Source organism: Arthrobacter sp. R1-13, from assembly GCF_054161475.1.
In genome coordinates, this window is sequence record NZ_CP096420.1 from 3,495,098 (window position 1) to 3,608,448 (window position 113,351).

At 62.4% G+C, this 113,351-nt stretch carries 109 protein-coding genes (2 of these 109 running past the window's edge); 39 read left to right on the top strand and 70 right to left on the bottom strand.

Going from position 1 to position 113,351, the window contains the following annotated elements:
- From M1D88_RS16170 to paaA, 6 genes are all read right to left on the bottom strand, one after another.
- Positions 1-624 carry the 5' portion of an enoyl-CoA hydratase/isomerase family protein gene (locus M1D88_RS16170; RefSeq protein WP_458111764.1) on the bottom strand. The gene continues 165 nt to the left of window position 1, outside the view, so the window shows 624 of its 789 coding nt (coding positions 1-624); its start codon is at positions 622-624; the stop codon falls past the left edge of the window.
- Between the two features lie 66 nt (positions 625-690).
- The gene (gene paaE, locus M1D88_RS16175) at positions 691-1,929 is read right to left on the bottom strand and encodes a 1,2-phenylacetyl-CoA epoxidase subunit PaaE (protein WP_458111765.1); all 1,239 of its coding nucleotides are present in this window, start codon (positions 1,927-1,929) and stop codon (positions 691-693) included.
- Between the two features lie 14 nt (positions 1,930-1,943).
- Entirely contained in the window at positions 1,944-2,501 is a 558-nt protein-coding gene (gene paaD, locus M1D88_RS16180) for a 1,2-phenylacetyl-CoA epoxidase subunit PaaD (protein ID WP_458111766.1), read from the bottom strand.
- Between the two features lie 5 nt (positions 2,502-2,506).
- Complete coding sequence (gene paaC, locus M1D88_RS16185; protein WP_458111767.1) at positions 2,507-3,343, bottom strand: 1,2-phenylacetyl-CoA epoxidase subunit PaaC; 837 nt, start codon at positions 3,341-3,343, stop codon at positions 2,507-2,509.
- Entirely contained in the window at positions 3,340-3,798 is a 459-nt protein-coding gene (paaB, locus tag M1D88_RS16190) for a 1,2-phenylacetyl-CoA epoxidase subunit PaaB (protein ID WP_458111768.1), read from the bottom strand. The genes paaC and paaB overlap by 4 nt, the downstream gene beginning before the upstream one ends.
- Entirely contained in the window at positions 3,795-4,787 is a 993-nt protein-coding gene (paaA, locus tag M1D88_RS16195; protein ID WP_458111769.1) for a 1,2-phenylacetyl-CoA epoxidase subunit PaaA, read from the bottom strand. The genes paaB and paaA overlap by 4 nt, the downstream gene beginning before the upstream one ends.
- Before the next feature lie 205 nt (positions 4,788-4,992).
- On the opposite strand from paaA, the gene M1D88_RS16200 reads away from it, so the two are divergent.
- The 4 genes from M1D88_RS16200 to M1D88_RS16215 all read left to right on the top strand — a co-directional run bounded on the left by M1D88_RS16200 (position 4,993) and on the right by M1D88_RS16215 (position 7,682).
- Complete coding sequence (locus M1D88_RS16200; RefSeq protein ID WP_458111770.1) at positions 4,993-5,634, top strand: arsenate reductase/protein-tyrosine-phosphatase family protein; 642 nt, start codon at positions 4,993-4,995, stop codon at positions 5,632-5,634.
- Between the two features lie 143 nt (positions 5,635-5,777).
- On the top strand, positions 5,778-6,857 hold the full coding sequence (locus M1D88_RS16205; protein ID WP_458111771.1) for an LCP family protein: 1,080 nt from the start codon (positions 5,778-5,780) through the stop codon (positions 6,855-6,857).
- An 87-nt stretch (positions 6,858-6,944) separates the two neighbouring features.
- Positions 6,945-7,106 carry a three-helix bundle dimerization domain-containing protein gene (locus M1D88_RS16210; protein WP_458111772.1) on the top strand — a complete coding sequence of 54 codons (162 nt, stop codon included), beginning with the start codon at positions 6,945-6,947 and terminating at the stop codon, positions 7,104-7,106.
- Between the two features lie 60 nt (positions 7,107-7,166).
- The gene (locus M1D88_RS16215) at positions 7,167-7,682 is read left to right on the top strand and encodes a DM13 domain-containing protein (RefSeq protein ID WP_458111773.1); all 516 of its coding nucleotides are present in this window, start codon (positions 7,167-7,169) and stop codon (positions 7,680-7,682) included.
- A gap of 96 nt (positions 7,683-7,778) precedes the next feature.
- On the opposite strand, the gene M1D88_RS16220 is transcribed toward M1D88_RS16215, so the two are convergent.
- The gene (locus M1D88_RS16220; protein ID WP_458111774.1) at positions 7,779-8,609 is read right to left on the bottom strand and encodes a methyltransferase domain-containing protein; all 831 of its coding nucleotides are present in this window, start codon (positions 8,607-8,609) and stop codon (positions 7,779-7,781) included.
- A 136-nt stretch (positions 8,610-8,745) separates the two neighbouring features.
- Between M1D88_RS16220 and M1D88_RS16225 the strand changes: the two genes are divergently transcribed.
- Positions 8,746-9,456: an ArsR/SmtB family transcription factor gene (locus M1D88_RS16225; RefSeq protein WP_458111775.1), complete on the top strand. Its 711-nt coding sequence runs from the start codon at positions 8,746-8,748 to the stop codon at positions 9,454-9,456.
- Between the two features lie 63 nt (positions 9,457-9,519).
- Here M1D88_RS16225 and M1D88_RS16230 read toward each other — a convergent pair whose 3' ends face one another.
- A complete protein-coding gene (locus M1D88_RS16230; RefSeq protein WP_458111776.1) occupies positions 9,520-9,891 on the bottom strand; it encodes a hypothetical protein in 372 nt (123 codons plus the stop codon).
- A gap of 188 nt (positions 9,892-10,079) precedes the next feature.
- Here M1D88_RS16230 and M1D88_RS16235 point away from each other — a divergent pair, with 188 nt between their 5' ends.
- The 3 genes from M1D88_RS16235 (at position 10,080) to M1D88_RS16245 (ending at position 13,466) form a co-directional block, all read left to right on the top strand.
- Positions 10,080-10,454 carry a cupin domain-containing protein gene (locus tag M1D88_RS16235; RefSeq protein WP_458111777.1) on the top strand — a complete coding sequence of 125 codons (375 nt, stop codon included), beginning with the start codon at positions 10,080-10,082 and terminating at the stop codon, positions 10,452-10,454.
- A gap of 218 nt (positions 10,455-10,672) precedes the next feature.
- Positions 10,673-12,892, top strand: coding sequence for a S9 family peptidase (locus tag M1D88_RS16240; RefSeq protein WP_458111778.1), 2,220 nt, complete (start codon positions 10,673-10,675; stop codon positions 12,890-12,892).
- Positions 12,893-13,043: 151 nt separating this feature from the next.
- Positions 13,044-13,466 (top strand): YybH family protein, encoded by a 423-nt coding sequence (locus M1D88_RS16245; RefSeq protein WP_458111779.1) that lies wholly within the window; start codon positions 13,044-13,046, stop codon positions 13,464-13,466.
- Between the two features lie 57 nt (positions 13,467-13,523).
- On the opposite strand, the gene M1D88_RS16250 is transcribed toward M1D88_RS16245, so the two are convergent.
- The 3 genes from M1D88_RS16250 to pta all read right to left on the bottom strand — a co-directional run bounded on the left by M1D88_RS16250 (position 13,524) and on the right by pta (position 18,193).
- The gene (locus M1D88_RS16250; protein ID WP_458111780.1) at positions 13,524-14,681 is read right to left on the bottom strand and encodes a glutamate--cysteine ligase; all 1,158 of its coding nucleotides are present in this window, start codon (positions 14,679-14,681) and stop codon (positions 13,524-13,526) included.
- Positions 14,682-14,893: 212 nt separating this feature from the next.
- A complete protein-coding gene (locus tag M1D88_RS16255; RefSeq protein WP_458111781.1) occupies positions 14,894-16,048 on the bottom strand; it encodes an acetate kinase in 1,155 nt (384 codons plus the stop codon).
- A 9-nt stretch (positions 16,049-16,057) separates the two neighbouring features.
- Positions 16,058-18,193: a phosphate acetyltransferase gene (gene pta / locus M1D88_RS16260; protein WP_458111782.1), complete on the bottom strand. Its 2,136-nt coding sequence runs from the start codon at positions 18,191-18,193 to the stop codon at positions 16,058-16,060.
- Positions 18,194-18,308: 115 nt separating this feature from the next.
- Here pta and M1D88_RS16265 point away from each other — a divergent pair, with 115 nt between their 5' ends.
- From M1D88_RS16265 to M1D88_RS16275, 3 genes are read left to right on the top strand one after another with little or no spacing between them, the layout of a single operon-like run.
- Positions 18,309-18,848 (top strand): hotdog fold thioesterase, encoded by a 540-nt coding sequence (locus tag M1D88_RS16265; protein WP_458111783.1) that lies wholly within the window; start codon positions 18,309-18,311, stop codon positions 18,846-18,848.
- Between the two features lie 14 nt (positions 18,849-18,862).
- Positions 18,863-20,221, top strand: coding sequence for a phenylacetate--CoA ligase PaaK (gene paaK / locus M1D88_RS16270; RefSeq protein WP_458111784.1), 1,359 nt, complete (start codon positions 18,863-18,865; stop codon positions 20,219-20,221).
- A gap of 37 nt (positions 20,222-20,258) precedes the next feature.
- Entirely contained in the window at positions 20,259-20,864 is a 606-nt protein-coding gene (locus M1D88_RS16275) for a TetR/AcrR family transcriptional regulator (RefSeq protein WP_458111785.1), read from the top strand.
- A gap of 160 nt (positions 20,865-21,024) precedes the next feature.
- On the opposite strand, the gene M1D88_RS16280 is transcribed toward M1D88_RS16275, so the two are convergent.
- From M1D88_RS16280 to M1D88_RS16290, 3 genes are all read right to left on the bottom strand, one after another.
- On the bottom strand, positions 21,025-21,363 hold the full coding sequence (locus M1D88_RS16280) for a hypothetical protein (RefSeq protein ID WP_458111786.1): 339 nt from the start codon (positions 21,361-21,363) through the stop codon (positions 21,025-21,027).
- A gap of 218 nt (positions 21,364-21,581) precedes the next feature.
- Entirely contained in the window at positions 21,582-21,860 is a 279-nt protein-coding gene (locus M1D88_RS16285) for a putative quinol monooxygenase (RefSeq protein WP_458111787.1), read from the bottom strand.
- A 112-nt stretch (positions 21,861-21,972) separates the two neighbouring features.
- Positions 21,973-22,380 (bottom strand): VOC family protein, encoded by a 408-nt coding sequence (locus M1D88_RS16290; RefSeq protein ID WP_458114552.1) that lies wholly within the window; start codon positions 22,378-22,380, stop codon positions 21,973-21,975.
- Positions 22,381-22,571: 191 nt separating this feature from the next.
- Here M1D88_RS16290 and M1D88_RS16295 point away from each other — a divergent pair, with 191 nt between their 5' ends.
- The gene (locus tag M1D88_RS16295) at positions 22,572-23,831 is read left to right on the top strand and encodes a glycosyltransferase 87 family protein (RefSeq protein WP_458111788.1); all 1,260 of its coding nucleotides are present in this window, start codon (positions 22,572-22,574) and stop codon (positions 23,829-23,831) included.
- 86 nt (positions 23,832-23,917) lie between these two features.
- Here M1D88_RS16295 and paaZ read toward each other — a convergent pair whose 3' ends face one another.
- Positions 23,918-26,038: a phenylacetic acid degradation bifunctional protein PaaZ gene (paaZ, locus tag M1D88_RS16300; protein ID WP_458111789.1), complete on the bottom strand. Its 2,121-nt coding sequence runs from the start codon at positions 26,036-26,038 to the stop codon at positions 23,918-23,920.
- Positions 26,039-26,337: 299 nt separating this feature from the next.
- On the opposite strand from paaZ, the gene M1D88_RS16305 reads away from it, so the two are divergent.
- Positions 26,338-26,703, top strand: a complete 366-nt coding sequence (locus M1D88_RS16305) for a PaaI family thioesterase (RefSeq protein ID WP_458114553.1) — start codon at positions 26,338-26,340, stop codon at positions 26,701-26,703.
- 5 nt (positions 26,704-26,708) lie between these two features.
- Here M1D88_RS16305 and M1D88_RS16310 read toward each other — a convergent pair whose 3' ends face one another.
- Together M1D88_RS16310 and M1D88_RS16315 are read right to left on the bottom strand one after the other, a co-directional pair.
- Positions 26,709-29,408 carry a hypothetical protein gene (locus M1D88_RS16310; protein WP_458111790.1) on the bottom strand — a complete coding sequence of 900 codons (2,700 nt, stop codon included), beginning with the start codon at positions 29,406-29,408 and terminating at the stop codon, positions 26,709-26,711.
- A gap of 71 nt (positions 29,409-29,479) precedes the next feature.
- Entirely contained in the window at positions 29,480-30,223 is a 744-nt protein-coding gene (locus tag M1D88_RS16315) for a tyrosine-protein phosphatase (RefSeq protein WP_458111791.1), read from the bottom strand.
- A gap of 225 nt (positions 30,224-30,448) precedes the next feature.
- On the opposite strand from M1D88_RS16315, the gene M1D88_RS16320 reads away from it, so the two are divergent.
- The gene (locus M1D88_RS16320) at positions 30,449-31,285 is read left to right on the top strand and encodes an SGNH/GDSL hydrolase family protein (RefSeq protein ID WP_458111792.1); all 837 of its coding nucleotides are present in this window, start codon (positions 30,449-30,451) and stop codon (positions 31,283-31,285) included.
- A 50-nt stretch (positions 31,286-31,335) separates the two neighbouring features.
- Here M1D88_RS16320 and M1D88_RS16325 read toward each other — a convergent pair whose 3' ends face one another.
- The 7 genes from M1D88_RS16325 to M1D88_RS16355 form a co-directional block, all read right to left on the bottom strand.
- On the bottom strand, positions 31,336-31,746 hold the full coding sequence (locus tag M1D88_RS16325) for an SRPBCC family protein (protein ID WP_458111793.1): 411 nt from the start codon (positions 31,744-31,746) through the stop codon (positions 31,336-31,338).
- Between the two features lie 39 nt (positions 31,747-31,785).
- A complete protein-coding gene (locus tag M1D88_RS16330; protein ID WP_458111794.1) occupies positions 31,786-32,400 on the bottom strand; it encodes a GNAT family N-acetyltransferase in 615 nt (204 codons plus the stop codon).
- Positions 32,401-32,432: 32 nt separating this feature from the next.
- A complete protein-coding gene (locus M1D88_RS16335; RefSeq protein ID WP_458111795.1) occupies positions 32,433-33,317 on the bottom strand; it encodes a 3-hydroxyacyl-CoA dehydrogenase family protein in 885 nt (294 codons plus the stop codon).
- Positions 33,314-34,105, bottom strand: coding sequence for an enoyl-CoA hydratase/isomerase family protein (locus M1D88_RS16340; RefSeq protein WP_458111796.1), 792 nt, complete (start codon positions 34,103-34,105; stop codon positions 33,314-33,316). The genes M1D88_RS16335 and M1D88_RS16340 overlap by 4 nt, the downstream gene beginning before the upstream one ends.
- Positions 34,105-35,334 carry a thiolase family protein gene (locus M1D88_RS16345; protein WP_458111797.1) on the bottom strand — a complete coding sequence of 410 codons (1,230 nt, stop codon included), beginning with the start codon at positions 35,332-35,334 and terminating at the stop codon, positions 34,105-34,107. Before M1D88_RS16345 ends, M1D88_RS16340 begins: the two co-directional genes overlap by 1 nt.
- Before the next feature lie 153 nt (positions 35,335-35,487).
- Complete coding sequence (locus M1D88_RS16350; protein ID WP_458114554.1) at positions 35,488-36,144, bottom strand: pentapeptide repeat-containing protein; 657 nt, start codon at positions 36,142-36,144, stop codon at positions 35,488-35,490.
- Between the two features lie 17 nt (positions 36,145-36,161).
- Positions 36,162-36,620, bottom strand: a complete 459-nt coding sequence (locus M1D88_RS16355; protein WP_458111798.1) for an SRPBCC family protein — start codon at positions 36,618-36,620, stop codon at positions 36,162-36,164.
- A gap of 137 nt (positions 36,621-36,757) precedes the next feature.
- Between M1D88_RS16355 and M1D88_RS16360 the strand changes: the two genes are divergently transcribed.
- Positions 36,758-36,934: a CsbD family protein gene (locus M1D88_RS16360; protein ID WP_309108095.1), complete on the top strand. Its 177-nt coding sequence runs from the start codon at positions 36,758-36,760 to the stop codon at positions 36,932-36,934.
- A 132-nt stretch (positions 36,935-37,066) separates the two neighbouring features.
- Here the strand turns inward: M1D88_RS16360 and M1D88_RS16365 are convergent, their stop codons facing one another.
- The 6 genes from M1D88_RS16365 to M1D88_RS16390 form a co-directional block, all read right to left on the bottom strand.
- Entirely contained in the window at positions 37,067-38,527 is a 1,461-nt protein-coding gene (locus tag M1D88_RS16365) for an amino acid permease (protein ID WP_458111799.1), read from the bottom strand.
- A 139-nt stretch (positions 38,528-38,666) separates the two neighbouring features.
- A complete protein-coding gene (gene abc-f, locus M1D88_RS16370) occupies positions 38,667-40,373 on the bottom strand; it encodes a ribosomal protection-like ABC-F family protein (protein ID WP_458111800.1) in 1,707 nt (568 codons plus the stop codon).
- A 128-nt stretch (positions 40,374-40,501) separates the two neighbouring features.
- Positions 40,502-40,648, bottom strand: a complete 147-nt coding sequence (locus M1D88_RS16375) for a hypothetical protein (protein WP_309108098.1) — start codon at positions 40,646-40,648, stop codon at positions 40,502-40,504.
- A gap of 4 nt (positions 40,649-40,652) precedes the next feature.
- Positions 40,653-41,528, bottom strand: coding sequence for a metal ABC transporter permease (locus tag M1D88_RS16380; RefSeq protein ID WP_458111801.1), 876 nt, complete (start codon positions 41,526-41,528; stop codon positions 40,653-40,655).
- A gap of 2 nt (positions 41,529-41,530) precedes the next feature.
- Positions 41,531-42,283 (bottom strand): metal ABC transporter ATP-binding protein, encoded by a 753-nt coding sequence (locus M1D88_RS16385; protein ID WP_458111802.1) that lies wholly within the window; start codon positions 42,281-42,283, stop codon positions 41,531-41,533.
- Complete coding sequence (locus tag M1D88_RS16390) at positions 42,280-43,233, bottom strand: metal ABC transporter substrate-binding protein (protein WP_458111803.1); 954 nt, start codon at positions 43,231-43,233, stop codon at positions 42,280-42,282. Before M1D88_RS16390 ends, M1D88_RS16385 begins: the two co-directional genes overlap by 4 nt.
- Before the next feature lie 52 nt (positions 43,234-43,285).
- Between M1D88_RS16390 and M1D88_RS16395 the strand changes: the two genes are divergently transcribed.
- Entirely contained in the window at positions 43,286-44,035 is a 750-nt protein-coding gene (locus tag M1D88_RS16395) for a CPBP family intramembrane glutamic endopeptidase (RefSeq protein ID WP_458111804.1), read from the top strand.
- On the opposite strand, the gene M1D88_RS16400 is transcribed toward M1D88_RS16395, so the two are convergent.
- From M1D88_RS16400 to M1D88_RS16415, 4 genes are all read right to left on the bottom strand, one after another.
- A complete protein-coding gene (locus tag M1D88_RS16400) occupies positions 44,004-45,827 on the bottom strand; it encodes a hypothetical protein (RefSeq protein ID WP_458111805.1) in 1,824 nt (607 codons plus the stop codon). The two genes, M1D88_RS16395 and M1D88_RS16400, sit on opposite strands and share 32 nt — an antisense overlap.
- Positions 45,828-45,890: 63 nt before the next feature.
- Entirely contained in the window at positions 45,891-46,808 is a 918-nt protein-coding gene (locus tag M1D88_RS16405; RefSeq protein ID WP_458111806.1) for a carbohydrate ABC transporter permease, read from the bottom strand.
- Between the two features lie 3 nt (positions 46,809-46,811).
- Entirely contained in the window at positions 46,812-47,756 is a 945-nt protein-coding gene (locus M1D88_RS16410) for a carbohydrate ABC transporter permease (protein ID WP_458111807.1), read from the bottom strand.
- Positions 47,757-47,759: 3 nt separating this feature from the next.
- Positions 47,760-49,034, bottom strand: coding sequence for an ABC transporter substrate-binding protein (locus M1D88_RS16415; protein WP_458111808.1), 1,275 nt, complete (start codon positions 49,032-49,034; stop codon positions 47,760-47,762).
- A gap of 264 nt (positions 49,035-49,298) precedes the next feature.
- Here M1D88_RS16415 and M1D88_RS16420 point away from each other — a divergent pair, with 264 nt between their 5' ends.
- From M1D88_RS16420 to M1D88_RS16435, 4 genes are all read left to right on the top strand, one after another.
- On the top strand, positions 49,299-49,739 hold the full coding sequence (locus M1D88_RS16420) for a VOC family protein (protein WP_458114555.1): 441 nt from the start codon (positions 49,299-49,301) through the stop codon (positions 49,737-49,739).
- Between the two features lie 21 nt (positions 49,740-49,760).
- Positions 49,761-50,735, top strand: coding sequence for a 1,4-dihydroxy-2-naphthoyl-CoA synthase (locus tag M1D88_RS16425; RefSeq protein ID WP_458111809.1), 975 nt, complete (start codon positions 49,761-49,763; stop codon positions 50,733-50,735).
- A gap of 68 nt (positions 50,736-50,803) precedes the next feature.
- Positions 50,804-51,937 carry an AMP-binding protein gene (locus tag M1D88_RS16430; RefSeq protein ID WP_458111810.1) on the top strand — a complete coding sequence of 378 codons (1,134 nt, stop codon included), beginning with the start codon at positions 50,804-50,806 and terminating at the stop codon, positions 51,935-51,937.
- Positions 51,938-51,996: 59 nt separating this feature from the next.
- Positions 51,997-52,878: a 1,4-dihydroxy-2-naphthoate polyprenyltransferase gene (locus M1D88_RS16435; RefSeq protein ID WP_458111811.1), complete on the top strand. Its 882-nt coding sequence runs from the start codon at positions 51,997-51,999 to the stop codon at positions 52,876-52,878.
- 5 nt (positions 52,879-52,883) lie between these two features.
- Here the strand turns inward: M1D88_RS16435 and M1D88_RS16440 are convergent, their stop codons facing one another.
- Positions 52,884-53,192, bottom strand: coding sequence for a DUF4229 domain-containing protein (locus M1D88_RS16440; RefSeq protein WP_458111812.1), 309 nt, complete (start codon positions 53,190-53,192; stop codon positions 52,884-52,886).
- Positions 53,193-53,300: 108 nt separating this feature from the next.
- On the opposite strand from M1D88_RS16440, the gene M1D88_RS16445 reads away from it, so the two are divergent.
- Together M1D88_RS16445 and M1D88_RS16450 are read left to right on the top strand one after the other, a co-directional pair.
- Entirely contained in the window at positions 53,301-53,690 is a 390-nt protein-coding gene (locus M1D88_RS16445) for a PLDc N-terminal domain-containing protein (RefSeq protein WP_458111813.1), read from the top strand.
- Positions 53,691-53,888: 198 nt separating this feature from the next.
- The gene (locus M1D88_RS16450) at positions 53,889-54,032 is read left to right on the top strand and encodes a hypothetical protein (RefSeq protein WP_458111814.1); all 144 of its coding nucleotides are present in this window, start codon (positions 53,889-53,891) and stop codon (positions 54,030-54,032) included.
- On the opposite strand, the gene ccsB is transcribed toward M1D88_RS16450, so the two are convergent.
- Genes ccsB through M1D88_RS16475 form a run of 5 tightly spaced genes read right to left on the bottom strand, consistent with a single transcriptional unit; the run spans position 54,029 to position 59,081 of the window.
- The gene (gene ccsB, locus M1D88_RS16455; RefSeq protein WP_458111815.1) at positions 54,029-55,150 is read right to left on the bottom strand and encodes a c-type cytochrome biogenesis protein CcsB; all 1,122 of its coding nucleotides are present in this window, start codon (positions 55,148-55,150) and stop codon (positions 54,029-54,031) included. The two genes, M1D88_RS16450 and ccsB, sit on opposite strands and share 4 nt — an antisense overlap.
- Positions 55,150-57,030 (bottom strand): cytochrome c biogenesis protein ResB, encoded by a 1,881-nt coding sequence (gene resB, locus M1D88_RS16460; protein WP_458111816.1) that lies wholly within the window; start codon positions 57,028-57,030, stop codon positions 55,150-55,152. Before resB ends, ccsB begins: the two co-directional genes overlap by 1 nt.
- Entirely contained in the window at positions 57,030-57,785 is a 756-nt protein-coding gene (locus M1D88_RS16465) for a cytochrome c biogenesis CcdA family protein (protein WP_458111817.1), read from the bottom strand. The genes resB and M1D88_RS16465 overlap by 1 nt, the downstream gene beginning before the upstream one ends.
- A 13-nt stretch (positions 57,786-57,798) precedes the next feature.
- Complete coding sequence (locus M1D88_RS16470; protein ID WP_458111818.1) at positions 57,799-58,413, bottom strand: TlpA family protein disulfide reductase; 615 nt, start codon at positions 58,411-58,413, stop codon at positions 57,799-57,801.
- Between the two features lie 2 nt (positions 58,414-58,415).
- Entirely contained in the window at positions 58,416-59,081 is a 666-nt protein-coding gene (locus M1D88_RS16475) for a histidine phosphatase family protein (RefSeq protein WP_458111819.1), read from the bottom strand.
- 213 nt (positions 59,082-59,294) lie between these two features.
- Here M1D88_RS16475 and M1D88_RS16480 point away from each other — a divergent pair, with 213 nt between their 5' ends.
- From M1D88_RS16480 to M1D88_RS16490, 3 genes are all read left to right on the top strand, one after another.
- Complete coding sequence (locus M1D88_RS16480) at positions 59,295-59,843, top strand: YceI family protein (protein ID WP_458111820.1); 549 nt, start codon at positions 59,295-59,297, stop codon at positions 59,841-59,843.
- 275 nt (positions 59,844-60,118) lie between these two features.
- A complete protein-coding gene (locus tag M1D88_RS16485) occupies positions 60,119-60,775 on the top strand; it encodes a hypothetical protein (protein WP_458111821.1) in 657 nt (218 codons plus the stop codon).
- Between the two features lie 229 nt (positions 60,776-61,004).
- Positions 61,005-61,868, top strand: coding sequence for a hypothetical protein (locus tag M1D88_RS16490; protein WP_458111822.1), 864 nt, complete (start codon positions 61,005-61,007; stop codon positions 61,866-61,868).
- 90 nt (positions 61,869-61,958) lie between these two features.
- Here the strand turns inward: M1D88_RS16490 and M1D88_RS16495 are convergent, their stop codons facing one another.
- Together M1D88_RS16495 and M1D88_RS16500 are read right to left on the bottom strand one after the other, a co-directional pair.
- The gene (locus M1D88_RS16495) at positions 61,959-62,654 is read right to left on the bottom strand and encodes a redox-sensing transcriptional repressor Rex (protein ID WP_247042317.1); all 696 of its coding nucleotides are present in this window, start codon (positions 62,652-62,654) and stop codon (positions 61,959-61,961) included.
- A gap of 95 nt (positions 62,655-62,749) precedes the next feature.
- On the bottom strand, positions 62,750-63,004 hold the full coding sequence (locus M1D88_RS16500; protein ID WP_458111823.1) for a glutaredoxin family protein: 255 nt from the start codon (positions 63,002-63,004) through the stop codon (positions 62,750-62,752).
- A gap of 129 nt (positions 63,005-63,133) precedes the next feature.
- Here M1D88_RS16500 and M1D88_RS16505 point away from each other — a divergent pair, with 129 nt between their 5' ends.
- On the top strand, positions 63,134-63,952 hold the full coding sequence (locus M1D88_RS16505; RefSeq protein ID WP_458111824.1) for an HAD family hydrolase: 819 nt from the start codon (positions 63,134-63,136) through the stop codon (positions 63,950-63,952).
- A gap of 93 nt (positions 63,953-64,045) precedes the next feature.
- Here M1D88_RS16505 and M1D88_RS16510 read toward each other — a convergent pair whose 3' ends face one another.
- The 8 genes from M1D88_RS16510 to M1D88_RS16545 form a co-directional block, all read right to left on the bottom strand.
- Entirely contained in the window at positions 64,046-64,144 is a 99-nt protein-coding gene (locus tag M1D88_RS16510; protein WP_003792170.1) for a 30S ribosomal protein bS22, read from the bottom strand.
- Positions 64,145-64,295: 151 nt separating this feature from the next.
- Complete coding sequence (locus tag M1D88_RS16515; protein ID WP_247042322.1) at positions 64,296-64,508, bottom strand: helix-turn-helix domain-containing protein; 213 nt, start codon at positions 64,506-64,508, stop codon at positions 64,296-64,298.
- A 163-nt stretch (positions 64,509-64,671) separates the two neighbouring features.
- Entirely contained in the window at positions 64,672-65,790 is a 1,119-nt protein-coding gene (locus M1D88_RS16520) for a 3-deoxy-7-phosphoheptulonate synthase (RefSeq protein WP_458111825.1), read from the bottom strand.
- Positions 65,791-66,060: 270 nt separating this feature from the next.
- The gene (locus tag M1D88_RS16525; RefSeq protein WP_458111826.1) at positions 66,061-68,613 is read right to left on the bottom strand and encodes a glycoside hydrolase family 95 protein; all 2,553 of its coding nucleotides are present in this window, start codon (positions 68,611-68,613) and stop codon (positions 66,061-66,063) included.
- A 94-nt stretch (positions 68,614-68,707) separates the two neighbouring features.
- Positions 68,708-70,216: a rhamnulokinase gene (locus M1D88_RS16530; protein WP_458111827.1), complete on the bottom strand. Its 1,509-nt coding sequence runs from the start codon at positions 70,214-70,216 to the stop codon at positions 68,708-68,710.
- A complete protein-coding gene (locus tag M1D88_RS16535; protein WP_458114556.1) occupies positions 70,213-72,270 on the bottom strand; it encodes a bifunctional aldolase/short-chain dehydrogenase in 2,058 nt (685 codons plus the stop codon). Before M1D88_RS16535 ends, M1D88_RS16530 begins: the two co-directional genes overlap by 4 nt.
- Positions 72,271-72,278: 8 nt before the next feature.
- Positions 72,279-73,445 (bottom strand): L-rhamnose isomerase, encoded by a 1,167-nt coding sequence (gene rhaI / locus M1D88_RS16540; protein ID WP_458111828.1) that lies wholly within the window; start codon positions 73,443-73,445, stop codon positions 72,279-72,281.
- Between the two features lie 28 nt (positions 73,446-73,473).
- Positions 73,474-73,815, bottom strand: a complete 342-nt coding sequence (locus M1D88_RS16545; protein ID WP_458111829.1) for an L-rhamnose mutarotase — start codon at positions 73,813-73,815, stop codon at positions 73,474-73,476.
- A gap of 274 nt (positions 73,816-74,089) precedes the next feature.
- Between M1D88_RS16545 and M1D88_RS16550 the strand changes: the two genes are divergently transcribed.
- A complete protein-coding gene (locus tag M1D88_RS16550) occupies positions 74,090-75,127 on the top strand; it encodes a LacI family DNA-binding transcriptional regulator (protein WP_458111830.1) in 1,038 nt (345 codons plus the stop codon).
- Here M1D88_RS16550 and M1D88_RS16555 read toward each other — a convergent pair.
- A complete protein-coding gene (locus tag M1D88_RS16555; RefSeq protein WP_458111831.1) occupies positions 75,122-76,009 on the bottom strand; it encodes a glycosyltransferase family 2 protein in 888 nt (295 codons plus the stop codon). The two genes, M1D88_RS16550 and M1D88_RS16555, sit on opposite strands and share 6 nt — an antisense overlap.
- 187 nt (positions 76,010-76,196) lie before the next feature.
- Positions 76,197-76,898 carry a rhamnogalacturonan acetylesterase gene (locus M1D88_RS16560; RefSeq protein ID WP_458111832.1) on the bottom strand — a complete coding sequence of 234 codons (702 nt, stop codon included), beginning with the start codon at positions 76,896-76,898 and terminating at the stop codon, positions 76,197-76,199.
- A gap of 371 nt (positions 76,899-77,269) precedes the next feature.
- On the opposite strand from M1D88_RS16560, the gene M1D88_RS16565 reads away from it, so the two are divergent.
- A complete protein-coding gene (locus M1D88_RS16565; RefSeq protein WP_458111833.1) occupies positions 77,270-79,345 on the top strand; it encodes a DUF6807 family protein in 2,076 nt (691 codons plus the stop codon).
- 117 nt (positions 79,346-79,462) lie between these two features.
- Here the strand turns inward: M1D88_RS16565 and M1D88_RS16570 are convergent, their stop codons facing one another.
- The 5 genes from M1D88_RS16570 to M1D88_RS16590 all read right to left on the bottom strand — a co-directional run bounded on the left by M1D88_RS16570 (position 79,463) and on the right by M1D88_RS16590 (position 84,637).
- Positions 79,463-80,722, bottom strand: coding sequence for an MFS transporter (locus M1D88_RS16570; protein ID WP_458111834.1), 1,260 nt, complete (start codon positions 80,720-80,722; stop codon positions 79,463-79,465).
- Positions 80,723-80,793: 71 nt separating this feature from the next.
- Entirely contained in the window at positions 80,794-81,411 is a 618-nt protein-coding gene (locus M1D88_RS16575; RefSeq protein ID WP_458111835.1) for a Poxvirus protein I5, read from the bottom strand.
- A gap of 27 nt (positions 81,412-81,438) precedes the next feature.
- Complete coding sequence (locus M1D88_RS16580; protein WP_458111836.1) at positions 81,439-82,356, bottom strand: carbohydrate ABC transporter permease; 918 nt, start codon at positions 82,354-82,356, stop codon at positions 81,439-81,441.
- Positions 82,353-83,306 carry a carbohydrate ABC transporter permease gene (locus M1D88_RS16585; RefSeq protein ID WP_458111837.1) on the bottom strand — a complete coding sequence of 318 codons (954 nt, stop codon included), beginning with the start codon at positions 83,304-83,306 and terminating at the stop codon, positions 82,353-82,355. Before M1D88_RS16585 ends, M1D88_RS16580 begins: the two co-directional genes overlap by 4 nt.
- 47 nt (positions 83,307-83,353) lie before the next feature.
- On the bottom strand, positions 83,354-84,637 hold the full coding sequence (locus M1D88_RS16590; protein WP_458111838.1) for an ABC transporter substrate-binding protein: 1,284 nt from the start codon (positions 84,635-84,637) through the stop codon (positions 83,354-83,356).
- 182 nt (positions 84,638-84,819) lie between these two features.
- Between M1D88_RS16590 and M1D88_RS16595 the strand changes: the two genes are divergently transcribed.
- Both M1D88_RS16595 and M1D88_RS16600 read left to right on the top strand, forming a co-directional pair.
- Positions 84,820-86,922, top strand: coding sequence for a beta-galactosidase (locus M1D88_RS16595; protein ID WP_458111839.1), 2,103 nt, complete (start codon positions 84,820-84,822; stop codon positions 86,920-86,922).
- A 117-nt stretch (positions 86,923-87,039) separates the two neighbouring features.
- A complete protein-coding gene (locus M1D88_RS16600) occupies positions 87,040-88,944 on the top strand; it encodes a DUF222 domain-containing protein (RefSeq protein ID WP_458111840.1) in 1,905 nt (634 codons plus the stop codon).
- Between the two features lie 184 nt (positions 88,945-89,128).
- Here M1D88_RS16600 and M1D88_RS16605 read toward each other — a convergent pair whose 3' ends face one another.
- The 3 genes from M1D88_RS16605 to M1D88_RS16615 form a co-directional block, all read right to left on the bottom strand.
- Positions 89,129-90,481: an ABC transporter substrate-binding protein gene (locus M1D88_RS16605; RefSeq protein ID WP_458111841.1), complete on the bottom strand. Its 1,353-nt coding sequence runs from the start codon at positions 90,479-90,481 to the stop codon at positions 89,129-89,131.
- 146 nt (positions 90,482-90,627) lie between these two features.
- A complete protein-coding gene (locus M1D88_RS16610) occupies positions 90,628-91,569 on the bottom strand; it encodes a carbohydrate ABC transporter permease (RefSeq protein WP_458111842.1) in 942 nt (313 codons plus the stop codon).
- Positions 91,562-92,506 (bottom strand): carbohydrate ABC transporter permease, encoded by a 945-nt coding sequence (locus M1D88_RS16615; protein WP_458111843.1) that lies wholly within the window; start codon positions 92,504-92,506, stop codon positions 91,562-91,564. The genes M1D88_RS16610 and M1D88_RS16615 overlap by 8 nt, the downstream gene beginning before the upstream one ends.
- 313 nt (positions 92,507-92,819) lie before the next feature.
- Here M1D88_RS16615 and M1D88_RS16620 point away from each other — a divergent pair, with 313 nt between their 5' ends.
- The 4 genes from M1D88_RS16620 (at position 92,820) to M1D88_RS16635 (ending at position 98,638) form a co-directional block, all read left to right on the top strand.
- On the top strand, positions 92,820-94,085 hold the full coding sequence (locus M1D88_RS16620; protein ID WP_458111844.1) for an ABC transporter substrate-binding protein: 1,266 nt from the start codon (positions 92,820-92,822) through the stop codon (positions 94,083-94,085).
- A 51-nt stretch (positions 94,086-94,136) separates the two neighbouring features.
- Complete coding sequence (locus tag M1D88_RS16625; RefSeq protein WP_458111845.1) at positions 94,137-95,309, top strand: acetylesterase; 1,173 nt, start codon at positions 94,137-94,139, stop codon at positions 95,307-95,309.
- Between the two features lie 120 nt (positions 95,310-95,429).
- A complete protein-coding gene (locus tag M1D88_RS16630) occupies positions 95,430-97,475 on the top strand; it encodes a DUF6807 family protein (RefSeq protein WP_458111846.1) in 2,046 nt (681 codons plus the stop codon).
- 155 nt (positions 97,476-97,630) lie between these two features.
- Positions 97,631-98,638 carry a M24 family metallopeptidase gene (locus M1D88_RS16635; protein WP_458114557.1) on the top strand — a complete coding sequence of 336 codons (1,008 nt, stop codon included), beginning with the start codon at positions 97,631-97,633 and terminating at the stop codon, positions 98,636-98,638.
- A 51-nt stretch (positions 98,639-98,689) separates the two neighbouring features.
- Here the strand turns inward: M1D88_RS16635 and M1D88_RS16640 are convergent, their stop codons facing one another.
- Positions 98,690-98,983 carry a hypothetical protein gene (locus M1D88_RS16640; RefSeq protein WP_458111847.1) on the bottom strand — a complete coding sequence of 98 codons (294 nt, stop codon included), beginning with the start codon at positions 98,981-98,983 and terminating at the stop codon, positions 98,690-98,692.
- Positions 98,984-99,397: 414 nt separating this feature from the next.
- Here M1D88_RS16640 and M1D88_RS16645 point away from each other — a divergent pair, with 414 nt between their 5' ends.
- Positions 99,398-99,589, top strand: coding sequence for a hypothetical protein (locus M1D88_RS16645; protein WP_458111848.1), 192 nt, complete (start codon positions 99,398-99,400; stop codon positions 99,587-99,589).
- Between the two features lie 72 nt (positions 99,590-99,661).
- On the opposite strand, the gene M1D88_RS16650 is transcribed toward M1D88_RS16645, so the two are convergent.
- The 5 genes from M1D88_RS16650 to M1D88_RS16670 all read right to left on the bottom strand — a co-directional run bounded on the left by M1D88_RS16650 (position 99,662) and on the right by M1D88_RS16670 (position 105,725).
- Positions 99,662-101,113 (bottom strand): aldehyde dehydrogenase (NADP(+)), encoded by a 1,452-nt coding sequence (locus M1D88_RS16650; RefSeq protein ID WP_458111849.1) that lies wholly within the window; start codon positions 101,111-101,113, stop codon positions 99,662-99,664.
- 67 nt (positions 101,114-101,180) lie between these two features.
- A complete protein-coding gene (locus tag M1D88_RS16655) occupies positions 101,181-102,323 on the bottom strand; it encodes a mandelate racemase/muconate lactonizing enzyme family protein (RefSeq protein ID WP_458114558.1) in 1,143 nt (380 codons plus the stop codon).
- A 32-nt stretch (positions 102,324-102,355) separates the two neighbouring features.
- Positions 102,356-103,261, bottom strand: coding sequence for a 5-dehydro-4-deoxyglucarate dehydratase (locus M1D88_RS16660; protein WP_458111850.1), 906 nt, complete (start codon positions 103,259-103,261; stop codon positions 102,356-102,358).
- The gene (locus M1D88_RS16665) at positions 103,258-104,289 is read right to left on the bottom strand and encodes an NAD-dependent epimerase/dehydratase family protein (RefSeq protein ID WP_458111851.1); all 1,032 of its coding nucleotides are present in this window, start codon (positions 104,287-104,289) and stop codon (positions 103,258-103,260) included. The genes M1D88_RS16660 and M1D88_RS16665 overlap by 4 nt, the downstream gene beginning before the upstream one ends.
- The gene (locus tag M1D88_RS16670; RefSeq protein WP_458111852.1) at positions 104,286-105,725 is read right to left on the bottom strand and encodes a Gfo/Idh/MocA family protein; all 1,440 of its coding nucleotides are present in this window, start codon (positions 105,723-105,725) and stop codon (positions 104,286-104,288) included. The genes M1D88_RS16665 and M1D88_RS16670 overlap by 4 nt, the downstream gene beginning before the upstream one ends.
- A 178-nt stretch (positions 105,726-105,903) precedes the next feature.
- Between M1D88_RS16670 and M1D88_RS16675 the strand changes: the two genes are divergently transcribed.
- Positions 105,904-106,917, top strand: a complete 1,014-nt coding sequence (locus tag M1D88_RS16675) for a LacI family DNA-binding transcriptional regulator (RefSeq protein WP_458111853.1) — start codon at positions 105,904-105,906, stop codon at positions 106,915-106,917.
- Positions 106,918-106,930: 13 nt separating this feature from the next.
- Here M1D88_RS16675 and M1D88_RS16680 read toward each other — a convergent pair whose 3' ends face one another.
- Positions 106,931-107,620 (bottom strand): FadR/GntR family transcriptional regulator, encoded by a 690-nt coding sequence (locus tag M1D88_RS16680; protein WP_458111854.1) that lies wholly within the window; start codon positions 107,618-107,620, stop codon positions 106,931-106,933.
- 125 nt (positions 107,621-107,745) lie between these two features.
- Between M1D88_RS16680 and M1D88_RS16685 the strand changes: the two genes are divergently transcribed.
- Positions 107,746-109,086 carry an alpha-hydroxy acid oxidase gene (locus M1D88_RS16685; RefSeq protein ID WP_458111855.1) on the top strand — a complete coding sequence of 447 codons (1,341 nt, stop codon included), beginning with the start codon at positions 107,746-107,748 and terminating at the stop codon, positions 109,084-109,086.
- 109 nt (positions 109,087-109,195) lie between these two features.
- Here M1D88_RS16685 and M1D88_RS16690 read toward each other — a convergent pair whose 3' ends face one another.
- Positions 109,196-109,756, bottom strand: a complete 561-nt coding sequence (locus tag M1D88_RS16690; protein ID WP_458111856.1) for an ArsR/SmtB family transcription factor — start codon at positions 109,754-109,756, stop codon at positions 109,196-109,198.
- 62 nt (positions 109,757-109,818) lie between these two features.
- Positions 109,819-111,030: an acetoin utilization protein AcuC gene (locus M1D88_RS16695; protein WP_458114559.1), complete on the bottom strand. Its 1,212-nt coding sequence runs from the start codon at positions 111,028-111,030 to the stop codon at positions 109,819-109,821.
- A 104-nt stretch (positions 111,031-111,134) separates the two neighbouring features.
- Between M1D88_RS16695 and M1D88_RS16700 the strand changes: the two genes are divergently transcribed.
- Together M1D88_RS16700 and M1D88_RS16705 are read left to right on the top strand one after the other, a co-directional pair.
- A complete protein-coding gene (locus M1D88_RS16700; RefSeq protein ID WP_458111857.1) occupies positions 111,135-112,568 on the top strand; it encodes a TrkH family potassium uptake protein in 1,434 nt (477 codons plus the stop codon).
- Positions 112,561-113,247 (top strand): potassium channel family protein, encoded by a 687-nt coding sequence (locus M1D88_RS16705; RefSeq protein ID WP_458111858.1) that lies wholly within the window; start codon positions 112,561-112,563, stop codon positions 113,245-113,247. Before M1D88_RS16700 ends, M1D88_RS16705 begins: the two co-directional genes overlap by 8 nt.
- Positions 113,248-113,269: 22 nt before the next feature.
- Here the strand turns inward: M1D88_RS16705 and proC are convergent, their stop codons facing one another.
- On the bottom strand, positions 113,270-113,351 hold the end of the coding sequence (proC, locus tag M1D88_RS16710) for a pyrroline-5-carboxylate reductase (RefSeq protein ID WP_458111859.1). 752 nt of this gene lie beyond the right edge of the window; only the last 82 of its 834 coding nucleotides appear in the window; the start codon falls outside the window, past its right edge — the gene reads right to left on this strand; the stop codon is at positions 113,270-113,272.

The window sequence follows — 113,351 nt, forward strand, 5'->3', positions numbered from 1 at the left end:
GCTCACATTGAAGGCTCCCGTGGCCCCAGAGGCTACCCCCGCCACAATCCGGCGGGTGTTCTCCAGCAATTCATTCTTGGGCATTGCCCGGCTGAACATTCCCTGGGCCACAGCCTCCGCTCCGCTCATCAGCTCGGCTGTGTAAATGAGGTCCAGGGTCCGGTGCATTCCGAGCCGTTCGGTGAAGTACCAGTGCCCACCTGAATCAAGGGTGGCGCCGAGCTTCGCGAATGGGGAGCCGAACTTGGCGTCCTCCGCCACGTACACCACGTCCGTTGCCAGCAGCAGGCCCAGTCCCACGCCCAGGCAGGCGCCCTGGGCGGCCGCAAACGTGGGAGCCGGGAACGCGCTCATCTTCTGCAGCAGCGGCTGCACCAGCCCGCCCAGGTAAGCGGCGGCGTCGTCCGTCTCAGGCGTTACGCCGGAAATGTCCCGCCCGGCACAGAAGGCGCGTCCCTCACCCCGCAGCAGCAGCGCCCGCACGTCGCCTCTGGAGGCGGCGGCAGCGGCGGCGTCGTACGCTTCAGCCAGATCCCGGAGCGCCTGCTCATCCAGCGAGTTCAGCTTCTGCGGGGCGTTCAGCACTATCTCGGCAACACCGTCGGCTGTGGACAGGGAAATCATGAGGCTCCTCGGGGGTTCAGCGGGCGGTTGAAGGGGCGGACCCGGCGAGCGGGCAAGGCGGCGAAGCTAGACGTCGAAGTCCACGGTGACTTCCGGCGTCGTGGGGTGCGACTGGCAGGTCAGGACGTAGCCCCTGTCCAGCTCATCCTGCTCCAAGGCGTAGTTTTCGTCCATGTTCACGCTGCCGCTGACCAGTTTGGCCCGGCAGGTGCCGCAGACTCCCCCGGCGCATGCAAAGGGAACATCAGCCCGGACGCGGAGGGCTGCGTTGAGGATGGATTCGCGGGCATGGGTGGGGCTCGCCACCTCGCCCTGCAGACCGTCCAGCTTGAACGTGATCTTGTACGTTTCCTTGGACTCGTCCGCCACCACGGGACGGCCCGCGTTTCCCTCGGGGCGGTCCGGCTTGCCCGAGGAGAACAGTTCGAAGCGGATGTGTTCAGGCTTCACCCCGCGCTCGGCAAGGGTGTCCCGGCACAGCTGCACCAGTTCGAACGGCCCGCACAGGAACCATTCGTCCACGTCATCCGCATGAATCGCGGTGCCCAGCAGCGCCTGAAGCTTCTCGGCGTCGATCCTGCCGGTCATCAGGGGCGCGATCCGTTGCTCCCGCGACAACACATGGTGAAGCGCCAGCCGCGAAGGGTATTTATCCTTCAGGTCCGCGAGCTCCTCCAGGAACATCACGTCCATGGCGGCTTTGTTGGCGTAGATCAGGTCAAAGCGGGTGTCCGGATGCGCGGCCAGCAGAGTGCGGGCTATGGCGATCACGGGGGTGATGCCGGAACCGGCGGCGATGGCCACAAAGTTGCCGGGCTGCCCGTCCCGCTCGCCGGCCATCTCCAGCGGGTTGTTCATGGAGTTCATCAGCTTCTGCTCCACGGCCTTGCCATCCTTGCCGTGGCGGGAGACGAACGCCCCCATGGGACTCATGACGTCCAGCGTGTCCCCCGGCTTGAGCTCGGCATTGGCCCACGTGGAAAACAGCCCGCCGAGGTCCTTCTTGATGGCCAGCCGGATCTCACTGCTGCCATCCTCGAAGGTCCGCGGCTCGGCGCAGATGGAGTAGCTCCGGCGGACCTCGTGCGGCTCGCCCTTCTCATCCGGCAAAGTGGTGCGCAATGCCACGTACTGGCCGGGGAGGTAGTCGAACTGCCCCGCCAGCTCCGGCGGCACCCCGAACGTCACCTCGATCGCGTCCTCCGTGAGCCGGCGGACTTCCGTCACAGTCAGGGTGTGGAAGGACGCACGACGGCGGCCGGTGGCTGCGGCCGACTCAGCGGCAGTCTGGCGGACAACAGTCATGGGACACCTGTTCCTTACAAAACTTTGAAGTAGTCAAACGGTTCCCTGCAGTCCTGGCAGACGTACAGGGCCTTGCAGGATGTGGAGCCGAAGCGGGTAAGTTCCTTGGTATTCAGGGAGGAACACTGCGGGCACTTCACGGCGAGGGTCAGCCTGACAGGGCCAGCATGGCGCAGAGCCGCGGCCCGCCCGCTCGGTGGCGCGATGCCATACTCCTGCAGCTTCGCCTTGCCGGCTTCACTCATCCAGTCAGTGGTCCAGGCCGGCGATAGCACCATGTCCACTGTGACGTCGGCGTAGCCCTCTTTGGCGAACGCGGCCTTGAGGTCGTCCCGGATGGCGTCCATGGCCGGGCAGCCCGAGTAAGTGGGCGTGATGGTGACCCGGACCGCCTGGCGAGTGCCGCCGTCGGGCTCCCCTTCCTCCAGTACCTTTACGTTCCGGAGGATGCCCAGGTCCTCGATGGTGAGCACCGGAATCTCGGGATCGCAGACAGCCGCGGCAATTTTCCAGGCCCGCTGCCGGGCCTGTTGCTTTTCCTGAGGCTGCGTCGGTTCCCGGGTTATGGTCACGGCGGTCACCACTTCGCTCCCGGATGTTCGCGGGCCAGAACCTGCATCTCAGCAAGGATGTAGCCCAGGTGTTCAGAGTGCCGTCCCCGCCGACCGCCGCCCGGCGCTGCCGGAACCTGCGGAACCTCCAGCTCGGCTTCGGCCAGTACCTCGCCCGTCAGGCGGTCAAAGTCGCCGCGCAGGCTGGAAGGTTCGACGGCGACGCCGGTTTCAGCCAGGCGCGTGGTCAGCTCATCGTCGTGGAAGAGCTCATCAACGTAGGGCCAGATGAGCTTGAAGGCGTGCTGGATCCGACGCCGGGATTCCTCGGTGCCGAGGGCGAGGCGCAGTACCCATTGGGCGCTGTGATCCCGGTGGTAGTCCACTTCCTTCACGGCCTTGGCGGCGATGGCGGAAAGAGTGGAGTCCTTGGATTCGGTGAGCCGGCGGTAGAGCTCGAACTGGTAGTAGCTCACCACGAACTGGCGGGCAATGGTGACGGCGAAGTCCCCGTTGGGCTGCTCGAAGAGGTGGGCGGAGCGGAACTCGGGCTCGCGCCGGAAGTAGGCGAGATCGTCCTCGCTCTTGCCCCACGCTCCCCCGGCGTAGCTGAGGAAGGACCTGGCATGGCCCAGCTGGTCGAGGGCGATGTTGCCCAGGGCGACGTCCTCTTCCAGCTCAGGAGCCCGTGAGATCCAGTGGCCCAGGCGCTGGGCGAGGATCAGCGCGTCATCACCAAGCCGGAGGGCATATTCGGCTGCGTCTTCGGCGGGCTTGACCAGCCCGGTGCTGACCTCGAGCGCAATGTCCTCGGGGCGCAGCGCATTACCGGGAGTGATGCGGGTGGCTGATTCATTCGTCACAGGTGCTTCACGCCCTCGCTCTTGGTGTAATACGTGGCGTGGCGGTAGTCCTTGCCCTGGGGTGACTCGAAGAACGCACCCTTGGCATCGGGATCGCTCGAGGCAATGGCGTCCGCCGGGACCACCCAGATGGAGACGCCCTCGTTGCGGCGGGTGTAGAGATCCCGGGCGTTGCGCAGGGCCATGGCGGCGTCCGGCGCGTGCAGGGACCCCGCGTGAACGTGCGACAGGCCGCGGCTTGAGCGCACAAAGACTTCCCATAGCGGCCAGGCACTGCGGTGACCCTGGATAGTCTGGGCCTGGCTCTGAGGCGTGGCCTCTGGTGCCGTAGTGCCGGGGGCTGTTGCTGTGCTTTTTGTTGGGGCCTCGGTTGGGGCCTCGGTTGGGGCCGACGACGAGTCCGATCCGCCGCCGGCGCTCGCCGGCATCTCCGGATTTCCGTGTGGTGGCTTCATGCTGCGAGTTCCTTTTCTGCCTGCTTGCGGCTCTGCTTTTCCGCGTAGGCTGCTGCTGCTTCGCGCACCCAGGCGCCGTCTTCGTGAGCCTCGCGACGGCGCTCAAGGCGCTGCGCGTTGCAGGGGCCGCGGCCGTTGAGTACTTCCTTGAACTCGTCCCAGTCCAGGGGTCCGTGTTCCCATTTCCTCGTTTCCTCGTTGAAACGAACCTCGCTGTCCGGCAGGGTGAGCCCAAGGACCCTGACCTGCTCCACCATCATTCCGACGAACCGGCTGCGCAGCTCGTCATTGCTGAAACGCTTGATGTTCCAGGCCATGGACTGCTTGGAGTTGGGGGAATCGTCGTCGGGCGGGCCAAACATCATGAGCGACGGCGCGTACCAACGGTTCACTGCGTCCTGCGCCATCTGCTTCTGCTCAGGCGTTCCATTCGCCAGTTCCAGGAGGATCTCGAAGCCCTGGCGCTGGTGGAAGGACTCCTCCTTGCAGATGCGGACCATCGCGCGTCCGTAAGGTCCATAGGATGCCCGGCACAGCGGCACCTGGTTGCAGATGGCAGCGCCGTCCACCAGCCAGCCGATCGCGCCCATGTCCGCCCAGGTCAAAGCCGGGTAGTTGAAGATGGAGGAGTAACGGGCCTTGCCGGCAATCAGGTCATCCATCATCTGGTCGCGCGATTGGCCCAGGGTCTCAGCAGCTGAGTACAGGTAGAGCCCGTGGCCTGCCTCGTCCTGGACCTTGGCCATGAGGATGGCCTTGCGCTTGAGGCTGGGAGCCCGCGAGATCCAGTTGGCCTCGGGCTGCATCCCGATGATCTCCGAGTGGGCGTGCTGGGAAATCTGGCGCAGCAGAGTCTTACGGTAGCCCGCCGGCATCCAGTCCCGGGGTTCGATCCGGGAGTCCTCTGAAATGATGCGGTCAAAGTAGGCCTGGCCTTCAGCCTCGAGGGCGGCCTCGTCCTGCTGTGACTGCAGAATCTGCGATGCCATGGTTGCTCCTATGCATTCCGAACGTCAGCAAATAATTACCGACCGTTCGTTCAGGATATGCGGAACCGCCGAGAAGCGTCAAGCAACACTGATCAATACCGGGCTCGCCGGACTGGCGGTTCGGCACGTGCCCGGGGCGTTCCTGCATGTTAAGTTGAACTCGAGCGATCACCTGTCTGCCCGCCTCCGGAAGTAGCTCTCACCTTTGGAAACACCCGCACCAGCCACCGTCCGAATCCTGACTGTCTGCACCGGCAACATCTGCCGCTCGCCCGTGGCGGAACGGCTGCTTCAGGCCGGGCTGGATCAGGTGCTCCCGGGCGGATTCGACGTGCGGAGCGCCGGGACCAGGGCAATGGTCGGGGACCCCATCCAGCCGCTTTCGGCCGAAATCATCACCCGGTACAGAGGCAACCCGGAACAGTTTGCGGCCCGCCAACTGACACCAAAAATCCTCCGCGACACCGACCTGGTGCTGACCATGTCCACCGGACACCGGGGCGAAGTCCTCAAACTGGACCCCTCGCTGCTGCGGCGGACTTTCACCATCCGGGAATTCGCCAGGATGCTCGAGGTGCTTGAAGAGCGAGGCGCGCCGGGAACCGAAACCGGCGTGCCGCCGTCGGACGCGTCCTCACGAGGTGACTTTAAGACTCTCTGGCGGGAGCTTCCCGGACGGGCAGCGTCAGTACGGCACCTGGCCCTGGCGGCAGACCCCGCCGACAACGACGTGGTGGACCCGTACCGGCGCACTGCCGATTACTACAACCGGATGGAAGACGAATTGGCGCCCGCAATCCTCTCAGTCCTTCGTTTTGCCCGGCTGAACGCCCCGGCAACAAGGTAGCCCGCGAGCAGTATCAAGACCCCTGTCAGTACCTATTTCGCGGCGAATTCAGAAGTGGTACCGTCCCGTCATAGGCGCGGTGTGGAGGGTGCCCGGCCCGGAAAACGTAACTGAAAAGGGTCATCCCAGAGGGGGTTCTTGCCTTGAGCATCCCATCCGATCCCGGTGGCGAATTGCGCCGGCCTCAACTGTTCCTTGCCATGGCCCTGTCCTTCGTACTGGTGCTTGGCATCATCAGCGCGGCCCTCTTTTTCAACCGGCAACCCACATCCAGTCAGGGTTCTTCCCCTACGGAAATATCAACTCCGAGTGTGACGGCGACCCCAACTCCCACACCCACGCCGAGTCCTGCGCCCCCACCGCCACCCCCGCCGGAGACCGAACCTCCCAGGGCTGCGATGAACATCCTGCTGATCGGCAGCGACATCCGCGGCAATGCACGCGAGGCCGAAGCTGCCCGGTCTGCCACAGGCCAACGGCCCGATCATCGCGCCGATGCCCTCATGCTGGTCCACGTCCCGGCTGACAGGCACGCCGTCTACGCCGTCTCCCTGATGCGGGACCTTTGGGTGAACATCCCGGGCTACGGCGGATCCAAGATCAACGCGAGCCTCGAAGCGGGCGGCGTTCCGATGGTCACCCAAACCGTTGGCTCGCTGCTGAACACCCCGATCCACCACACTGTCCTGGTCGACTTCGAGGGCTTCAGGTGGATGGTGAATGCTGTGGGCGGGGTCGAGGTAAACGTGACGGTGCCATTCACTTCCACCAGCGAGTCCCGGCATTACTTTCCACCAGGCATGAACCGCCTGATGGGAAACGAAGCCCTGCAGTTTGTCCGCGAGCGCTACGCATTTTCCGACGGCGACTATCAGCGCGTCCGCAACCAGCAAACCTTGCTTCGAGCGGTGCTGACCGAGGCGCACAAGAAGAATTGGCTGGCAGATCCAGCGGCCGCCCGGAGCCTGGTCTCGCAGGTGTTCCCGCTCATGACGGTTGATCAATCCATGGATGCCACTTCACTGGCCTGGCTGGCCTACAGCCTTCGCAGCACCAGTCAGGTGGTCTTCTTCACGCTGCCTACTGCCGGAACAGGCTTCTCGCCCGACGGCCAGTCAATTGTGCTGCAGGACCCTGCTGCCACAGCCGCTGTTGGTGCAGCCTTTGCTGAGGGCAGGATCGGCGAGTATGTTGCTGCCAACGGTTTGGGTGCTGGGAACTAGGGGGCTTGAGCGAATTTCTTATTGACGCCCTTCAACCGCCGGGCGGAAACTTGGCGCATGCAAAGAGACAACGAGCCACACGCTCTGGTGGCTGTCATCGACCGTCTGGCCGAGCGTTTCCCGAATAAGCCACGCCCGACCATCGAGATGGTGGTGGCTGAAGAACATGGGCTACTAAACGCCGGCCCGATACGGGATTACATTCCTGTACTGGTTGAAAGAGCGGCCAAGCGCCGCTTAGCTGAATAGCCAAGTCCCTGTCCATGAGCGTCCGGTATGATTTGTAAGGAACTTAATATTGGGGGAATCATGGAACTGTTTCGACTTACGCTGATCGCGGGCTTTCTTGTTGCAGGCCTTGCCGGCTGCACCTCCTCGGACCCTTCCTCGGAGGTGGGAAGCACGTCCACGCAACCTCCGGCGCCCTCAAGTTCCGCCCCATCCACTACGCCAACCACATTTGAGGGAAAGTTCCAGTCCCAGGCTGCCGCCACTAGCGGCTCCGTCACGGTCCGCGTCACAGACACAAGCGCGGTTCTTCAGTTGAAAGACATTTCAACCGGGCAGGGCGACGACCTCCGCCTCATGCTCAGCCCGGGAACTTTAAGCCCCAATGCCAGTGGAGAACTGGGACTCACATCCCAGGATTTGATCGAGCTAGGGCAGCTCGACGCGACCGGAAGCCAGCGCGTCGAAATGGACATCAGGCAGTGGTCCTCCCTGCCCTCACCAGTCAGGAGTGTGGTGATTTACAACTACGCCGACAGGACCGCCTACGGCACTGCCAACCTCACCGGCCAGCAAGTCATACCAGGCGATGGGTAGCAGCGACGAGCCCGAGTACTGCAGGGTTTGTAAAGCCTCCACCAGACCCGTCACGGGACACCTTCTCGTTGACGTCCAGAGCTTCAGGAGAGCCTCTCAGTCCTTGGTCGCCGCAAAAGAGAGGCTCATTACGCCAAACCTGTCAGTTGCGTTGCGGGCCCTGCCGGACAGAAATTCGTATGGATTCCTCTTTCGCTCTCCCAGCCGCAGCCCGCTGTCGGCGATTAGCTGCTGATACACATCTATCTGCTCAGCACCGCCCACGCACGCAGCCCATAAGTCAGCATCACAAACAATCTGGGGAGTCAGCGGCCTGCTGGTGACGATGTCGGCAAAGACCAGCCGTCCACCCTTTCGCAGCACGCGCTCAGCCTCGCGGAACACGGCTGCCTTGTCCGGAGACAGGTTGATTGCCCCGTTGGAGATGACGACGTCGAAGCTGGCGTCTTCGAATGGGAGCTCTTCTATGCGGCCTTGCCTGAAGTCCACATTGGGGAAGGCTCCGCCCTTTAGGAACCCGCTTGCCTTGTGGAGCTGTTCTGGCGTCATATCCAGGCCCACAACGGACCCGCTCTCGCCAACTGACACCGCTGCAGCGAAGACATCTGTTCCGGAGCCGCTTCCCAGGTCCAGGACCCTTTCCCCGGGGGAAAGTCCGGCCAGATCGAACAAATAGCCCACGCCGGCGAAGGATTCGATGGCACCGGCAGGTATGGCGTCGAGCAGTGGGACAGGGTAGCCGAGGCGTTCTGCCAGCGAGCGGCCCAGCTCGAAGTGATACTTTCCCTCCGGGGCCAAGGCCACCTGCCGGTAAACGCCTTTAACTTTGGCCTCCAGGTCGGCGCGGTCAAGAGCCTCTCTGGCATTCCTCAGACCGGTCTCAATCAACTTTTCCATGTCAGCGCGGACGGTCTGCACTTCCTCCATTGCGGTTCGCCTCTTTCGATATAACCCGACCCGAGGGCCGAGGAGCTCCGGGGCATATTCAAGTAGATGCTTGAATTCTCTTCCTGGCCGGCGTACATTGTCAAGTAGTTACTTGAATAGTCATGAGGGACGGGCAATGAACGGGCACATGAAGAGCAGCGGCACCTCAGGCAGCCACGAGGCCAAGAAGGAGCTGTTCGACGGTTTCGCTTCGGTGGCCAAGGTCATGAGCAGCGGAAGGCGGGCGGAGATTGTGGACATCCTGGCCCAAGGTGAGCGTCCAGTTGATGAGATCTCACGTGAAATTCGTCAGAGCATCGCCAACACGTCCCAGCACCTGCAACTGCTGTTGCGCGCCGGACTCGTAAAGAGCCGGCGTGAGGGGACGAGGATTTACTACTCGCTCAGCGGCGCAGCCGTAATCCGGCTATGGGCAGCTGTCCGGGATGTTGCCGTTGAACACCTTGCCGAACTTGACGAGCTTGCCACGTCCTACCTGGGAGACCGGTCCAGCCTGACCACCATGACGCGAAGCGAACTGCGTGAACGAATAGGCAATGGCGACCTGATGCTCATCGACGTCCGCCCAGAGGCAGAGTTCCGGGCGGGCCATATTGCAGGCGCGTTGTCAATGACGATCAAGGAGCTGGAGACCCGGCTGGATCAGTTGCCTAACGACAGGCTGATCGTTGCGTACTGCCGGGGACCCTACTGCGTCTATGCGGATAATGCCGTCCGGATTCTGACTCGCCACGGCATGAAGGCTGCGCGGCTCGAGGAAGGGTTTCCGGAGTGGAAAGAAGCAGGGCTCCCGGTAGAGGCACCCAATAAGGCATCCGGGACATAGCCATGTTCCCCGAGCGAGAGCAACCCGCGTCCCTGCCGCCTTTCTGGCGGCAGGGACGGTATGTCAGGCTGCTGCTGCCAGGGCAGGCAAGCGGCGTCCCGCCATAGCGCGCTTCCCGGCGTCGGAAACTGCAAGCAGTGGCTTTTCCGCTGCGGGGGCCACGATCCGGAGTTTGCATTCGGACTGGAACGGATCGATAGAAGCTGGCAGATGGTGGGATTTGGAGCACTCACGGAGCTGCTCCAGGGCGGCCGTATCCACCTTTGCGTGGCTGATGTCAACAACGACGTCGAGCCCTTCCCGCAGATGATTGGCACGCTTCACAACCACATACAGTGCTTGGATGCTTTGAGCGGTCACATGACCTTGGGCGGCTACCTCGGCCTGTCCGCAATCCAGGTCCACGCGGACCAGTACCCGAAGTTTGTCGTTCAATGGAATCCCCCTCCATGGGTGGCCGCGACGCTGCGACCGAACCCCAACACTAAACAGCGCTTTGTGATCTACGCAACACCCAACGTCATATTGATGCCTGATTGCGTCAAAGAGCGCTGCATTCCCGGAGCCCCTGACACGCCTCCGGACGAACAGTAATAACCACTCCCTTTTTGAGGAGAACTGAAATGCCTGCAGTAACCATAAAGGCTCTTGAAACAAAGTCCTTCGACGAACCCGATGAGAAGCGGCGCCCGCCGAAGACTCAGGTCGACGTGATCAACATCGGTGAGACCACCTTGGGCAGGTTCACCTTCGAGCCCGGCTGGCGGTGGTCCGAGACCGTCAAGACCGTGGTCCACACCGACAGCTGCCAGAGCAACCATCTGGGCTTCTGCACGGCCGGTACGCTCACCGTCCAACTGGAGGATGGGAGCCGCACCACAATCCACGCTGGCGACGCCTACGCCATTCCTCCCGGGCACGATGCCTGGGTCGAAAACAACGAGACGTTCGTGGGCTACGAGATCATGAGTGCAGCCACGTTCGCCAAGCCCGTCTAGGTTCACGCGCTGCTCCGCGCACCGAAATGCGTAACTTTTACCTTGGTTTGCGGGGAGGGACGCCGGAATCACGGGGCACGGGGTTGCTCCACCCTGCAAAAGTGACGCATTTCTGCCGAGGCCAGGGAATTGCGAAGGCCACGGACCGGGTTTCAGCCCTCAGCTGGAACCCGGTTCAGCCGGAGGCGCCCAACGGAGCGTCGCGGTAGATTGTTGGAATGACCGAAACTCCGCTGCAGACCACCGTCGCCGCTCCGCCCGTTGCCAAAAAAGTCCCCACTGAACGCACCCATCACGGTGACACGTTCGTGGACAATTATGAATGGCTCCGGAACAAGGAATCCGCGGAAGTTGTGGAGCACCTGAAGGCCGAAAACGCCTACCAGGAAGCAGTGACCGCCCACCAGCAACCCCTGCGCGAGGCCATCTTCCAGGAGATCAAGGGCCGCACCCAGGAGACGGATCTCTCCGTACCCCACCGGAAAGACGGCTGGTGGTACTACACCCGCTCAGTCGAGGGCAAGGAGTACGGTATTTCCTGCCGTGTCCTCGCCAGCAACACCGGCAACCCGGTGGCTGACTGGACGCCGCCTGAGGTTGAAGCCGGCGTTGAAATCCCCGGCGAGGAGATTTTGCTGGACGGAAACGTGGAGGCCGAAGGCGAGCCCTTCTTCTCCATCGGCGGGACAGCCGTCACCGTGGACGGCAACATTTACGCCTACGCCGTGGACAACTCTGGCGACGAACGCTTCACCCTGCGCCTGAAGAACCTCCGGACCGGCGAGATGCTGCCCGACGTCATTGAGAACGTGTTCTATGGGGTTGCCTTCTCCCCCGACGGCAGCCGCGTCTTCTACACCGTGGTGGATGATTCCTGGCGTCCGTACCAGGTGAAAGCCCACATTTTGGGCACGCCCGTGGAACAGGACGCCATTATCTACCAGGAGGACGACGCCGCGATGTGGTTGGGCTTTGAACTCTCCGCGGACCGGCGGCACCTCGTGCTGAGCATCGGCTGCTCGGAGTACAGCGAAACCCGGCTCCTGCGCTTCGACGATTACGACGCCGGGCTCACCACTGTCGTCTCCCGGAACGAGCGCGTCCTGTACGAGGCCGAGCCGTTCCTGCTGGAAGACGCCTCCGGTGCCCGCGCCGAGCAGATCCTCATCACGCACAACCGCAACGCCGTGAACTCCATGGTCTCGCTCATCGATCCTTCCGAACTGTCAAAGCCGCTGTCCGGGCAGCACTGGACCACCGTCGTCGAACATTCCGACGACGTCCGCGTCAACGGTGCCGGCGTGACCTCAACCCACCTCCTAGTCTCTGTCCGCAAGGACACCATTGAGCGTGTGCAGGTGTTGCCGCTCGCCGGGCTGGGGACGCCGGCGCAGGGTGCTCCGGTGGAGCCTGCCTTCGATGAGGAGCTCTACACGGCTGGAGTGGGCGGGTCCGACTACGAGGCGCCGGTGATCAGGCTGGGCTACACGTCCTACTTCACGCCGTCGCGCGTGTATGACTTTGTGCTGCCCACAGAGGAACAGCCGGCCGGGGAGCTTCTGCTGCGCCGGGAAAGCCCGGTGCTGGGCGGCTACTCCGCGGCTGACTATGTGGCGACGCGGGAGTGGGCAATCGCCGACGACGGCACCCGGATTCCGCTGTCAGTGCTCAGGCACGCATCGCTGAAGCAGGACGGCACCAACGCGGGGCTGATGTACGGCTACGGCTCATACGAGATGAGCATGGATCCCGGATTTGGGATTGCCCGGTTGTCCCTGCTGGACCGCGGAATCATCTTCGTGATCGCCCATGTTCGCGGCGGCGGTGAGCTTGGCCGGCACTGGTACGAGGACGGGAAGAAGCTGCGGAAGAAGAACACGTTCACTGACTTCATCGCGGCCACCGACTGGCTCGCCGGCTCCGGCTGGGTGGACCCGGCACGGATTGCTGCGCTGGGTGGCTCGGCCGGCGGGCTCCTGATGGGCGCCGTGGCCAACCTCGCACCGGAAAAGTACGCTGCGGTGGTGGCCCAGGTACCGTTCGTGGATCCCCTCACCTCGGTACTGGATCCGGAGCTCCCCCTGTCCGCCCTGGAGTGGGAGGAATGGGGCAACCCCATTACGGATCCCGAGGCGTACGCCTACATGAAGTCCTATGCGCCTTATGAGAACGTGCACGCGGCCAGGTACCCCAAGATCGCCGCGGTGACCTCCTTCAATGACACGCGGGTCCTCTACGTGGAGCCCGCCAAGTGGATCCAGGTCCTGCGCGAGGCCACCACTGGCAGCGAGCCCATCCTGATGAAGATCGAGATGGAAGGCGGGCACGGCGGAGCCTCCGGCCGGTACGTCCAGTGGCGAGAGCGGGCCTGGGACTACGCTTTTATCGCCGACGCCCTCGGCGCTACCGAGCTGCTGCCCGGAGCCGGCCTGAAGTAACCGTCCCCGATCTCCCCCATCGACTGCTCCGTAGGTGCCCTTTTGGACCCTCAAAACGGCATCTATGGAGCAATGGATGAAGGTGGAGCCCGTTGCCAGCGTCTCCGGCGAGTTCAAGCACTTGAGCATCAGCTTACGGAAAGGCAGATCAATGCAGCTTGACGAAGTAATCGACCAGTTTCATAAGGCGCTAAATCAGTTTGCCCAAGGCGACCCGGAACCGGCAAAGGCCATCTGCTCCCACAGCGCGGATATGTCCCTTGCCAATCCTTGGGGCCCTCCCGCGGTGGGCTGGGACCTGGTGTCCGAGACCCTGGATTCAGCCGCCGCACGATTCAAAGACGGGCGAGTCTCTTCCATTGAGTCCCTCACCAGGCATGTCGCTTCCCATCTCGCCTGCTTTCTGGACATAGAACATTGGCAGGCGAAGATAGGCGGGAGTGACGAGGAATCCACGCTGGACCTGCGCGTGACAAGTGTTTATCGGGCTGAAGGAGGCACGTGGGCGCTCGTCCATCGGCACGCAGACCCGATCATGAATCCCCAACCTCCGAACGCGGGGCCGCAGAGATAAAGCTAAGCGCCGGGCTTGAGTAACCGCAATGGATGAGGGTTGAGCAGCGAAGCTCCTCTAGTACCGCATCGGCTCCTGTAAGACTTCCTCCGGCGGGACATCACCCAGGCGATGCGTCCGTTCCACGGCCTGAGCCACCATCCCGGCAAGGGAACCTGCCGCCAGCGCGGCCCGGCGCTGTATGGCCGCACCCGTTCCGCCAGCGAGGATGTCCCCGACAACACGCGCCACGGCTTCGACTTCTCCGGCCTCGGCCAAGGCCCGCTGTATGTGATCCAAAAGCGCTGCGACCACCACGGCGGCGTCCCGTGGCTGGCCCGTGATCGGGTGGATCAGATCGCCCTCCACCCCCGACTTGCTGGCCTTCCACGAAGCCATGCGCAAGGCACTTGCCGGGACCTGTCGGGGCTTCCGGCCCGCTTTCCAGTCACGTGCGGCCGTCTGGACGAGCGCCCGGACCACAGCGGCTATCCCTGCTGCATGTTCGGCGTCAAGGCAGACATCAGCGATCCGCACTTCCACCGTGGGGTGGTGCCGGGAAAGCCGGGCATCAAAGTAGATCATTCCGGGGTCAAGAGGAACACCCGTTTCCAGCAGCCGCGCCACTTCCCGCCGGTAGGCAGGGGCGGAGCCGAAGACCTCGCAGGGACCCGCTGTAGGCCAGCGGCCCCACAGCTGATACCGGTAACTGGCAAACCCGCTGTCGGTCCCACTCCAGAACGGCGAGTTGCTGCTCAGCGCCAGAAGGACCGGCAGCCAGATCCGGATCCGGTCCAGAACAGCCACGCCTTCCTCTGCGGAGCCCACCTCCACGTGGACGTGGAACCCGCACGTGAGCTGGTCCTTCATGGTCCGGCCAAAGCGGGATTCCATGGTGAGATACCGGCTGGTCCGGACAATGTGGGGAACCACCGAAACGGCTGAGGTTGCCAGTGCCACCGCCCTGGCCCCGGCACTGGACGCCGCGGTATCGGCAAGGCGTCGGCCCTGCCTGATGGTTGACAAGGCATCGGCCATGGTCAGGGAGGGAGATCCAACCACTTCGATCTGTTCCTGCTTGACCTCAAGTTCAAGGAAGGCCGCATTGACAGCGGCAGGTTGGCCGGCAAGGGCCGAGGCTACGGCAGGCACCGGCTTGAAGGTGAGGGAATCCACAAGCAGCAGTTCCTCTTCGACCCCAAACTGGCGCAAATGCCCGGGCTGCTGATACTTCACGTTTGACCTCCATGGTCGAACGATGATTAACGGGCCAGCTGCACGACCCGGAGAGCATAAACCAATCCCTTCCAGCCGGGTCTGAAGGATCTCCTCAGGCCAGGATGTGAATCAATTATAAGGGGGCTGTCTAGGGCGTCCCCAGCGCCGGAGCTGAAAATTACCAGCCAGTTTCCCCAACATTAAGCCAGGGCGGTGAACTGGCTCATCGCTCAACCGCGGACGACGGCGGCAGTTGCCTCCGCGATGGCCTGCTCTTCATCGGTGGGAACCACCAGCACAGGAATTGCCGAATCGGCTGCCGAGATGATGCGGGCCATTTTGGACCGGACCTGGTTGAGACCGGCGTCGAGCTGTATTCCCAGGGCGGCCAGATGCTCCCCGACGAGGGCGCGGAACTGATGGGAGTTTTCGCCGATCCCTGCCGTGAACACAATGGCCTTGGCTCCGCCGGCCGCCACGTGATAGGCGCCGATGTACTTCGCCAGCCGGTAGGCAGCAACCGCGAGCGCCATGGACGCCTTGGCGTCGCCGGCCTCGGACGCTTCCACGACTGAGCGCATGTCGTTGTTGCCGGCCAGGCCCTTCAGCCCGGACTGGCGGTTGAGCATCGAGTCGATGTCCTCGGTGGACCAGCCCGCGCGCGCCAGGAAAACCAGGATGGACGGGTCCAGGTCTCCGGACCGCGTGCCCATGACCAGACCCTCCAAGGGAGTGAAGCCCATGGAGGTATCCACGGATTTTCCGCCTTGGATGGCCGTGACGGAGGCGCCGTTCCCCAGGTGGGCGATGACGCCGTCGAACTCCTCCACGGGAAGTTCCAGCATGGCGGCGGCGCGGTGCGTCACATACTCATGCGAGGTCCCGTGGAAGCCGTAGCGGCGGATGCCGTGGTTGGTGTAGAGCTCGTCCGGGACGGCGTACCGCCACGCGTGCTCGGGCAGGGTGCGGTGGAAAGCGGTGTCGAAGACCGCCACCTGCGGCATGTCCGGCCACTTTTTGGAGATGGCTCGGATGCCCAGCACGTTCGCCGGATTGTGCAGGGGCGCCAGCGGGTTGAGGCGTTCAATCGCCCGGGTGATCTCGTTGTCGATCAGGACGGGCTCGGAAAACCGCTCACCGCCGTGCACAACGCGGTGCCCCACGGCTGCGAGCTCCAGCTCCCCGAGTTCCTGATGAATGGCGGCGTCCACCTGCTCCAGTGCTTCGGCGTGATCCCTGGGGCCGATGATTTCACCGTCGCCCTCGCCTCCGTTGCCCATGCCAATTTTCTCGATCAGCCCTTCGGTGAGCACGTTGGCGGCTTCCACATCACGGACCTGGTACTTGAGTGAGGACGAGCCGGAATTGATGACGAGGACGAGCACGGGGGCCTCCTAAGCCTTCGTTTCTGCTGAAAGTTCTTGTACTGGGGCCTCCGCCGGGGCATCGGCCCGGGCGTCCGTGGATTGGGCCTGAATAGCGGTGATGGCCACGGTGTTCACGATGTCCTCCACTGTGCAGCCGCGGGAGAGGTCGTTCACCGGCTTCCGCAGCCCCTGCAGGACAGGCCCGACGGCGACAGCCCCCGAGGATTGCTGCACCGCCTTATAGGTGTTGTTGCCCGTGTTCAGGTCGGGGAAGATGAACACGGTGGCCTGGCCGGCAACTGTTGACCCCGGCATCTTGGATTCGGCGATGGCTGCGTCCACGGCGGCGTCGTACTGGATGGGACCTTCGACGGCGAGATCCGGCCGCCGGTCCTTGACCAGTTCAGTGGCCTGCCGGACAGCCTCCACCGCCTCACCGGACCCTGATCCGCCGGTGGAGTACGAGAGCATGGCAACCCGTGGCTCCACCCCGAACTGGGCGGCGGTTTCGGCCGAGGCAAGGGCAATGTCCGCGAGCTGTTCGACATTCGGATTCGGGTTCACTGCGCAGTCTCCGTACACCAGTACCCGGTCCGGCATGAGCATCAGGAACACCGAGGACACGATCTTGACGCCGTCGCGAGTCTTCACGAATTCCAGGGCGGGACGGATGGTGTGGGCCGTGGTGTGGGCGGCGCCGGACACCATCCCGTCCACCACCCCCAGCTGGACCAGCATGGTACCGAAGTAGCTTTCGTCCTGCATCACCTCAAGCGCCCTGGCGAAGTCAACGCCCTTGTGCGCCCGTAACTCCGCGTACTTCCGGGCAAACTCCTGGCGCCACCTGGACATAAGGGGATCCACGATGTTGATCCCGGTCAGGTCGATCCCCTGGCTCGCCGCGAGCTCCCGGATCTCCGCGTCCCGGCCCAGCACCGTCAGCTCGCAGACATCACGCCGGTGCAGGATCTCGGCTGCCCGCAGTATCCGAACGTCCATGCCTTCAGGGAGCACAATGTGCCGCCGCTGCGACCTTGCCCGCTCTACCAGGTCGTGCAGGAAGCGCAGCGGCGTCATCCGCTCCGCGCGTGGCAGGTGGAGGCGCTCCACCAGTTCCGTCTCGTCCACCCGCCGGGCCCACAAGCCAAGGGCAGAAGCAACCTTGCGGCGGTGGCCGGACCAGATTTCGCTGCGGACCTCCGAGACCTGCTTGGCTGTGGTGTACGTATCGTGCGGCGCCGTGAACACGGGGAAGGGTGCCTGCGCCAGGAGCGAATAGATGGTGGGATCCGGGGCGAGGTTGCCGGTGAGGATCAGGCCGGAGGGCACCGGAAACTCCGGGGAGAACGATGAGGCCAGGCAGGCCACCATCACGTCGGCCCTGTCCCCCGGAACGATCACCAGCGCGCCGTCGTCGAGCACGTGCAGGAAGTTCGCCACGTTCATGGCCGCCACTTTGTTGGAGTGGACATCCCGTTCCATGTCCTGGCGCCCCGCGACTTGCCGGATGCCGAGGGCGGACGCCACTTCCCCGATGGTAGGCCGGGCGATGTCCTCGAGTTCGGGAAGGACATAGACCGGGCGGCCGGAAGCGCCGGGACGCACGGCTGCGGTGATGGCCTCAAGGTCGCCGGCATCGGCGCGGTTCACCATGATGGCCAGGAGGGAGCAGCGCTCCGCCACCAGTTCCTTGCGGGCTACCTCGACGGCGTCCGCTGCTTCCGCCACAGTGCGGCCTTTTGCCCCCACGACCGCCACCACGGGCGCGGCGAGATTGTTGGCAAGGCGCGCATTGAGATCGAATTCGACGGCGGCGTCCTGGCCGGTCAGGTCTGTGCCTTCAACAATCACCACATCGCAATGACGGGACATTTCCGCGAAGATTTCCACACAGCGGGCGTCGATTTCGGCCCGGTTGCCCTCGGCCAGAAGCTTCCTGACTTCGGTGGAGGTCAGGCCTCCCCGGCATCGTTGATCATCCAGGTCGAAGCGGGCCTTCATCAGCGCCACCATGGGGTCAGCCGAGGGGTCGTCCCCGTGCACCACCGGTTTGAAAAACCCGATCCGGTCCGCATGCCTGTGGAGCGTGTCTGCCAGGCCCAATGCAACGAGCGACTTCCCCGAGCCTGGAGTTGTTGCGCTGACGTAGATCCCTTTAGCCATGGTCCACCCTTGGTTGTGCTGGTCCCGTCCCACCATACTTTCACCTCTTGACAGCCACCACGCAAATGGGATTACCTAATGAACATTCGGTAAATAAAGCTGGAGGCAATGACGCATGGCTGAACTCACTATCCCTGGCACCACTACAGGCGCCTCCCAAGAGGAGGCCATCACCCATCCGATACTGAAGGACGACTACGCCTCCGAATGGATGGGAATCGAAGTCCTCGGGCTGAGTGACGGCCATGCCACCATCCGGATGACCCTCCGCCAGGAAATGCTCAACGGCTTCGGCATGGCGCACGGCGGAATGATCTTCGCCTTCGCCGATTCCGCCTTCGCCCTCGCCTGCAACCCGGTCAACCCGACAGCAGAGGAGGCGGACACCATCACTGTTGCCGCCGGCGTCGACATTAACTTCCTTCAGCCTGCCTATACAGGCCAGGTGATCACCGCCGTCGCCGATCTCCGGGCGAGCGCGGGGCGAACCGGGCTCTACGACATCCGGATCTTTGCTGCCGACGCCGGAACTCCCGCCGCAACGGCGACGCCAACTTCCGACGCCGTTGCCGCCTTTGCTCCGGGTGAACTCATCGCCGAGTTCCGCGGGCGCAGCCGGACCATCGCCAAGAAACAGAATCCCACCAGGCAATAGAACAGAGAACCATCATGACCCTGCACGCCACCGAGTCCGCATCAGCTTCCAGCGATGCCGTCCTGGACCGCGAAGAAACCATGTCCCGGGACGAGCTGGAGGCCCTCCAGCTCAAGCGCCTCCAGGACACGGTGGCCTACGCCTATGAGCGGGTGCCGCTGTACAAGCGCAAATTCGATGAGGCCGGCGTCCACCCCAGCGACTTGGCGGATTTGGCCGACCTGGGAAACTTCCCCTTCACCACCAAGGAAGACCTCCGGCAGGAGTACCCCTTCGGCATGTTCGCCGTGCCGCAAAACGAGGTGGCCCGCGTCCACGCCAGTTCGGGAACCACCGGCCGCCCCACGGTGGTCGGCTACACCAAACAGGACCTCGCCGACTGGGCCAAGCTGGTGGCCCGCTGCCTCCGCGCTTCAGGCATCCGCCCCGGAATGAAGGTCCACAACGCCTACGGCTACGGGCTCTTCACCGGCGGCCTGGGCGCACACGCCGGAGCTGAAGTCCTCGGCTGTACCGTCATCCCGATGTCCGGCGGGCAGACCGAGCGCCAGATTCAGCTCATCCAGGACTTCAAGCCGGACGCCATTCTCTGCACGCCTACGTACCTGCTGACCATCGCCGACGCCATGGTGCACGCCGGGATTGACCCCGCCTCGACGTCCTTGCAGTACGCCGTGCTGGGAGCGGAGCCATGGACCGAGGAGATGCGGCACGAGCTTGAAGCCACCATGAACATTAAGGCCTGCGACATTTACGGGCTCTCGGAAGTCATGGGCCCGGGAGTGGCCGGGGAAGCCGTGGAAACTCAGGACGGCAGCCACATCTGGGAGGACCACTTCCGGCCTGAGATCATCGACGCGTTCAACCCAGTCGTTGGCGTGGACGCGGTGCTGGGCGACGGCGAGCACGGCGAACTTGTTTTCACGTCCCTCACGAAGGAAGCACTGCCCATCATCCGTTACCGCACCAAGGACCTCACCCGGCTCCTGCCCGGCACCGCCCGCCCCGCGCACCGCAGGATGGGCCGCATCACAGGCCGCAGTGACGACATGATCATCCTCAGGGGCGTCAACCTGTTCCCGTCCCAGATCGAGGAGATCGCGCTCCGGATCCCTGAGCTGAGCCCTCACTTCCAGCTGGAACTCACCCGCCCTGAAGGCCAGCGCATGGACCAGATGACGGTCAAGATCGAGCGGCGGGAATCAGTAACCCCGGAGCAGAGTTCGACGGCGGCACGGGCCTTGCGGGAGCAGATCAAGATCCACGTGGGTTCTTCATGCGAGGTTGCTGTGGTGGAGCCCGGAACGCTGGAGCGCTCCAGCGGGAAGCTGCGGAGGATCTACGATCTGCGCCGGAAGGGGCAGTCCAGCTAAGCGGCACCAACCGACCGTTCATGAGAAACTAGCCAACATGTCCAGTACAGCAGCACCCACGAAGCGCGGCCGGCCCGGTTACGACCAGCAGTCGGTGCTGCTGATCGCCGTCGACGTTTTCAACAAGCACGGTTACGACGCCACGTCGATGGGGATCCTGGCCGAGAACCTGGGCATCTCCAAGTCGGCGATCTACCACCACGTCCCATCCAAGGGCGATCTGCTTAAGCTGGCTCTGGAACACGCCCTGGGTGGGTTGGAGGCCATCCTGGACGAGCCGGAAGCCAAGGAAGGTTCAGCGGAGGCACGGCTGGAATTCGTGCTGCGCCAGACCATCTCCGTGCTGGTGGACCGCCTGCCGTTCGTGACCCTGCTCCTGCGGTTAAGGGGCAATACGGAGATCGAACGGAACGCCATGGAACGTCGTCGCGCCTTCGACCACATCGTTGCCGGTTTGATCTCGTCAGCCCAGGACGAGGGCTCAATGCGCAAGGACATCGACCCCCGCACGGTAACGAGGCTTCTGTTCGGAACCATCAACTCCATCGTGGAATGGTACAAACCGGGCGGTTCCCTGTCCCCCGAAAAGCTCGCCGACGACGTCATCACCATGGCCTTCCGCGGGCTCCACGCCACCCCCTAGCCGAACGCTCGCTCACGTCTCGCCGGCTTTTCCCGAACGCTCGCTCACGTCTCGCCGGCTTTTCCCCAACGCTCGCTCACGTCTCGCGGGCTTTTCCCGAACGCTCGCTCACGTCTCGCGGGCTTTTCCCGAACGCTCGCTCACATCCGTGAAGCCCCGATCAGCGTGGCTGGGACGGGTTGGTAGGTACGCCCTGAGAAGGTGGGTTGACGGGTGGCCCGGACGTGGCGGGAGAAACGGATGAGCCCCCCTGATTTTGGGACATCTCCGGCATCTCCCGCGGCAGCGACCCGCTGGGTTCAGCACCTTCCTGCAGAGCGTGCAGCCTGCTCTCCAGGACCTGGATCACGGGGAGCCTGTCCCCGTGGTGCCGTTCATAGTCCAGAATGGCTTCGATGCCTGCTGCATCCAAGGCGTGGATCCGGGAAGGAAGCGTGCCAAGGGGGATGTGATCGTAGTCCGGAAGCGGCAGTTGATCCCGTTCAGGGGAATGGTTCATGACTCCTCCTGCGTTGTTGGTGTGTCCACGGTAACAGCGGCAATGTTGAATATAAAGAGGCCCCGGCGGCAAACAGGTGCCCAGAAATGGCGGGTTTCATAGCGCTAAATCACACCCTACGCGGACGAACAGGGCCAAGTTCTGAGAGCCGACAAGACGGCGGCAACAGCACACGGCGTTCTGCTCCGTTGCTGTTGCACCAGTCACGGATTCCGCGGCTACATGCCTTCGACCGTGTATCTCCGCTCCATGCCGGCAGTCACCCGGCCCCACTCGCTATCTCTGACTCGTTCCTGATGTGCTCGAAATGCATCCCCGTCTCGAAACCTCTCCTCGACCTGCCATTCCAATGATCCCGGGGTACGCTTCACCTCGAATGAAATGCACCCTTCCTCAGCACGCGTCAGCTCTACATGAAGGGGAAGGTGCTGCACCACGATCGCAACGTCATCTTTGTCACTACAGATGAGTTGCCCGGCCAGAAGGACGTTGTTCATAGCTTCATCCTCACACGCTGGATGCAACACCCGCATCGCAGCGTGGGATCGACTTACGAACAAAAATGCTGAAGACGCCCCGCTCTATGCGTGACGCCTTCAACGTTTGGTTTCACAGCTGGTATTCGGCCTGTTGCCCCAAGGTCTCATGGAGGCAGAGGATGTTGTTCTCTGTGTCCATAAACCACGCGCACTTCTCGGATTCGGTTGAACAAATGTGGTTCTCCGTTTTGAGATCAGGCTCATCATAGTCTTGGAAACGGATGCCCTTCCGCTCCAATTCCTGGACAGCCTCCTCGATGTTCCGTACCTCGAAACTCAAGGTTGTGTGCTCCGAGTGCTTGCCGTCCTTGACTGGCTTCAATTGCAGCATGTGCCCGCCATCCATACCGAACAATTCGCTTCCGTCGTCTGCCACTCCACGGTGCGGGAGTCCCAGCGCCTCTGCATAGAAACGGCGGGCACGCTCTACATCATCGACTGGCAGGACAGTAGTGGCTGTGCTTAGTCCTAGCGTCATCATTTCGCTACCTCCTACGCTGAAAATTTTACCCTTCAGCGCGGTTGAGAACCTTGGAAAATATCGTTCGTGAGAAACTAGCCACTGTGCTCGCCACCAAGTGACAGGACCGAATCATTTCTACTGACGCCTTTTTTAGCAGACTGTCATGGTTCCGGTCCCTGATCGTCCCGCTGCGTTTCGAACGGGCGTTGAACTCCCCCCGCGGTCTGCTGTTCGGGTACCTGATTATCCACATCGTCTTCCTGGTTTTCTCACTCGCGTTCTCGCTGCGTGGTGCAGCACTTGGCGACACTGCCATTTACCGCGAATGGATGGCTGGTGGCTTCAGCAGCGAGAATCCCACCGGCGGGCCGAGCGCCTCCGTTTACCCGATCCTTGCAGTGGTGCCGATGGCAATCGCTGGCATCGCAGGATCCCAGCTGTTCTTCTCCGGTTGGGTCTTGATGATCGCTGTTCTCAATGGCCTCGCCTTAGCCAAGTTGACCAGTTGGGGCCGTCAGCAGAAATCGATCAGGGCAGCCTGGTGGTGGCTGCTTTTCACCGTCATTTTGGGCTTCTTGGGATTCTCGCGGGTGGATGGCGTCACAGCTCCCATCGTTCTGGTTGCGTTGGCTTTTGGAGTGTCTGCACCTTTCATCACCGCCGTACTTCTCAGTGTTGGGACGTGGATCAAGGTATGGCCGGCGGCAATACTGCTTTCGTTGTTTGCCGTGACCAGGGGTCGGGTCCGGCTCCTGACTGCCGGAATCTTCGTAACAGGGATAGCGGTGGGACTTGCAGGCTTTATGGGCTGGCTCCCAAGGCTGATGGATTTTCTGACGCTTCAAGGCGGCCGGGGCATGCAACTCGAGGCCACCTTCAGCACTCCTTGGTTATCGCTTGCAGTTTTCGGCGTCGATGGCTCCAGAACTTATTTGAACGTTGGGATCGGCTCCATGCAGGTGGATGGACCAGGGACCGAGCTCATGGCCGTCCTGATGCAACCATTGTTGATTCTTGTCGCTCTCTTGGTTGCTGCGTCGATTTTTTGGGCGCTCCGCAACGGCAAAGGCGCAGAGGTCCCGGATCGGAGTGAACTTTTGCTCGTAGGATCGCTTGCCATAGCGACGGCATTCGTCGTTTTCAACAAGGTGGGGTCCCCTCAATTCATCCTGTGGCTGGGCCCAGCAGTGGCAGTGGGACTGGCCCACAACTGGAAAGAGTGGCGTGTTCCGGCCGCTTTGCTGACACTTATCGCCGTCACCACCTTTTTTGTCTTCCCCGTACTCTTTCAGCCCCTCAGCCAAAACGACCCCTTGGCTGCCCTGGTCCTTACAATCCTGAATCTCTTGCTGGTGGTGCTGCTCTGCTGCTCGCTGCGACGGCTCTATACCTTGGGCGGAGGAAAACGAACTCCAGCCGCTGAACCGCCGGACACAGCAGCTGAGCACAGCAGCACCCAAGTGTGAACCCGCGAAACGTGAGGGAGCGTCCCCAAAAAACCCGCGAAACGTGAGGGAGCGTCCCCAAAAAACCCGCGAAACGTGGAGGAGGGTTACTTCTCCACGAGGGTCAGGACGTCGTAGGTTGCCACGATTTCATCGTTCTGGTTGGTCAGGAGGGCATCCCACGCAACCTCGCCGTACTCGTCGGTTTCGCGGGGCGTGATCTTCTTCGCCGTGAGCGTCACACGGATGGAGTCCCCTGCGGCCACGGGTGTGATGAAGCGCAGGTTTTCGAGTCCATAGTTGGCAAGGACGGGGCCGGGAGCAGGTTCAACAAACAACCCGGCAGCCCAGCTCAGCAGCAGGTACCCGTGGGCCACGATGCCGGGGAAGAACGGGTTGGCTTCCGCCGCTTCCTGGTTGGTGTGCGCGTAGAAGGTATCCCCGGTCGAGTTGGCGAACGCCGTGATGTCCTCCAAAGTGACCTGGCGCAGCTCGGAACGGACTGCGTCCCCGATCCGCAGGGTTTCCAGCGACTTCCGGAACGGGTGTGTCTGCTCCGTTTCCAGGGTGAAGTTCCGGTCGGCGCCGGCATGCCAAACACCCGTGACCGCGGTGAGCATGTTCGGTGAACCCTGGATGGCTGTCCGCTGCATGTGATGCAGGACGGAGCGGATCCCACCCAGCTCCTCGCCGCCACCCGCACGACCCGGACCACCATGGACTAGGTGCGGGAGCGGTGAGCCATGGCCGGTGGAGCTGCGTGCGTCCTCACGGTTGAGCATGAGCACGCGGCCGTGATGGGCTGCAATTCCGGTGACGAGTTGCCGGGCAACCTCGGGATCGTTGGTGCAGACAGAAGCGACGAGGGACCCGCCACCACGCGCGGCGAGCCGGACGGCGTCGTCAATATCCGAGTAGCCGATCACGGAGGATACGGGCCCGAACGCTTCAAGGGAATGGACCTCCTCCGCCTCTGCATCCGCCCAGCTCAGCAGCACGGGCGACATAAAGGCACCGTCCTCGACGACGCCCACTCCCCCGTCCCTGTTGGTGACCTTCGGCGAATCGAGCGTGCCGTACGCTAGTTCGCCGCCGGCGTCGAGCATTGACTGAACGGCCGCACGAACGTCCGCGAGCTGTTCCAACGAGGCAAGGGCGCCCATGGTGACGCCCTCAGCCCGGGGATCACCCAGGACCACGCGCTCCCGGACACGTTCGCCCACCGCATCGACGACGTCGGACACCAGTTCCCCGGGCACAAGGGCCCGCCGGATCGCGGTGCACTTTTGCCCGGCTTTGGTGGTCATCTCTGCAACCAGGGATTTGATGAAGGCGTCGAATTCAGGGGTGCCACGGACAGCGTCGGGCCCCAGAATGGCCGCATTGAGGGAGTCCGTCTCGCAGGTGAAACGAACTCCGCCTTCGCCTATGTTGACGTGGGACTTGAGCTTGACGGCCGTGGACGCAGACCCCGTAAATGACACCAGGTCCCGGTAGTCCAAATGGTCCAGAAGGTCGCGGGCGGAACCTGAAATAAGCTGCAAGGCACCCTTGGGAAGGATGTTGGACTGCACGATTGCCTTGACCACGACGGCAGCAACATACCCTGTGGGCGTGGCCGGCTTCACGATGGTGGGCACCCCGGCAAGGAAGGCGGGGGCAAGCTTCTCCAGCATCCCCCAAACGGGAAAGTTGAAGGCGTTGATTTGGACTGCGACGCCGGGGATGCGCGTGTAGATGTGTTCGCCGGCAAACGATCCGTCCTTCGACAAGACCTCCATGGGGCCGTCCACCACCACCTGGGCGTTGGGAAGTTCCCGCCGCCCCTTTGAGCCGAAAGTGAAGAGGACGCCGATTCCGCCGTCGATATCCACCATCGAATCAATCCGGGTGGCGCCCGTCTGCGAGGAGAACGCGTAGAACTGATCGCGGCGCTCATTGAGGTACTGTGCCAGCTCTTTGAGCTTCAGCGCGCGCTGGTGGAACGTCAGCTTGCCCAGCTCCTCCTGCCCGGTGGTACGTCCGTAATCCACGACGGCGGCCAGGTCCAGTCCCTCAGTGCTCACCTTCGCAAGGAGCTCCCCCGTGCTGGCATCCAGGACCGGGACCGCGGATTCGGCGGCGGTGGCGTCGGGCGTCCACCAGGATTCCTGCACGTAGCTGGGAACGGTTTCTACTGCGTCTACCGTGGGCTGGGTGTCTCCAAAGGAGCTTGTAATGGTGGTCATCGTTGACGGGTCCTTCCAACGCGGGGCAAGATCATACAGCCAGCATTACTGACCGTCCGTTCGGTAATATGACTAGAGTACATGAATGTGCCGTGCCGCACACTAGAGCCCGCACACTGGATACACCAGGTAAACCCGATACAGGGCGCACCGCTTCAGAGGAGAGATGAATGATTCCCGAACCCGGCATTCCGGAGGACGACGCCGAGGATGAATCTTCCGGCGCAAGCCCAGATGAACATGGCGGGGCGGAAAACGGCGGGCTCTGGAAAATCACCCTCGGCGAACTCGACGAGAAGATGGGGGTCAGGATCCTCGAGGAGTCTGTGGAACGGGTGGTGGCCACCATGCCCGTGGAGGGGAACCGCCAGTCATTCGGGCTCCTGCACGGCGGGGCATCCCTGGCCGTCGGAGAGGCTGTCGGGTCCTGGGCTGCGGTAATTCACGCCAGCACGATGGGCAAAACTGCCGTGGGTGTGGACGTGTCCGCGACCCATCACCGCTCAGCCCGCGAAGGCCTCATCACCATCACCGCTACACCGCTCCAGCTCGGCAGGACCCTCACCGCTCACGAGGTAATCATCACCAACGAGGGCGGTCAGCGGCTGTGCACCCTCCGGATCACCAACCTGCTGCTGGACCGCAAGGCCTCGGCCGAAGACTGATTTCCTTAGCGGCGAGCGCGGCGGTGCCGGGCGGCAAACAACGCAATCGAACCCACGAGCAGAACGCTCCCTCCGATGCCGGTGACAAGCCAGATACCGTCGGCGCCGGTGAGCGCAAGCCAGCCGTACGACGTCGGGAGGTTGCGTCCGGCGCTACCGGCACCTGCGGTATCGCCACCTCTTGCGGGAAGTACCGCAGTAACCGAGGGCTTCGGATCCACGATGAACGTGAGGACGGCCTCGGCCGACGCTACGCCTTCCATGGATTGCGTAACCGCCAAGGTGTGCGCGCCTGCAGCGACGTCTGCAGGCAGGGAGACGCTCCACACCCCGCTCGCTTCGACAGCCAGGGCGTCCGCGTCCTGGGCATGCACGGTAGGTTTGTCTGCCACGACGCTTTCCAGCTTGACGCCGTCGAACTCGACAGTGACAAGCGCGCCGTCGAGGCCTGTCCCGGTGAGTTCCGTAGGAACGGCATCCCAGGCGAAACGCTGGCCGTCCTGAACGTTGGTCACTGACGGCGTGGGCGGTACCAGGCTGAAGTTCCGGGTCGCGGGCGGGCTGTCCTGCATCCCGGTTGCTGTCTGGACTGCGGTCACCGCGGCAGTGCCAAAGCCGAGTTCGCCCTCCACCGGGAAAACCCATTGCCCGCTCCAGGAAACAAGGGCCGAGCCAACAACCGCTCCTGAGAGTTCCACGCTGGCACCCGGAGTGCCGCTCCCCCGGATTTCATCAATCGAGGTGAGTACAGCATTTTCTGAGGGCCCGTCAATCATCGGAGCAGGCAGCGTCCCTGACTCAACGATGACGCTCAGGGACGCCGCGCCTGAGCTGCTGAAGCCATTGACGGTCTCGGCCGTGAAGCTGAGCTCGCCGAGGATCGCAGGTGCGGTGAACCGCCAGGTGCCGTCACGGCTGACCGGCACCTCGAAGGGGTCCTGCCCGGGCACCGAAATCCGCACCTTGGAGTTGGCGGCGAGGGATGCTGCCGGTGCGGCATCGACCCGGCCAGTGATGGTTCCGCCCCCTGCGACGGGGCCGCCGTCGGCCGGGTTGGTAAGTACCGGCTTGTTCAGGAAGACCTCCAGCTGCACGCCGGGGAGGCGGGTCATGGCGTCATTGAGAGTTGTGGCAACAGCGAAGTTCTGTGCCGAGCCGGGAGAATCGCCGGCAGTATGGGTACCCACGGCATAGTTGCCGCTGATCCACGGCCCACCTGAATCGCCGCCGCTGGACTGCACCGAAAAGGAGAGGAATCCACGGATGGCCCTGAAGTCGTTGGCGAGACCGCTGTGCCCGCCCATGACATAAATTCCCACTTCGTCCACTGTTCCGCAGGACCATCCTGAAGTGCGCCCGGACCGGCAAACAGACTGCCCCTGGAACGGCTGGGTGCTGCCGACGATCTTGACGCTGCTGGCTCCGAGGTCCGAAGGGTCGCCCCACTGCGTGGCGGCCGGCTGCGGTTTGAGGGCGGCCGGAACACCTTCAATGACGGCGATGTCCGTGCCGATATTGCCGATAGTGTCCGGATTCTCGGGGTTGCCGGTTATCCAGGAGTTGTTGGGGCCTCCGAACTGGCTGAACCCGAAGGTTCCGAGCTTCTCCGTGATTTCCGGCGGGACTGAGGCACCGCCGGCAGGTTCACTTGCAGGGAGCGCCACCTCCGCCAACTGGGCAGCACCGTCGTCGGCGCAATGCCCTGCAGTCAGCACCAAGGGTGCGCCGCTGGGGCTGAAAGCCGAAAAGCCGGCCGAGCAGACGGTACCGCGATCGATGTAGTATCCCTGCCCGCCGTAGAAATCATCCTCGGGCGCGATGGGTTCGCCTTCCTCGAGTTTGACGTTGGCATATTTGGCCACGAATTCCGACGGCGACATCTTTGCCTCACCGGAAGGGTCCTGCCCGGGAGGATTCTCACCGGGAGGGTCCTGCCCGGGAGATGGAACCAGAGCCAGCCGGGACGACTCCGGCGAGTTGGAGCCGCCGGTGCGAATAACAAAGTGCCCGTCGCTGAACGCCACGGCTTGCAGGCCTGAAGTACCCACCTCCCGGACGTACGCCTTATACAACTGGTCGATGCTGGCAGCCATCAAGGCAGACTCAGCCTCCTGCGGGGCAGCCTGCGGGGCTGGGTCCGGAGATTCCTGCGGGGTCAGCTCCGGCACAGTGTCCGGGACAGGCCCGGGTGAGGGAGCCGATGAGGGTTCAGGCGTCGACGGAGGGTCTGTTGCCGGAGAGGTTTCTGGATCCGCGGGCTTTGACGCCAAGGGCGGGTCAACGAGCACTATCTCCTCAGGTCCCTGGTCATTCAGTTGGGCAATCCTGGCCTGCAGTTCCGGTCCGGATCCTTCGACGACTATCTTGCCGTCTTTTATGCTGATGCCGACAAAACCGGGGAGATCCCGCAAGGTGGCAGCGACGTCGGCAGCGCGCTTGCCCTGCTCGCCGGCTGCCTCGAATTGCTCGGGAGTCATCCCCAGATCGCGCAGGATGGCCTCTTGCAGGCCGTCAGCGCTGATTCCTGCCGACAGTTGTTCCGGTGAAGCACCGGAGGTAGACACGGTCGTCCCCGAGCTGTCAGAGGTGGGTTCCGCCTCGGCGGCGGCCGGAATGGCACCCAACGTGGCGCCCAGGACCAATGCCGTCGCGGCGCCCAGGGCGAGAGTCCGCCGCAAGCTGTTCCTAACCACGCTGTAACTCACGGTCTCCCCCAAAGATCGATGGCTCGCAGGAACACTGACGCCACCGCCGTCAGGAGGAGCGGCTCAAGAGTTCACACCGTCACCCTACCGCGCAGCAAGGCCAGGATTGTAGAAAGTTCTTGATCCGTGACCCTGTTTCTGAGCAGATATTGCCGGGTGTTGAGCTGGCGCACGAATTCGAGGACCTTTTCACCGCGGGATTCGAGCAAAGGTGCAAGGGCGGTTTCGTCCAGGTAGCGCTCGTGGGCATGCGGCGCGCCTTGGGTGCGGTGCCGCTCGTTGATCCCGCGCATTGCCGCCTGGTAACCGGAAACAATGGCGTGATCTTCGGCGCCGGCAAGATCCTGAAGCATCGCGGCGATCATTCCGCTGCGGTCCCGGCCGGCAGAGCAATGGATGACCACACCGCCCGGAGCTGCTGCCACGGCCTTGAAGACTGCTGCGAGTTTGTCCGGGAAAAGCCGCGCATTATCCTGGTACGCCGCCGGGTCGTTCAGATACGGCCGGCAAATGGCCCGGAATTCCTCGTTCTCCGGATCTTCAGTCGGCGCCGGCAAAATCTGAAATCGCGCCAGCACCTCGGGGCGGACTAGCGGATCGGTTTCCCGTGGCAGCCGCTCCCCCGCGTTGCGAAGGTCAATAACAGTGCGGATGCCGGCGTCGTACGCCTGATTCCAGCCGGTCTCTGTGAGCCACTCGCGCCTGCCCATGCGGTAGACGTCCCCGGAAATCCGCCACGCGTTGACTGCGCCCTCCCACGTGACAACGGAAGCCTGGTTCCCGTTCCCTGCCGCTCGACGCGCAGTCTCATCCATTCCGTCAGCTAAGCACATCGATGGGGTACTCGCACTCTCGGTTCCGGCTGACACCTTGGGAAGCGGAAATTCGAGTACAGGTTGCCCGTGTCTGTGGCCGAGTCCGGGCGTATCGTGTCACTACGACCGCGCTGTCCGGCGCGTTATCGCTTGGCACCGCCGGATTTAACGGGGTTCAGGTCGGATTTTCAGGCCCGGCCATCCACTCACAAAAGGGGACAAATAATGGCACTTCTGAAAGTCCGACGTCGGCGGCCCGTTTTCGCTGCCGGCCTCGCTACCGTGGTACTGGCCTTTGCCGGTCTGGCCGCCGCTCCGGCTCAAGCCGCAAAGCCACCCGCGCCGCCGCTGGCCTATGTCGCCCTCGGCGATTCCTATGCGGCGGGACAAGGGGCCGAGCCGTATCTGGACTCGTGCCTGCGCAGCGCCAGCAGTTATCCCGCCCTCGCGGACGCCTCTAAATGGGTGCGGCTCGTCGAAAACGCAGCGTGTGAGGGAGCCAGCAGCGACGATGTCGTCGCGGACCAGCTGAAACGGCTCTCCCCGGATACGGATGTAGTCACACTGACTGTGGGCGGGAACAACCTGGATCTCCCGGGCCTGGTGCTTGCTTGCTCAACGAGTGAACTTGCTTGTGCTACGGCTCTTGCCCAGCGTCAAGCACTCTTAGCGCAAGCGGTCCTTGACCCTGCGTCCAGCCCTCTCGTGGCCGATCTCACCGCCACGATCGACGCCATCCAGGCAAAGGCGCCGAACGCCACCATCTACGTAACCGGCTATCCGCTGCTCTTTGACCCCGCCTTTTCGGACCCTGCTTTGGCGTTTGCCGTCAACTCGCTCACCGTGATGCTCAACACGGTTATCGAGACCGTGGCCGAGGCCAAGGGTGCCACCTATGTTGACGTCACGGGAGCATTTGCCGGTCACGGCATCGGTTCAGGTGACGCCTGGTTCAACTTTGATCCCACCAATCCCTTTGATCCAGAGAATCTGCATCCAAACGCCGCAGGCTACGTGGCGTACTACACGGCCATCGCCAATGCCGGAGCGTTCACGCCCTAGGGCCATGGATCGTCGGGGCAGCAGGCAAATGCTGCCCCGATGCGGTCCGTCTACATACAATTCGTCAGATGCTGATTCCGGGACTCGATGAGGTTTCTGAGGTAGCGGGCCAGGAACAGTTTCTCTGCAAGTCGTCCAAGAGGTCCAAACGGTGCGGTGAACTCTATCCGGTCAACCATGACCGTCCCGTCCCCGTCATTTGTGAATTCATGCACGTGGCGGAACCTGCGGAAGGGCCCTCTGACCTGTTCGTCCACAAAGTAGTCAGGCATATCCATTGCCGTGATCCTGCTCGTCATCCGGAGCGGCAGGCCGAAGTGCCACGCACGCCAGGTCACTTCCTCCCCCAACGCAATGAGGCCAGAAGTCACTCCTGCAACCGCTTCTTCCCGGGAACCGGCCATCGAGAGCTTGTGGGCATCTATGCTGCGGGCGAGATCAAATAACTCTGATTTCGGCATGCCGGTTCGCGTTCTGCACTCGAAGTAGACCGTCATGCGCTATACGCCGCGCTGCTTCGCCAGCCGGTACTCGAGGCCGTTGCGGACCATCGGCCATTCGTGGTCAAGGATCGAAAACACCACGGTGTCCCGGAGAGCTCCATCAGGGCTCCGGGTGTGGCTGCGGAGAACGCCATCCTGCTTGGCACCCAAGCGGGCGATAGCCTCGCGGGACTGATGGTTCATCCAATGGGTACAGAACTCGATGGCGACGCAGCCCAGGGTTTCGAAGGCGTGCCGAAGCAGCAGCAGCTTGGAGTCGGGGTTGGTGCCGGAGCCCTGCGCCGAGGCCGCATTCCAGGTGGAGCCAATCTCAAGCCGGGGTGTTTCATGATCGATGTTCATGTAGGTGGTCATCCCGATCACCTTCCCGGGACCGCCCGTTGCAGGGTCCAGCAGCCTGGTGGTGAAAGGAAGCATGGAACCCTGTTCCTGCAGAGCCAGGCGTCGGTGGATCTCAACCGCCATGTCCTCAGGAGACGGGACTGAGGTGTACCAGAGCTTCCACAGCTCGCCATCCCGGGCTGCTTCCTGGAGCCCGTCGTGGTGTTCGTGGCTCAAGGGCTCCAGCATGACGTACTTGCCGGTCAGGATAACGGGTTCGATGCGGCTCACCGCCCCATCCTAGACACAACACCCTCCGGCCCTTAGCCAGTCCAGTCGAAGAACCCCTTACCGCTCTTTCGCCCCAGCTCACCGCGAGCCACCTTCTCGCGCAGGATCTGCGGCGGAGCAAAACGCTCCCCGAGGGTGGAATGCAGGTATTCGGCGATGCCCAGGCGGACGTCCAGCCCTACGATGTCTGTGGTCCGGAGGGGTCCCGTGGGGTGTTTATAGCCCAGCACCATGGCGGCATCTATGTCCTCGGCCGAGGCCACCCCTTCTTCGACCATGCGCATCGCCTCCAGCGCTATCGCAACGCCCAGGCGCGAGGAGGCAAAACCCGGAGCATCCCGGACGACGACGGCCGTCTTGCCCAGCGCCTCCGTCCACCCTTTTGCGGCAGCGGCCAGCTCGGCAGAGGTCTCCCGTCCGAGAACCACTTCAATCAGGCTCGAGGCAGGAACAGGGTTGAAGAAATGCAGTCCCACAAAGTCCCCAGGCCGCTGCAGCTGCTCGGCAAGCTCCGAGACTGAGAGCGACGACGTGTTGGACGCCAAATAGGCTCCGTCGGGCAGCTGCTGCTCAACCAGTCTCAGCGCGCCAGCCTTCAGTTCGAAGTCCTCAGGCACGGCCTCGACCACCAGGTTGCAGTCCGCGAAATCGGCATAATCCACCGAAACGGCCAGGCGTGAAGCCATTTCGTCCAGATTCCCGTCAGTGGAGCCGCGCTGTAGGGATTTCGCCGCCGCGGATTCCACGCGTTCGCGGGCGGCAGCGGCCGACGGTTCATCGCGCTCGACGACGGTGACGTGGGCACCGTTGATCAGGAACGCGTGCGCAATTCCGGCGCCCATCCGGCCCCCACCAAGTACGCCCACTTTGCGTGGAAGCTTCTGCGGCAGGCCAGTGGGAAGTGAGGAATCGCTCATGCTTTTTTCTTCTTCCGATTGGCAGATTTATTGTCCAGGAACGCCTGCATCCGGTCGAACTTGGCCTCAGATTCGAACAGGACCGCTTGCGCCAGCTGGTCGATGGCAGGGTGGGCGTCCGGCGGCACGTGGAACACGGACTTGGTGATGCGGACCGCCAGGGGGTCCTGCTGTGCAATCCTGTCAGCGAGATGATGTGCTGCAGCCATCAGCTCGGGGGCGTCGTGGATTTCGGTAATGAGATGCGCAGCCAGAGCCTCCTCTGCCCGAAGCACCAGCCCGGCGAGCAGGATCTGCTTCGCCAGGGGCTCACCCACCAGTTCCTTCAGCCGCCAGCTGGCCCCTGCGGCAGCAAGAATCCCCAATCCCGTTTCCGGGTTGCCGATCCGGACGCTGGGAGTGCCGATCCTGAAGTCGGCTGCATAGGCCAGCTCCGCCCCTCCCCCGAGGCAATAGCCATCCACCGCTGCAATCACCGGCATGGGCAACTTGGCGATCCGCACGAAAATGGTGGAGTTAATCCCCAGCAGCGCGTCGTCCCTCCTGCGTTCCCGCAGCTGGGAAATATCCGCGCCCGAGGCGAAAACCCCTTCCACACCGGCGAGGATGAGGATCTTGGGCCGCCGCTCCAGTGCGGTGCAAACCACATGGAGCTCGTCCACCATCTGCTGGTCAATGGCGTTACGGACTTCGGGACGGTTGAGCAGCACCACCACCCTGTCATCGCGCTCCTCAACGAGGAGAGTTGCGAAGGCCCCGGAACTGAGCAGGTTGGAATCCGATCCCATCACACTCGCTCCAGCAACATGGCGGCTCCCTGGCCAACGCCAACACACATGGTTGCCAGCCCCATCCGGGCATCTTCGCGTTCCATCCGGCCCAGCAAAGTAATGGTGATACGGGAGCCGCTGGAACCCAGCGGGTGGCCCAAAGCGATCGCGCCGCCGTCGTTATTGACGATATCCGGGTCAAGCCCCAGGCGCCGGATACAGGCCAGCGATTGGGTTGCGAACGCTTCGTTTAGTTCGACGGCGCCAAGGTCGCCGATGGTGTAGCCACTCCGCTCCAGCACTTTCTGGGTGGCCGGAACAGGGCCGATACCCATAATCTCGGGCTCGCAGCCGGCGGAGCCGCCGTCCACGATGCGGGCACGGGGCGTCAGACCGAGCCGCTCGATCGCCGCCTCCGACGCCACGATGATGGCCGAGGCGCCATCATTCAGGGATGACGAATTGCCCGCCGTGACAATCGACCCACCGGTGGTCACGGGCCGAAGCCCGGCGAGGACCTCAAGGGTGGTGTCCTCCCGCGGACCCTCGTCAGTGTCAACCACCGTTTCCCCCTTGCGGCCTTTTACGGTGACGGGGACGATTTCGTCCTTGAACCTGCCTGCGGCGATGGCCGCGAGGGATCTCTCATGGGAGCGGACCGCAAAGGAGTCGGCATCTTCGCGGGAAATTCCATCCACCCGGCCGACTTCCTCTGCTGTTTCCGGCATGGAGAATGTCATCTTTCCGTCCCGGGACAACTCCCCCTTACTGAAGTGCGGATTGGCGAAGCGCCAGCCAATGGACGTGTCGAAGATGGCTCCAGGCTTGGCGAACGCGGCCTGCGGCTTTTCCTGCACCCAGGGCGCGCGGGTCATTGACTCCACCCCGCCCGCAACCACGATGTCCGCCGCTCCTGCCTTGATCATGTGGCTCGCCATCAAAATGGCACTCAGCCCTGACGCGCAGAGCCGGTTCACTGTAATTCCCGGGATGTGCACCGGCAGTCCGGCCAGCAGAGTAGCCATGCGGGCCACGTTGCGGTTTTCCTCGCCTGCCCCGTTGGCATTTCCGAGGATCACTTCCTCGATGGAATCCGGATCCAGCCCTGACCGCGACACGGCCTCCCGGACCACCAGGGCGGCCAGATCATCGGGGCGGACAGCTGCCAAGGCGCCGCCGTAACGCCCGACGGGGGTTCGGACACCGCCCACCAGAAATGCTTGGGGTCCTGCTCCTGCTTGGGCCATTGGTTCATCCTTCACACGATTAACAGCACTGTCATCAGAACGGCAAACAGCTCCACGGGCAAGACGCAGGCCCGGCGACCAGCAATATTTACCGACCGTTCGTTCTATAAAGATTACACGGCGGAATCAAGGGGTCAACCAACAGCCCTTCGGCTACAGGACGCGGACCCCCAGATGCGCGGCCAGCAACGGGGCGAGGAGACTGAGCTGGTAATCATCAATGACCACACCCGCCAGGCTTTCGAGTCCGTTGATAGTCCGAAAATCCGTAGTGCGCAGGTCGAAGTCCTTCAGCTTGGCGCCGCTGAAATCAAGGGTGCCGATGGTGCAGTTCCTCAGAGCGACGCGGTTGGCTGTCACAGAGCCCAGATCCAGTTCATTGATGATGCAGTCGCTGATCTGGACATCGTTGAGTTTGGAACCTCGCAGGTTCAGGTAGTCGAGTTTGCCGCCGTCGATCCTCACGGATTGCCAGCCGCTCTCGTAGACTTCCGCCGATCCCCAGCGCGGGCTCGAGATCTCGACGTCGCGCCACGTGGTCCGCGCCGCGGCAAACACCGGAGCATAGACCTCACTCAGCACGCAGTCCTTGAAGGAAGCGCCCCGCAACTGGGCCTCGTTGAAGGAGACACTGACGAACTCGCACTCGGCAAAATCAGTTCCGTTGAGTTCGAGGCCGTCGGCTGCCGCCCGGCTGTACCGGGCGCCGTCGTACCTCTCACCCCGGCGGAAGTCCGGAGCAGGATCCTCCCGAAGTTCCGTCAAGCGGACGGGTGACAGCCTGGGACTTCCAACTTTGGCCGAGTTCACAGCGGAACCGGCAGCCACTACAGCGACTCTGCTTTGGCCGCGATTTCAGAGAGGTCCTTCGCCAGCGCCCTGCGCGTAAAGGTCATTCCGATCTTTCCGAAAATGGCCATCATGGCCTTGCTGAACGCACTGGGCTCGCGCATCTCGGCCCCGAACGTGAGCGTCAGGTCCGTTCCGCCGTCGCGCTCGGCAAGCGTAAAACGCGAGGTGTAGTCGGCTCCGCCCTGCAGGGCTTTCACGGTGGTACTGCGGGGCGGGTCAGCCTGGGACACCCACATTTCGACAGTTTCAGAGCGGCCCATCATAGTGCGCGTCTCCTTCCAACGGGTCCCCTCGCCATAGGGCCCGTCCGTGAGGAGCTGGACGGAATCAACGCCCGAAAGGGTGGCCGCTGAGCCCGGAATGTCCGAAATTACAACCCAGACCTTATCCGCGGTGGCGTTAATGTGCTTGGTGATGGTGGTTGTGTGCTCCATACTCCGAGCCTAGCCGTGGGCGGCGACAATCAGGAGACCGGCAAACCACCCAAACCCCCACTTGAAATAGTAAGTATGCTTCGTGTTACGGTAATTGTGCTTAGTTTTTCAACCGGCAACGAAAGGTGGTTAACACCATGGGTATCGGCGACAAGATTCAGAACGAAGCGGAAAACCTCGGCGGCAAGGCCAAGGAAGCAGCCGGCAACGCCACGGATAATGACCGCCTTCGCGCAGAAGGCCAGAAGGACCAGGTTGTTGCTGACGCCAAGAAGGTTGGCGAAAACGTGAAGGACGAGTTCAAGAGGGACTAAGCAGGAACAGCAGCGAGGGCCGTGCAGGCCCCAGCTGCTGAGCTGGTTTCGATGCGCCGGCGGCGGACCCTTTCCATTGGGGGAGGTCCGCCGCCGGTTTTCTTCTGCCTGAATATCTGCCCTGAATAAGGGCTAGCTGAACAGTGCGTTCTTGGGTTCGTTGTTCTTGACCTTCTGCCAGCCAAGCCACAGAAGCAACGCGAAGAACGGGATGGTAGCCAGCGTCCACAGCCCCAGGTGGAACACTTCGCCGGTCTTGCTGGTCATGGTGTCGAAGCCAATGAGCACGGTGATGGCCAACAAAGAAATGAGGCCGGCCCAGCTGCTCCACGGCGAACCCGGCATCGGCAGGCTGGAAACGTCGCCCTTTTTCGTGCGCAAGGCAATCTGGCTGGCGAAGATCGCTCCCCAGGTGAAGATCACGCCGATAGATGCGGAGTTCAAGGCGAGGTCGAAGGCATGTGAGCCGCCCAGCCAGATGTTCAGCAGGATGCCGACGAGATAAACGGCACCGATGGCCAGGATAGCGGCGTACGGCACGTGGCTCTTGGACATCCGGGTCAGCCATTCCGGGGCATGGCCGTTGTTGGCCATGGTGCGGAAGATACGGCCGATTGAGTACAGGCCCGAGTTGCAGGAGGACAGTGCGGCGGTGATGACGATCATGTTCATGGCATCGCCCATCCAGCCCAGGCCCATCTGGCCGAACACGGTGACGAACGGCGAGGTGCCGGCAACGTACTGGTCCGAAGGCAGCAGCATGGCCAGAAGGGTCACGGAGCCGACGTAGAACACCACGATCCGGAAGACGACGGCGCGGATCGCTTTGGGAACTTCCTTGGCCGGGTCCTGCATTTCACCGGCGGTGATGCCCACGAGTTCAATGCCGTTGTAGGCGAAGATCACGGCGTTCAGGACCAGGATCATGACGAGGGCACCCTTGGGGAACATTCCGCCCTCGGCTGCGAAGAGGTTGCTGACCGAGGCATTTCCGTCGCCCACCTGGGCGTTGGTGACAACCATGAACGTTCCCACGGCCAGGAAGATGACGATAGCGCCCACTTTGAGGCAGGAGGCCCAGAATTCGAATTCGCCGAACGCCTTGACACTCAGGAGGTTGACGCCCACGAGCAGCAGGAGCGCTGCAATCGCGGACAATTCGACCGGAACGTTGGGGAAGAAGAACTGGAAGTACAGTCCGATCGCGATGAGTTCGGCGATCCCTGTCATGGCCCAGTTGATGAAGTACATCCATCCGGACAGGTACGCGCCCTTCTTGCCGAACATTTCGCCGGCATAGCTGACGAAGGAACCGGACGTCTGGCGGTACATTACGAGTTCGCCCAGGGCGCGCATCAGCAGGTAAGCGATGACGCCGGCAATGGCGTACGAGAAAATCAGGGCGGGGCCCGTGGAGGCAAGGCGCCCGCCGGCACCCATGAAGAGGCCGACGCCGATGGCGCCGCCCATCGCGATCATGGTGACCTGACGGCCGCTCAGGGACTTCTTGTAGCCCTCGGCGCTGAGAGTGGAGTCGACGACGGCGGGTTGCGTCGTCGCGCTCTGAAGTTCTGTGGGGGTGGTTTGTGGCACAGCTGATCCTTGTGGGTAGGGGTTTGGCTGCGCGCCTCAGCCCCCTTTTCAGCACAGAATATTCGGGTTTTACCTCTTTTGAAGGCAGTATCTGTGCGTGAACTCACATGGGGCCGAATGGTGGCACGGCTCATCCATCCTACAAGACTCCCCGCTGGAGCCGTGACCCGGGCAACAGTGAGCCGTTCTCCATCGAGTACCTGACCCAGCGTCCGGCGTCGTCCGTCCTTGCCTTATCGCTCTTCTGCGCGCAGCCGGCGAACCACTCCCGCAGAGCGCGATCGTGGCTGACCATAACCAGCGTCCCGGCAAAACCAGCCAGTGCCTCCTCGAGTTGCTCCACGAGCACCGGGGCCAGGTGGTTGGTGGGCTCATCCACGATCAGCGTGCCGTAACCGCCCAGCAGCAGCCTGGCCAGGGCAAGCCTGCGCTGCTGCCCGGCGGAGAGGCCACCCACCGGAACGTGGAACTCGCTGGTGCGGAACAGTCCCAGGCGGAGCAGCGCCTCGGCGTGTTCGTCGATGTTTCCGCCCAGGCCGGCCGCGAATGCCGGAAGGAGACGGAGACCGGGCCGTCTAGGGAGCTCCAGTTCCTGCTGCAGGTAGCCGATCCGCGCTGGCCTCGTCACGGTCCCTTCAACAGGTTCCAGCGTGCCTGCCAGAAGTGAAAGCAGTGTCGACTTGCCCGCACCGTTGGGTCCCGTGATGAGGATCTTCTCGCCGGCGTCGGCATGGAAGTCCGTGGGCTCGAGGCGGCCGGGAATCGCCACGCCCCGGGCATCCAGAACCTTCACTGGGACATCCGCTGCCTCCTGGGTCTCCGGGTCCGGCTCCACATCAAGCTCTGCGGCCAGGCGCAACGGAACAGGCGGCCGGTCAACGGGGCTCTCCTCCAGGCGTCGTAGCCGCTCCTGGGCGTTGCGGACCTTGCTGCTGGCTGCCTTCTGCCACGTCCCGGCCTTGAAATCGAAACCCATCTTGTCGCCGTCGCGCTGGCGGGCGTAGCCCATCTTGCCGGAAACGGTGGCGGCCTGGCGTTGTTCGGCCTCCATGGCGTCCAGCCAGGCCTCGTATTGCTGGACCCAGCGTTGGCGTTCCGCTGCCTTCTCCCGAAGGTACCCCTCGTAACCGTTGCCGTAGCGGGTGACGGAGCGGCGCTCGGCATCAACCTCGATCACGGTGGTGGCTACTTTCCTCAGCAGCACACGGTCGTGGGAGACCACCACCACGCTGCCACGGTGGGCGGCGAGCCGCTCCTCCAGCCAAGCGGTTCCACGGGCATCCAGATGGTTCGTGGGCTCGTCCAGGAGCAGAATGTCCGCGGGATCGGCCAGAACGCACGCCAAGGCCACCCGTTCCTGTTCGCCGCCGGAGAGCGAGCCCAGCACCCTGTTCCGGTCCAGGCCACCCAGGCCCAGCCTGTCCAGCGCCGCCTCCACCCTTGATTCCGCCGCGTACCCTTCGCGCAGCTGGTACTCGGTCTGCAGCCTTCCGTACGCTTCCAGTTCCTCGGCTTCGGCGTCGGCCAGCCCGGCCTCCAGGCGGTCAAGCTCAGCCTCGATGGCACGCAGGGATGCCAGGGAGCCGTCAATGGCAGCTCCCACCGTGAACGACTCCGGCAGACCGTGTGCCTGTGCCAGGTAGCCCACCCGTCCGTGGCTGGCCACGGTGCCTTCATTCGGCGCCTCCAGACCGGCCATGATGCGGAGGAGCGTGGATTTGCCTGCCCCGTTTTCGCCGACGACGGCCACGTGCTCACCCGCAGTGATGACCAGGCTGACGGCGTCCAGGAGTTGGCGATCGCCGTAGCCATGGGAAACGCCGGAAAGAGAGAGATGTTCGGTCATGGGAAGTCCTTGAACGTCAGGAGGGTGGCCCCGGAGCGTGCACGGGATTCCTGGAAACTCGACGATCCCTGAAAGCGTGACGGAGGCCTTGGCAAACGGAGTGAGGCGCGGCTGAGCGGCGCCTTCAACTAGGACTTCATCGGTCCAGACTGCCAAGTGCCAGCCACAACGTCAAGGCGGGTCCCGCCGTCGTCGAACTCGCCGGAACGGTGCGGAGTCGCCGGAACTTTCCGGCGAGCCGGCACTGTTCCGGCGACTTCACGCTCCTGAGCCATGTTTCTAGGCGGAAAGTGCCGCCACTTTCTTCCGGCGGGCCTTGGCCAGGCGGGTCCCGATCAGGCCCTGCCGCGGGCTGAAGAGATAGACGACGGCGAACACGGCGCCCTGCGTCAGCACCACCATGCCGCCGGAGGCAGTGTCCAGGTAGTAGCTGAGGTAGATGCCCGCGATGGAGCAGGCAGCCGAGACCACCGGGGCGATGAGCAGCATCCGCGAGAACCTGTCCGTCAGCAGGTACGCCGTGGCCCCGGGGATGATGAGCATGGCCACCACCAGCACCACGCCTACCGTTTGCAGCGCCACCACGGACGTCAAAGCCAGGAGTCCCAGAAGCAGCGCACCCAGCCGCCGCGGAGAGAGCCCGATGGCGTGGGCATGAACAGGATCGAAGGCATACAGGGTGAGGTCGCGTCGTTTCAGGATGAGGATGGCGAACGCCACCACTCCCAACACCAGGACCTGGATCAGGTCCGGCACACTGACGCCCAGGAGGTTTCCGAAAATGATGTGGTTCAGGTCCGTTTGGCTGGGAGTGACGGAGATGAGCACGAGGCCCAACGCGAACAGCGACGTGAACACGATCCCTATCGCCGCGTCCTCCTTGACCCGGCTGGTGTTGCGGACCACCCCAATCAGGGTCACGGCAATGAGCGCGAACACGAGGGCGCCGAGGGCAAAGGGCGCCCCCACCATGTACGCCAGGACCACTCCCGGCAGGACGGCATGGGAAACGGCGTCGCCCATAAGGGACCACCCGATCAGCACCAGCCAGCAGCTGAGGACGGCACAAACCACAGCGGCGAGCGCGGTGGTGATGATAGCGCGGACCATGAAGTCGTAGCTGAGGGGCTCCAGCAGGATGTCGATTAGGTCCATCCTCAGCCCCTTCCGCGGTTGAGGACGTCCAGGCCGAACGCCATGGCCAGATTCTCGGGCTGCAGCACCACGTCCGGCGGACCGTGCATCAGGACCTTACGCATCAGCAGTACAGCCTCATCACACAATTGCGGCAGGGCGTGAAGGTCATGGGTGGAAATCAGGATGGTGCAGCCGTCACTGGCCAGTTCGCGCAACAGGCGTGTGATGGTGGCCTCGGATCGCTTGTCCACGCCGGCAAAGGGTTCATCCAGGAGCATCATGGTGGCGCCCTGGGCGATGCCGCGGGCAACGAAGGCCCGCTTTTTCTGGCCGCCGGAGAGCTGCCCGATCTGGCGGTCGGCGAACTCCGTCAGTTCCACACGGTCCAGTGCATGCTCGACGGCGGCGCGGTCCGCTTTGCTCGCACGTCGCGTGAACCCTTGGTGGCCATAGCGGCCCATCATGACGACGTCGCGGACGGACAACGGGAACTGCCAGTCCACGTCCTCGCTTTGAGGCACATAGCCGATGCCGGCTTGCCGGCGCGCTTTGGAAGGCGACTCGCCCTGGATGAGGACCTTTCCGGCGTCGGGCTTGATCATCCCCATGATCACTTTGAAGAGGGTGGATTTTCCCGAACCGTTCATGCCTACCAGTCCGCAGATGCGCGCCGGGTCCAGGGTGAGGGAGGCTGCATCGAGCGCCAGGACCTCACCATAGTGCACGGTCACTCTGTCCACGGAGATTGCAGGGGTGCCGGTTCGGGGGTTCATGACGGCGAGCCTGTCAATGCTTCCGTGATGGTCTTGGCGTCATGCCGGATCAGGTCAAGGTAGGTGGGCACAGGGCCATCCGCTTCCGATAGGGAGTCAACGTAGAGAACTCCGCCGAATTCAGCGTCTGTTGCACTCACTACCTGTTGCATTGGGGCGTCTGAAACCGTTGATTCACAAAACACCGCCGGGACCTTGTTGGCTTTGACGTACTCGATGGCCCGCGCGATTTGCTGCGGCGTGGCCTGTTGCTCGGCGTTGACTGCCCAGATGTAGACCTCCCGGAGCCCGGCGTCGCGGGCGAGGTAGGAGAAGGCCCCTTCACACGTCACCAGGGCCCGCTGCTTTTCCGGGACAGCTGCCAGCTTCTGGACCATCTGATCCTGCACGGACTGGAGCTCGGCCTTGTACGCCTTGCCGTTAGCTTCGAAGACGGCAGTGTTGTCGGGGTCGAGCTTGGAGAAGGCCTTTACCATGTTGTCGACGTAGATCTGCACGTTCACCGGGGACATCCAGGCGTGGGGGTTCGGCTTTCCCTCGTAGGCATCCTCTCCGATGGGCATCGCTTTCACCCCGTCACTGACGACGGCGTGGGGAACGTCCAGGCCCTCCACAAACTGGGCGAACCAGACCTCGAGGTTCAGTCCGTTGTCGAGAATGAGATCTGCCTGGGCGGCTTTGCGGATGTCTCCCGGGGTGGGTTCGTAGCCATGGATTTCGGCCCCCGCCTTCGTGATGGATTCAACGCGGAGCTTGTCCCCGGCGACGTTGCGGGCAATGTCGGCAAGAACCGTGAAGGTCGTCAGTACAACGGGCCGGTTGTCATCTCCCCCGGTAGCGCCGGGAGAGGTGCCGCCACAGGCGGCAAGGGAAAGGGTCAGAGCCGCTGCTACAACTGCAACGGAGGTTCGGCGGACTACTTTGGCGCACCGAAACAAAAAGTTAGGCATACCGAATATTGTAGGAGAACGCGGAGGATCCCTGCAACGCTAGGCTTAATACATGGGTACAGTTCAACGGATTCCGCCAGCACCACCGGAACTTCAGCGCGTCTCATCCCTGGATCTCACGGCGCTGGGCCTGTACATCACCCTGTTCGCGCTTGCCAGCGAACTCCTGCTGCCATTGCTTGAGCAAGTCTCTCCCAGTCCGGCCATAGCTACCTACTCGGTCAACCTGCTCTCCTACGCTTGCGTAGGAATTGTGGCGTTTCTCGCTGCACGGCGGATTGTGGCGCGCGACCTCAGGATCCTGGGCACCCGTCCGTGGTTCACCTTGCTCATGGTGCCCGCCTGCCTGCTCGGCATGCTGATAGTGACGTCAATCCTGGTTGCCCTGGCAGGCACTGTCGAGCCCTCCGTTAATCAGGCCTCCGTCCAGGAACTGATCCAACAGGTGCCCGCCTGGCTCATCGTGCCGCTGCTCGTGGTGGTGGCGCCGTTTGTGGAAGAGTACTTTTTCCGGCATCTCCTGATCGGCAAACTGAGCCGGCGGATCAACATCTGGGTGTGCTGCGCGCTCTCCGTGGTTCTCTTCGCTGCCCTCCATGTGGTCGGCAAGCAGGATCTCACGCTGACGGTGCTGTTGCCGTACCTGGCCATGGGAGCCTCACTGGTCTTTGTGTACGTGTGGACCGGCAAGAACCTCATGTTTTCCTACTTCGTACATGCGTTGAAGAACCTGCTGGCTGTGGTCTTCATCTACGCCATACCTTCGGAGCTTATGGACCAGCTACAGCAGCTCCAGCCGTAGCGCCTGTCCCCCGGAGCGTCAGCCGCCTGGTGCCACGCGTCCGGCCCGTGATGTAGACCTTCGTGCCCTCCGTGGCGTTGGTCCCGCGCAGGTACGTGTAGTTCTCCCCCGGGTTGTACACGGGAGGTGTATCCGGATCCGCCACCGAGCCCGGGCCGAACTCGATGACGTCGGCGCCCAGCGAGTAGCGGCCCATCGAGTCCACCAACTGGTACACACCCTCCGATACTTCTTCCACACCCTCGAGCACACCCCCGGGCCGGAACGTCAGCTCAAGGGCAAACGAAGTGTCAGCGCCGTCGAAGGTGATGTCGACGTCGGCCTGATGGCCGTTGACTGCAACAGTCACTTCGGTACCGAGCCAATGCCGGATGGTGGGCCTGCCTGCAAAGTCCATGGCTGCACTGAAGCGTCCCTCATGGGATTGTTCGTAGATTCCGTCCTCCCGGCGCCGTTCAGCGGGCAGCGGAAGGTAAAAGGAAGCTTCCACCCTCTCGTGAAGCCGGACCCTCTCCCCCTCCGCCACGGTTTCCATGCTGCGGAAGGGGCCAAGGTTGAAGAAGTTGCGCGCGAGGCGCACATCGCTCAGGACGCTGTTTCCGTGCCGGAACCGCAGGAAGGTGGGGTTGTTGGACAACCCCGACGCAACGCCCGACGCCGAATGGTCGCCACCGCCGAAGACCGTTACGGCTGTTTCCCCTTGCCGGAAGCGGTAAGTTCCGCAGCTCTCGAGGGCGGCCCGTACGGGTTGGAGCACAGAGGGCATCTGGACTTGCCCGGCCTGCTGCTCCTGCTGCACTTGTTCCTTGTGCTCCTGCTGAGCGGGTTCCGGTCCCTGTGGAAGTACTCCGGCGAGTCCTGGCTGGACCCTGGTCTGTGCCAGCAATTTTGCCGGTTCCGGCAGCGGGAACCCGGACAGCCAGCGGGCCGCCGCGGCGAAGTCGCTGCGGTCGTCCTGAATGGCCAGGCGCCGGTACGGCAGCAGGAACCCGGCTGCGCCGAAGTCCAGCCACTGATCCTGGCGGCGTGAAAAGACCGATTCCACCGTTCCATCCGGGTTGAGCCACGGCAGGAACGCCTCAAGGTTCTTCCGCACAGGGTCCAGCAGCTCCGGGCGCCCGGACGAGTCGGCGATGATCAGCAGGGAAGGGTTGGTGACTGCCGAGGCATAGAGCGGGCTTCGCTCCGAGTACATGCCGTCCGGCAACTGGTCGATGCCTTCAGCCAGCCACTCGTCGATTCGCCGGTCAATTTCAGGCCGGGGGTCCAGGCTGTGGATCTGGGCGAGCGCGGCGCACAATTCCCAACGGTGGTTCGGTGTGTGGACTCCGCCCTCGACAAGAGCCGGAGTGATTTTTGCGATGATCCGCCAGAGCCGCGCTTCGATCTCCTGCAGCACCGCTGCTGACTCGCTGCCCTGGGCCCGGAGCAGCTGCACCGCCAGACAGGCGTCGTTGACGGTGAAGGCCGAGTCCGGCGGTGAGCTCAGGTTGTCTCCGCCAAACAATCCGTCGGGGCCCTGCAGCAGCTCGAGCCGTTCGAGGCAGCCCATCATGGGATCAACCAGCTGCCGGCTGCCATAAAATCGGGATTCCGGCCAGGTGAATACGGTGACGAGCCCAAGCAGATGACTCATTGCTGACCTGTGAGGCATTCCCGCCGTGGCGGCGCTCTCCTGCCGGGACGCAAGCAGCGGCAGAATGCCCGCTGTCTCGTGGTCGGCGTCGGCCGTTATCTTTGCCAGGAAGGCCTGATCAGTCTGGGTGGTCTGAAGGATCTGTGCGCTCCGCACTGCTGCCTTTCGTGCTCCTCCGCAGGACGCGGGAGGCTTCTAGCTGGGTTTCTACAGGGGTGGTCAGTCCTTCAGGCCGGCGCTGACGTCGGCGTTGAGGACATATTTCTGGAAGACGAAGAACACGAGCACCAGGGGCAGGATGGAGATCACCGAGGCTCCCAGCAGCACAGGCCAGTCGATGTTCTCCGCGCCGACGATACTCCGCAGCGCCACCTGGAGGGTGTACCACTTGGGGTCGTTCAGCACGATCAATGGCCAGATGTAGTCATTCCAGCGCCACTGGAAGGAGAAGATGGCCAGCGTGAACAGGATGGGCCGGGACAGCGGGAGCATGATCCGGAAGAAGATTGCCAGCTCGCTGGCACCATCGATCCGGGCTGAATGCAGCAGGTCGTCGGGGACCGTCAGGAAGAACTGGCGGAACATGAACACACCCGTGGCGGTCAGCACAGACGGCACAATGATGCCGGACAGGGAGTTGTACAGGCCGAGATCCCGGATCACGGTGAACGTCGGGTTCAGGATCACCTCAGTGGGCAACATGGTGGTGGCGAGAATACAGACGAAAAACAGGCGTGTGCCCGCATTGTTGTACTTGGCCAGGGCGTAACCGGTGCAGGCGCTGAAGAAGACCGTCAGCACCGTGGTCACGAGCGCCACTGTTGCCGTGTTCAGGAAGTACTGGGCAAAGTCCACGCGCTCCCACGCGTCGATGAAGCCCTGGAACGTCCATTCCCTGGGGATCATGGACAGCGGATAGGTGAACAGTTCACTTCCCGGCTTGAACGAACTGAGGATGAACCACAGCAGCGGCAGGGCGTAGATGCCCACGATCAGCCACATGAGGCCGGTCAGCGGCGCGGACAGCTTGGCCCGGCCGTGCCGCATGTTCTGTTTGTCAGCGTTGCGGGCGGCTTCCTCGGCCCCAACGACGACTACCTCGTCCGAGACGGGCGGCAGGTTGGCAGCTGTTGTCATGGTTCAGCCCTTCTTCCGGTTGAAGCGAAGCTGGATGAGCGCGATGGCCAGCAGGACCACCATCAACACCATGGATGCGGCACTTGCGTAGCCGACCTTGGACTGCTCAAAACCGGTCTTATAGATGTACTGGACGATCAGGACGTTCTCAGTTCCCGGTCCGCCGTTGGTCAGCGCCTGGATCATGGCGAATTCCTTCATCGCATGGATGGTGGAAAGCAGAATAACCATGAACGACGTGGGCGCGATGCCAGGCAGCGTCACGTGCCGGAAGCGCTGCCATGCATTGGCTCCGTCAAGTTCCGCCGCCTCCAGCAGGGCCTCCGGGATGTTCTTCAGCGCAGCTATGAACAGCAGCATGTTGAAGGCCGTGCCGCCCCAGGCCGCGGCAAAGATCACCACGGTAAGAGCCAGGTTGCCGTTGCTGGACCACGGCAGCGGGTTTCCGCCCAGCGTGGAGATGATGAAGTTGACGAAGCCGAAGTCCTGGCCAAACATCCACTTCCAGATGACACCCACCACGATGGGCGAGATCAGCCAGGGAAGGAAAATGATGATCTTGGCAGCCGTCCGCCCCCTGACCGCCCTGCTGACGAGGAGGGCGGCAACACCGAGGGATGAGACGTAGACCAGCGGCACTGACAGCACTGTGTAGAGGAAGGTGCGGCTCAGTGCAGCATAGAAGGTGCTGTCCGCAAAGAGCGTCTCGAAGTTTCGCAGGCCGATGAAGTTCAGCCTGCCGATGCCGCGGTAATCCGTGAATGAATAGATGAGCCCGAGCGCCCCGGGCCAGACGAAGAACACGAGGAAGAGCACCACATTGACGCCGATCAGGATCAGCGGGGCAAGGACGTAACGGTTGTGGCGCTTTTGCTGGGACTTGCTCCGCACGGCCGGCGTGCGGAGCGCCTCAGACGTCACTGTGGAGCCCGTGGTTGGAGTAGCCACGGCTTAGCCGCCGTTGTAAAGCTTCACGATGTTATCCACCGTGGTTTTTGCGTCCTGGCTGCCGCCGAGCATCTTGACTGTCTCTTCGCGGAGCGGGTCTCCCGAGAACGGGGTGGCCGCATAGGCCTCGGAGACCACACGTTTGATGGGGTTCTCGCCCTTGCCTTCGTTCTGGGCGATCTGCTGCTGGTACAGCTCAAAGGCAGCCTGCTGGAACGGGTACTCCACCTTCAGGTCCTTGGGCGGCAGGTAGCCGCCCTGCTTGGCAAACTCGGTGTAGTTGGCGTCATCGTAGAACCAGTCAATGAACTTCTTGGCTTCCTCGTCCTGGCCCGTGTCCTTGAACGCGACCATAAAGCCGCCGCCCAGGTTGGTGGCGTTCAGCGGCTGCTTGGGCAGCGGCACGGACATCCACTCAAAGTCCTTGATGTTCTTGTTGAAGTCCGCCACCTGCCAGCTGCCCGAGTAGTACGCCGCGACCTGGCCGCTCTTGAACATCGCGTTTCCGTCCTCGCCGCTGAGCCAGACGGATTTCGGCATGGTCTTGTCGTCGTTGATCTTCTGGAAGTATTCGAGCGTCTCAACGGCCTTGTCGTCCGCAGTGTACTTGTCGCCTTCCTTGGGGAATGCCGTGCTGCCGAACTGGTACATCATGGCGCGCAGACGGTGGCCGGAGCGGTCCATGACCACACCGTACTTCGCGCCGGCTTTCTCGCGGACCTGGTTGACGGCTGCGACAAATTCATCCCAGGTCCAGGAGTTTGCGATTCCTGTGGGGAATGCGACGCCGGCCTTATCGAAGAGGCTCTTGTTGACGAACAAGCCCACGGCAGTAAGGTCCGACGGGATGGCCGGGATGGTTCCGTCCGGGGCTTCCTGCAGGAAGTTCTCATCGATCTTCCGGTTCTTGGCAATGTCCGTCAGGTCCTGCAGCTGGGGGGCCCACAGTGGATCCAGGCCGGTAACGCGGGCCAGGGCCGGCAGGTCGTTGGCGGTTGCTGCATTCTTCAGCTTGGTGGTGATGTCCGCGGTGGGAACGTCCACTACCTCGATGGTGATGCCGGTGGCTTCCTTGTACTTCTTGGCTGCCGCGGCGAAGGCACCACCTTGGTTGGTGTCACCCGAGAGGACCAACTGAAGCGGCTTAGACGGGTCGGCTGCGCCCCCACCGCCACCGCCTCCACAGGCACTGAGAGCCAACGTGGCGGCCGACAAGCCAAAGACCGCCTTTCCAAGCTGGCGACGGCTGAGCTGGCTAAAGATTGTCTTCTCTGACACTGGACTTTCCTGTCTGTTCCGTGGTTGGTCACGTAGATCCGCACCAAGCTGGGGCGGCTGAGAACAAGTGGGAGAATCCCCCAATACTCCTCGTTGGAAAAGCCTTTCCCACGCCTCCACTGTGACCCATGTCATGACAATCTGTCAAGCTTTTGTTTGGGGGCAAATAGGTCTCTTTATTCCACTTGGGAAAAGGCCGTGATCAGGTCCCCACTTGTCCGCAAAGCCCTTCCGGGAACCATCCAGCCGAAGTATTTTCGTTCCATGGCACTGAACATCCAGCTAGCAGTCGACTGCAAGAACCCGCATGAGCTCGCCGATTGGTGGGCCGAGACCCTCGAGTGGGCGGTGGAACCACAGGACGAGTCCTTCATTCGCTCCATGATCGAGCAAGGATTCGCAACAGAGGCAGAGACCCAGCTCCACCAGGGAAGGCTCGTCTGGCGCGAGGGCGCCGCAATCCGGCCGCCGGATGAGATCGACGCCAAGCAGCCAACGCGGCGCATCCTGTTCCAGACAGTTCCTGAAGAGAAAACCGTCAAGAACCGGATTCATTGGGATGTCAGGATCGAAAGCGCTGACAAGGACGAGGTGCGGAAAGCCCTGGAAGCCCGGGGCGCAACGTTCCTTTGGACAGCCAATCAGGGACCCCATTCCTGGCACACGATGGCCGATCCCGAGGGCAACGAGTTCTGCATCAGCTAGCGCGATTACTAGACTCGGTGTGTGAGCACCCAACTACCTGCCAAGGTTTCCGACGTCTTTGACCCTTCCCGTTGGCGCACGGTGTCCGGCTTCGACGATTTCCAGGACCTGACATATCACCGGCAAGTGGAACGTTCCGGGGACGGTTCCGTGGTGCGGGACTTGCCCACCGTCCGCATTGCCTTCGACCGGCCCGAAGTCCGCAATGCCTTCCGCCCCGCAACCGTGGACGAGCTCTACCGGGCGATGGACCATGCGCGGATGACCCCGGACGTGGCAACCGTCCTGCTCACCGGCAACGGGCCCTCCCCCAAGGATGACGGGCATTCGTTCTGCTCCGGCGGCGATCAGCGGATCCGCGGCCGCGATGGGTATCGCTATGCGTTGGACGGCGCTTCAGGAGCCGCCGGGGAGTCCGCTGAATTCATCGACCCCGCCCGTGCAGGCCGCCTCCACATTTTGGAAGTGCAGCGCCTCATGCGCACCATGCCCAAGGTGGTGATCGCCGTCGTGAACGGCTGGGCCGCCGGCGGTGGCCACTCACTCCACGTGGTCTCGGACCTCACTATCGCTTCCCGCCAGCACGGCAAGTTCAAACAGACAGACGCCACGGTGGGAAGTTTCGACGCCGGTTACGGCTCCGCGCTGCTGGCCCGGCAAATCGGGCAGAAGGCCGCCCGGGAAATTTTCTTCCTGGCGCGTGAATATTCGGCTGAGGACATGGTCCGCATGGGCGCTGTCAACGAGGCTGTGGACCACGAACTGCTCGAGGACGTGGCCCTGGAGTACGCGGCCGACATCGCCCGGCAGTCCCCGCAGGCCATCCGCATGCTCAAGTTCGCTTTCAATCTGGCCGACGACGGACTCGCCGGCCAGCAGGTGTTCGCGGGCGAAGCTACCCGGATGGCATACATGACGGACGAGGCCGTGGAGGGCAAGGAGGCCTTCCTCGAGAAGCGCGAACCGGACTGGTCACGGTTCCCGTATTACTTCTGATGCGCTTCTGATGCTCACGAATCCGCTTCCAGCCCGCATGCTCCAGCTATAGTCGAAGGCAGACACTTGTGAACATTGAACCCGCGCTCAAGGCTCTCGCAGCCGCCCTCCATGGCGAGGGTCCCGCCGTCGAACTTTCCACGGGCCCGGACGGGAGCCCCGTTGTCTCTCCCGTCCAGACCCCGGGGTTCGACGACGCCGTGGTGGTGGTGCGGACCTCCGGTTCCACCGGGACGCCCAAGGCGACCGTGCTGACGGTGGAGGCACTCGCCGCTTCTTCCATGGCGACGGCGCTGGCGCTCAAGGGCGAAGGCCAATGGCTGCTCGCGCTCCCCGTGCAATATGTCGCCGGGCTTCAGGTGCTGGTTCGTTCATTGTTCGCCGGAACGCGCCCCTGGGCGATGGATCTCTCCACCGGCTTCACCCCGGAGGCTTTCACCGCGGCTGCCCTTGAACTCACTGACAGGATCCGGTTCACCTCCCTGGTGCCTACACAACTGCAGCGGCTGCTGGACTCCCCTGAGCCCGAAACCCTTGCCGTTCTCCGGCGTTTCAACGGCATTCTCCTTGGGGGTGCCCCGGCGTCAGCAGACCTGCTGCAGGCTGCGCGTGACGCCGGGCTTCGGGTGGTGACCACCTACGGTTCCGCCGAGACCTGCGGCGGATGTGTGTACGACGGCGTTCCCATCGAAGGCGTGGAGGTGAAGGTTTCCGAGGACGGACGGATCCTCCTTGGCGGGGACATTGTTGCCGCAGGGTACCTGGATGATCCCGACCTCACCGCCGAAACGTTCATCGAGGAGGACGGGCTCCGCTGGTTCCGCACCAATGATCTCGGGTCCATCAATGCAGAAGGCATCCTGACCGTGCTGGGTCGGGCAGACGACGTCGTCATCACCGGAGGCGTCAAGGTTTCCGCAGCACACGTGCAGGCAGAACTTGAAAAGCTCGACGGCGTCACGGCAGCTTTTGTGACGGGCGTCCCGTCAGAGGAGTGGGGGCAGGCTGTGGCCGCCTATGTTGCCGTTGCTGACAGCACTCCGGAGGGGATCAGCGGCTTCACCGCCAGGCGCCACCACCTGCTGGGACAACTGGCGCCCAAGACAATGCTGGCCGCGCCGGAACTGATCATGTTGCCTAACGGAAAACCTGACCGCCTGGCTATGACGGAGTTGCTCAACGAGCTCCATCAGGGAAAGTAAAGTAGACCTGCAACCCGCTGCACGTCCGCAGCTTCCTGAACCAACAAGAGGTACTCACTGTGGCAACAGCCGCCCAATGGATCCAAGGCGCCCGTCCGCGCACGCTGCCGGCAGCGATCGCTCCGGTACTGATCGGCACGGCCGCCGCTTTCGAGATGGGTGCCTTCCGGCCGGTCAACGCCGTTCTTGCCGGTGTGGTGGCGCTGCTGCTGCAGATTGGCGTCAACTACGCCAACGACTACTCCGACGGCATCCGCGGCACTGATGAGGACCGTGTGGGGCCGCTGCGCCTTGTGGGTTCCGGCGCTGCCCGCCCCCACCAGGTCAAGCAGGCCGCTTTTGCAGCCTTTGCCCTGGCCATGCTGTGCGGACTGGCCCTGGTAATCATCACGCAGGCATGGTGGCTTATCCTGGTGGGCCTGGGCTGCGTACTGGCTGCGTGGGGCTACACCGGAGGGAAGAACCCGTACGGCTACCTGGGCCTGGGAGATGTCTTCGTGTTCGTCTTCTTTGGACTCGTAGCCACCCTCGGCACAACGTATACGCAGGCTGGCCACATAAACCTCGCAGCCATCATCGGTGCCATAGGCACCGGACTTATTGCCTGCGCCCTGCTGATGGCCAACAACGTCAGGGACATTCCCACCGATACCAAGGCAGGCAAAAAGACGCTGGCAGTACGGCTGGGAGACAAGCACGCGCGGGAGAGCTACGTCCTGATGCTGGCCGTCGCCATCCTTCTTGTGGTGGTTCTCGCGCCGGGACGGCCATGGATGCTCCTGGTACTCCTGCTTATCCCAGCGAGCCTGATGCCGTCCTGGCTCATGATCAACGGCAGGAAGCGCAAGAGCCTCATCCCCGTCCTCAAACAGACTGGCCTGATCAACCTGGGTTACAGCGTGCTGTTCTCTGCAGGCCTGATACTGACCCGGGGCGTCTAAACCTCTCAGGCGTCTTTGGGGCGCTTTTCCATTTTGACCGTGACGTCAGGGTGGGCATCCACCAAGCTGTCCTCGGCGTTCGCGTCATCCACTTCGCCCGCGGTCCGGATCGGCTTGGCGCGGCCGGAGAGCCGCTCCTGAACTGCCCCCGCGGCGGCGTCGCGTTGCTTCTGGAAGAACAGGTAGCTGATGCCAAACGCGATGAGGCCGGCGCAGATCACGGACAGAATTGCGCCCAGCTCCAGCAGTTGGAAAAGCACGAACAACGGCACAAACAGTGCCAGACGAATCAGGGAGTATTTCAGGAAAGCCACTCTTCAAGTTTAGCCGCCCCGGAAGACGCCTGTTATCGGCAGGACCGAGCCGGTCCCTGTGATCCAACCGTAGCCATGTGAGCGGCCCCCGGAGGCTAGACTGGATGTATGCCCCGCGTTCTGCTCGCCGTCGCCGTACTAACCATCGTTGTCTATGGTCTGGTTGACGTGATCCGGACTGATCGTCGGCTCACGCGTGGAATTTCCAAGCCAGCCTGGATTGTGGTGATGGTGGTTCTGCCGGTGATCGGAGCCGCGCTCTGGTTCATTTTCGGCCGCCCCCGTGGCAGCAGGCCGGCGCAGCAAACCTTCCGCCACCCTACAGCTCCCGACGACGATCCCGAGTTCCTCCGCGCCTTGGAGCTCCGGCGCCGTAACCAGGCCGAGGCTGACAGGCTTAAGAAGCTCAAGGACCAGCTCGACGCGCGGGAACAGAAGCGCGGCGACGGATCCGATGAAAGCCGCGACGACGCCCAGGGCAACGACGAAGTCAAGTGACCTGCTTTAGTCACCCCGGTTAGGTGAACTGGTAACCGGCGCTAAATCTGCTAAGTTTTCGCGTCATAAAAAGCCAGCCGTGCCTGTATAGAAGGCAGGGGGAATCTTCACCCTCGTCTATCGAATCAGCGGTCCGGGGGACAGACAGTGGAAGCAGCGGTTGATATTGGAGATCTGTATGCTCACTACCGGCAGGCAATGGACGGAAACCCTGACGCCGAGACAGCACTGGCACTGACTTGGGACGTCCTGGAAGCAGCCGACCAGGCCCTGGGGCCACGACGGAAACCTCGCCGGGTGACGGGGGACGAGAGGCCGGACTACCAGAGCCCCGAATACTAGAGGCCGGAGTACGAGTGAAGGCCGTTGAAGAACTGGTTCACAATGGTGAAGTTGAAGACCACGCACAGGTAGCCCACGATTGACAGCCATGCCGCCCTGGTTCCGGTCCAGCCTCTCGTGGCCCGGGCATGCAGGTATCCCGCATAGACAACCCAGATCACAAACGTCCAGACTTCCTTGGTGTCCCAACCCCAGAAGCGGCCCCACGCCTTTTCGGCCCAGATGGCGCCGAACATCAGGGTGAAGGTCCATCCGACAAAAGCGATGGCGTTGATCCGGTAGGACAGGTTTTCCAGGCTCAGGGCCGACGGCACCAGGCGCATAAAGCCAAGTTTGTCTCCCCCACCGGAAGCAATGGTTTTTTGCCGGTGTGCCTGAACCAGTTGCAGCGCGGACATCGCGAACGTCAGCGTGAAAAGCGCCGATGACAGCACGGCGATGGAGACGTGGATGATCAGCCAGTAGCTCTGGAGCGCGGGGACGAGATGGCCCACAGGGGTCCAGTAGGAAATGCTGGCCGCAACCAACATGACGACCACCAGCCCGACCACAAACGTGCCAAGGAACCGCAGGTCACGGCGGATCAGCACCAGCAGGAAGACTGCAACGGCCACAAAAGCGCCGGTGGTGAGAAACTCGTACATGTTTCCCCAGGGAACCCGCCCGGCGCCCAAGGCACGGGTAAGCACTCCGGCGGCATGGATCGAGGCTCCGAGGACGGTCAGAGCGACTGCCACACGGGCCGGAACGCGGCGCTCGGCTCCATAGCGCATTCCGGCGTCAGCGGTTTGTCCCAGCCCTGAGCCCTCACCTGCCGGGGAGACTGCCGATGACGGCCGTTCGGCCCGCCCAACAGGCCCGCTGACGTCGGAGTCTGTCCGGTCAGTACTTGCTTCCCTCACGGAGCCGGCTGAAACAGGAATCTTTGCTGCGGCAGGGGACGAAACAGCTTCCAGGGCTTCGGCTGCTGCAGCTGCCTTGAGGTCCACTGCCCGGAGGGCTGAACTGCTTCTGGCCAGGTCCCAGGCAAAGGCAATGAAGGCCACCGTGTAGGTACCTGCTGCAAGGAGCATAAAGAGCTCGCTGTACGCGCCCATGGTTTCGTTGATGCCAAGCATTACTGGTCCTTCTTAGACTCTGTCGAGCCTGCTGTTGACTGGATAACGTCTGCTGGGGGGGCTTCTGTGACTGCGGAGGCTTCTGCTGCTGTGGCCGCCGTGGCATCTGCTGCTTCCGTAGCCTCTGAACCGGCGTCGCGTTCAGCCCCACCATTATCCGCCTGCCCGCTGGGAGCACTCTGGGAATCCTTCGCTTCGGCGTCCCGGGATTTCAGGCCCCACTCCTCCTCCAGCAACTCACGGATGGCCTTCGCTTCCGCCGCCAGGCGGTGGTCCTCGCCTCGAGCCAGGAGTGCGTACTCCACCATGGTGCGGCCATCCTCATGGATGCCGGCCCGGACCCAGACCCGACGCCGGTTCACATAGAGGGAAGTGACCAGTCCCGCCACGGCCAGCAAAGCAAAGATCAGGGCGTAAAGCTGCCCAGGGTTGTGGTGGATGTCCACGCCGATGTAGCGCTTCACCCCGTCAAAGCTGACGGATCCCTTGCCGTCCGGGAGTGTGTAGCTGGTTCCCGGCTCAAGCGTGATGCCCCCGGCGTCGAGATTCCGGGCGTTGAGCGGCGTCAGTTTCTCGACGTCGAGCTCGAAGACGTTCTGCGGAGCGCCGGTGTCCAGCCCAAGGTCTCCAAAGTACGAGTTCAACGACAGCCTTGGGTTGAAGAGTTCAGGATCGCCGCTGAAGGAAACGCCTTCATTGCTGACCATCGCCGTGGGAAGGAAGAACCCGGCAAAGCCCAGTTGGTCGGGCTTGGCGTCGGGGACCTTGATCACCACAGACGAGTAATAGTGATCCCCCTGCAACCGTGCTATCACTGGGCCTTGGAAGGCTACATTGCCCTGCCCGTCCCGGATGGTGACCAGTGGAGCATAGCCATTGCCTGTGAGGTAGAGGCTGGTGCCGCCCAGGGTCAAAGGATCGTTAACCTTGAGAACTTCCTGCTGTTCCGGGGCGTCCGGTGATTCCTTGGTGGTGACGTCGGCCCTGAAGTCGATGGGTTGACCCTTCTTGCCTTCCGATTCCCTGTCGAAGGTGGCCCGGAACTTGTCCAGTCGAACAGAGTAGGGCTGGAGCTGACTGCTCTGGAAATTGGTTCCGGGCGTGAACTGGTCGTACCCAACGAGGGTGTTCACGAACGTATCGCCTTCAACCAGGATGCGCTGCCCGCTGTAGCCGAACAGTCCGCCGGCCGCCACGGAGACGAGCACCCCGATCAGGGATGTATGGAAAACGAGGTTTCCCACTTCTTTCAGGAACCCGCGCTCGGCCCCCAAAGACGGCTGCTCACCGTCGTCGTCCCTCACCTCAACACGGTAACCGCGCTTCTTCAGCATGCCGGCGGCGTCGTTAACAGCGCGCGACGCCGTGATCCCGGCGTCCGCCGGAACCACCAGGGTGCCGTATTCGGGGAGGCGGGAAAGGCGTTTGGGTGTCCGGGGAGGCTGCGACCGCATGGCCTTGTAGTGCGCTATTGCCCGCGGCACAACGCAGCCGATCAGCGAAATGAACAGCAGGATGTAAATGGCGGAGAACCATGCGGAGGAGTAGACGTCGTAGAGCTGGAGGGCATCCAGCACCTTGCCGTAATCACCGTTGTCCTTGATGTACTGGGTGACGATTGAAGGGTTGGCGGGCCGTTGCGGAAAAAGCGAACCGGGCACGGCAGCCACCGCCAGGAGGAGGAGCAGGAACAAGGCGGTACGCATGCTGGTGAGCTGCGTCCATGCCCAGCGAAGCGTTCCCTTGACGCCAAGAGCCGGGAGGGCAGCTTCAGCTTTGGCCGCAGCAACAGGATTGGCCCCGGGGGCGGCGTCCTTGGGTGCCTGTTGGCTGGCGGCCGTCTCCGGAGAGTTCTTCTGTTCTTTCACACGCTCGCTCATCAGATTGGCAACTTCACATCGGTTTGGAACCAGTACTGCAACCCGGTAACCCAGGCTCCCCACAGGCCGGTGGCCATCAGGAGACCGAGCACGATCAGAATTCCTCCGCCAATCCGCTGAATGGCGAGGCGGTGCGTACGGAAGAAGGACATCACACCGATTCCCCTCCGGACCGCCAGCGCGATCAGGAGGAATGGAATTCCCAGGCCGAGGCTGTAGACGAAAGCCAGGAACGCCCCCTTGGCCGCCGAAGATCCGCCGGAGAGGCTGAGGAGCTGCACTGCCGAGTAGGTGGGACCTATGCACGGAGCCCAGCCCAGCCCGAAGGTAATTCCCAGTAAGGGTGCGCCCCACAGCCCTGCCGGCGGCTTGGCATGAATCTTGGCATCCCGCTGGAACCACCCGAATCCACCCATGAACACCACGCCCATCGCAATGACCAGGAGGCCAAGAATCTGGGTGATCCACGCGTTCTCCGGCCCAGTGATCAGGGTTCCGAGTTGGCCGAAGGCGCCACCCAAGAGGACAAAGATGGCCGAGAAACCCAACACGAACAAGCCGATGCCCGCCAGCATCCGGCCGCGCTTCTGCTTCTGCAGGTCCACGCCCGTGAGCCCTGTGACGTAGCCCAGATAGCCCGGGACCAGCGGCAGCACGCACGGTGAAAGGAAGGAGACCAGTCCCGCCAGCAGAGCCACCGGGATGGCAAGCAGGAGCGATCCATTCAGGATGGCCTCGGCAAAGGGACTGTTCACTGGGAAACCGCCGCTACTCAGCCACGGCCGCGGCGATGAGGGCCTTCAGGGTGCCTTTTTCGATTTCCCCGAGGACGCGGGAAGCCACCCTGCCAGCCTTGTCCAGGACGAGCGTGGTGGGAACAGCCCCAGGCGGAACCAGGCCGGAAACGGCCAGCAGGACTCCGCCATCCTTATCGTTGAAGCTGGGGTAGGTCAGGCCGAATGTTTTATCGAACGCCTCTGCCGTCGCTTTTTCGTCCCTCAGGTTGACGCCGTAGAACTGCACAGCCTGATCTTTGAACTCCTGGTGCAGTTCTTCCAGCAACGGCGCTTCCACACGGCATGGGGCGCACGCTGCGAACCAGAAGTTGAGCACAGTGACCTTGCCCTGGAAATCCGCCGGTTCAATGGTGGTGCCATCGAACAAGGCCCCCTTGATACCCACCGCTGCTTTGCGATCAGTGGCCGCGAACTCTGTGACGGAGCCATCCCCCGCAACGTAGTTCTTGTTGTCCCCTGCCTTAGCCTGCTTGGCCAGGGCGTCCTCTTGGGCACAAGAAGACAGGCCCAGCGTGAGCGCGGCCAGTGCAGCACCGCCGGCAGCCAGGACGCTGCGGCGTGAGGTGTTGGGATTGGTGCCTTGCATGCTCAGGCTCCAGGGGTGTTGGAGGCACCCGGAAGGAGTGCTGCGGCGGGCTCGGTGTAGTCGACGCGCACCAGTGCGCCGTCGTGGTCAAAAACCAGGGAGGTCAGGGAGGTCAGGGTGCACTCACGCTTCCGCGGATCATGCCAGAGCGGCTTGCCTTCTGCGCTGAGCCTGGTGGCCCAGATGGGAAGCTGGTGTGCCACCAAAATGGCCTCCGCGCCGTCGCCGCCCAGTTCCAGTGCCTTGAGCCGGGCATCCTGGACTGCAGCCATCACGCGGTTGGCCTGCTCTTTGTACGGCTCACCCCAGGAAGGGCGGAAAGGATTGACAAGGCGCGGCCAGTGCCTCGGCCTGCGGAGCTCGGCCTTAGTGACCTTCATGCCTTCAAAGTAGTTTTCGGCTTCGACGATGCGTTCTTCGACGGCGATGTCCAGCCTGAGCGCCTCGGAAATCGGGAGCGCCGTTTCCTGGGCCCGGGTCAGCGGTGACGCAGCAAGGTAGACGATATTTGCCCCATGCGAAGCCCGCTCACGGAAGTGCTCCGCCAGGGTGCGCGCCATCTCCCGTCCAAGCTCCGAGAGATGAAACTCGGGCAGGCGTCCATAGAGGACTCCGGCGGGATTGTGGACTTCGCCATGGCGAAGCAAATGAACGGTGGTTTGGGGCATGTATACAAGTTTCTCAAAGATGACGGGCGATCTGAAATCTTCTACAAGAAGTAGAACTAGGGGCCCCGAAAAAAAGTTCCGCCCAATCGGAATAAAAGATGCAAATGCATGTTTATACTGGGTGAAGCGATTAGTTGAGGCTTCAACAGATGATGGTTCAACTAATGACGAGATGGCCTTCAACCCGAACTTCGCATAACAAGGAGAACTAAAATGTCACTTCCCACCAACCTCACCACCGGCACCTGGACCCTCGACTCCTCGCACAGCGAAATCGGGTTTACCGTACGCCACGCAGGCATCAGCAAGGTCCGCGGCCAGTTCAAGGAAGCTACGGCCACCCTCGATCTGGCAGACAATGTCGCAGATTCCAAGGTCAATGCGACTATCCAGACCGCCAGCTTCGACTCCGGCGACGTCAACCGTGACGGCCACGTCCGCGGCGAAGACTTTTTCGACGTCGAGAAGTTCCCGGAGATCTCCTTCGTCTCCAACGGCATTGTGCCTAAGGGTGACGGCTATGAGCTGCAGGGCGATCTCACCATCAAGGGAGTCACCCGTTCGGTTGCCCTCGAGACCGAATTCAACGGAGCAGCCGTTGACCCGTTCGGCAACACCCGGGCAGGCGTCTCTGCTGAAACCACCATCAGCCGCAAGGACTTCGGCCTCACCTGGAACGCAGTCCTCGAAGCCGGCGGTGTCCTGGTCAGCGACAAGGTTGCCATCAACCTTGAGCTGGCCTTCATCGCTCCGGCTGCCTAGCAGGCCGAAGCTGCTCAGCGGACATCGCTCCGCTGATTCCACGCCTCCGCTTCGGCGGGCATATTTCATGACCTGCACCCCTGTTCCAGCTAGTCTGGGACAGGGGCGCGGAGTTTAAGGGTCCACCAAAGACCAAGCGTCCTGATGGCGTTTCCGGCCGGACAGCTGTAGCTCGGCAGGCTCTTCGTACAACGATTGTAAATTCTTGGCTATTTACGGCGAGTTAGCCCAAAGTTGCCTAGATAACAGGGGACCCGCCGTCTACAGTGAAAGCCATGACCAACCCAAGTGATGCCCCTCAGCCGGAACAACCCGGCAGCCAGCCGTCTGACGGCAATGTTCCGCCCACCCCTTACCAACAGCCCCCGTCCTATCAGACACCGCAGGGCCAGCAGCCGCCCCAGGGATATCCGGCCGGCAACTACCAGACGCCAGACGGCTACCAGGCGCCCGGGCAGCCTGGTTATGGCGCCCCCGCCGGAGCTGCCAACAACGCACCACCAGCAGGCCTCGGCTACGCCGCCCCCGCCCGCAACACGCTTGCATTGGATTTCAACAACATCAAAGAGCGCGTGACTAACACCCAGGGTGTACCCCAGCAACTGGTTATTTCCTATTGGCTCTGGATTGGCGCAGCTGTGCTCGGTGTTGTGGCTAGCCTCGTGGCCATGGTCGGTGCCGCAGGTGGCTTTGCTGGTGTCGGACTGATCTTCAGCCTGATTTGGGCCGCCGTCTACATCTTCATTGCCATCCGGCTCAAGGAAGGTGCCCGTTGGGCCAGGCTGGTCCTGACGATTTTGGGTGGCTTGTCGGTTTTGGCGCTCCCCTTCACGTTGTTCACCGGAGGCCTGAGCTTGATCGGGACGGCAGTAACTATCGCGGCAGCCGTCATGATGTGGCTGCCCCAGTCCCAGCAACACTTCAAGGGCTGATACAGCAAAACTAGGGACGTAACCACGTCCCATCGGGTTAGTTAAGCATTGAAGGCCGCGGCTGGGAAGCTCCCTGCCGCGGCCTTCCAAATCCAACAGGAATACCTCTTGCGAATGATCCACATGCCGCACCAAGCGTTGTACGGTGGAAGCAAGACCATGCTGGGGGCAGGGGCATCACACTGATCCCGGTAGCCGATTTTCGAAGTCGACACATGAAGGATCGAACATGAGCACTCCCCCAGTCCCTCCCGCCAACCAGGACGAGCCTGAGTCTGGCGGCAAGAACGCGCCGCAGTACGATCAGAACAATCCGCAGCAGCCCCAGTACGGGCAAAACGCTCCGCAGTACGGCCAGAACGCTCCCCAGCAGCCGCAGTACGGGGCGCCCCAGTACGGCCAGAATGCTCCTCAGCACCCACAGTATGGGGCACCCCAGTATGGCCAGAACGCTCCCCAACAGCCGCAGTACGGGGCGCCACAATACGGCCAGAACCCGCCGCAGCAGCAGTTCGGCCAGCCCCAGCAAGGCCAGTCTCCCTATGGCCAGTCGCCTTACGGTCAGTCACCGTACTCGCAGTACCCTTCCGAGCTTCCATCTGCCGGAAACAGCAACCGGCCCCCGCAGGTGGACCTCGCCTTTTGGCTGATCATCGGCGCCGGTGTGCTGTCGTTCATCAGTGCCATGGTGTTGGCATTCTCGGGTGGAGATTTCTTCACCCAAATGATGCAGGAACAGGCCCAGCTGCAGGGCACGGAACTGCCCCCCGGCACCATTGAGGGAATGCAGGGAATGATGGTAGGTGCCAGCATCGTGGGCGGTCTCATCTCCCTGGGACTCTACGCCCTCGTGGCCTTTCCTGTACGCAACGGAAAGAACTGGGCACGCATCCTGGGTACTGTCTTCGCGGGCATCTCGGTGTTTGGACTCTTCAGCGTCTTCAGCATGGGTCCTACGTACGGCGTGCTGCAGATCCTCGTCATTCTGATGGGAGTCGCGGGCATCGTACTCCTGTACTTGCCGGCCAATTCGCCGTACTTCCAGAAGCAGCAGCCGTTCGCCAATCCTTACTCCCAGCCGTACGGCCGCTAGAACTCAGGGCCACATAAAGTCATACGGCCGCTAGGAGCCAGGGCCACATAGATCCATGCTGAGGGCGCAGGCCCGGCGGAGCAGAGTAACTTACTCCAGCTCTTCCGGGGCCTGCGTCCTTTGTGCGTGGTAGGCCAGAATCTGCAGTTCCGTGGCCATGTCTACCTTGCGCAGGTTTACTCCGGGCGGAACCTGCAGCATCACGGGGGCGAAGCTCAGAATGCTCCTCACGCCGGCTGCCACCACCCTGTCACACACACTTTGGGCTACGGCGGCAGGCAGCGCCAGGACCACCATGTTCGCTCCCGTCCGCTGGAGCACCGCTTCCATGTCGGCAGCGTCACTCACACGCAGCCATCCCACTTCGTTGCCTACGATCATCTGGTCGGCGTCGAAAATGGCCACGACATCAAAGCCCCGCGATTCGAATCCGCCATACCTTGCCAGGGCTTTCCCGAGGTTACCGGCACCGACGATAGCGACTTTCCAGTCCTTGGTGAGACCGAGGGCCGCAGAAATGTGCCGGCTCAGGTACTGAACCTCGTAGCCCACGCCGCGGGTCCCGTAGGAACCCACATGCGAGAGGTCTTTGCGCAGGGTAGCTGAGCTCACGCCCGAGGCTTCGGCAAGTGATTCCGAGGATACCCTGTCCACGCCTTCGGCAAGCATGGTGGTCAGGGCGCGCAAATAGAGGGTGAGCCGTGCCACGGCTGCGGGCGGAATCTGCTTTGCAGCGGTTCCGGAATCCCCGCGGACTGCTTCCGGGGATGAATCGAGCGAAGTCACATCTGCTCCATTGCGTCGCGTTGTGAGTCCACTCTAGGGCCCCACGACTTGTGTCAACAAAAGCGGAACGACGTCATCCGGGCTCGGGCCGAGGCCTACTTCGCCATGGCTTCCTGTAGAACCCTCGTCAGCCGGGCCTCGTCGATCTTCCAGAAGTCCCGCTGGATCCCGTCGACCACCACCACCGGAATCTCTTCGGCGTAGCGCTCACGGAGCTCCGCGTCTTTGTCCACCAACTGTTCCCGCCACTCCAGTCCCAGTCCGGCAGTGACGCGGTCGACGGCGTCGCGCGCGGCACTGCAGAGATGGCAGTTTGCTTTGGTGAGCAGGAGGACGTCTGGTTTTGCCATGGTTCCACGGTAGCCGGGCTGTCCGCCGTCGTCGACGCCACTGGCCTGAACCGCCCTCAGGTATCCCGCTCGCACAGCAACAGAACGCCACAGGCGGCGGCGATGCCGAGCATTGACTAGACTCGTGGCATGCCCGAGGAGAAGTACGTTGCTGTGGCCCGCCGCCCGGTTGCCACCCAGCAACACGGCGAGGCCGCCTTCTTCGACGTCGATAACACCCTGATGAAGGGTGCCAGCCTGTTCCACGTGGCACGGAAAATGCATCAGCGGGGGACGTTCACGCTGACCCAGGCTGCTGGTTTCGCGTGGAAGCAGTTCAAGTTTGTGATTCGCGGGGAGAACCTCGACGACGTCCACGCCGTCCGCGATTCAGCCCTTCTGCTTGCGGCCGGCATCACGGTCGAGGACATCAAGGTCCTGGGCGAAGAGGTCTTTGACGAGATGATCGCGTCCAGGATCTGGCCCGGAGCCAAGGCCCTGGCCCAGCAGCACCTTCGGGTTGGCAGGAAAGTCTGGCTGGTAACGGCAACTCCCATCGAAGTAGCCACCGTTATATCGACCCGCCTCGGACTGACCGGGGCCCTTGGCACGGTCGGAGAAATCAAGGACGGCGTCTATACGGGCAAACTGGTGGGCGAGATCCTCCACGGGGCAGCCAAGGCCGTGGCAGTGCAGGCCATCGCCGACGAGGAAGGCCTGGAGCTCAAGAGGTGCTGGGCCTACAGCGACTCCCACAATGACATCCCGTTGCTCAGCATGGTGGGGCATCCCGTGGCCATCAACCCCGATGCACGCCTCCGCCGGCATGCCCGGGAGAACAACTGGCCGGTCTACGATTTCCGCTCCGGACGCCGCGCAGCAACGCTCGGCCTGAAGGCAGCCACGGTCTGCGGCGCCGTCTACGGCCTCTGGAAGGGCTTCTCGCGCTTCCGCGGCCCCACTATCTAGCAGAGCCGCACACCGCTGCAGCACCAAGGAGCAAGGACGCAAAAATGCCCGCTACCTCGAAAGGCAACGGGCATTGACGCTTTGGAAGTATTACTACTTCTTATTGCGACGCTGGTGGCGCGTCTTACGAAGCAACTTGCGGTGCTTCTTCTTGGCCATACGCTTGCGACGCTTCTTGATAACTGAACCCACGAAAGTTCCTTACAAACTAGATGCGTACCTGTCTGATGGAAAAGGTCCGTGGACTAAGCAACAGACTGTACAACTGACAGATTCTTACAATGACGTAAAACGTTCCTTAACAGCCTACCGCTTATCCGGAGCGCAAACTGACGGCGACGACTCACGCCGTCTCGGATTGGCCCTCCACGACGGCGCGCTTCAGGTACTGTTCGACGGCGGACTCCGGTACCCGGAACGAGCGGCCAAAGCGGACGGCGGGCATATCCCCCGAATGAACCAGGCGATAAACGGTCATCTTAGAGACGCGCATGACCTCAGCCACTTCGGCCACGGTCAAGAACTTCGCGTTGGAGAAGTTCGACTCTGCGGACATTTCCCATATTCCTTTGCTCTCAGCATTCTGCGGCAACCTGTATTCTGCGGGTGCGGCGATGCTGAGCCATCGAACAACCGTGTGCTAGTTACTCTAGAGGCAGTTGGGGCCAATGTGAAAGGCGTAGTGGCGAAACTACGCGTTCGCCTCTAGCAAGTAGCCATTACTCGGCCAAGGAAATCCTGCGTTTCCGGGCCGAAGCGGCAAGCTGCCCGAGCACGGACACCGTCACGTCCCACTCCATGCAGGCGTCGGTCACACTTTGGCCGTAAAGCAATTCGGCAGTTCCGTTGGAATCCGTGACGTCCAGGTTCTGGGCGCCGCCTACGAGGAAGCTTTCCAGCATCACCCCGGCGATGGCCTTTGCGGAGCCGCCGCCCTCCTCCAGCTGGGCACCGATTTCGAAGGCGACTTCCGCCTGGCGGTGGTGGCTTTTCCCGCTGTTCGCGTGGCTCGCATCCACAATCAGGCGCGGGTTCAGGTTCTTCGCTGCAAGACGGGAAGAAGCGGCTTCGACGTCGGCTGCTGAGTAATTGGGGCCCTTGCGGCCGCCACGGAGAATGACGTGCGTGTCCGGGTTGCCGGCCGTCGCCACGAGAGCAGCTTTGCCGTCGTCGTCAATTCCCAGGAAAGCCTGGGCCGCGCCGGCGGCGCTGCACGCGTCAACGGCAACCTGGAGGTCGCCGTCGGTACCATTCTTGAAGCCGATGGGCATGGAGAGCCCGGACGCCAACTGCCGGTGGATCTGGCTTTCCGTGGTGCGTGCACCAATGGCACCCCAGGAGACCAGGTCTGCCGTGTACTGGGGGCTGATGGGCTCGAGGAATTCCGTGGCGGTTGGGAGCCCCAAGGCTGTTACTTGCTGGAGGAAGCTTCGGGCTGCACGGAGGCCTGTGGCAATGTCGTGGCTGCCATCCAGGTGGGGGTCGTTGATGAGCCCCTTCCAGCCCACGGTGGTCCGCGGCTTTTCAAAGTACGCCCGCATCACGATAAGCAGGTCTTCCTTGTGCTTCTCGGCCTGGCTCACGAGCCTGCGGGCGTATTCCAGCCCGGCCTTCGGATCGTGAATGGAGCAGGGACCCACGATCACCAGCAGGCGGTCGTCCAGGCCGTCCATGACAGCGCGGACTTCATCACGGCCCCGCCCGACGACGTCGGTCACCCTCGCGTCGAGCGGAAGCTCGGCGATCATCTCGTGGGGAGTGGGGAGCGCAGTGAACTTGCTGATCCTCAAGTTCGAGGTGGAATGTTGGGGATTGGCGGCGGCTGCTGTGGTGCTCATGGGGTCCTGTTCCAGATAGGAGCGGGCCCTGGTCAGAACCCGCCGGAGAAATGGCGAAGGGCAGAGAATGATCTCTGCCCTGTTGGCTCTGAAGGAAAGTTGGGTGCGTGTCAGTTAGACGCGGGCTCCTCCAGAGCCAACGAAAAATACGCATACCAACGGTTAGTCATAGCCACACCATAACCGGGCCGGGTCCGTCAGGGCAAAATTCCGCTAAATTGTGCCCGTCATCTCCCGTCGCATGTGCTCATGAAATGTCGGCCGCTGGACTTATCCAGCGGCATCCTGCTGTTCCTGTACCCAGCCGGCCAGGTCCAGCTTCGTCTCCCGTTGTGCGTCGAGTACAACTTCCTGGGTCCGCCCGCCGTACCTGACCGTTATTGTCCGCAGCTGGGAGCCCGGCTGCAATGTAAAGGACGCCCTCTCCAGCTTCCCGCTTTTCCAGGCCAAGGAAACCGCGACGCCGGGACGGGCCCGGAGTCCGGATACCTCACCATCGGCCAACTCGACAGGCAGGGCGGGCAGGAGCTCGATTTCGCCGCGATGGCTCTGAACAAGGCACTCCGCGACAGCCGCGATGTATCCAAGGTTCCCGTCGATCTGGAACGGTGGATGGGCGGCAAAGAGGTTGGGATAGAGGCCGCCGCCGAAGCCGGAATACCCGTCCCTGCCCGCCGGCATTCCACGGTAGAACAGGCGCATCAGGGCGGTGACTTTTTCGGGCTCCCTTAGGCGCGCCCTCATAACCATTTTCCAGGCCAGGGACCACCCCGTCGAATCGTCACCGCGGCCGTCCAGGCTGGCCCGAACAGCCGCCTCGAGCTCTGCATCCAGCGGTTCGTCGCCGGGATACGCCAGATAGAGATGGCTTATGTGCCTGTGCTCCTCTTCCCACTCGGGCGGCTCAGCCAGCCACTCCCGCAGCCTGCCGTTGGCTCCGGGCGCCGGCCGCGGAATCATCGGCAGCGCGGCCCTTGCTTCCTTCACCACAAGATCATCCTCCAACCCGAGCATCACCGCCAGGGACTCGACCATGCCGAGCACGTCCCGGCACAGGGTCAGGTCCATGGAGGAGGAAGCGGCCACAGCAGCCTTTACAGGCTGGTTTGTCGCGGCGCTGTCTGTGCCGGCCCGATGTACCCCCGGCCCGTTTCCGGACGCCTTGAAACTGTTCTCCGGAGAGGTGGAAGGACTTGTCCCGAGGGAACCGTCGGGAAATTCGATCAAGAGATCCAACAGGAACTCAGCGTGTCCGCGGATGGCCGGCCACGCCCGTTCGAGGGCGAAGTCACGGTCAGCTCCGAACTGCAGATGCTCCCACAGATGCCGGACAAGCCATGCTCCGCCCATGGGCCAGAAAGACCATTCGGGTGAGTGGGTGCCGTGGCCAACGGGTTTGCTGTAGCCCCAGATATCCGAATTGTGATGGACGGTCCAGCCCCGGGCTCCGTAGTACTCCTTGGCGGTTGCGGCTCCAGTTACCTGGAGGGCCTCGACTAATCCAAAGAGCGGCTCCACACACTCGCCCAGGCCAGCCACCTCCGCTCCCCAATAGTTCATCTCGAGGTTGACGTTGGTGGTGAAGTTTGAGCTCCACGGCGGCAGCATCTTGTCATTCCAGATTCCCTGCAGGTTGGCAGGAGTACCGCCGGGCCTGGAACTCGAGATCAGCAGATACCGGCCATAGTTGAAGAGCAACGCTCCCAGCCCTGGATCGGCAGCTAAAGGACCCTTCGGGTGGGAATTCGCCAAGGCCAGTCGTTGAGCGGTGTTGGTGCCGGCCGCTTCTCCGGTGCGCCTGTCTCCCGGCCCAAGGCGGAGACTGGTTGAGCTGTACAGCGCGCCATGGCTCTCCTCATGCCGGCGCAGGAGGGACTCCGGCCCCATCTTCCTGGCGGCCTCCAAAGTTGCTCTCACAGCATCAGCCACCTGTGCAGATGAGCCTTGGGGTTGGCGGCCCATCCCCTCGAAGGTGGTGGCACCACTCACATAAATCACCGCGTGCTTTACACCAGTTGCCCACGGACCTTTCGGACCTTCAACGCCTTCCGCACCTTTAGCAGAACCGGGGCCGAAAGCGGCGCCGGTAACGCCGTCCTGCTCCAAAAGCGCGGTGACTGCCCCTTGCAAACTGAGCGAATCATCATCCGAATACTTGATTTCCCCGGTGCCGTGACTTGGTGCCACATCGGCTGGCAGCTTGAGCTCAAGGCCTGTCAGTAACTGGGTTCCCGCGCTGTGGCGAATCCTCCCTGTGCGCTTGGTAACCAGCAGCGGGGAATCCAGTGCCAGCGAAATTTCCAGACCGCCAGGGAGCTCGGTGTCCACCGTTATTGCCAACACTGATGGGCTGTGGCTGATGAAGGCTTCAACCCTGACTTCATGGCCCGAAAGCCTGTACCGCGTGCTGGTCACCCCACGCGCCAAATCCAGGCTGCGGGAATAATTCTCAGGCACATCGCCGCCATCTGCGTCGCCGAGGTGCACAGGGTTGAGTGACAGCACCAGGTCCGAAAACGGAAGGAAAGTCTGCGAATGCCGGTGCTGCAGTGCCTTCAGGGCTTCGTGGGCGGCGGGGTAGTTTTCCCTGGCGATGAGTTCACGCACACGTGCCAGGATGCCGTCCGCCTCCTGACGGCTGAAGTGCGGTTCCAGTTCCTGGCTGTGCGGCGAACCGGACCAAGCTGTCCCGTGATTGATTTGGAACCGATGATGCCGTGGTCCACCAAAAACCATCGCTCCGAGGAAGCCGTTTCCCAAGGGGAGTGCTTCAAGCCAATGATGGGCAGGACTGTCGTACACCAAGGCGTCGTCGGGATGCATGGCTGCCATTCTAGGAGGAAGAGGTCCGATGTCCCAAGGCAATTGGCCAACAAGGTTACCGAGTATTCTTCCCCTGCGCGAAGAATGATCCGATCTATACGTGGGGCGATGCTAACGCAGGCTCATAGGTTTCCAGCCTCGACGACCTCAGAACCTGTTGCCGAAGCTCCGTCAGGGTTCCGCCCAACGCTCCCGCAGCACGCGCCTGAACGAGGATGTTTCCCAAGGCAGTCGCCTCAACGGGTCCTGCAACCACAGGTTTCCCGGTGGAGTCGGCTGTCAGCTGGCAGAGCAACCGGTTCTGGGACCCGCCCCCCACAATGTGCACCACGTCCACCGGTGTTCCCGAGAGCCGCTCGGCGTCAGCAATGGTCCGGGCATAGCCCGCGGCGAGGCTGTCCAGGATGCAGCGCACGATCGCGGCCGGCTGCTCCGAAAGCACGGTCCCGGTAACCCGGGCAGCGGATCGGATGCGGTCAGGCATGTCCTCCGGGGCGATGAAATACGAATCGTCGGCGTTGACCACCGGGCCACCCGAGGGCAGCGCCGCCGCGGCGTCCAAGAGTTCCTCCATGGAGGGCTCATAGCCCTCCTTGGCCCAGGTGCGCTGGCACTCGCTCAGGAGCCAGAGGCCTCCTACATTCCGGAGGTAGCGGATGGTGTTGTCCACCCCGCGTTCGTTGGTGAAGTTGGCGTTCCGGCTGGCTTCGGTAAGCACCGGATGGCTCAGCTCAACGCCTACCAGTGACCAGGTGCCCGAAGAAATATAGGCAAAGTCCACCCCGCTGGCCGGCACGGCTGCCACGGCGGAGGCAGTGTCGTGAGAACCGACCGCAACCACCCGGGTCGCCTTGGGCAAACCTGTGGCTTCGGCGATCTGCGGATGCAGCGTGCCAACGGTATCGCCCGGTTGGATGAGCGGAGGGAAGAGTGTGGGAGGCAATTGCAATGCGGCGAGGAACTCGGTAGCCCACTCCCCTGCCACTGCGTCGAACAGTCCGGTGGTGGAGGCATTGGTGACTTCGGTGCGGCGCTGGCCGGTGAGCTTGAAGGCGATCAGATCCGGAATCAGCAATGCCTGCAATCCCGCCAACGATGGTTCGGCGGCCAGCTGGTAAACAGTGTTGAAGGGGAGGAACTGGAGCCCGGTGGTGGCGTAGAGCCTGGCCGGATCCAGCACTTTATGGACGCCGTTGACGGCTCCCTGCCCGCGGGGATCACGGTAGCTGTAGGGCTGGGCAACCAACTCCCCTGCGGCGTCGACCAGTCCGTAGTCCACCGCCCAGGTGTCGATCCCGATGCTGGCTATCCGGGCGCCCCGCTGGGCAGCCGCCTTGCCGGCCGCCGCGAGTCCCCTAAGGACCTCCGCGAACAGGGCGTCGAAGTCCCAGCGCAGGCCGCCGTCGGACTCCACTACCCCGTTCGGAAAGCGGTGCACCACCTCCAACCGGGACGCACCCCCGGTGATGCTTCCCAGGATCACCCGGCCCGAGGAGGCTCCGATGTCGACGGCCGCAAACAAGTTGTCGCCCGAGGCTGCCCCGTTGGATCCGGTGCCGACCGGGCCATCGGACCCGGTGCCGTTGGCGGGACTGGTACTCATCGCAGGAACGCTGCAGCTACACCAGCATCCACGGGGATATGGAGCCCGGTGGTGTGGGACAGTTCGGAGCTGGTGAGCACGGCGGCAGCGTTGGCCACGTGCTCGGGGAGGACTTCTCGCTTGAGCAGGGTCCGTTGTGCGTAGTATTTGCCCAGTTCCTGTTCGTCCACGCCATAGACGGCAGCGCGCTTGGCACCCCAACCGCCGGCGAAAATCCCGGAGCCGCGGACCACGCCGTCGGGATTGATGCCGTTGACGCGGATGCCGTACTCGCCCAGCTCGGCTGCGAGCAGCCGTACCTGGTGGGCCTGGTCAGCTTTGGTAGCCGAGTAGGCGATGTTGTTGGGGCCGGCGAAAACCGAGTTCTTGGAGGAGATGTAGATGATGTCCCCGCCCATGTCCTGCTCGATCATGACCTTCGCGGCGGCCTTCGCCACTAGGAAGGAGCCCTTAGCCATCACGTTGTGCTGCAGGTCCCAGTCCTTTTCCGTGGTTTCCAGCAGCGGCTTGGAGACGGAGAGCCCGGCGTTGTTGACCACCAGGTCAACTCCGCCGAAGGCCAGCACGGCGGCGTCGATGGCTGCGGCAACCTGGCCCTCGTCGGTGACATCTGCCTGCACTCCAATGGCGACGTCGGACCCGCCAAGTTCGGCAGCGACGGCCTGGGCGTTTTCGAGGTTCAGGTCCGCGATAACGACGCAGGCCCCTTCGGCGGCAAGCCGGGTGGCGATTGCTTTACCGATGCCCGACGCCGCCCCTGTTACCAGCGCGATGCGGGTGGCGTGTGACTTGGGCTTGGGCATGCGGGCCAGCTTGGCTTCCTCAAGCGCCCAGTATTCGATCCGGAACTTCTCGGATTCCTCGATCGGGGCGTAGGTGGAGATCGCTTCCGCGCCACGCATCACATTGATGGCGTTGATATAGAACTCACCGGCAACGCGTGCGGTCTGTTTGTTGGCCCCGAAGGAGAACATGCCCACGCCCGGGACCAGCACGATGGCCGGATCAGCACCGCGCAGGGCTGGTGAATCGGCATCCGCGTGGCGGTCGTAGTAGGCCTGGTAGTCCTCGCGGTACCCGGTGTGCAGCTCCTTGAGCCGCGCCACGGCATCCTCGATGGACGCATCAGCAGGCAGGTCCAGGATCAGCGGCTTGACCTTGGTGCGCAGGAAATGGTCCGGGCAGGAGGTACCCAGCGCTCCGAGCCTCGGATGTTCGGCGCTTTCCAGGAACTCCAGAACGACGGCGTCATCGCTGAAGTGCCCCAGTTGCGGTTTGTCCGTGGAGGCCAATCCGCGGATCACCGGTGCGAGGGCAGCCGCCTTGGCCTTCCGCTCCGCGTCCGGCAGGGGGCCGTAGCCTGGCAGTTTGGCGCCGAAGGGCTCGGCCTTGCCGTTATCGATGATGTACTTCTCGGCCTGGTCAATGATCCACAGCGAGTTCTGTTCCGCCTCCTCGCTGGTGGCGCCCCAGGCCGTGATGCCGTGGCCGCCCAGGATGGTGCCCACGGCCTGCGGATTCGCCTCCTTGATGGCGGCAATGTCGAGGCCAAGCTGGAAACCGGGGCGGCGCCAAGGGACCCAGACAACCTTGTTGCCGAAGATCTTGGCCGTCAGTGCCTCACCATCTGCTGCAGTAGCAACGGCAATCCCTGAATCCGGGTGCAGGTGGTCCACGTGGGCTGCGTCCACCAAACCGTGCATTGCCGTATCGATCGACGGAGCGGCGCCGCCCTTGCCGTGGAGGCAGTAGTCGAACGCGGCCACCATCTCGTCTTCGCGCTCAACGCCCGGATAGACACTCTTCAGCGCGTTGAGGCGATCAAGACGGAGTACAGCAAGGTTTTCGGCCCTCAGGGTGCCAAGGTCTCCACCGGATCCTTTGACCCAGAGGAGCTGGACGTCTTCGCCTGTGACAGGATCCTTTTCAGTTCCTTTTGCGGAGGTGTTCCCGCCGGCAAAGTTGGTGTTGCGCTTGTCCGCCCCGAGACGGTTGGAGCGCGAAATCAGGTCTTCGACAGTCTTGTTGCTGGCAGAGTTGCTGGCGTTTTGCATAGTGGTTTTCACGCGCCCCATCCGGCTTGCTGGCCGCCGACGCGGTCCTCGTTGATTTTCTTCTGGTAACCGCTGGCCTTGAACGCGGCCAGCGGGTCCGCGGGAAGCCCGCGGGATTCACGCCACTGGGCCAAAAGAGGCCTGACGTCGGTGTAAAAAGCATCGTTGAAGATACCGTTAGCGGCCAGCACATCCCCGGACCGCTGCGCCTCCGCGAGGGCTTCGCGGTCCACCAGCAGCGCCCGGGCAGTCATCTCCTGCACGTTGAGCACCGAGCGGATCTGCCCCGGGATCTTCTCCTCCAGGTTGTGGCACTGATCCAGCATCAAAGCCACCCCGGAGTCCTTCCCGTACCCTCCCCCGCGGATGACCTCAACCATGATCCGGAACAGCTGGAACGGATCAGCCGCGCCCACGATCAGATCATCATCGGCATAAAAACGGGAATTGAAATCAAAGGACCCCAGCTTCCCCAGCCGCAGCAACTGCATCACAATGAACTCAATGTTCGTCCCCGGCGCATGATGGCCAGTATCCAGGCACACCAACGCCTTCTCCCCCAACGCCAGCACCTGCGCATACGAGGTCCCCCAGTCCGGAACATCCGTGTGATAAAACGCCGGTTCAAAAAACTTGTACTCCAGCACCAGCCTGTGGTCCTCACCAAGACGTGCGTAAATCTCCGCCAGGGACTCCGCCAACCGGTCCTGCCGGCCCCGCAGATCATCCTGGCCCGGATAATTCGTCCCGTCAGCAAGCCAGATCTTCAGATCCCGCGAACCCGTGGCATCCATAATCTCAATGCACTCAAAATGATGCTCAATCGCCCGCCGCCGCACCGACACATCCGAGGACGTCAGCGAACCAAACCTGTACTCATCATCCTGGAACGTGTTCGAATTAATCGTCCCCAGGCCCACCCCCAGACCCGCCGCATACTCCTTCAACCCCGCGTAATCAGCAACCCTGTCCCACGGAATATGCAACGCCACCGTCGGCGCCAGACCCGTCACCTCATGGACCATGGCCGCATCAGCGATCTTCTCCTGAATCGTCCTCGGAGTCCCCGGCGTACCAAACACCCGGAAACGGGTCCCCGAATTCCCATACGCCCAAGAGGGAACCTCAATAGCAAGCTCCTCGAGCCTGCCCAGCGCCGTTGCTACGTCGTTCATAGTTGTTCTTTCCGGTGGTGAAGTGTGTTTACTGGATATCAAGGGCAGCCAGCTGGCCGTCCAGGTTGAAGACTTCCTCGAGAACCTGGAACCCTTCGTCGGGCCGCCTCTCAGAGTCCTGGAAGAGCAGGGCCATCTCGGCCTGCCAACGGCTATTGACCTCGGTCACAGCCATCCTGGCTTTCACTTCGTCAAAGTCATCGCATTCCAGATAGCCGATCAGGAGTCCGTCGGCGCCCAGGAAGAGGGAATAGTTGCGCCATCCTGCATCCTTAAGTGCCTGCAGCATCTCCGGCCACACGGCGGCGTGCCGGCGGCGGTATTCATCGCTGAGTCCTGGCTGCACTGAAGAGCGGAAGCACACTCGCATTTGGACCTCTCCTGAAGATTACTGAATCAATGTGAAAAACACTGAAGTTGAATCGTTTCATTGTTACGATTCAAAGTACTCTTGAACTCGAGCAGGTGTCAAGCAATTACCGACAGGCAAACGCATCCTCCGCCGTGGAGCAGTTCTCTTGGGCCGAAGGGCCCGGGAAAGATTCACAGGGGCGAACTCCAGCTAACGCGAAGCACAGCGTAGCTGCAGACGAGGACTACGGTGCGTCCTTCCTGAAGGCAGTAAGCAGAAGGACTGGGAGAAAATGAATCGGACAGCCAGCATTAAGGATGTTGCGAATCAGGCGGGTGTCGCCGTGGGCACGGTTTCCAACGTCTTGAACTACCCGGATCGTGTTTCCGAGCGAACCAAGGAAAGGGTCCTGAAGGCCATCGATGATCTTGGTTTCGTGCGCAATGATGCGGCCCGCCAGCTCCGAGCCGGCCACAGCAGAACCATCGGACTCATCGTGCTTGACGTGGGAAACCCCTTCTTCACTTCCGTGGTCCGTGCGGCCGAGGACGCTGCCGCGCTCCAGGGCAGTGCCGTCCTCCTCGGCGACAGCGGCCACAATGAGAGCCGCGAGTCCAACTACATTGACCTCTTCCAGGAACAGCGCGTGCAGGGACTGCTCATCTCGCCGGTAGGAGACGTGACCGCCCGACTGAATGTCCTCAGGGAACGCGGAGTGCCCACCGTTCTGGTGGACCGGCTGGCCGATGACGCGATGTTCAGCTCTGTCTCAGTCGACGACGACGAGGGTGGTTACCTGGCAGCGCGGCACTTGCTGGACATAGGCCGCCGTCGGCTCGCCTTCGTGGGCGGCCCACTATCCATTCATCAGGTGGCGGACCGCCTCCGGGGCGCCCAGCGGGCGGTTAAGGAAGAGTCCGATGCCACCCTGGAGGTCCTCGATTCCGAAGGACAGTCAGTTCTGGCGGGCAGGGGGATCGGGAACCGCCTGGTGGAGCGCCCTGCGAAGAACCTTCCGGACGGGATTTTTTGCGCCAACGATCTCCTGGCCCTGGGCGTCATGCAGTCCCTGACGATGATGCACACGCTTCGCATTCCTGAGGATATTGCTTTGATCGGCTATGACGATATCGACTTTTCTGTCTCGGCCGTGGTTCCCTTGTCCTCCATCCGCCAGCCCACTGAGGCCATTGGACGGACTGCCATCGAGCTTCTGACCGAGGAGCTGGAATCACAGCAGGTCCGGCACAGGGCTGTTGTCTTCACTCCCGAGCTTGTTGTCCGGCAGAGCACAGAAGGCGTGGCGGCGGGCGTAGACGCATCCTTATAGGTCCTGCCGGGAGTTTCCACTGACTGCCCCGAGAACGGCTTGGTAGGCTTCGACGCTCCGGTCACCGACTGTGGTGGGCGATTCCAGGTGCACGGCTCCTGACGGAAGAATGCCGGCACCGCCATGGGTTTCCATTACTTGCCACTGCGCCAGGACATCTTCGCCGCAGTGTTCACGGGGCAGTTGGCGCCAGAAGCTGAACCCTCCGGCCTCATTCAGGGCATCACGTCGATACATGGTGCACCCGCCAACCCATGCAACACGGTAGGGAACCCATTGCCCGGGCTCCAGGCCGAGTTGGGCGCTCAAATGGCTCAGGTTGGCCGCGCTGTGGAGCGGCCACCGCTCGAAGCCTGGAGCGTCCGGCCTGATTTTCTCCGGGGTAACGGGACCGTCCCAGGCGGCGAAGGACGCCATCTGTTCGGGCCGCTTGTCGTCGAGGAAAGACAACCCCTGGGGCGCCATGCCAACGAAGCCGCATTCCAAGCGGTCCAAGGCGTCGCTCATCCTCTCCAGCGCGCCGGGTTCCAGCCAGACATCGTCGTCGAGGAACAGCACCTTCTCCGCAGTCGATTGCTCCAGCAGGAACTGCCTATGCTCCGCCAGCCCCAACCGGGGCAAATGGCGGACCAGGGAAGTGGGCCTTCCCTGCGCCTCGAGCAACCGGACCATGGCTGCCGCTGCGGGATGTCCCCACCCAGGCTCAACCGATGATTGGTCGCTGACGATGACACGAAAGGGCGGGTCTGCCTGGCCAGCCAAACCAGCCAAGGTGACGGCAAGCTCGGCGGGCCGGTTACAGGTGGGAACCAGTACGTCCAGATCAACATCCTCAGTGGATCGGGCGGCACCCGCCCATTGTGCTGACGATCGTCGGCTCATACCCGACCTCCCACGGATTGCGGACCACGGATTGCAGACCAGAGGCTACGGACAAACGGATTTCGCGAGGTTGGGCCGCCTCAGCCGGAGCGGCGACGCCTTCCGCTAAAGGCCCCCTACCCAGCAGACCCGGGTCTCACACAGCCGAATTAAGTGGCTCGGCGTGTCTTCCTCGGCGTGTCGGCACTTACGCAATCCCCGCCGTCGTGCGTTCGCTGGAAGACGTGCGTTCATTGGAGCCGAAGCCTGCATATACCAGCTGCCCTGCGACATGCCCGGCGATCAACCGGGCTCCGTCCTCACGAAAGTGGGTGTTGTCGGCCAATCCGTCAGGCCAGTAGGCGTGCTCCCCCGGTTCAAAATGACAGAAGAGCTCCCTTGAACTCTCCACACCCAGCCGTAGATAAAGTTCCCGCGTCCAGCTGTTGAGATCAATCAAGGGCACGTGGAGTTCCGCCGCCACCTCCCGCACCACTTCCGGATAGTCCTCGAGGCTCTCTTCAAGTTCAAGGACGTTTCCGCTTCCGCCAAGGAAGTGCCGCCGCTCAACCGAGGTGCAGAGGACTGGCTTGGCGTCCAGCGAGCGTACCTCGGTGAGCATGGTACGGAGGTTTGCGGCATAACCGGTGCGGGCGGCCAGATGGGGACGTTTCTGATCGTTGTGCCCGAACTGGATCAGGACCAAGTCGCCCTGCCCGGCTTCCTGCAGCAAAGCGGCCCACAGTCCCTCCGCACGGAAAGACTCGGTGCTGGCTCCGCCCTTGGCATAGTTGTAGACGGCAGCCCAGGAATAAACCTCCGCCGCCAGATGTGCTCCCCAGCCGCTCATCGGATATTCATTCGTGGGGCAATTGGCAACTGTGGAATCGCCCGCCAACAGAATCTTCATCTTGCGGCTTTCTCTATATTTGCGTGTGGCTTCCTGTCGAGACCCTGGAGCCGCCACCCTCTCCAACGTTGCAGAAGGGTGGCTCAGTCTCTGGACGTCCTCGTCAGTAAGCGGTTTCTCAAAAACTTAGACCTTTTGGCTTTACTTGGTCAAGAGCGGACCTCGAATCGCTAAATCACCGCCATGATTGAAGTAAGCTGCTGATATAGCGCCTTGGAAAGCGCTTGCCGCGCTAGGGTGGAATAGAGTAAGGCGCCGTGCGGCATCAATGAAAGCCATATTTACAGACCTGCAAAACCAAGTGTCCAGCGCCACAAGCGTTAACGAACGCTGGTGACAGCAGATAAAGACAGCAGACAACGAGGAGAGCCATGGCCCCGTCCGCTCCCGACCCCGCCATTCCCCAGCCCCTTGCCCGTCCCGAGGGCGCTCCGGATGTCGAAGCCTTCCGGAGACGGAAGGAAGCTCACGCCGGCGCCCTCCGCGTGGCGCTCGTGGGAGTCCATGGCTTTGGCACTCACCATCTCAGGAATCTCAAGAGGCTGCAGGAAAAGGGTCTGGTAGATCTGGTAGCTGTCGCGGATCCAAACCCGCCGGCCGAAGGCGCGCTGCCCGCTGAGACTGCCGTGTTCGCCAACCTGGACGACCTGCTGGAGCGCACCCCTTCCTTGGACGTGGTGATCGTGGCGACCCCCATCCAGACCCACGCTGCGCTTGCCCTGGCCGCCCTTACTGCTGCAGATCTTTATCTGGAGAAGCCTCCGGTTGCATCTTTGGCTGATTTCCAGCGTCTGCAGAGCGCCGCCGAGTCGGCCGGGCGCAGCGTCCAGATCGGGTTCCAGAGCCTGGGTTCACACGCCCTCGAAGCGATCCGCGACCTTGTGGCTCTGGGCGAGATCGGTGATCTGCTGGGGATTACCGCAACGGGGCGCTGGGTCCGCGATCGCGCCTATTACAAGCGTTCCCGCTGGGCAGGAAAGCGCAGCATCGACGGCATTGATGTTGTGGATGGCGTGGCCACCAACCCACTGGCGCACGCGATCGCCACTGCCCTCCGGATTGCCGATGCCCGCCGGTTGGATGACCTGGTCTCTGTCGAAACTGACCTTTACCGGGCAAACGACATCGAGTCCGATGACACATCAGTGATCCGCCTCCGCACTGTTGCCGGGATCCCCATCACGTGCGCACTGACGCTGTGCGCTGCGGAATCAGTGGAGCCGTACATCACCCTGCAAGGGTCCGAAGGTTCGGCTGTTTTCCACTACACCGAGGACAGGCTAAGCGTCCTCACCTCCCACGGAGAGCGCAGAGAAATCTTTGGCAGGGATGACCTCACCGAGAACCTTCTGGAACACCTGACCGAGGGTGGTCCGCTGATCAGTCCCTTGGCTGACAGCGGCGCCTTCATGCGCGTCCTTGAGGCAATCCGGACCGCGGAAGCTCCGACCCGGATTGCGGATGAATTCATCGTCTGGGAGGGCGAAGGCGAGGCCGCTCACGCGGTGGTGACAGGCATCGAAGATGCCCTCGACCGTGCGACCGCAGCCCACGCGACGTTCAGTGAGCTCGCTCTTCCCTGGGCCAGGCCCCTTCCCTTGGAACCGGCTGGGGTATTGACCTTGGAAGGCCACGAACAGTACGACGGCGGCGCGCTGGCTTCCCTGCGCACCGGCACCACCCTTGCCGGACGACTCTCCCCCAGGCCCTACTTGCATCCGGTGCGGACACTGGCTGGAGTGGTTGTGAGCGACCACCTTCCGTTGGACCACCCATGGCATCTGGGAGTGGGCCTCGCACTCCAGGACGTCAACGGCACCAACTTCTGGGGTGGCAAGACCTATACCCGCAGTGGCCGACGCTATGAGGAACGCGATGACCACGGGACCATCCTCCAAACCGGGTGCACCGTGGCCCCCGGCCGCGTGGAACAGGAGCTGAGCTGGCGGGCACGGGACGGTTCAGAACTCCTGCGGGAGCGCCGAATCACCAAAGCCTCGCAAGTCGATCAGCGCACGTGGCGATTCGACCTCGAAACGGAACTCACCGCCGTCGTGCGCGCATCCCTGGGTGGCCCCGGTTCCAATGGAGCCTCAGGCAGTGGCTACGGAGGATTCTTCTGGCGGCTTCCGCTGTGCACCGACGTCAATGTCTTCACCGCGGAGCAATCCGGGGAGTCCCTGGTCCACGGTTCGGTATCGCCCTGGCTAGCGTGGACGGCGGATTTTGCAGAAGGACCAGCCAGCCTTGTTTTCGCTGCTCCGCCTCAGTCCCAGGATCCCTGGTTCGTTCGCGCCACCGACTATCCCGGCGTCGGCTCAGCCCTTGCCTGGGAACATCCCGTGGAACTGGCAGCGGGCGAGACTCTGACCCGGAACTTCACCGTCTGGGTCAGCGATGGCAGACTGAATTTTGCTGAGGCCGCCGCCTTGAGGGCCCAACTCTGACGCGGCTCTGACGCTCCAGCCCAGTTGCCGACCGGTTGCCCGGCGTGTTCCCGGAACATGCCGGGCATATCTGTCTCCGGGAAGAAGTAACTGGGCGGGAAGGGCCCAGGCGAGTTCTCACATACCCCGCACGGGGCGTCCGGAGTTCCTCCACATCAGCAGCCCGACGGCGGCGGCAGACAACATCCCAAGGGCACCTGTGACCACAAGCCCTTCGCGGACCCCGAACTGCTCGGTCAGCCAGCCTGCCAGGAGGCCGCCAAAAGCATGGCCGCCGAGCAACAAGGGCAGGTACAAGGCCATCACCCTCCCCCGCACCTCCGGACCGGCCTCAAGCTGCACAGTTGTTGCTGCACAGGTGAGGAAGAGCAAGGTCATGAGCCCCACAAGCACCAACAGGGCGACGAACCACTCCTGGCTCGGCATCAGCGCAGCAATGAGCTGGGAGAGCCCGAACAGCGCAGCCGCCGCAACAAGCCCCGGCCGCCCCAGGGATCCTAACCGCCCGGCCAGAAGTGCTCCGGCCAAGGCACCCACCGCACTGAACGTATTGAACAGGCCGAAGCCCTCGGCTCCGCTATGCCAGATGGTGTCGGCAAAGGCCGCGAGTACCACAGGCCCGTTCATCCCGAAGACCCCCATGAGACTGCTCAGAAGGATCACGAGCAACAGGGCGGGGCGCTGCTTCACGTACCGGAAGCCTGCCAGGACCTCTCCCCGACCGCGTGTTGGGGCCGGGGTGACGTGCAGTTGGGAGGTCCGGATCGCAGCGACCAAGGCTAGAACTGCCAGGCAAATCAGGGAGTTGGCGGCGAAAGCAGCGGCCACACCGGCTTTGGCTATCACCACCCCCGCTAAAGCTGGCCCCACCATCCCACCCAATTGGTGGATGGCGCTGTTGAGTCCGATAGCAGGACGGACTGCATCATCACCCACCACTTCGCTGACGAAAACCTGGCGTGCGGGGCCTTCCACGGCTGAGGTCACTCCCAAGGCGACGCAGCAGGCATAAACGGCCCAGACGGTAATGGACCCGTTGGCGTTCAGGACTGCGAGCGTCATGGCCAGGACTGCGGCAACGGACTGGCACACCAGAAGGATGCGCCGCTTGGGAAAGAGGTCCACCAGGATCCCGCTGAGTGGTCCCACCACAAGCATGGGCAAGAACTGCAGCGCTACAGCCAGCCCGACGGCGGCGGGACTCCCGGTGAGCTGAAGCACCAGCCAATCCTGGGCCAGCCGCTGCATCCACACGCCCGTACTTCCAAGGAACTGAAGCGAGACGAACAGACGGTAGTTGCGCAACCGGAGCGGCGTGTACCAGCGCGCATTCGTGGAGGAATCAGCTTGGGCGTATTTTGGGCGTTCAGAAGGCACTTTGCTCGCTGAGGGGTGAGAACAGAGGCCCCCGGAAGAGGGGCCTCTTGGTTATTGACGCTTGGCTTTAGTTACTTGCGCCCTGCGCGGATCTTTACCGCAGCCGCAGCCAGGACCAGTGCCCCAGGGACCACCACGAACAGCGCCACGAGCATCCAGACGAACACGACGCACATGAACAAGGCCGCCACCAGGAGCAACGATCCGCTGAAATCACGGAGCGAAACAACCTTCGCCTCCGCCAAAGACAGCCGCCAGTCGTGATGGGTTGACCAGGCTGCGGCCGTCCTGAGCAGGAACACGGCAGCTGCGGTGGCGAGTACCAGCGTGGCGGGCAGTACGACTGCCCTTCCCGGCAGCTGTCCAACGGTTGCCAGCAGCAGGTTGAGGACGACCACGGCGGCCCCCACCGCCGTCGTCGCCCCCAATTTCCAGCTTCCCGGCAATGCTGACCGGAAGCTCCCCCAAAAGGCGCGGATGGAATCATCCCGGCCGGAAAGGTGACTTTCCAAGTGGGAGATTCCGGCGGCATAGGCGGCAGGAATAGTCACCAGCGGAAGGGAAAGGACCAGCACCAGGGCGCCTGTGAGGAGCGCTTCGGCGAAGAGTGCAAAGCGATTGACCGGGATGCGATCGTCGCCGGAGAGGTGGTTCCCCTGCCCTGATCCCGTGCTTTCCATGGTGTTCATCCTAGATCTCCCACCCTTCAGTTTCCGTCAGCCCTTCAGGCCCTGGGTGGAGACGCCTTCAACGATGTACCGCTGGAACACCAGGAAGAACACCAGCACCGGGAGCAGGGCCAGGACGGACATGGCAATCATGGCGCCGTAGTCCGAGCTCTGGGTCTGGTCCACGAAGAGGCGCAGTGCCAGCGGCAACGGGTATTTCTCCGGAGTGTTGAGGTACAGCAGGGGGCCGAGGAAGTCGTTCCAGCTCCAGATGAAGGAGAAGATCGACGTCGAAATCAAGGCGGGTTTCATGAGCGGAAGCATGATCGAACCGAAGATCCTGACGTGGCCGGCGCCGTCGATCCTTGCTGCTTCGTCGAGTTCCGTCGGCAGGTTCCGCATGAACTGGACCATCAGGAAGACGAAGAAGGCGTCAGCGGCAAGGAACTTGCCAACCAGCAACGGGATGTAGGTGTCTACCAGGCCAAGCTGATTGAAGATGATGTACTGCGGAATGATCACCACGTGGAACGGCAGGAGAAGGGTCGCGATCATCATCCCGAAGAACATGCTGCGTCCTGGGAACTTGATTCTGGCGAACGCATAGGCCGAGACGCTGGCGGACAGGATGGTCCCCACCACGGCTCCGAGAGCCAGAATCAGTGAATTGGTGAAGAACGTCATGGTGGAAACGCCGCCGATGCCATCCATTGCCGTCACAAAGTTGTCGAAGCTGAAGTTGCTTGACCACAGGGATGTATTCGAACCACCGATCTCTGCATTCGGCTTGAACGACGAGGCGATCATCCACAGTGCCGGATAGAGCACCACTGCCGTCAGGGCAAGTGCCACGACGTGGAAAATGGCGCTCTTGAGCCGCTTGGCACCTGCTGTTTCCGACTTGGGGTTGTAGTGCGGCGCCTGTGTGTCCGCTGCAGACGCTGTTGGGGTTGCTATGGTCGTCATTTCGAATCACCGCTGTAGTGGACCCAGGACTTGGACGTGCGGAAGAAGATCAGGGTGATGACGCCTACAACGATCACCAGGAGCCACGCCATTGCTGACGCATAGCCCATCCGGAAGTCGCTGAAACCCCGCAAGTACAGGTAAAGAGTGTAGAAAAGAGTGGAGCCTGCGGGGCCGCCTTCACCGTTCGAGATGATGTACGCGGCGTTGAAGATCTGGAAAGCGTGGATGGTTTCCATGAGCAGGTTGAAGAAGATCACCGGGGAGAGCATGGGCCAGGTGATGTTGAAGAACTTCCGGATAGGACCGGCCCCGTCCATTGATGCAGCCTCGTAGAGTTCGCCCGGAATCTGTTTCAGGCCGGCCAGGAAGATCACCATCGGTGCACCAAACTGCCAGACCGTCAGCAGGATGAACATCCCCATGGTCATGGACGGATTGCCCACCCAGCCGCCGAAGTTGATCCCGAAGAAGGACAAGCCCTGGTCAACCGGCCCGGAGTCGCCGAACATTGCCTTCCAGACAATGGCGATCGAGACACTGGCACCGATCAGGGACGGCGCGTAAAACGCTGAACGGTAGAACCCCTGGCCTTTGCGCTTGCTGTTGAGGAGCATGGCGACGGCCAGTGCGGCCGCCAACTTGATAGGCGTACCGAAGACCACGTAGCTGACGGTAACGCCCACCGACTGCAGGAACCGTTCGTCCTGGAACAACGAGATGTAGTTGTCCAGCCCGATCCACTTGGGCGGTTCAAACAGGTTGTAGTTGGTGAAGGACAGGTAGAGCGATGAGATCATCGGGCCTACGGTGAGGGCGATGAATCCCAGCAGCCAGGGCAGCAGGAAAGTATAGCCGGCGCGGGTGTCCCCCCCCCGCTGCCGCGACTTGCGCGGCTGCGGGAGATCGGACGACGTCGAACGCCTGCTCAGTGTTGGGCTTTGAGTCACGAATTCATTCCGTCAGTTGTGAAGCCTGATTGAGACATTCTGCCTGCTCAGGCGTTCTGCTTAATGAGGTCTTCGGCTTCCTTGAACCACGCGTCGGCTGCGCCGTTTACGTCCAGCTTGCCGAAGTTCAGGTCTGCGCTGATGCGCTTGAACGAAGCTTCGAGGGTGCCGAAACCAACGATGGGGGGCTCGGGAGCGTCCTTGAGGTACTTCTCGATGGACTTCTCGTAATCAACAACCAGCTTGTCGGTGCCCTCGAAGGTGGTGCCGTCGCGCTGGGTCTTGGAGGCAGGAACGCCACGGGAGGTCTTGAAGATCTGGCCGACCTCGGGATCGTTGACCATGAAGTCGATGAAACGGGCAGCAGCGTCCTTGTTTTTGGTCTTGGCACTGGCAACCATCAGCATGGAAGGCTTCAGGAACAGGCCCAGGTTGTCGGGATCGTCTGACGGAACCGGCACGAGCTTGAGCTCCTTCGCCCCGCTGTCCGCAAGGTAGCCGGCCATGAAGTTGTCCCAGGTAACCTCCGTAGCCGTGGCGTTGGAGCCAAACGCAGACTTAGGGAGGAGTTGCGTGATCCGCTCTTCGGAGATAATGGCGGGAGTGCCACGCAGGTCTGCAACCTTGTTCCACCATTCCTTCAGATCGTCCTTGCTGAACCCGAGCTTCCCATCCTCGGTAAAGGCTTCGATGTTCTGCTGGCGAAGCCAGATGTTGAACATCCACCAGACCGACGTGTAGTCGCTGGAGCCGAAGAGAGCACCGCCGCTCTTGGTACCCACCTCTGTTAGGAAGGTGTTGTATTCGTCGTACGTCCAGGAGCCGTCCGGCTCGGCAATGCCGAGGGACGCAAGCTTGGCGGGATCATAGTAAACAGCGAACGCGTTGGTGCTTGTAGGAATACCGTAGGTCTTGCCCCTGATCTGGCCTGAGGGGAGAAGTGACTTGTCGAAGGCCGAGGTATCGATCTTCACGGTGCTGAGGTCCAGGAGCTGGTTGCGCTGGCCGTAGTCACGCAGGTAGGAGAGGTCCCACTGCATAACATCGGGCAGACCGCCGCCCGCAGCTTCGGTGGCGCGCTTCTGCCAATAGCCGGGGAAGTCGGTGAAGTTGCCATTGACCTTGATATCCGGATTCTTGGACTCGAAGAGCGCGATTGCCTTGCGGGTCCGCTCGGCGCGGTCATCGTTGCCCCACCAGGTGTAGTTGATGGTGACAGGGTTCTCAGCAGAGCCTGTCTGCCCGGGTGACGGCTGGCCACAGGCTGCCAGGACAGCGGCAGACGCTGTGCCCAGCGCTACCGTGGTGAGGAAATTCCTTCTGTTGATCATGAGAGCCTCCTTGCTCGGTTTGGGTCAGCATGTGTTCGGGTGGTCCCTACAACGGAAGTAGTGAGCTGGCTAACATGCCTTCTGAAACGATACAATATCGGTTATCGCCCCGTTGGGCAAGCGTTTTCCGAAAGATCCAATTTTGGTAGTTCCGCTTCTGGCACTACAGATAAAGGAGTCCCATGTCCCCGGAGGAAACCATCCCGCCCGCAGCTCTCTGGAGCCACTTGGACGGCATCGCCTACGGTGGCGACTACAACCCGGAGCAGTGGCCGGCGGACGTTCGGCTTGAGGACCTGGACCTGATGAAAGAAGCGGGAGTTACTTTCCTGAGCGTCGGGATATTCTCGTGGGCCTTGCTGGAACCTCGCGAGGGCGAGTACGACTTCACGTGGCTGGACGAGGTGCTGGACAATCTTTCGGCTGCCGGAATCAAAGTGGCCCTGGCTACGTCCACCGCCGCTCCCCCTCCCTGGCTGGTGCGCAAACATCCCGAAATTCTTCCCGTGACCGCCGACGGCACGGTGCTGGGTCCCGGTTCCAGACGGCACTACTCGCCGTCGTCGGCCGTTTACAGGCGCTACGCGACTGGAATCACGCGAGTGCTCGCGGACCGATACAAGGACCATCCCGCGTTGGCCTTGTGGCACGTTGATAACGAACTTGGCTGCCATGTTTCAGAGTTCTATGGTGACGAGGATGCTGCCGCATTCCGCCGTTGGCTTGAACGGCGCTACGGAACTATCGAGGCTTTGAACCATGCGTGGGGCACAGCTTTCTGGTCACAAAATTATGCTTCATTTGAGGAGATTCTGCCTCCCCGCGCGGCTCCCTTCACTCTCAATCCCGGGCAGCAACTGGACTTCAAGCGCTTCAGTTCCTGGGCATTAATGGACTTTTACCGTGCCCTGGTTGCTGTGCTCCGCGAGGTCACCCCAAATATCCCGGCCACCACTAATCTGATGGCCTCCAGCGCCACGAAGTCCCTTGATTACTTCGATTGGGCTCAGGACCTGGACGTGATTGCGAACGACCACTACCTCGTAGCGGCGGATCCGGAATCCGAGGTGGAGCTCGCCTTCAGCGCAGACCTCACGCGCGGGATCGCCGGCGGTGCCCCTTGGATCCTCATGGAACACTCGACGTCGGCGGTCAACTGGCAACCACGCAACCGGCCAAAGCTTCCCGGCGAAATGCTGCGCAACTCGTTGGCTCATGTGGCCCGGGGGGCCGACGCCGTGATGTTCTTCCAGTGGCGGCAAAGCTATGCGGGCTCCGAGAAGTTCCACTCCGCCATGGTCCCCCACAGCGGTCGCGACACGCGGATCTGGCGGGAGGTGGTGGAACTGGGCTCTGCCCTCAAGCATTTGGCCCCGGTCCGCGGTTCACGAGTGGAGTCCCGTGCGGCCATCGTCTTCGACTACGAGGCGTGGTGGGCCTCCGAGTTGGACTCCCACCCGAGCCAGGACGTGAAGTATCTGGACCTCCTGCGCAGCTTCCACAGGGCCCTGTTCCTTCGCGGCGTGGCGGTCGACTTCGTGCATCCGTCTGCATCCCTAGACGGCTACGACCTTGTCCTCGTCTGCACGCTCTACAACGTTTCGGATGAGTCCGCCGCCAATATAGCGGCCGCTGCCGGTCGTGGCGCAACGGTACTCGTCAGCTACTTCAGCGGGATAGTCGACGAGCACGACCACGTCCGGTTGGGTGGCTACCCCGGCGCGTTCCGTGACCTCTTGGGAATAAGAGTTGAAGAATTCCATCCGCTGCTGGGCGGCGAACAACTGAAGCTCAGCGACGGCGGGACAGCTTCGACCTGGAGCGAGCACGTCCATGTTGTTGGAGCGGGCGGTGCTGGGGCGGGTGCTGGTTCTGACGGCAACGCTGCCGGTTCTGACGGCAACGCTGCCGGTTCTGACGGCAACGGTGCCGCGGAGGTGCTGGCGACGTTTACGGAGTATCCCTTGGACGGTGTTCCAGCCCTTACCCGGCGTGAAGTTGGCAACGGAACCGCCTGGTATCTCGCCACGTTCCCGGATCCGGATAACCTCGGTGCTCTCGTGGACAGGTTGTTGTCCGAATCTGGGGTTTCCCCAGTTGCTGCGTCAGACCACGGCGTCGAACTGACCCGTCGCCGCAATGAGGATGGCCAGAGTTTCGTGTTCGCCATCAACCATTCGAGGTCAGACGCCACAGTTGCAGTTTCCGGAATGGAGCTGATTTCGGGTACGCGTTTCGGCGGAACCGTAGCAGCCGGCGCCGTGGCAGTGGTCGCCGAAGACTAGGCCACTGTGCAGGGAATGAGCCTTGCAGAAAGTTCGGATTTTCGGGGCTAACTGATTAGCGTTTCGGGGGCTGACATCTGTGCTTATTTTGTCAGACCCTGCTGACAGAGTTATTCCATGGAAGCCGTTGGAGAACACGCCCCGAACCAGGCCACGCGCCTTGGGCTGTTCTCCAACGCCCGCTTCCACCAGGAATCAGCTTTTGCCGTTGCAGCCTCCAGCCTTCCTGGCTCCAGCCTTCCCGGGTCCAGCCTTCCTAGGTCCAGCCTTCCTAGGTCCAGTCTTCCCGGGTCCAGTCTTCCTGGGTCCAGGCTTCCGGGGCGGGCGGCGCTGCGGGCAGTCCCGTCCGCCGCCGCATCCCATCCAGGCGTGGTTCCGGAGGAGCGAGCCGTCCCCGCAACACCGGCCTTGGACGGCGGCGTCTCCGGTGCGGTGGCGGCCAGTCTTGAACTGTTAGGAACGGCGCAGACGACGGCGGCCGGTGAGCTCGCGCTGTCCGGCTTCACCGACGCGGCGGACTTCGCCGGCCAGGTCGAGGAACTCTCCCGCACCGTCGAATACCTCCAGGTCCTCGCCGCCGCAGCCGTGGACCGCACCCGCCACGAAGCAGCCCGCCCTGTAACTGCCCGCACTCAAGCTGCCAAGGGAGCCGCTTCCACCAACGGCTGGACTACCGGGTGGAGCCCGGAAACAGTCGGGACGGCATCTCCCGGGTCTGCTGTGCCTGCCGGGGACGGGTGCCGGAACACCGCCGAGTTCCTCCGGGCCAGGCTGAGGATCAGCGCCGTCGAAGCACGACGCCGCCTGGCCCTGGCCGCAGCGCTCGTACCCACCACCGGAATCACCGGCCAACCCGTCCCGCCCGCCAGAGAAGAACTCGCCACCGCCCTCGCCGCCGGAACCATCCCCTCCCGCGCCGCGACCATCATCACCCTGGCCCTCGAACGCGCCCAACACATCGCAGACCCCCACACCCTGGCACGGATGGAACACGCCCTGACCCGCACCGCCGCCACCGAAGACCAGGACTTCCTGACCCGCATCACCCGCCGCTGGGCAGACGCGATCGACCAGGACGGCGCCGAACCCTCCGAAGAAGAACTCCGCCACCGCCAAGGAGCCTTCATCCGCCCCACCCGCCGCGGACTCCACCACCTCGAAATCTTCGCCACCACCGACCAATTCGAAAACCTCCTCACCGCCATGAACACCGCCACCAACCCCCGCCTCCACACACCACCAGAACCCGGGACACCAGGAGCCACCGTTGGCGGAGCGACAGGAACACCTGCAGCTGCAACCGCGGCGGAGACAGGTGGGCGGGGAACCACAACGTCAGTGGACGGAGCAACCCGAGAGCCGGTAGCCCTGGACCGCCGGACCCGGCCCCAGCAACTCCTCGACGGCCTCATCGGAGCCTGCAAAGCAGCCCTGACCACCACCAGCCTCCCCGCAGCCGGCGGCCTCAGACCCCAGATCATGGTCACCATCGACTACCGCGACCTCCTCACCCGCCTCCCCAACCCCACGCAGACAAACGCCAGCACCAGCGCCCGCACCAGCGCCGACGATGAGACAGGCCCCGGGACCGGTTCCGGTTCGGGCACAGGCACGTTCGCGTTCACCGGGCCCGTGACCGCCTCCACCATCCGCAAAATCGCCTGCGACGCCGACATCATCCCCATCCTCCTCGGCAGCGAAGGCCGCATCCTGGACATCGGCCGCACCACCCGCATCTTCCCGCCCCACATCCGCAAAGCCATCACCGCCCGCGATCAAGGCTGCACCTTCCCCGGCTGCACCATCCCCGCCCCCTGGTGCGAAGCCCACCACACCACCTACTGGTCACACAACGGACCCACCAGCACCGAAAACGGCACCCTCCTCTGCACCCACCACCACCACCTCATCCACAAAGAACAATGGACCATCCACATGCCACACGGCATCCCCTGGTTCATCCCACCACCACACATCGACCCCACCCAACAACCCCGCCAAAACCACTACTTCCACCAATAACCACGGAAGCCGAGCCAACAACCGGAAGTGGATCAACCGCGGGAGTGGATCAAAACACGCGGGCGGCCAGGACACAAGAATGCCCCAAGCGGATCCCTCAATAATCCGGTTGGGGCAAACTTGCTTCGCTGCGCTGTTGCGTCAGCAGCTACGTCCGACGCCAAAGCGCGCCGTCATGGTTTGGCTACTTGCTGATAGCTGCCGCCATCTCGTCGACGGCCTTCTTTCCGGCTTCATCGGTGGACAGCCGGTCGAAAAGCACCTCCGAGGTGTAGCGTTTGACGATTTCCTGAATGGCTCCGGCTCCCTTCGGCGGCGGGGCCGGTGCTTCACCGAGCTCACCCTTGATCTGATCGATGAACTCCACCACCTTCACATCGGCGGGCGTCAGCTTGGGGGCGATCGCTTCGCGAACCTCTGAGTTGGGGTAAACGCCCCTGTCGGCAAGCAGCGCTTCGCCGGCTTTCACATCGTTTGCCAGGAAGTTGATGAACTTGGCCACTTCCTCCGGATGTTTGGTCCTGGATGAAGCGGACCAGAACTGAGAGGCCTTGTACCAGAGCTGGGCGTCGGATGCTGAACCGGTCTTTGACGGGAAACGCAGGACCTTCAGCTCACCTCCCGCAGCCTTTTCCAGTGCTGGCAGCTGGTTGGACCACCAGAAAGCGAGGCCGTTCTTACCTGTAGCCAGACCACTCTGATCCAATGGCGCCGCTTCGGCTTCGACCACTTCTGCCGCTGACGGCACAGCCTTCTTTTCGCTCATCTGCTTGAGGAAGGCCCACCAATCGGCGATGTCGCTGGGCTCAAAGCCCAACTTTCCGTCCGAGGTATACAGGGACTTGCCATTCTGCCGCAGCCAGACGCCCAAGGAAGCCTCATCGGTTCCATAGGCCGCAGCCCCGTAAGTCCCCTTCGGCGATTTTTCGGTCACCTCGGCCGCGATCCGCTCGAAGTCCTCCCATGTCCACTTGCTGTCGTCCGGAAGTTCAACTCCTGCAGCCTTGAAAACTGCCGGATTGGCAAGGATCGTCGCAGCATTAATGCCAGCCGCGATCCCTGTCAGTCCGTCTTCACTCTTACCCGCGTCCAGGGCAGCTTCGTCAAACTTGCTGGTATCGACGTCGTACTTGGAAAGGTCCAGGAGAGCTCCACGACTGGAGTATTCCGTAATGTACTTTTCGTCCATCTGGATGATGTCCGGGGCGTCATTTGCTGCCACCTGAGTGGCCAACTTGTCCCAATAGCCGCTCCAGTCGCCATACTCGGCTTTGATCTTGATGCCCGGATTCTGAGCCTCAAAGGCCTCAATTGCTGCCTGAGTGACCTGGGCCCGCTTGTCGCTTCCCCACCAGGAGAAGCGCAGCTCCACTGTTCCGTCAGCACCCTGCGGGGAACCTCCTCCGCCACAAGCAGTGAGGGCAAGTACGACGGCGGCAGCTGCGGCGGTTGCGCTTACGCGCCTGAATCTGCCGCTCCCCTTGGTATGAGTTGGTGTGGCTGCCTGACGAGAGGCACGAATGGAAAATAGCGGCACTTTGAAACTCCGATCTTCTTTGACCTGGAACGAATAAATGGGAAAACGCTTTCTCACTGAGAGTACAAGGTGAGTACTTGTATTACAAGTACTGGTCTTGACTCCGCCTGTAGCTGCGACAGACGCAGCTGGCGGCAACTTCTGGGCTACTTGATGCCTGTAGTGGCGATTCCCTTGATGAGGAATCGCTGCCCGAAGAGGAACACCAGGAAGACGGGGAGCAGGGAAACAATCGACATCGCGAACAGGGATCCCCAACTGGTGCTGGATTGCGAATCGACGAAAGCTCGCAGGGCAACAGGCACCGTAAACATGTCAGGATCCGTCAGGTAGATCAGGGCGCCGAAGAAGTCATTCCACGTCCAGATGAACGTAAAGATCGTGGTGGTGGCCAAGGCCGGCACCATGAGCGGCAGGATGACCCGAAGGAAGATGCGGGGGTGCCCGGCGCCGTCGATCCTTGCAGCCTCGTCCAGTTCCTTTGGAATGCCGCGGATGAACTGAACCATGAGGAAGATAAAGAAGGCGTCCGTGGCCAGCAGTTTCGGCACAATCAGAGGCCAGAAGGTGTTCACCCAGCCGATCTGCGAGAACAGGATGTACTGCGGCACGATCACCACATGGAAGGGGAGCATGATAGTCAGCAGCATGATGCCGAAGAACAGTTTCTTGCCGTTGAACTGCAGCCGCGCAAAGGCATAGGCGGCCATCGAACAGGAGATCAGGTTGCCCAGGATGGAGCCGACCACCACGATTGCCGAGTTGATCATGTAGTGACCGAAAGGGTGGGTCAGGGCTGACCAGCCATCCGTGTAGTTGCTCATTTCCAGGCTGTTGAGCCACAACCCCGGTTCCCGGAAGATCAGATCGTTGGGCCGTAGCGAGGAAACCACCATCCACACCAGCGGATAGATCATGAGTCCGCCGGCCAGGATCAGAATGGCGTGCTTGACCAATCCCTTGGTGCGGGCACTGCGGCTGAATGCCAGATTTCCCCAGGATTCGCGTGGGCGCTGCGGAGGCAACGGCTTGCTTCTGGAGTCGACGGCCTTGCTGTCCGCCACGGGAAGGGTCTGAATTTTAGTCATCGTAGAACACCCAATACTTAGCAGCGATGAAGTTGACGGCAGTAAATGCGCCGATGATTACCAGCAGGAACCAGGCCATGGCTGACGCATAGCCCATGTCGAACTGGCCAAAGCCCTTCTGGTAGAGGTACAGCGTGAAGAACATCGTGGAATCGGACGGCCCTCCATTGCCCCCGGAGACGATGAACGCCTGCGTAAAGGACTGGAATGACCCAATGATCTGCAGCACGAGGTTGAAGAAGATGATTGGGCTGAGCATCGGAAGCGTGATGCGCCAGAATTTTTGCAGAGTACTGGCCCCGTCCACTTCCGCGGCTTCGTAGTACATATTGGGAATCTGGCGGAGGCCGGCGAGGAAGATGATCATGGGGGCACCGAAAGTCCACACATGCAGCAGGATGATGGAACCGAGGGCAGTGCTGGGGTCAGAGATCCATCCGGGCCCCTGGATGCCGACCATCGCGAGGGCCTGATTGACCAGCCCCGTGGTCCCGAAGATCTGCTTCCACAGGATAGCCACTGCCACCGAACCTCCCAGGAGGGACGGAAGATAGAACACAGACCGGTAGAACGGCAGTCCACGAAGCCCTTTGTCGAGCACCAACGCGATCAGCAGGGCGACCGCCAACTGCATGGGCACGCCCACCAGCACGTAGGTGAACGTGACACCGAGTGAATTATGGAGGCGGGCGTCGCTGAGCATCCTGGTGAAGTTATCCAGGCCCGTCCATTCAGGGGGCTGCAGCAGGTTGTAGTCAGTAAAGGAAAGGTACAGCGACATCAGCATCGGGCCGATAGTGATGGCAAGCAGTCCCACCAGCCACGGGAGCAGAAATATGTAGGCCGCCTTGTTATCCCGCCCATTCGCTTTTCTTTCGGCAGCCGAGACTGGCCCTTTGCGCCGGCTCAGTGAGGAAAGTTCACTGATCGCACTCATGGCGCCCCCTGCGCCATCATTGCGGAACAGGTGAGGCCCGGCAACGCCGCCCCCTGCATGCCATGTGTTGTCACGGCCATTTTGTCTCCTTTGTCATCGCGGCCCCGCTGGTTCACCGTGGGAAAGTCAGTCGGGACTTCCTCAACCGGCCGAAGCGTTCTCGTACCAAAGTAAACGCTTTCTTGACTCCTGTATAGCCTTTTGCTAGCTTCGAGAAAGCGTTTTCTGTGGTCTGGATCACTGTAGAGCCATGAACGGGAAAACCACAAACGAGAGGTAAGACATTGACGTTTGGTCTCGCGAGAACTTTCCTGTGCATGATCGCGGCGGGGGCCCCTCAGCACTCCTGCTCACCGGCTGTGGCGCAGGCTCATCTACCACCGGGGAAGGGACGGTTGAGAAGCCGGTGACCATCCGCTTTTCCTGGTGGGGTAACGACGCCCGGGCTAAAGCAACCCAGGAAGTCATCAAGGCTTTCGAGGCAGCAAACCCCACCATCAAGGTCGAAGGCGAGACCACAGAATTCAGCTCTTATTGGGACAAAATGGCTACCCAGATCGCAGGCGGAACCACTCCTGACATTTTCACGATGAGTGGCTCGTACCCGAGCGAATATGCCACCCGGGGTGTCCTCTTGGACCTTGAAAATGTCAAGGAGGAGATTGACACCTCCAGGTTTGCCGAGGGCACCGTCGAACTGGGGCAGATAGAAGGAAAGCAGTACACCGTCACCGCCGGCGTCAACGCGATGTCCATGGTCATCGACCCCAACGTCTTCAAGGCGGCCGGCGTCGAGCTTCCCGACGACGAAAAGTGGACTTGGGACGATTACGGGGGCATCGCTGAAAAAATCTCCAAGAACTCCCCGCAAGGCACCTTTGGCACCACCTCCATGGCCAACGATTCCTTCCTCGCCGTCTGGGCCCGCCAACATGGTGAAAAGCTATACGCAGACGACGGCAAGAAGCTAGCCATCAGCGAGGACACTGCCACCAAGTGGTTCGAGCTGAACAAGAAGCTCATGGAAACCGGTGGTGCACCCAGCGCTTCACAGACTGTTGAGGATGCATCTTCGCAGCCGGAGCAAACGCTTCTCGGGCAGGGCAAGCAGGGCATGAAGCTCTCTTGGAGCAACCAAATGATCTCCTACTCGGACGCCCCGCTGGAGATGCTCAAGCTTCCCGGAGAGTCGGCAAAGGGCGGAACGTGGCTGCGCAGCTCCATGGAATACGCCATCTCCTCAAAGTCGAAGCACCCCAAGGAAACCGCCAGGTTCCTGAACTTCCTGGTCAACAGCCCTGAAGCCGGCAAGCTGATCAAGACCGGCCGTGGAATGCCCGCCAACACTGACACCAAGGCAGCCATAGAGCCATTGCTGAAGGAAGGGCAGAAAAAGGAGGCAGGCTACCTGGACCGGGTCGCGGAGATGAACCTTGAAGCTCCGCTGCCCTTCCCCGCCGGATCTTCCGCCACCATGGAAGTGTTGACACGCCAGAATACTGACGTGCTTTTCGGCAAGATCAGCCCGCGCGACGCCGCAAAGGCCCTGATCTCCGAGGTAAACCAGAACCTCGGCTAGCCGTGACTGCAGCCCTGTCTAAGGGCGTCCATCCAACCATTCGGAGTCCTCTTGTCAGAGCACAAATCCCACCAGGCCAAGGCCCACCCAAGGCCCAGCGCAATTCCCGGTTATGAGGACTGGCCGGAATACGTCCGGGGAATCCTCCGTGGAACCGGGCTGCACCGCGCCCATTCCGCAGCGGCCCAAGAGCTCGCGAGTGCACTCGGGGTTCCTGAGTCTTCCGGCATCCCGGTTCCAGTGACGGAGTGGGAAGAAGAGTACGACGGCGTCATCACCTCCCAGCTCAGCTGGCAGTTGGGCTTTGGGCCCACCACCCGCGCCTGGTACCTGCGCCCCAGCGGAGTCACTGAGCCACTGCCCGGGATTCTGGCCATGCACTGCCACGGCGGCAACAAGTTCATCGGGGCGGAGCGGCTGGTGGAGCTTCCGGCTGGTCATCCATTGGCAGAAGCGTCCCGGATGGCCCACTATGACGGTCGAGGCCTGGCAAGAGAACTGGCCAAAAGCGGCTTCGCGGTTCTCGCCCACGACACCTTCGCCTGGGGCAGCCGCCGGTTCGACCTGGCCACGCCACCGTGGCGGACAGAGACGGCCCTGGAGGCGAGGCTTGCTCAGTGGCGGGAGGCCGGCGTCGTGCCTTCCGAAGCGGACCTGTACAACGCAGCGGCCGCCATTCATGAAGACACTGTGGCCAAGGCTGCCGGGCTGTTAGGGACGAGCTTCGCCGGTATGGTGGCCCACGACGACCTGGCAGCGTTGGAGATTCTGGCAGGGCTGCCCGGCGTGGCGTCCGACAGGCTGGGATGTATCGGTTTCTCTGGCGGCGGAGGCCGCTCTCTCACCCTTGCCGCATTGAGTCCACGGGTTCGGAGTTACGTTGTCACGTGCATGATGACTACCTTCGATTCGCTGGTTCCTGCCTACCTTGATGCCCACTCCTGGCTGTTGCAGACACCGGGCCTTCGGCGCCTCGGCGACTGGCCTGAGCTGGCTGCGCGTTCCTCTGCGGATAGCTTGCTGGTTCAGTACGCCTTGGCTGACGAGCTGTTTCCAGAGGAGGGAATGCGCGATGCCCACGCGCAGCTGCTAGCGCTGGAGATGGCGGGCCATTACAGAGGAAGCTTTTGGCCGGGCGGCCATGAGTTCACTGTTTCGATGCAGGAGGAAGCAATTCAATTCCTGCAGGACACGCTGAATTGTCCGCCCGCGATCGAGGCATAGCCTGCCTCGGGAGCCCCGTCCAATCAAGGGACGAAAGCTGCACCCACCATACGAGAAACCGTTTTCTGAGCTACTCTTACAGACAGAGAATGCTTCAGCTTCAACATCAAGGACCAGGTCATGACTGAAACGACCACGGGGACAAGCCGTCCGGAAACTGCCCTCTCCGAAACCGCCCCCTCCCGGAACGTATCCCCCGCTCGAATCGCCCTCGTAGGCGCCCACGGTTACGGGCTGCACCATCTGGATAACCTGCAACGGCTTCGGGCCGGAGGCTTGGTGGAGCTCGTGGCAGTAGCCGATCCAAATCCCCCCGCGGCAGGAACTCTGGGCAAGGCTGTGGGTGTTTACAGCTCGTTGGACGAACTGCTCAGCACTGGCCCCGTTCCCGATGTGGTTATCCTCGCGACCCCTATCCAGACCCACGCCCCACTTGCCCTCGCAGCGATTGCTGCCGGTGCCGACGTGTACATGGAGAAGCCTCCTGTGGGGTCGATGGCCCAATTCGATGCCGTCCTGGCAGCAGCGGAACAAGCCGGCAGCCTGGTACAGGTGGGATTCCAGAGCCTGGGCTCCCATGCACTTCCTGCCATAGAGCGCCTCATTGCATCGGGAGAGATAGGCGAAGTCCGGAGCGTGGGCGCAGAGGGAACGTGGGTGCGGAACCTCGCTTACTTCAAACGCTCCCGCTGGGCCGGAAAGCGCAGCCTGCAGGGCACCGATGTTGTGGACGGCGTGGCCACGAATGCCCTCGCTCACGCAGTGGCCACGGCACTGAGCATCGCCGCCGCTCATACGACAGCCGACGTCGCTTCTGTTGAGACGGACCTCTACCACGCTCACAACACCGAAAGCGATGACACCTCCGTCATCCGGGTGCGCACGTCTGCCGGGACGCTCGTGCTCTGCGCGTTGACATTGTGTGCGGACGAGCAAACCGCTCCTTCCATCACCGTCTTCGGGACACAGGGCAAGGCTGAGCTCTTTTACACGGAGGACCGTTTGGCGATCACCACTCCCGACGGCGAGCGCAGCGAAACTTTCCCGCGAACAGACCTGCTGGAGAACCTGCTTGAAGCACGTCGAACCGGCGCTGCCCTGCTAAGCCCGTTGAAAGGAACCGGAGCGTTTATGACTGTGCTGGAGGCTATCCGTACAGCAGAGCCACCGTTGCCAATCGGCGCCGCCCATGTGACGTGGGAGGGCGACGGCGACGCCGCCCATCCGGTGATCCATAACATCCGGGCACTTATCCGCCGCGCAGTCCTTTCGCAGTCGACCTTCAGTGAGCTCGGCGCCGCCTGGGCCAGGCCTGCTGAAAAGGCTGGCGTAAAGCTCATCCTGGACGGGAGCACCCTGGCTGTCGAAAATGATGGCGGCAACATTATGCCCACCTCCTCCCCACGTCCCTATCTTCATCCGGTGGCCACACGCTCGGGGACGGTGGTGACAGATCACCTTCCGGAGGACCATGTGTGGCACCTCGGCGCAGGGGTGGCAATCCAGGATGTAGACGGCGTCAATTTCTGGGGCGGGCGGACCTATACCCGGCAGGCCGGCGCATACGTTTGGCGGCCCGATCATGGCCGGATCGTCATCACCTCTACGGAACAGGCTGAAGGATCGCTGACTGAGAATCTCGAGTGGCTTGCACCGGACGGCCAGGCTGTCCTCCGCGAACGACGCGAGTGGAACTGGGCCGCCGTCGACCCCCAAACGTGGCTTTTGAGCCTTAGCTTCACCCTCTCTCCTGCCGGCGACCGGCCAGTCCGCCTGGGGAGTCCCGGGTCGAACGGACGGCACGAGGGTGGTTACGGCGGGTTTTTCTGGCGCTTGCCCTCTGGCGAAAACGTCGAGGTGCGCACGGCCAGCGGCTCCGGCGAAGCAACGGTGCACGGGAGTGTCTCACCATGGTTGGCATGGAGCGCCGATGTAGGCGGCAAAGCGGCCACTCTTGTCTTCGTATCAGCCCAGGGCTCTGCGGACCCCTGGTTCGTCAGGGTCTCGGGTTATCCGGGGGTCGGCCAGGCCCTGGCTTGGGAACAACCAGTGATAGCAAGTGCCGGTGACCCTGTTGAACGGAGTGTCACAGTGCTCGTGGCCGACGGACGCCTGGACACCTCCGAGATCCAACATCTCATCGACTCCCTGGGGGACAACTCATGAACAAGGTAATCATTGACTCCACGGGTCCGAATACTTCGGCTGTGGAAACGTCAGCCTCGGAAGCGTCAGCACCGGCCAGATCGACGGAGAACACGTCGACTGCCCCGGGGAACGCAGAAGACCGAGAGGTCAAAAGACGGCGCGTGCTGGACATCATGGACGGCGCAGGGACGGACTCCCTGCTGCTAACGAGCAACACCTCGCTCTGCTGGTACCTGGACGGCAGCCGCATGCACATCAGCCTCGCGGGAGCCCCGATCGCAGCGGTGCTCGTGACGCGCAGCGGCGATCATCTGGTGACGTTCAATAACGAGGCCGAGAGAATGGCAGCCGAGGAAGTGCCCCGCGGGGTATCTGTGCATGCTGCTCCCTGGCACGGTTCCCTCGAAGCCGTCGCGCGAGAATTGGCTGGCCGCAACCCCTTGGCCGAGTCAGAAGTTGCAGCACAGTTGCGGGGCGCCCGCCAGGCCTTCCTCCCGGCCGAAAGTGCCCGCTACGCCCAGCTCAACGCGGACACGGCTGCAGTCCTGACTGATGTCCTCTCGCGTGCCACTCCCGGGACAACCGAATTCGAAATCGCCGCCCAGCTTGCCAGCCGGATTGTGGCGATGGGCGCGGAACCCCTGGTGCTTCTCTGTAACGGGACCAGCCGCAGCGAGTTCCGGCACCCTCTTCCCACCCATAGCCCTTTGGGCCGCAGGGCGATGGCAGTGGTATGCGCCCGCCGGAACGGCCTTGTTGCCAACGTGACCCGCTGGGTCAGGTTCGACGGCGGCACTCCCGCCGAGCTCGACGCCGAGTCCCGCCTTATGGCTGTTGAAGCGGATATCTTTGATGCGACGGTTCCCGGCGTCAGGCTGAACAGCATTTTTCGGGAGATCCAAAGGTCGTATGCACGGCATGGCTTTGGGCCGGATCAATGGACACTGCATCACCAAGGAGGTGTGGCCGGCTATGCGGGGCGCGATCCCCGGGCTACCGCAGCCACGGAGGACAAAGTAGTCCTGAATCAGACGTTTACATGGAATCCCTCCGGGCCGGGCGTCAAGATTGAGGACACAGCGCAATTGACCGAATCAGGGATCGCCATCCTGAGTGTTGATCCGCGTTGGCCCACAACGTCAATCAACGGACTGCAAAGGCCCCTGACGCTGGAACGGTAGAGGAGGCTGCAGCTTTAGGAACCCGGCGCGGTTTTGGACGTAAAACTTGTTCTACGCTGACGAGAACCACACATGGTTCGGGTCCATGTTTGGCTGCTCCACACGCTGCGGGCCGGCTGCTGCCTGAGCCTTGGGCGGATCAGCCAGCACCACATCCAGCGCCTCAACGTCCAGGAGGCGCCGCGTTCCCGATGTGAGGTCTTCCATCCAGAAAAGCCCGGTGGACGGAAGCACTCTTGTCACCCGGCCGCGGTGAAATAACCTGCCTTTGTGCCACGCCTCGATGTCATCACCTGCTGAGAGCTCCGCGCAGTCCCGGACACGCACCTTCCCTTGCCCTGCCATGGTCATTCCTCCCCTGAAGCCGCATCACTAGGTTCCATCAGCATGGCGTACCGACGTTGCTGCCTCGTTTCCGAAACATGATTTTTCTGTGTCGCACCGGACTGCAGTTTCGGCGAGGTGTCGGGCACCCAAGGGAGGTCTCGAACGCATAACAACCTTGTTATTTGTCACCAAAGGACCTGTTACGCGGCATTACAATATTGGTGTAAAAACCACACCAGGTAGAAGGAATCGGTAAGGAGCATGAGCAAGCCTGAAAAGGCGACACAGCGTTTCTGTGACTACTACTCCTTTATGTCCTATTCAGATTTCGCCGCCTGGGTGGATGCCGATGACGACTCAGATCCTGTGGTTACGTACTGACCGCGCAAGTTCGCCAGAGACGCGCTCCACTGCTGCGCGTAGACTGCGAACATGCCGGAAGACAATGCCGAGGTCCCGCTGCTGGGCTACGCAGAGATAGCAGCAGCCACCGGCCAGAACATCGGGCTGATCCGGGTCTGGATGAACCGAGGGAAACTTCCCAGCCCGGACTTCCGGCTGGGCCAATCGCCGGGTTGGCTTGAAGAAACCATTAATCCCTGGATCCGCGCGAACCAGAAATAAGGCCCTCCAGAAGTCAGCAGCAACGTCCCGCTCAGCAATTACTCGTGCCGGGGAGGCTCTCCCGGACACTTCCTACGGAAGAACCAGCCTTCCATCCACCCGCCGCGGAATGTTCAGCGAGTTCTCCTCCTGCAGTGCCGGATGCAGCACGGCCTCGGGGGCATCCTGATAGGCCACCGGCCGCTGGAAGCGGCGTACCGCCGTCGCCCCCACAGAGGTGAAAAGCGATGTGGTGGCTGGGTACGGGCCGCCGTGCTGCTGGGCCCAGTTGACCGCCACACCGGTGGGCCAACCGGCGAAAAGCACTCTGCCTGCAAGGGCGGACAACTGATCCACGAGTCCTGCAACGTCTTCCCCAGGCTGCGAATGCAGAGTGGCTGTGAGGCTGCCGGGCACCTTAGCCAGGACCGCTGCGAGCTCCTCGTCGCTGCTGTACTCGATCAGCATGGTGGTGGGTCCGAAGCATTCTTCGAGTAATTCAACGGGGTGATCCATAACGTTCGCAGCCGTCGTCGAGAAGACTACCGGCGCGGCGCCGTCGACGTCGGCATTCTGCTCCACAGCGCCGCTGATGACCGACACGTCGGGTAGTTTCGCAACGCTGCGGAGGCCTTCAGGGTAGGCAGCGGCAATGCGTTCCGTGAGCATGGGGGAAGCCGGTGCGCCGGCAACGGCCTGAGCAAGTTCGGAGCCGAAGTCTGTACCAGCCGGAATGAACACGAGCCCCGGTTTAGTGCAGAATTGCCCGGCGCCCATGGTGAAGGAGGCGGCAAGACCGCTGGCGAGCTGAGCCGACCGGGCTTCAAGTGCTGGGGCCGTGATGACAACGGGATTCAAGCTTCCCAGTTCTCCATAGAACGGGATGGGGTCCGGCCTTGACGTGGCGAGGTCGAACAACGCGCGACCCCCGGGAATGGAGCCCGTGAAGCCCACGGCCTTAATCGCAGGGTCTTGAACCAGCGCAGTACCTACTTCGCGTCCGCTGACCAGTGAAAAGAGGCCCTCGGGGGCGCCTGCAACCTTCAAGGCATCTGCGACGATTTCAGCCGTCCGCAACGATAACTTGAGGTGGCCGGAGTGGGCCTTGACGATCACAGAGCTGCCCACCGCCAAGGCTGAGGCAGTGTCGCCGCCCGCCACGGAGAAAGCGAACGGGAAGTTGGACGCTGAGAACACCGCCACCGGGCCGATGGGCTGCAACATCCTTCGAAGATCAGGGCGGGGCGGAGTCGCAGTGGGATCGGCGTGGTCGATTACGGCTTCAAGGTAGGAGCCCTCCGTGATCACCTTGGCGAAGAGCCGCAGCTGGCCCGAGGTACGCGCGACCTCTCCCGTAAGCCTTGTTTCGCCGAGGTTTGTCTCCTCGTTCGCAATGGAAACCAGTTCAGCCGCATTTTCATCAAGGGCATCGGCGACGGCGGCAAGCCAGGACGCGCGCTCGGCATCACTCGCTCTCGCGGACTCTTTGGCGGCCCGCGTGGCCGCCGCCGTCAGTTCCGTTAGGTCAAGAGTTGCTGTTGTCACTGTTTGATCCTGTTCTGCGGTTGGTAGTACGGTGCCGGCAAATAAGAGGCAAAACGATGTGCCCGGTTTACCGTGAAACGAAGCTGGGCTGTTCCGTAAAGCTGGGCTGTTCCGTAAAGCTGGGCTGTTCCGTGAAGGTGAGGCCGAGCCCGGGCTGGTCCGTGGCGGTAAGGAGGCTGTTGCTGACGCGGACGGGTGACGGTCCGCCCAGTACTCCGAGCTGTTCAAAGGAGGCGTCCTCCACGTCCTCAACGAGGGTTGGCTCGGCCATGGTGAGCGCCAGTTGCCCGGACAATTCGGGAAGCAGGTGCGGCATCACCTTGATGCTGTTGGTTCTGGCCAGTTCCACGATCCGCCGGAAGGGCGTGATGCCACCAACCCTGACGATGTTGGGCTGGATAATATCCACGGCCTCCGCTTCGATGAAGTCACGGAAGCGGTAGATCGTGTGGAGGTTTTCCCCCAGTGCGATGGGAACGGGTGAGTGCTTCCGCAGCCGGCGGTAGGCCCACAGATCGTCCGCCCGAATAGGCTCTTCCAGCCATTCCAGCCCGTAGCCTGCCAGCACATCAAGGGCCCGGAAGGTTGTGGGAAGATCCCATCGCTGATTGGCGTCAATCATAAGTTTCCTGTCCGGCCCCAGCACCGACCGGACCGCCGCCACCCGCTCGGCATCCTCCTGGATGTCCGGCTTCCCCACCTTGATCTTGACGGCCTTGTGCTCTGCCGCCACCCAGCGCTGGACCTGGTCCACCAGCTCGTCCAGCGTGTAGTGCAGGTTCACTCCGGAGCCATAGACCTCCACTGATTCCTGGCGCTGGCCCAGCAGGCTTGTCAATGATGATCCGGCCAGTTTGGCCTGCAGGTCCCACAGGGCCAGGTCCACACCAGCCATCGCGATGGTGGTCAGGCCTCCGCCGCCGGCTTCGTGCAGTCTCTTCCAGAGCTGGTCCCACACCAGCTCCGGGTTGGGTTCGAGCCCGGTGACGAACGGTGCTATGTCGTACTCAAGCAGTGCCTTCACCGCTTGGGGGCCGATGGTGGGAGTCCACGAAAATCCGTGCCCCACACCGCCGTCGTCCGTCCTGATTTCCGTAACGATCACATGGTTTTCCGGGGCGTCCGCACCCCAGCTGCGCCGCAGCGGAACAGTCAGGAGCCGGGCGGAGAGCCCCGTGATCCTGCTTGTCCCCGCCCTGCCGCTGGCCATTGCATGTCCAGTGGTCGGAGCCTGTCCAGAGGTCATTGCCCTGCCAGCTCGTAGCCCTTGGCCAGGATGGACTTCAGCTGCAGCAACTGGTCCTCGCTGGGGTCCACGAGCGGTGGACGTACGGAACCCACTGGCAGCCCGCCCAGGCGGAGCCCGGCCTTGATCAGCGAAACGCCGAAGCCGGGCGTCTGGTCACGAAGCCGGACCAGCGGTGCGTAGAAACCTTCCAGCAGGGCGTTGCGCCTAACCTCGTCGCCGGACATGTAGGCGTCGTAGTATGCCTTGGCGATCTCCGGAGCCATGGCAAAGGCTGCAGAGGAATACAGCGGGATGCCGAGGCCACGATAGGCGCCCTGGCTCAGTTCGGCCGTCAGCAGGCCGTTGAACAGAGCGAAATCGCTGCGTCCGGTGGCATTGATGGCGGAGACGATCTCCTGGGCGAGCCCCACATCCCCCAGCCCGTCCTTGAAGCCGATCACCTTGGGGTTTGCTGCGAGGCGGGCCATGGACGCCGCCGTGTACTGCGCATTGCCCCGGTGGTAAACGATGACGGGCAGGCTGCTGGCGTCGGCCACAGCCTCGATGTAGGCCACCAATCCCGCGCTGGGGCCCGTGACGAGGTATGGCGGAAGAACCAGGAGGGCATCAGCTCCCGCTGCCTCCGCGGCGCGGGCAGCCGCCAGGGCATGTCCCAGCGGTCCCCCAGTCCCGGCGACTACCGATACCTGCCCGGCAACCGCCTCCACAGCGGCGGTAACTACAGTGCGGACTTCTTCGATGCTGAGGGCATGGAACTCCCCCGTGCCGCAGGCAGGAAATACACCGCCCGGTCCGAACGGGAGCCGGGAGGTGATGTGCTCTTTGAGGATGGCCACATCGACATCACCCTCGGGAGTGAAGGGTGTGACCGGGAAGAATAGAACGCCGTCGAATTTCACTTGTTCTCCTTGGATCCGGTCCCTGCCGTTATGAGGTCGGCGGTACCTTCTGTCTGTGTGGCAGCGGGTGGTTCAGGATTGCGGGGTGGTTCAGCCTTGACTTGTTCAGAAACTGGCGGCCCGTCTCCCAGCGCCGGGCTGAGCTCGGTCCGCCAGCTGCGGCGAGGCTCCCAGCCGAGCATCTCGCGCGCCTTGGCAATGGAGAACGCCGGGCTGGTCCCCGTCAGGGCGCTTGCTGCTTCGCCGCTCCCTGGCAGGAACTCCGGCATCAGTGTGGCGAGGGACTCCGTGGCCAGCGCATCCGCGGCTCCCACAAAGAACGTTTGGCCGTTGGGGATGGAATCCATCTTGCGCAGGAGGGCATCGAGGAAGTCGGCGACGTCCCGGGCATCCACGTAGTTGAACAAGGCGGGAGCGGACAAGGCCGGATCCTCCAGCCTTTCAAGGACCGTGTGGCCTTGCTGTGTTGGCGCTCCTTGCCATTCCTCCGGAGAAATGACGTAGCAGGGCCGGAACGCCGCATACCGGATGTTTTCACCCTGTGCAGCGGCGAACATCTGGACGGTCTGCTCAGCGATCAGCTTGGACAATGCATAGGCATTCCAAGGCCGCGGCACCGTTTCCTCATCCATCGGGAACCGCTCAGGCACCCAGCCGGCCGGCGAGCCGTAGCCTAGGACCGTGGGGCTGCTGGCTGTGACGATCTTGCCCACGCCCAGCTCAGTCGCGGCGCTTACAACGGCGAAAGCGAGCCGCGTATTGGTGCCAAAGATGACCTCCTCGGGGGCGCTGAACGGTACGGCAATAGCCGCAAGGTGGACGACGGCGTCGGGCAATGTTGCGCTGATGATCCGGCGCGCTTCACCCGGGGCGAGGAGGTCGGCCGTTTCCTGCTCCACGCCGGAAGGCAGCTGGGCGGAGGGAACGGCGTCGCGGTCCACTGAGATAATCCGGTGTCCGGCCGCGGCAAGGCCTGCGACGACGCTACGCCCCAGCCTTCCCGAGCCACCGGTGACGAGTATCCTCATGGCTGACGTCGCAGATCGACGCCGAGGTCCAGATCCTCAATGCGGACCGGCAGCGTTGATTCAAGGGACCGGTTGCCCGCAATGCCCACTGACACCGAACGCAGGCCGTCCAGGTAACCGGACGGACGTCCCAGCGGATCTTCGCCCGGTCCATCGAACAGGTCTGACAGAAGCAGGATGTCCCCCCCGCCATGGCCGCCCTCACCGTTGACGATGGGAACTTCGTAGGCGGCTTCCCAGTGGCGCTGGACCACCAGGCGCTCACCGTTGCGGCGAACGGTGTCCTCCTCCTCCACCGGCGTCGCGCTCGGATCGACTACAGTCTTCTTGTCGGCGCTGCTGACGACGGCGGCACGCTCCACCACTTCCAGTTCCGCCCGGCCTTCGGTACCGTTCACCGCCACGCGGTACCCCTCCCAGGGGCTGTGCGCGTTGAGGGAGTAGCTGAGCGTGGGGCCACCCTGGTAATCGACGATCAGCGCGAGATTGTCCTCGATGGTGATCCCGGCCGTAAAGACGTCCTGGTCGCGGCGGTAGCCGTCGTGGTGCTCATTTTCGTAGTACAGCTCGCGCAATTTCTCGTCGTCGCGAAGATCCAGAACAAAGGGATCCTTCGTCCCGCCGTCGGCATTCGAAGCCTCCTGCGTGCCGCGTTCCGGTCGCGCGCCCAGCCCCCGTTCGGCCGCGTTCTTGTCGCCGTAGAATTTGAGCCCCCCCGAAGCGAATACGCGCTCGGGGACGTCGTCGATCCACCAGTTCACGAGGTCGAAGTGGTGCGACGCCTTGTGGATCAGCAGCCCGCCGGAGTTCTTCTTCTCGCGGTGCCAGCGGCGGAAGTAGTCAGCACCATGGACTGTATCCAGCACCCAGCTGAAGTCGACCGACGTCACTTTTCCGATCACGCCGCTCTGGATGATTTCCTTCAGGGCGCTGTTGCGGGGGGAATAGCGGTAATTGAAGGTCACCACTACATTCCGTCCCGTTGCAGCCACCGCAGCGGTGATACGGCGGCAACCATCGGCGTCGATCGTGAGGGGCTTTTCGACGACGACGTCGGCACCCGCCTCGAGCGCCTCCACAATGTAGTCGGCGTGGGTGTAGTCAGGGGTGGTGACGATGACACGGTCGATGCCATTTTCCTTGATGAACGCCGTCAGCTGTGCAGGCTCAAAGGACCGGACAGAGCCGGCTCCTCCCAGTTCGCCGATGAGCTTCTGGTAGTAGTCCACCCGTCCCGGGTTCACGTCGGATAGTGCCACGAGTTCTGCTGTATCGGAGTGAGTGCCGAGGATGGCCCGGATATACATTTCCGAACGCCCGCCGGTGCCGATCAGGGAGATCCGGGCCCTTTTCAGCTGCCCGTGCTCCTTGGCTGCCGCCGGTGATCCGGCCGGCTGTGAGGCCGGCGGTAAATCGGCGGTGTCAACGTTGACCATTGGGATGCGCCCCTTTCGAAAGGCAGGAAGCCTGGCCGCTTGACGGCCGATGATGATGCGGGAAGAATTATGAGAAAGCGTTTTCTCAGTCCGTTATAAACTTTGTACCAAGACTCCGGTGGTCACGTCAACCATCAGCCAGAACGGCCCGGATCTTAGATTCCCGGAAAGGGGCCCCATGGGCAGGAGATCCACCACACGGCGAATCGGCATAGCCGACGTCGCACTATTGGCTGGAGTTTCACATGCCACAGTTTCGCGTGTCATGAACGGCAACTTCACGGTGGATGCAACCATCGCGGAGCGGGTTCGTGCGGCTGCGGCTGAGCTGAACTACCAGCCGAACCCCGTGGGCCGAAGCCTCGCCCTGGGTAAGACCGACACGATCGGCATCGTGGTGCCGGATCTGTCCAACCCCACGTTCCAAGCCATCCTCCGGGGCCTCAGCATGGCCGCCGCCCAGGACGGATATCGCGTGCTGATCGCCGATTCCTCGGAAGTCTCCAGCGAAGAAGCGATCCTGGCGGGAGAGGCCAGGCGGCGCTGTGATGGCCTGGTCCTGTGCGCCCCGCGCATGAGTGCCGCGGAGCTGGAAGAGCTTGCCCCCTCGCTCCACCCCATGGTGCTCATCAACCGCAGCACTGAATCGACGCAGGCACCCAGCCTCATGGTTGACTACGGCCAAGGGATCCAGGAGCTGGCAGACCATCTGGTCAGTCTGGGCCACACCCGGCTGGCGTTCCTGGCCGGTCCTGCCCGCAGCGCTTCAAACGGCATGCGGCTCAATGGCTTGGAGAAGTTCTCCGCGGCCCATCCTGATATTGAGCTGCAAATGCTTGAAGGCGGATCAAGCTTTGAAGCAGGCCATGAAGCGGCGGACAAAGTCATTGCAAGCGGAGCCACGGCCGTCCTTGCGTTCAACGACCTTGTGGCGATGGGCCTCCTGAGCGGGCTGCACGAGAAGGGTGTGCGGGTTCCCGAAGATATCTCTGTGACAGGCTTCGACGATATTCCCTTCGCCCGCTACACCACACCGCCGCTGACCACTGCCGCAGTTCCCATTACCGAGCTTGGCCAGCAGGCATGGCACAGCATGCGGGCCCTCATCCAGCAGGCGGAGACTCCTCCAACACCCAGCACATTCCAGCCACAGCTGGAGGTCCGTGGCAGCACAGGGCCAGCGAAGGGGTAGTCCAGGACCAGGGTTACCGTCCGGAGCCCAGGCCGGCTTCCTCGTAGTACCCCTGGATGTGGTCGGTAACCAGCTTCGCCGCCGCGGCGCCGTCGTTCTTGTTGATGGCTGCAAGAATCGATCGGTGCTCGTCCCGAAGCCGGGCGGCGGTGGCATCCCAATCCGGAAGGTTCGCCGTCAGGCGGCCTGCATAGCTCTGGATGGCTTCACGCAGGGAGCCCATCATGGCACTGACCACCGCGTTACCCGCAGCTTCAGCCAAGGCGAGATGGAAGCGCACATCCAAGGCCAGGAACTGGTCCGTTTCCGTGCTTTTTTCCATCTCGTCGAGCAGCGCCGCAGCCTCAGCCAGTGCGGGTGAACCAGGGGTGGCCCGGGCCACCGCCCAGGACTCCAGGAGCACGCGGGTCTGGACAATATCCGCAACAGGAAGGTGCGAAGTTGCAACATGAAGCCTCAACGCCGAGCCAAGGGCTGTGGTCGGGTCCGCAATAACCACCGTGCCCGCGTCGGGGCCTGAGCCAACACCCGCCCGCACCACCCCCATAGCTTCGAGGATCCGGATGGCCTCCCGCACGGAAGTACGCGACACCCCAAGCTGTTCTGCAAGGGTCCGTTCAGCGGGAAGCCGCCCACCCAATGCCAGGTGGCCGCCGAGGAGCTGGCTTTCGATCCACTGCAGGACAAGCTGGTGCGTGCGCATGGAGCAATGGTACTTGATGTGGTTGGACCACATGCCCTAAAGTGTGGTTAGACCACAGCAGCTTTCTTTCGCCCAAACCCTGGCCGCGGATGATTCACCGCCCTTATCCCTTGACGAGGCAGCACATGACGCAGACTGTTCAACCCACAAATCCAGAAGCACCCACCACTCCTGAAGCCACCACACCCGGCGGAAGTGCGAACGCCGTCGAAACCTCCAGCTCAAGGGAGCGCATCCCGGCGGCCCTCAGGCGACGGGTGCCCAAATACTCAGACCTTGCTCCGCTCATGCAATTCAAGAAGCCTGAGTTCAGCCGGGAGGCCAAGCTGCGCCGGGCAAGCACCATCTGGGAGTTGCGGGATATCGCCAAGCGGCGGACTCCACAGGCTCCGTTCGATTACACCGACGGCGCAGCCGAAGCTGAGATCACCTTGCGCAGGGCCCGGGAAGCCTTCCTGGACATCGAGTTCCGGCCGGGCATCCTGCGGAACGTTTCCAGCATCGATCTGGGCACCGACATTCTGGGCAAGTCATCCCGGCTGCCTGTGGGTATTGCTCCCACCGGTTTTACCCGGATGATGCAGTCCGAGGGCGAATATGCAGGCTCCCAGGCCGCCGAAGCCGCCGGTATTCCCTACACCCTCTCCACCATGGGCACCGCCTCCATAGAGGACGTGGCCGAGGCAGCCCCGAACGGCCGGAACTGGTTCCAGTTGTACCTGTGGACGGACCGTGACCGCTCACTTGAACTCATCGAACGGGCTGCCAAAGCCGGGAACGATACGCTGATGGTGACGGTGGATACCGCCGTCGCCGGAGCCCGTCTCCGCGATGTCCGCAACGGCATGACCATCCCTCCGGCGCTCACACTCAAGACCGTCCTGGATGCCTCGTACAGGCCGGCGTGGTGGTTCAACTTCCTCACCCACGAGCCCCTGACCTTCGCCTCGCTCTCCCGCTACACCGGCACCGTCGCGGACCTGATCAACTCCATGTTCGATCCGACGCTCACGTTCGAGGACCTGGACTGGCTGCGCGAAACCTGGAAGGGCAAGCTGGTGGTCAAGGGCATCCAGACCGTCGACGACGCCCGCAAGGTGGTGGACCATGGAGCCGACGGCGTGGTGCTCTCCAACCACGGAGGACGCCAACTGGACCGCGCGCCCATCCCGTTCCACCTGCTGCCTGACGTTTCCGCGGCATTCAAGGCCGACAACAGCGACGCCGCGATCATCCTCGACACCGGCATCATGAGCGGCGCCGACATCATTGCGGCCCTCGCCCTCGGCGCAGACTTCACGCTGATCGGCCGCGCCTACCTCTACGGGCTGATGGCCGGTGGCCGCGCCGGGGTGGACCGCGCCCTCCAGATCCTGGAGAAGGACATGACCCGCACCATGGCGCTCCTGGGCGTCACCAATCTCTCAGAACTGACCCCGGACCACGTACGGATCCTCGGCAAGTAAGCGCCGGAGCCAGGCTCTCCGCCGGGATGGCACCCGAGATGGCACTTAACAGCAGTGCCGACGCCGGATACTGCCGTTAAATGCCATCTCGCGGGGTTGGAACGGCGGGCTACTTCTTGCGGCCGAACTTGGGAAAATTGGAGAGAAGGTCCGAAGCCTTGGCGGCAGCACGCCCCACGGTCCGGCCAATCTGCTGGGGCACAGTTCCGTCGGGACCAACAGCAACCGGAATCGCGACGGCGGGACTGAGCTGGCCCTGTGCCGAGCGGGGGGAGATGGCCTGGGCCTCCGAACTGACGGCAGCTGCAAGGCCAGCCTCGGCGGTGCCCCGCTGGCTAGTTGGCAACCCCTCCGCCTCCGACAGGGGCGCAACCTCCGCTGCCGGTGACCTTCCGGCGGCAGCTGAATGTCCGACGTCGAAAGTCTCCAGCCAGTTGGCGATACCTATCAGCGGTTGCGGGTTCAGCGCGTAGTAGCGCTTCTGTCCCTGCGCCCGCATGGTGACGAGGTCCGCTTCCCGGAGAACTTTCAAGTGCTTGGAAATGGTGGGCTGGCTCGCCTCCAGCTCCTGGACCAGTTCACCCACTGCTTTGTCCCCTGCCCGAAGGGATACCAGAATGTCACGCCGGGTTGCCTCAGCAATGACGGCAAATACGTCGTCTGTCACCATGGGTCCACCCTAGCGAACATATGCCTGAGATGGCATCACTTGCTGTTCATCGAACCGTGAATTCAGTCGAACCAGGGATCCAGCCCGTGAAGCGGGAAGATTTCCTTCCGGGAGGCCATGACGCTGCGGTCCACAGCGTCATTGGGGTCAAAGCCCACTTCCCAGGAGCGCCACCACAGATCGACATCATCGCCCATCAGCTCGGGGGCGTGGGTGCCATATTTTTCCTGCACATAGCTGCGCCAATCTTCCGGGACGGGGGTCCGGAGCGGTACGGGGCGCCCCGCCGCGATGGCAATCAGGTGGCTCCAGGAACGCGGCACAACATTGGTCACGCTGTAGCCGCCGCCCCCGGTGGAGATCCAGCGGTTGCCGCAATGGCGGGCCGCCAGGTTCCCGACGGCGGTGGCCGCCTCCCGCTGGCCGTCGATGCTGATGTTGAGGTGCGTCAGCGGATCCAGCCGGTGCGCATCACAGCCGTGCTGGCTGACGATGACTTCGGGTTCGAAGGCGCCCACCACTTGGGGAACGACGGCGTGAAAGGCACGCAGCCAGCCGGCATCACCCGTGCCGGCCGGCAAAGCGACGTTGACCGAGGTGCCCAAGGCGTTGGGGCCGCCGATCTCGTTGGCGAAACCTGTGCCGGGAAACAACGACATGCCGCTTTCATGCAGCGAGATGGTCATGACGCGCGGATCGTCCCAGAAGATGCTCTGCGTTCCGTCCCCGTGGTGAGCGTCCACGTCGATATACACAACACGGCTCACTCCGCCGTCGAGCAGTTTCTGGATGGCCAGCGCGGCATCGTTGTAGATACAGAAGCCGCTGGCGCGTTCGCGCGAGGCGTGGTGCATTCCTCCGCCGAAATTCACTGCATGCACCGCGCTGCCGTCCAGGATGGACGTTGCGGCCAGCAGTGAACCCCCCGCTATCCGGGCGCTCGCCTCGTGCATCCCCGCGAAGGCCGGGTCATCTTCAGTGCCCAGGCCTCGGTCCAGATCGGGCACCTCGGGGGCTTCGCTGACGCGGCGGACGGCGGCGACAAATTCCGGGCTGTGGACTCTGAGAAGCTCTTCGTCCCCGGCTACTTCCGGCGCGGCTACAGTGACGTGCTCCAGGTCCAGCAGTCCCAAGCTGCGGGCAAGCCGCGCGGTCAGCTCCATGCGCTCCGGAGCCATCGGATGCCCGAGGCCGAAGTTGTACGAGGTCATGGCGGAATCCCACACCACCGTCGTTGGCAATGCGGGCAGGCTGAGTCCGGGCAGGAATGTCATCATGGACAGGCTACCCGAGCGTGGCGGGCAGACAGCCCCGCATTCGTGCGAAAATAAGTGGTTTACTACTCAAGGAAGCAGTTTCGACCGAGGAAAAGCCACACATGACGCAGATCCAGTCGAGGTCAAAGAGCCCGGCCAGCTGGCGTCCCGGCGCCCCGGAGCGGGAACGGCCGGGATTCCTCGTAAGGCTTCGCGATTTTATTGACAACATTGCGAATACATCACCATCCCGGCTGGCTTTGACTGCCTTCGCGACTGTTGTCCTGCTTTTCACCGGCCTGCTCTCCTTGCCGGCAGCATCAGCCAGCGGTGACGTCACACCGCTTCACCAAGCTATGTTCACCGCCGTTTCTGCGGTCTGCGTCACCGGACTTACGGTCGTTACTACTGCCACACACTGGTCCTTTTTCGGTCAGCTGGTGATACTCATCGGTATTTTCGTTGGTGGCCTGGGTACCCTTACGCTGGCTTCCTTGCTGGCCCTCATGGTGGGCAAGAGGCTTGGTGTGCGGGGGAAGATCATTGCTGCCCAGTCGATGAACAATGCCGGCCGGCTGGGGGAGGTCGGCACCCTCCTTCGGATCGTGATCACCACCTCTGTGGTTATTGAAGGCGTGCTGGCGCTGGCGCTCATCCCCCGTTTCCTCATGCTTGGGGAGACTTTCTGGCGCGCAGTCTGGCACGGTTTCTTCTATGCCATTTCGGCATTTAACAATGCCGGGTTCACGGCACATGCAGAGGGCATCATCCCCTTCCAGAACGACTTGTGGATCCTCATACCGCTGATGGTCGGCGTATTCCTGGGAAGTTTAGGGTTCCCCGTGGTGATGGTGCTGCAGCAAAACGGGCTTAACTGGAAGAAGTGGAACCTCCACACCAAGCTGACTATTGAGGTGTCGCTCATCTTGTTGGTTGCAGGCACCGTGCTCTGGGCTGTCATGGAGTGGGATAACCTGCGGACAATCGGATCCCTTGGTTTCGATGAGAAGGTCCTGCATTCGCTTTTTGCATCTGTCATGATCCGCTCCGGCGGGTTTAACCTAGTGGATCAAAACCAGATGGAATCCACCACGATGCTGCTGACTGATGCCCTGATGTTTGCGGGCGGAGGCTCTGCATCCACCGCCGGCGGTATCAAGGTCACCACCATTGCTGTGATGTTCCTGGCCATCTTCGCCGAGGCCAGAGGCGACAGGGACGTCAAAGTCCATGGCCGCACTATCCCTGAGGGAGCCATGCGCGTGGCGATCTCGGTGATCGTGGCGGGCGCCACGCTGGTTTCGGTAGGAGCGTTCCTGCTCCTCTCCATCACCGGGGAACCACTGGACCGCGTGCTCTTCGAAGCAATCTCCGCCTTCGCCACTTGCGGCCTGAGTACGAACCTGAGCGCTGAAGCACCGCCTGCTGGTGCCTATGTCCTGACAGCCCTCATGTTCATGGGACGCATCGGCACCGTAACCCTTGCCGCCGCTTTGGCTTTGCGCCAGCGCAGCCAGCTTTACCACTACCCCGAAGAAAGGCCCATCATTGGCTAATTCGTCCGGCGCGGCTAACCGCCCCGCCCACAACGCCCCGGTCCTGGTCATTGGTCTTGGGCGGTTTGGGTCCGCCACAGCGGAGCAGCTCGTCAAACAAGGCCGTGAAGTCCTGGCCATTGAGCGCGACCGTAACCTCGTCCAGAAATGGGCACCCGTGCTCACCCATGCGGTGGAAGCCGACGCGACCAACATTGACGCCCTTCGTCAACTCGGTGCCCAGGAATTCAGTTCCGCAGTGGTCGGCGTGGGAACGTCCATTGAATCTTCAGTGCTCATCACGGTGAACCTGGTGGACCTCGGCATTGAACACCTCTGGGTGAAGGCCATCACGCCCTCGCACGGCAAAATCCTGACCCGTATTGGCGCCAACCACGTCATCTACCCCGAGGCCGATGCCGGCGTCCGGGCCGCCCACCTGGTCTCCGGGCGAATGTTGGACTTCATTGAGTTCGACGACGATTTCGCCATCGTGAAGATGTACCCGCCGCGGGAAACAGTCGGCTTCACCCTGGATGAATCAAAGGTCAGGTCCAAGTATGGGGTGACCATTGTGGGGGTGAAATCTCCGGGCGAGGACTTCACCTATGCCCGGCCGGAGACGAAGGTTTCAGCCAGGGACATGCTCATTGTGTCGGGTCACGTGGATCTCCTGGAACGGTTCGCTTCCAGGCCCTGACGGCCTGAGAGCGGCGTCCGGCTTAGGCGAGCTGCTTGGTGATTTCGGCCGACCGGTCGGCAGCCGCTCGGGCTGCATCCGCGATGATCGAGGGCAGGTCGCGC

Excerpts from the sequence above, each read along its gene's own strand:
- paaE (WP_458111765.1), bottom strand. The coding sequence starts at position 1,929 with ATGACTGTTGTCCGCCAGACTGCCGCTGAGTCGGCCGCAGCCACCGGC.
- paaB (WP_458111768.1), bottom strand. The coding sequence starts at position 3,798 with ATGAAGCCACCACACGGAAATCCGGAGATGCCGGCGAGCGCCGGCGGC.
- paaA (WP_458111769.1), bottom strand. The coding sequence starts at position 4,787 with ATGGCATCGCAGATTCTGCAGTCACAGCAGGACGAGGCCGCCCTCGAG.
- M1D88_RS16215 (WP_458111773.1), top strand. The coding sequence starts at position 7,167 with ATGGAACTGTTTCGACTTACGCTGATCGCGGGCTTTCTTGTTGCAGGC.
- M1D88_RS16220 (WP_458111774.1), bottom strand. The coding sequence starts at position 8,609 with ATGGAGGAAGTGCAGACCGTCCGCGCTGACATGGAAAAGTTGATTGAG.
- M1D88_RS16225 (WP_458111775.1), top strand. The coding sequence starts at position 8,746 with ATGAACGGGCACATGAAGAGCAGCGGCACCTCAGGCAGCCACGAGGCC.
- M1D88_RS16235 (WP_458111777.1), top strand. The coding sequence starts at position 10,080 with ATGCCTGCAGTAACCATAAAGGCTCTTGAAACAAAGTCCTTCGACGAA.
- M1D88_RS16240 (WP_458111778.1), top strand. The coding sequence starts at position 10,673 with ATGACCGAAACTCCGCTGCAGACCACCGTCGCCGCTCCGCCCGTTGCC.
- M1D88_RS16245 (WP_458111779.1), top strand. The coding sequence starts at position 13,044 with ATGCAGCTTGACGAAGTAATCGACCAGTTTCATAAGGCGCTAAATCAG.
- pta (WP_458111782.1), bottom strand. The coding sequence starts at position 18,193 with ATGGCTAAAGGGATCTACGTCAGCGCAACAACTCCAGGCTCGGGGAAG.
- M1D88_RS16265 (WP_458111783.1), top strand. The coding sequence starts at position 18,309 with ATGGCTGAACTCACTATCCCTGGCACCACTACAGGCGCCTCCCAAGAG.
- paaK (WP_458111784.1), top strand. The coding sequence starts at position 18,863 with ATGACCCTGCACGCCACCGAGTCCGCATCAGCTTCCAGCGATGCCGTC.
- M1D88_RS16275 (WP_458111785.1), top strand. The coding sequence starts at position 20,259 with ATGTCCAGTACAGCAGCACCCACGAAGCGCGGCCGGCCCGGTTACGAC.
- M1D88_RS16280 (WP_458111786.1), bottom strand. The coding sequence starts at position 21,363 with ATGAACCATTCCCCTGAACGGGATCAACTGCCGCTTCCGGACTACGAT.
- M1D88_RS16285 (WP_458111787.1), bottom strand. The coding sequence starts at position 21,860 with ATGAACAACGTCCTTCTGGCCGGGCAACTCATCTGTAGTGACAAAGAT.
- M1D88_RS16290 (WP_458114552.1), bottom strand. The coding sequence starts at position 22,380 with ATGACGCTAGGACTAAGCACAGCCACTACTGTCCTGCCAGTCGATGAT.
- paaZ (WP_458111789.1), bottom strand. The coding sequence starts at position 26,038 with ATGACCACCATTACAAGCTCCTTTGGAGACACCCAGCCCACGGTAGAC.
- M1D88_RS16305 (WP_458114553.1), top strand. The coding sequence starts at position 26,338 with ATGGGGGTCAGGATCCTCGAGGAGTCTGTGGAACGGGTGGTGGCCACC.
- M1D88_RS16315 (WP_458111791.1), bottom strand. The coding sequence starts at position 30,223 with ATGGATGAGACTGCGCGTCGAGCGGCAGGGAACGGGAACCAGGCTTCC.
- M1D88_RS16320 (WP_458111792.1), top strand. The coding sequence starts at position 30,449 with ATGGCACTTCTGAAAGTCCGACGTCGGCGGCCCGTTTTCGCTGCCGGC.
- M1D88_RS16325 (WP_458111793.1), bottom strand. The coding sequence starts at position 31,746 with ATGCCGAAATCAGAGTTATTTGATCTCGCCCGCAGCATAGATGCCCAC.
- M1D88_RS16335 (WP_458111795.1), bottom strand. The coding sequence starts at position 33,317 with ATGAGCGATTCCTCACTTCCCACTGGCCTGCCGCAGAAGCTTCCACGC.
- M1D88_RS16340 (WP_458111796.1), bottom strand. The coding sequence starts at position 34,105 with ATGGGATCGGATTCCAACCTGCTCAGTTCCGGGGCCTTCGCAACTCTC.
- M1D88_RS16345 (WP_458111797.1), bottom strand. The coding sequence starts at position 35,334 with ATGGCCCAAGCAGGAGCAGGACCCCAAGCATTTCTGGTGGGCGGTGTC.
- M1D88_RS16355 (WP_458111798.1), bottom strand. The coding sequence starts at position 36,620 with ATGGAGCACACAACCACCATCACCAAGCACATTAACGCCACCGCGGAT.
- M1D88_RS16360 (WP_309108095.1), top strand. The coding sequence starts at position 36,758 with ATGGGTATCGGCGACAAGATTCAGAACGAAGCGGAAAACCTCGGCGGC.
- abc-f (WP_458111800.1), bottom strand. The coding sequence starts at position 40,373 with ATGACCGAACATCTCTCTCTTTCCGGCGTTTCCCATGGCTACGGCGAT.
- M1D88_RS16375 (WP_309108098.1), bottom strand. The coding sequence starts at position 40,648 with ATGGCTCAGGAGCGTGAAGTCGCCGGAACAGTGCCGGCTCGCCGGAAA.
- M1D88_RS16380 (WP_458111801.1), bottom strand. The coding sequence starts at position 41,528 with ATGGACCTAATCGACATCCTGCTGGAGCCCCTCAGCTACGACTTCATG.
- M1D88_RS16385 (WP_458111802.1), bottom strand. The coding sequence starts at position 42,283 with ATGAACCCCCGAACCGGCACCCCTGCAATCTCCGTGGACAGAGTGACC.
- M1D88_RS16390 (WP_458111803.1), bottom strand. The coding sequence starts at position 43,233 with ATGCCTAACTTTTTGTTTCGGTGCGCCAAAGTAGTCCGCCGAACCTCC.
- M1D88_RS16395 (WP_458111804.1), top strand. The coding sequence starts at position 43,286 with ATGGGTACAGTTCAACGGATTCCGCCAGCACCACCGGAACTTCAGCGC.
- M1D88_RS16405 (WP_458111806.1), bottom strand. The coding sequence starts at position 46,808 with ATGACAACAGCTGCCAACCTGCCGCCCGTCTCGGACGAGGTAGTCGTC.
- M1D88_RS16420 (WP_458114555.1), top strand. The coding sequence starts at position 49,299 with ATGGCACTGAACATCCAGCTAGCAGTCGACTGCAAGAACCCGCATGAG.
- M1D88_RS16445 (WP_458111813.1), top strand. The coding sequence starts at position 53,301 with ATGCCCCGCGTTCTGCTCGCCGTCGCCGTACTAACCATCGTTGTCTAT.
- M1D88_RS16450 (WP_458111814.1), top strand. The coding sequence starts at position 53,889 with ATGGACGGAAACCCTGACGCCGAGACAGCACTGGCACTGACTTGGGAC.
- ccsB (WP_458111815.1), bottom strand. The coding sequence starts at position 55,150 with ATGCTTGGCATCAACGAAACCATGGGCGCGTACAGCGAGCTCTTTATG.
- resB (WP_458111816.1), bottom strand. The coding sequence starts at position 57,030 with ATGAGCGAGCGTGTGAAAGAACAGAAGAACTCTCCGGAGACGGCCGCC.
- M1D88_RS16470 (WP_458111818.1), bottom strand. The coding sequence starts at position 58,413 with ATGCAAGGCACCAATCCCAACACCTCACGCCGCAGCGTCCTGGCTGCC.
- M1D88_RS16475 (WP_458111819.1), bottom strand. The coding sequence starts at position 59,081 with ATGCCCCAAACCACCGTTCATTTGCTTCGCCATGGCGAAGTCCACAAT.
- M1D88_RS16480 (WP_458111820.1), top strand. The coding sequence starts at position 59,295 with ATGTCACTTCCCACCAACCTCACCACCGGCACCTGGACCCTCGACTCC.
- M1D88_RS16485 (WP_458111821.1), top strand. The coding sequence starts at position 60,119 with ATGACCAACCCAAGTGATGCCCCTCAGCCGGAACAACCCGGCAGCCAG.
- M1D88_RS16490 (WP_458111822.1), top strand. The coding sequence starts at position 61,005 with ATGAGCACTCCCCCAGTCCCTCCCGCCAACCAGGACGAGCCTGAGTCT.
- M1D88_RS16500 (WP_458111823.1), bottom strand. The coding sequence starts at position 63,004 with ATGGCAAAACCAGACGTCCTCCTGCTCACCAAAGCAAACTGCCATCTC.
- M1D88_RS16505 (WP_458111824.1), top strand. The coding sequence starts at position 63,134 with ATGCCCGAGGAGAAGTACGTTGCTGTGGCCCGCCGCCCGGTTGCCACC.
- M1D88_RS16515 (WP_247042322.1), bottom strand. The coding sequence starts at position 64,508 with ATGTCCGCAGAGTCGAACTTCTCCAACGCGAAGTTCTTGACCGTGGCC.
- M1D88_RS16520 (WP_458111825.1), bottom strand. The coding sequence starts at position 65,790 with ATGAGCACCACAGCAGCCGCCGCCAATCCCCAACATTCCACCTCGAAC.
- M1D88_RS16525 (WP_458111826.1), bottom strand. The coding sequence starts at position 68,613 with ATGCATCCCGACGACGCCTTGGTGTACGACAGTCCTGCCCATCATTGG.
- M1D88_RS16530 (WP_458111827.1), bottom strand. The coding sequence starts at position 70,216 with ATGAGTACCAGTCCCGCCAACGGCACCGGGTCCGATGGCCCGGTCGGC.
- M1D88_RS16535 (WP_458114556.1), bottom strand. The coding sequence starts at position 72,270 with ATGCAAAACGCCAGCAACTCTGCCAGCAACAAGACTGTCGAAGACCTG.
- rhaI (WP_458111828.1), bottom strand. The coding sequence starts at position 73,445 with ATGAACGACGTAGCAACGGCGCTGGGCAGGCTCGAGGAGCTTGCTATT.
- M1D88_RS16545 (WP_458111829.1), bottom strand. The coding sequence starts at position 73,815 with ATGCGAGTGTGCTTCCGCTCTTCAGTGCAGCCAGGACTCAGCGATGAA.
- M1D88_RS16550 (WP_458111830.1), top strand. The coding sequence starts at position 74,090 with ATGAATCGGACAGCCAGCATTAAGGATGTTGCGAATCAGGCGGGTGTC.
- M1D88_RS16555 (WP_458111831.1), bottom strand. The coding sequence starts at position 76,009 with ATGAGCCGACGATCGTCAGCACAATGGGCGGGTGCCGCCCGATCCACT.
- M1D88_RS16560 (WP_458111832.1), bottom strand. The coding sequence starts at position 76,898 with ATGAAGATTCTGTTGGCGGGCGATTCCACAGTTGCCAATTGCCCCACG.
- M1D88_RS16565 (WP_458111833.1), top strand. The coding sequence starts at position 77,270 with ATGGCCCCGTCCGCTCCCGACCCCGCCATTCCCCAGCCCCTTGCCCGT.
- M1D88_RS16575 (WP_458111835.1), bottom strand. The coding sequence starts at position 81,411 with ATGAACACCATGGAAAGCACGGGATCAGGGCAGGGGAACCACCTCTCC.
- M1D88_RS16580 (WP_458111836.1), bottom strand. The coding sequence starts at position 82,356 with ATGACGACCATAGCAACCCCAACAGCGTCTGCAGCGGACACACAGGCG.
- M1D88_RS16590 (WP_458111838.1), bottom strand. The coding sequence starts at position 84,637 with ATGATCAACAGAAGGAATTTCCTCACCACGGTAGCGCTGGGCACAGCG.
- M1D88_RS16595 (WP_458111839.1), top strand. The coding sequence starts at position 84,820 with ATGTCCCCGGAGGAAACCATCCCGCCCGCAGCTCTCTGGAGCCACTTG.
- M1D88_RS16600 (WP_458111840.1), top strand. The coding sequence starts at position 87,040 with ATGGAAGCCGTTGGAGAACACGCCCCGAACCAGGCCACGCGCCTTGGG.
- M1D88_RS16610 (WP_458111842.1), bottom strand. The coding sequence starts at position 91,569 with ATGACTAAAATTCAGACCCTTCCCGTGGCGGACAGCAAGGCCGTCGAC.
- M1D88_RS16615 (WP_458111843.1), bottom strand. The coding sequence starts at position 92,506 with ATGAGTGCGATCAGTGAACTTTCCTCACTGAGCCGGCGCAAAGGGCCA.
- M1D88_RS16630 (WP_458111846.1), top strand. The coding sequence starts at position 95,430 with ATGACTGAAACGACCACGGGGACAAGCCGTCCGGAAACTGCCCTCTCC.
- M1D88_RS16635 (WP_458114557.1), top strand. The coding sequence starts at position 97,631 with ATGGACGGCGCAGGGACGGACTCCCTGCTGCTAACGAGCAACACCTCG.
- M1D88_RS16640 (WP_458111847.1), bottom strand. The coding sequence starts at position 98,983 with ATGGCAGGGCAAGGGAAGGTGCGTGTCCGGGACTGCGCGGAGCTCTCA.
- M1D88_RS16645 (WP_458111848.1), top strand. The coding sequence starts at position 99,398 with ATGCCGGAAGACAATGCCGAGGTCCCGCTGCTGGGCTACGCAGAGATA.
- M1D88_RS16655 (WP_458114558.1), bottom strand. The coding sequence starts at position 102,323 with ATGGCCAGCGGCAGGGCGGGGACAAGCAGGATCACGGGGCTCTCCGCC.
- M1D88_RS16665 (WP_458111851.1), bottom strand. The coding sequence starts at position 104,289 with ATGAGGATACTCGTCACCGGTGGCTCGGGAAGGCTGGGGCGTAGCGTC.
- M1D88_RS16670 (WP_458111852.1), bottom strand. The coding sequence starts at position 105,725 with ATGGTCAACGTTGACACCGCCGATTTACCGCCGGCCTCACAGCCGGCC.
- M1D88_RS16675 (WP_458111853.1), top strand. The coding sequence starts at position 105,904 with ATGGGCAGGAGATCCACCACACGGCGAATCGGCATAGCCGACGTCGCA.
- M1D88_RS16680 (WP_458111854.1), bottom strand. The coding sequence starts at position 107,620 with ATGCGCACGCACCAGCTTGTCCTGCAGTGGATCGAAAGCCAGCTCCTC.
- M1D88_RS16685 (WP_458111855.1), top strand. The coding sequence starts at position 107,746 with ATGACGCAGACTGTTCAACCCACAAATCCAGAAGCACCCACCACTCCT.
- M1D88_RS16690 (WP_458111856.1), bottom strand. The coding sequence starts at position 109,756 with ATGGTGACAGACGACGTATTTGCCGTCATTGCTGAGGCAACCCGGCGT.
- M1D88_RS16695 (WP_458114559.1), bottom strand. The coding sequence starts at position 111,030 with ATGACATTCCTGCCCGGACTCAGCCTGCCCGCATTGCCAACGACGGTG.
- M1D88_RS16700 (WP_458111857.1), top strand. The coding sequence starts at position 111,135 with ATGACGCAGATCCAGTCGAGGTCAAAGAGCCCGGCCAGCTGGCGTCCC.